The 112333-nt window shown below is 39.0% G+C and carries 103 protein-coding genes, 2 tRNA genes and 1 pseudogene (1 of these 106 running past the window's edge); 56 read left to right on the top strand and 50 right to left on the bottom strand.

Going from position 1 to position 112333, the window contains the following annotated elements; translation table 11 throughout:
• Nucleotides 1-205: 205 nt before the first annotated feature.
• From G6W41_RS04980 to G6W41_RS04940, 9 genes and pseudogenes are all read right to left on the bottom strand, one after another.
• Complete coding sequence (locus G6W41_RS04980) at nt 206-769, bottom strand: MotE family protein (protein WP_194170803.1); 564 nt, start codon at nt 767-769, stop codon at nt 206-208.
• Complete coding sequence (locus G6W41_RS04975) at nt 769-1191, bottom strand: flagellar export protein FliJ (protein WP_021086090.1); 423 nt, start codon at nt 1189-1191, stop codon at nt 769-771. Before G6W41_RS04975 ends, G6W41_RS04980 begins: the two co-directional genes overlap by 1 nt.
• Nucleotides 1188-2438, bottom strand: coding sequence for an adenylosuccinate synthase (locus tag G6W41_RS04970; protein ID WP_149701411.1), 1251 nt, complete (start codon nt 2436-2438; stop codon nt 1188-1190). Before G6W41_RS04970 ends, G6W41_RS04975 begins: the two co-directional genes overlap by 4 nt.
• Before the next feature lie 2 nt (nt 2439-2440).
• Complete coding sequence (locus G6W41_RS04965) at nt 2441-3301, bottom strand: ATP phosphoribosyltransferase regulatory subunit (protein WP_103617229.1); 861 nt, start codon at nt 3299-3301, stop codon at nt 2441-2443.
• A complete protein-coding gene (locus G6W41_RS04960) occupies nt 3294-7346 on the bottom strand; it encodes a diguanylate cyclase domain-containing protein (protein WP_242039910.1) in 4053 nt (1350 codons plus the stop codon). The genes G6W41_RS04965 and G6W41_RS04960 overlap by 8 nt, the downstream gene beginning before the upstream one ends.
• A 120-nt stretch (nt 7347-7466) precedes the next feature.
• A pseudogene (locus G6W41_RS04955) lies at nt 7467-8086 on the bottom strand (NAD(P)H-dependent oxidoreductase).
• Between the two features lie 107 nt (nt 8087-8193).
• Entirely contained in the window at nt 8194-9216 is a 1023-nt protein-coding gene (selD, locus tag G6W41_RS04950) for a selenide, water dikinase SelD (RefSeq protein ID WP_188117399.1), read from the bottom strand.
• Nucleotides 9213-9815, bottom strand: a complete 603-nt coding sequence (yedF, locus tag G6W41_RS04945) for a sulfurtransferase-like selenium metabolism protein YedF (RefSeq protein ID WP_012140414.1) — start codon at nt 9813-9815, stop codon at nt 9213-9215. Before yedF ends, selD begins: the two co-directional genes overlap by 4 nt.
• Nucleotides 9816-9961: 146 nt before the next feature.
• Nucleotides 9962-10909, bottom strand: a complete 948-nt coding sequence (locus G6W41_RS04940) for a formate dehydrogenase subunit gamma (protein ID WP_194170801.1) — start codon at nt 10907-10909, stop codon at nt 9962-9964.
• A gap of 234 nt (nt 10910-11143) precedes the next feature.
• Here G6W41_RS04940 and G6W41_RS04935 point away from each other — a divergent pair, with 234 nt between their 5' ends.
• Nucleotides 11144-11740, top strand: coding sequence for a DJ-1/PfpI family protein (locus tag G6W41_RS04935; protein WP_194170800.1), 597 nt, complete (start codon nt 11144-11146; stop codon nt 11738-11740).
• Between the two features lie 296 nt (nt 11741-12036).
• On the opposite strand, the gene nspC is transcribed toward G6W41_RS04935, so the two are convergent.
• On the bottom strand, nt 12037-13176 hold the full coding sequence (nspC, locus tag G6W41_RS04930; RefSeq protein WP_194170799.1) for a carboxynorspermidine decarboxylase: 1140 nt from the start codon (nt 13174-13176) through the stop codon (nt 12037-12039).
• Between the two features lie 84 nt (nt 13177-13260).
• Here nspC and G6W41_RS04925 point away from each other — a divergent pair, with 84 nt between their 5' ends.
• From G6W41_RS04925 to G6W41_RS04905, 5 genes are all read left to right on the top strand, one after another.
• On the top strand, nt 13261-13482 hold the full coding sequence (locus tag G6W41_RS04925) for a MoaD/ThiS family protein (RefSeq protein ID WP_002941462.1): 222 nt from the start codon (nt 13261-13263) through the stop codon (nt 13480-13482).
• A gap of 1 nt (nt 13483) precedes the next feature.
• On the top strand, nt 13484-13918 hold the full coding sequence (locus G6W41_RS04920) for a molybdopterin synthase catalytic subunit (protein ID WP_194170798.1): 435 nt from the start codon (nt 13484-13486) through the stop codon (nt 13916-13918).
• 11 nt (nt 13919-13929) lie between these two features.
• Nucleotides 13930-14397 carry a hypothetical protein gene (locus G6W41_RS04915; RefSeq protein WP_021092113.1) on the top strand — a complete coding sequence of 156 codons (468 nt, stop codon included), beginning with the start codon at nt 13930-13932 and terminating at the stop codon, nt 14395-14397.
• A 66-nt stretch (nt 14398-14463) separates the two neighbouring features.
• A complete protein-coding gene (locus G6W41_RS10130; protein WP_242039909.1) occupies nt 14464-16479 on the top strand; it encodes a hypothetical protein in 2016 nt (671 codons plus the stop codon).
• On the top strand, nt 16472-18175 hold the full coding sequence (locus tag G6W41_RS04905; RefSeq protein WP_194170797.1) for a LeoA/HP0731 family dynamin-like GTPase: 1704 nt from the start codon (nt 16472-16474) through the stop codon (nt 18173-18175). Before G6W41_RS10130 ends, G6W41_RS04905 begins: the two co-directional genes overlap by 8 nt.
• A 153-nt stretch (nt 18176-18328) precedes the next feature.
• Here the strand turns inward: G6W41_RS04905 and G6W41_RS04900 are convergent, their stop codons facing one another.
• Together G6W41_RS04900 and G6W41_RS04895 are read right to left on the bottom strand one after the other, a co-directional pair.
• Nucleotides 18329-18967, bottom strand: coding sequence for a Crp/Fnr family transcriptional regulator (locus tag G6W41_RS04900; protein WP_193799099.1), 639 nt, complete (start codon nt 18965-18967; stop codon nt 18329-18331).
• 149 nt (nt 18968-19116) lie between these two features.
• The gene (locus G6W41_RS04895) at nt 19117-19530 is read right to left on the bottom strand and encodes an acyl-CoA thioesterase (protein ID WP_103651636.1); all 414 of its coding nucleotides are present in this window, start codon (nt 19528-19530) and stop codon (nt 19117-19119) included.
• A 90-nt stretch (nt 19531-19620) separates the two neighbouring features.
• Between G6W41_RS04895 and ciaB the strand changes: the two genes are divergently transcribed.
• Nucleotides 19621-21465 carry an invasion protein CiaB gene (gene ciaB / locus G6W41_RS04890; RefSeq protein ID WP_194170796.1) on the top strand — a complete coding sequence of 615 codons (1845 nt, stop codon included), beginning with the start codon at nt 19621-19623 and terminating at the stop codon, nt 21463-21465.
• 787 nt (nt 21466-22252) lie between these two features.
• On the top strand, nt 22253-23791 hold the full coding sequence (locus G6W41_RS04885) for a putative bifunctional diguanylate cyclase/phosphodiesterase (RefSeq protein ID WP_242039908.1): 1539 nt from the start codon (nt 22253-22255) through the stop codon (nt 23789-23791).
• Nucleotides 23792-23930: 139 nt separating this feature from the next.
• Here the strand turns inward: G6W41_RS04885 and G6W41_RS04880 are convergent, their stop codons facing one another.
• Nucleotides 23931-24470 carry a hypothetical protein gene (locus tag G6W41_RS04880; protein WP_194170794.1) on the bottom strand — a complete coding sequence of 180 codons (540 nt, stop codon included), beginning with the start codon at nt 24468-24470 and terminating at the stop codon, nt 23931-23933.
• Between the two features lie 65 nt (nt 24471-24535).
• Between G6W41_RS04880 and G6W41_RS04875 the strand changes: the two genes are divergently transcribed.
• The gene (locus G6W41_RS04875; RefSeq protein ID WP_194170793.1) at nt 24536-26911 is read left to right on the top strand and encodes a putative bifunctional diguanylate cyclase/phosphodiesterase; all 2376 of its coding nucleotides are present in this window, start codon (nt 24536-24538) and stop codon (nt 26909-26911) included.
• Here G6W41_RS04875 and G6W41_RS04870 read toward each other — a convergent pair.
• The gene (locus G6W41_RS04870) at nt 26908-27096 is read right to left on the bottom strand and encodes a hypothetical protein (protein ID WP_002940779.1); all 189 of its coding nucleotides are present in this window, start codon (nt 27094-27096) and stop codon (nt 26908-26910) included. The two genes, G6W41_RS04875 and G6W41_RS04870, sit on opposite strands and share 4 nt — an antisense overlap.
• A 129-nt stretch (nt 27097-27225) precedes the next feature.
• Here G6W41_RS04870 and dut point away from each other — a divergent pair, with 129 nt between their 5' ends.
• Both dut and G6W41_RS04860 read left to right on the top strand, forming a co-directional pair.
• Entirely contained in the window at nt 27226-27921 is a 696-nt protein-coding gene (gene dut / locus G6W41_RS04865) for a dUTPase (protein WP_103569077.1), read from the top strand.
• Nucleotides 27918-28658, top strand: coding sequence for an EI24 domain-containing protein (locus tag G6W41_RS04860; protein ID WP_194170792.1), 741 nt, complete (start codon nt 27918-27920; stop codon nt 28656-28658). Before dut ends, G6W41_RS04860 begins: the two co-directional genes overlap by 4 nt.
• A gap of 17 nt (nt 28659-28675) precedes the next feature.
• On the opposite strand, the gene G6W41_RS04855 is transcribed toward G6W41_RS04860, so the two are convergent.
• Complete coding sequence (locus G6W41_RS04855; RefSeq protein ID WP_021084663.1) at nt 28676-29197, bottom strand: hypothetical protein; 522 nt, start codon at nt 29195-29197, stop codon at nt 28676-28678.
• Nucleotides 29198-29281: 84 nt separating this feature from the next.
• Between G6W41_RS04855 and G6W41_RS04850 the strand changes: the two genes are divergently transcribed.
• From G6W41_RS04850 to G6W41_RS04830, 5 genes are all read left to right on the top strand, one after another.
• Complete coding sequence (locus G6W41_RS04850; protein ID WP_223227535.1) at nt 29282-29650, top strand: L-arabinose ABC transporter; 369 nt, start codon at nt 29282-29284, stop codon at nt 29648-29650.
• The gene (locus tag G6W41_RS04845) at nt 29651-30058 is read left to right on the top strand and encodes a pyridoxamine 5'-phosphate oxidase family protein (protein ID WP_149713487.1); all 408 of its coding nucleotides are present in this window, start codon (nt 29651-29653) and stop codon (nt 30056-30058) included.
• A 132-nt stretch (nt 30059-30190) separates the two neighbouring features.
• Complete coding sequence (locus tag G6W41_RS04840; RefSeq protein ID WP_194170791.1) at nt 30191-30784, top strand: LemA family protein; 594 nt, start codon at nt 30191-30193, stop codon at nt 30782-30784.
• A complete protein-coding gene (locus G6W41_RS04835; protein WP_194170790.1) occupies nt 30784-31641 on the top strand; it encodes a TPM domain-containing protein in 858 nt (285 codons plus the stop codon). The genes G6W41_RS04840 and G6W41_RS04835 overlap by 1 nt, the downstream gene beginning before the upstream one ends.
• A 498-nt stretch (nt 31642-32139) precedes the next feature.
• On the top strand, nt 32140-32736 hold the full coding sequence (locus G6W41_RS04830; protein WP_194170789.1) for a sulfate ABC transporter ATP-binding protein: 597 nt from the start codon (nt 32140-32142) through the stop codon (nt 32734-32736).
• A 160-nt stretch (nt 32737-32896) separates the two neighbouring features.
• On the opposite strand, the gene G6W41_RS04825 is transcribed toward G6W41_RS04830, so the two are convergent.
• The 3 genes from G6W41_RS04825 to G6W41_RS04820 all read right to left on the bottom strand — a co-directional run bounded on the left by G6W41_RS04825 (nt 32897) and on the right by G6W41_RS04820 (nt 35334).
• Entirely contained in the window at nt 32897-33946 is a 1050-nt protein-coding gene (locus tag G6W41_RS04825) for a pectate lyase family protein (protein WP_242039907.1), read from the bottom strand.
• 18 nt (nt 33947-33964) lie between these two features.
• Nucleotides 33965-34147 (bottom strand): hypothetical protein, encoded by a 183-nt coding sequence (locus G6W41_RS10125; RefSeq protein WP_228027466.1) that lies wholly within the window; start codon nt 34145-34147, stop codon nt 33965-33967.
• Between the two features lie 89 nt (nt 34148-34236).
• Nucleotides 34237-35334 carry a CinA family protein gene (locus G6W41_RS04820; protein ID WP_194170788.1) on the bottom strand — a complete coding sequence of 366 codons (1098 nt, stop codon included), beginning with the start codon at nt 35332-35334 and terminating at the stop codon, nt 34237-34239.
• Between the two features lie 95 nt (nt 35335-35429).
• Here G6W41_RS04820 and ileS point away from each other — a divergent pair, with 95 nt between their 5' ends.
• From ileS to dapE, 15 genes are all read left to right on the top strand, one after another.
• Nucleotides 35430-38186 (top strand): isoleucine--tRNA ligase, encoded by a 2757-nt coding sequence (ileS, locus tag G6W41_RS04815; protein WP_194170787.1) that lies wholly within the window; start codon nt 35430-35432, stop codon nt 38184-38186.
• A gap of 99 nt (nt 38187-38285) precedes the next feature.
• On the top strand, nt 38286-39644 hold the full coding sequence (gene gatA / locus G6W41_RS04810; RefSeq protein WP_194170786.1) for an Asp-tRNA(Asn)/Glu-tRNA(Gln) amidotransferase subunit GatA: 1359 nt from the start codon (nt 38286-38288) through the stop codon (nt 39642-39644).
• A 4-nt stretch (nt 39645-39648) separates the two neighbouring features.
• On the top strand, nt 39649-41097 hold the full coding sequence (gene guaB / locus G6W41_RS04805) for an IMP dehydrogenase (protein WP_194170785.1): 1449 nt from the start codon (nt 39649-39651) through the stop codon (nt 41095-41097).
• Nucleotides 41097-42203, top strand: a complete 1107-nt coding sequence (gene metX, locus G6W41_RS04800; protein WP_194170784.1) for a homoserine O-acetyltransferase MetX — start codon at nt 41097-41099, stop codon at nt 42201-42203. Before guaB ends, metX begins: the two co-directional genes overlap by 1 nt.
• Before the next feature lie 3 nt (nt 42204-42206).
• On the top strand, nt 42207-42398 hold the full coding sequence (gene xseB, locus G6W41_RS04795; RefSeq protein WP_004317712.1) for an exodeoxyribonuclease VII small subunit: 192 nt from the start codon (nt 42207-42209) through the stop codon (nt 42396-42398).
• Nucleotides 42391-43185 carry a carbon-nitrogen hydrolase family protein gene (locus G6W41_RS04790; RefSeq protein WP_194170783.1) on the top strand — a complete coding sequence of 265 codons (795 nt, stop codon included), beginning with the start codon at nt 42391-42393 and terminating at the stop codon, nt 43183-43185. Before xseB ends, G6W41_RS04790 begins: the two co-directional genes overlap by 8 nt.
• Complete coding sequence (locus G6W41_RS04785; RefSeq protein ID WP_194170782.1) at nt 43182-43739, top strand: DNA-3-methyladenine glycosylase I; 558 nt, start codon at nt 43182-43184, stop codon at nt 43737-43739. The genes G6W41_RS04790 and G6W41_RS04785 overlap by 4 nt, the downstream gene beginning before the upstream one ends.
• Nucleotides 43740-43891: 152 nt before the next feature.
• Nucleotides 43892-45427: a flavocytochrome c gene (locus G6W41_RS04780; RefSeq protein WP_194170781.1), complete on the top strand. Its 1536-nt coding sequence runs from the start codon at nt 43892-43894 to the stop codon at nt 45425-45427.
• Nucleotides 45428-45742: 315 nt separating this feature from the next.
• Nucleotides 45743-46096, top strand: a complete 354-nt coding sequence (locus G6W41_RS04775; RefSeq protein ID WP_194170780.1) for an MmcQ/YjbR family DNA-binding protein — start codon at nt 45743-45745, stop codon at nt 46094-46096.
• 86 nt (nt 46097-46182) lie between these two features.
• Nucleotides 46183-47490, top strand: coding sequence for a UDP-N-acetylmuramate--L-alanine ligase (gene murC / locus G6W41_RS04770; RefSeq protein ID WP_194170810.1), 1308 nt, complete (start codon nt 46183-46185; stop codon nt 47488-47490).
• Nucleotides 47490-47807: a hypothetical protein gene (locus tag G6W41_RS04765; protein WP_149709920.1), complete on the top strand. Its 318-nt coding sequence runs from the start codon at nt 47490-47492 to the stop codon at nt 47805-47807. Before murC ends, G6W41_RS04765 begins: the two co-directional genes overlap by 1 nt.
• Nucleotides 47801-48145, top strand: a complete 345-nt coding sequence (locus G6W41_RS04760; RefSeq protein ID WP_194170779.1) for a hypothetical protein — start codon at nt 47801-47803, stop codon at nt 48143-48145. The genes G6W41_RS04765 and G6W41_RS04760 overlap by 7 nt, the downstream gene beginning before the upstream one ends.
• On the top strand, nt 48142-50352 hold the full coding sequence (locus G6W41_RS04755) for an endonuclease MutS2 (RefSeq protein ID WP_194170778.1): 2211 nt from the start codon (nt 48142-48144) through the stop codon (nt 50350-50352). The genes G6W41_RS04760 and G6W41_RS04755 overlap by 4 nt, the downstream gene beginning before the upstream one ends.
• A 96-nt stretch (nt 50353-50448) precedes the next feature.
• Nucleotides 50449-52359 carry an EAL domain-containing protein gene (locus G6W41_RS04750; RefSeq protein WP_194170777.1) on the top strand — a complete coding sequence of 637 codons (1911 nt, stop codon included), beginning with the start codon at nt 50449-50451 and terminating at the stop codon, nt 52357-52359.
• Complete coding sequence (gene dapE / locus G6W41_RS04745) at nt 52359-53450, top strand: succinyl-diaminopimelate desuccinylase (RefSeq protein WP_194170776.1); 1092 nt, start codon at nt 52359-52361, stop codon at nt 53448-53450. Before G6W41_RS04750 ends, dapE begins: the two co-directional genes overlap by 1 nt.
• A gap of 48 nt (nt 53451-53498) precedes the next feature.
• Here the strand turns inward: dapE and G6W41_RS04740 are convergent, their stop codons facing one another.
• On the bottom strand, nt 53499-53720 hold the full coding sequence (locus G6W41_RS04740) for a hypothetical protein (protein WP_188116271.1): 222 nt from the start codon (nt 53718-53720) through the stop codon (nt 53499-53501).
• A 594-nt stretch (nt 53721-54314) separates the two neighbouring features.
• A complete protein-coding gene (locus tag G6W41_RS04735) occupies nt 54315-55145 on the bottom strand; it encodes a peptidylprolyl isomerase (RefSeq protein WP_021084537.1) in 831 nt (276 codons plus the stop codon).
• Nucleotides 55146-55215: 70 nt separating this feature from the next.
• On the opposite strand from G6W41_RS04735, the gene gltX reads away from it, so the two are divergent.
• From gltX to G6W41_RS04700, 7 genes are all read left to right on the top strand, one after another.
• Nucleotides 55216-56595, top strand: a complete 1380-nt coding sequence (gene gltX, locus G6W41_RS04730; protein ID WP_012140345.1) for a glutamate--tRNA ligase — start codon at nt 55216-55218, stop codon at nt 56593-56595.
• Entirely contained in the window at nt 56592-57845 is a 1254-nt protein-coding gene (locus tag G6W41_RS04725) for a malic enzyme-like NAD(P)-binding protein (RefSeq protein WP_194170775.1), read from the top strand. The genes gltX and G6W41_RS04725 overlap by 4 nt, the downstream gene beginning before the upstream one ends.
• Nucleotides 57846-57935: 90 nt before the next feature.
• The gene (gene upp, locus G6W41_RS04720; protein WP_004317747.1) at nt 57936-58562 is read left to right on the top strand and encodes a uracil phosphoribosyltransferase; all 627 of its coding nucleotides are present in this window, start codon (nt 57936-57938) and stop codon (nt 58560-58562) included.
• A gap of 9 nt (nt 58563-58571) precedes the next feature.
• On the top strand, nt 58572-59078 hold the full coding sequence (locus G6W41_RS04715; RefSeq protein WP_194170774.1) for a ribonuclease domain-containing protein: 507 nt from the start codon (nt 58572-58574) through the stop codon (nt 59076-59078).
• The gene (locus G6W41_RS04710; protein ID WP_194170773.1) at nt 59075-59347 is read left to right on the top strand and encodes a barstar family protein; all 273 of its coding nucleotides are present in this window, start codon (nt 59075-59077) and stop codon (nt 59345-59347) included. Before G6W41_RS04715 ends, G6W41_RS04710 begins: the two co-directional genes overlap by 4 nt.
• Nucleotides 59344-60018 (top strand): MqnA/MqnD/SBP family protein, encoded by a 675-nt coding sequence (locus tag G6W41_RS04705; RefSeq protein WP_194170772.1) that lies wholly within the window; start codon nt 59344-59346, stop codon nt 60016-60018. The genes G6W41_RS04710 and G6W41_RS04705 overlap by 4 nt, the downstream gene beginning before the upstream one ends.
• A gap of 295 nt (nt 60019-60313) precedes the next feature.
• Nucleotides 60314-62149 carry an aryl-sulfate sulfotransferase gene (locus G6W41_RS04700; protein WP_103573127.1) on the top strand — a complete coding sequence of 612 codons (1836 nt, stop codon included), beginning with the start codon at nt 60314-60316 and terminating at the stop codon, nt 62147-62149.
• 59 nt (nt 62150-62208) lie between these two features.
• On the opposite strand, the gene G6W41_RS04695 is transcribed toward G6W41_RS04700, so the two are convergent.
• Genes G6W41_RS04695 through gatC form a run of 10 tightly spaced genes read right to left on the bottom strand, consistent with a single transcriptional unit; the run spans nt 62209 to nt 70326 of the window.
• Nucleotides 62209-62787: a hypothetical protein gene (locus G6W41_RS04695; RefSeq protein WP_194170771.1), complete on the bottom strand. Its 579-nt coding sequence runs from the start codon at nt 62785-62787 to the stop codon at nt 62209-62211.
• 49 nt (nt 62788-62836) lie between these two features.
• Entirely contained in the window at nt 62837-63625 is a 789-nt protein-coding gene (locus G6W41_RS04690; protein WP_021085045.1) for a shikimate dehydrogenase, read from the bottom strand.
• A complete protein-coding gene (locus G6W41_RS04685; protein ID WP_194170770.1) occupies nt 63622-64515 on the bottom strand; it encodes an SPOR domain-containing protein in 894 nt (297 codons plus the stop codon). Before G6W41_RS04685 ends, G6W41_RS04690 begins: the two co-directional genes overlap by 4 nt.
• Nucleotides 64516-64524: 9 nt before the next feature.
• Nucleotides 64525-65067 carry a DUF1882 domain-containing protein gene (locus G6W41_RS04680; RefSeq protein ID WP_002941307.1) on the bottom strand — a complete coding sequence of 181 codons (543 nt, stop codon included), beginning with the start codon at nt 65065-65067 and terminating at the stop codon, nt 64525-64527.
• Entirely contained in the window at nt 65067-66311 is a 1245-nt protein-coding gene (locus G6W41_RS04675; protein ID WP_194170769.1) for a serine hydroxymethyltransferase, read from the bottom strand. The genes G6W41_RS04680 and G6W41_RS04675 overlap by 1 nt, the downstream gene beginning before the upstream one ends.
• Nucleotides 66308-67816 (bottom strand): lysine--tRNA ligase, encoded by a 1509-nt coding sequence (gene lysS, locus G6W41_RS04670; protein ID WP_322621693.1) that lies wholly within the window; start codon nt 67814-67816, stop codon nt 66308-66310. The genes G6W41_RS04675 and lysS overlap by 4 nt, the downstream gene beginning before the upstream one ends.
• Before the next feature lie 4 nt (nt 67817-67820).
• Nucleotides 67821-68288: a Fur family transcriptional regulator gene (locus G6W41_RS04665; RefSeq protein ID WP_002941362.1), complete on the bottom strand. Its 468-nt coding sequence runs from the start codon at nt 68286-68288 to the stop codon at nt 67821-67823.
• Complete coding sequence (locus G6W41_RS04660) at nt 68285-68902, bottom strand: CvpA family protein (protein WP_194170809.1); 618 nt, start codon at nt 68900-68902, stop codon at nt 68285-68287. The genes G6W41_RS04665 and G6W41_RS04660 overlap by 4 nt, the downstream gene beginning before the upstream one ends.
• A complete protein-coding gene (locus G6W41_RS04655) occupies nt 68902-70035 on the bottom strand; it encodes a type IV pilus twitching motility protein PilT (RefSeq protein WP_196779811.1) in 1134 nt (377 codons plus the stop codon). The genes G6W41_RS04660 and G6W41_RS04655 overlap by 1 nt, the downstream gene beginning before the upstream one ends.
• Nucleotides 70036-70038: 3 nt before the next feature.
• Nucleotides 70039-70326, bottom strand: coding sequence for an Asp-tRNA(Asn)/Glu-tRNA(Gln) amidotransferase subunit GatC (gene gatC, locus G6W41_RS04650; RefSeq protein WP_002941258.1), 288 nt, complete (start codon nt 70324-70326; stop codon nt 70039-70041).
• 124 nt (nt 70327-70450) lie between these two features.
• On the opposite strand from gatC, the gene G6W41_RS04645 reads away from it, so the two are divergent.
• Genes G6W41_RS04645 through G6W41_RS04620 form a run of 6 tightly spaced genes read left to right on the top strand, consistent with a single transcriptional unit; the run spans nt 70451 to nt 73925 of the window.
• Entirely contained in the window at nt 70451-71014 is a 564-nt protein-coding gene (locus G6W41_RS04645) for a hypothetical protein (RefSeq protein WP_103569119.1), read from the top strand.
• The gene (locus G6W41_RS04640; RefSeq protein WP_103644796.1) at nt 71014-72021 is read left to right on the top strand and encodes an L-seryl-tRNA selenium transferase; all 1008 of its coding nucleotides are present in this window, start codon (nt 71014-71016) and stop codon (nt 72019-72021) included. Before G6W41_RS04645 ends, G6W41_RS04640 begins: the two co-directional genes overlap by 1 nt.
• Nucleotides 72018-72350 carry a hypothetical protein gene (locus G6W41_RS04635; RefSeq protein WP_194170768.1) on the top strand — a complete coding sequence of 111 codons (333 nt, stop codon included), beginning with the start codon at nt 72018-72020 and terminating at the stop codon, nt 72348-72350. Before G6W41_RS04640 ends, G6W41_RS04635 begins: the two co-directional genes overlap by 4 nt.
• On the top strand, nt 72337-72966 hold the full coding sequence (locus G6W41_RS04630) for a type III pantothenate kinase (RefSeq protein ID WP_194170767.1): 630 nt from the start codon (nt 72337-72339) through the stop codon (nt 72964-72966). The genes G6W41_RS04635 and G6W41_RS04630 overlap by 14 nt, the downstream gene beginning before the upstream one ends.
• Nucleotides 72963-73577, top strand: coding sequence for an ATP phosphoribosyltransferase (gene hisG / locus G6W41_RS04625; RefSeq protein ID WP_194170766.1), 615 nt, complete (start codon nt 72963-72965; stop codon nt 73575-73577). The genes G6W41_RS04630 and hisG overlap by 4 nt, the downstream gene beginning before the upstream one ends.
• 3 nt (nt 73578-73580) lie before the next feature.
• Nucleotides 73581-73925, top strand: a complete 345-nt coding sequence (locus tag G6W41_RS04620) for a DUF6980 family protein (protein WP_196779810.1) — start codon at nt 73581-73583, stop codon at nt 73923-73925.
• A gap of 411 nt (nt 73926-74336) precedes the next feature.
• Here the strand turns inward: G6W41_RS04620 and G6W41_RS04615 are convergent, their stop codons facing one another.
• The 10 genes from G6W41_RS04615 to tupB form a co-directional block, all read right to left on the bottom strand.
• Nucleotides 74337-75662, bottom strand: coding sequence for an aminotransferase class V-fold PLP-dependent enzyme (locus tag G6W41_RS04615; protein WP_194170765.1), 1326 nt, complete (start codon nt 75660-75662; stop codon nt 74337-74339).
• A gap of 85 nt (nt 75663-75747) precedes the next feature.
• Nucleotides 75748-75936: a hypothetical protein gene (locus G6W41_RS04610; protein ID WP_002941192.1), complete on the bottom strand. Its 189-nt coding sequence runs from the start codon at nt 75934-75936 to the stop codon at nt 75748-75750.
• Between the two features lie 25 nt (nt 75937-75961).
• Nucleotides 75962-76705 carry a winged helix-turn-helix domain-containing protein gene (locus G6W41_RS04605; RefSeq protein ID WP_194170764.1) on the bottom strand — a complete coding sequence of 248 codons (744 nt, stop codon included), beginning with the start codon at nt 76703-76705 and terminating at the stop codon, nt 75962-75964.
• Nucleotides 76698-77480, bottom strand: coding sequence for a formate dehydrogenase accessory sulfurtransferase FdhD (gene fdhD, locus G6W41_RS04600; RefSeq protein WP_103616444.1), 783 nt, complete (start codon nt 77478-77480; stop codon nt 76698-76700). The genes G6W41_RS04605 and fdhD overlap by 8 nt, the downstream gene beginning before the upstream one ends.
• 219 nt (nt 77481-77699) lie before the next feature.
• Complete coding sequence (fdh3B, locus tag G6W41_RS04595; RefSeq protein ID WP_009294800.1) at nt 77700-78341, bottom strand: formate dehydrogenase FDH3 subunit beta; 642 nt, start codon at nt 78339-78341, stop codon at nt 77700-77702.
• Nucleotide 78342: 1 nt separating this feature from the next.
• Nucleotides 78343-81168 carry a formate dehydrogenase subunit alpha gene (locus G6W41_RS04590; protein WP_242039905.1) on the bottom strand — a complete coding sequence of 942 codons (2826 nt, stop codon included), beginning with the start codon at nt 81166-81168 and terminating at the stop codon, nt 78343-78345.
• Nucleotides 81169-81198: 30 nt separating this feature from the next.
• Nucleotides 81199-81372: a twin-arginine translocation signal domain-containing protein gene (locus G6W41_RS04580; RefSeq protein WP_194170762.1), complete on the bottom strand. Its 174-nt coding sequence runs from the start codon at nt 81370-81372 to the stop codon at nt 81199-81201.
• Nucleotides 81362-82057, bottom strand: a complete 696-nt coding sequence (locus G6W41_RS04575) for a molecular chaperone TorD family protein (RefSeq protein WP_194170761.1) — start codon at nt 82055-82057, stop codon at nt 81362-81364. The genes G6W41_RS04580 and G6W41_RS04575 overlap by 11 nt, the downstream gene beginning before the upstream one ends.
• 245 nt (nt 82058-82302) lie before the next feature.
• A complete protein-coding gene (gene tupC / locus G6W41_RS04570; protein WP_194170760.1) occupies nt 82303-83256 on the bottom strand; it encodes a tungstate ABC transporter ATP-binding protein TupC in 954 nt (317 codons plus the stop codon).
• Between the two features lie 9 nt (nt 83257-83265).
• Nucleotides 83266-83958 carry a tungstate ABC transporter permease TupB gene (tupB, locus tag G6W41_RS04565; protein WP_194170759.1) on the bottom strand — a complete coding sequence of 231 codons (693 nt, stop codon included), beginning with the start codon at nt 83956-83958 and terminating at the stop codon, nt 83266-83268.
• Between the two features lie 75 nt (nt 83959-84033).
• Between tupB and tupA the strand changes: the two genes are divergently transcribed.
• Together tupA and G6W41_RS04550 are read left to right on the top strand one after the other, a co-directional pair.
• A complete protein-coding gene (gene tupA, locus G6W41_RS04560; RefSeq protein ID WP_002941321.1) occupies nt 84034-84852 on the top strand; it encodes a tungstate ABC transporter substrate-binding protein TupA in 819 nt (272 codons plus the stop codon).
• Between the two features lie 259 nt (nt 84853-85111).
• The gene (locus tag G6W41_RS04550) at nt 85112-87355 is read left to right on the top strand and encodes a molybdopterin oxidoreductase family protein (RefSeq protein ID WP_242039904.1); all 2244 of its coding nucleotides are present in this window, start codon (nt 85112-85114) and stop codon (nt 87353-87355) included.
• A 312-nt stretch (nt 87356-87667) separates the two neighbouring features.
• On the opposite strand, the gene G6W41_RS04545 is transcribed toward G6W41_RS04550, so the two are convergent.
• From G6W41_RS04545 to G6W41_RS04535, 3 genes are all read right to left on the bottom strand, one after another.
• Complete coding sequence (locus tag G6W41_RS04545) at nt 87668-88654, bottom strand: tyrosine-type recombinase/integrase (RefSeq protein WP_242039903.1); 987 nt, start codon at nt 88652-88654, stop codon at nt 87668-87670.
• Between the two features lie 181 nt (nt 88655-88835).
• Complete coding sequence (locus G6W41_RS04540; RefSeq protein ID WP_194170758.1) at nt 88836-89288, bottom strand: hypothetical protein; 453 nt, start codon at nt 89286-89288, stop codon at nt 88836-88838.
• A gap of 1 nt (nt 89289) precedes the next feature.
• Nucleotides 89290-89526 (bottom strand): TetR/AcrR family transcriptional regulator, encoded by a 237-nt coding sequence (locus tag G6W41_RS04535; RefSeq protein WP_194170757.1) that lies wholly within the window; start codon nt 89524-89526, stop codon nt 89290-89292.
• 264 nt (nt 89527-89790) lie between these two features.
• Between G6W41_RS04535 and G6W41_RS04530 the strand changes: the two genes are divergently transcribed.
• The 10 genes from G6W41_RS04530 to G6W41_RS04485 all read left to right on the top strand — a co-directional run bounded on the left by G6W41_RS04530 (nt 89791) and on the right by G6W41_RS04485 (nt 98241).
• On the top strand, nt 89791-90117 hold the full coding sequence (locus tag G6W41_RS04530; protein WP_149700290.1) for a hypothetical protein: 327 nt from the start codon (nt 89791-89793) through the stop codon (nt 90115-90117).
• Nucleotides 90118-90241: 124 nt separating this feature from the next.
• Nucleotides 90242-90463 carry a phosphonate transporter gene (locus tag G6W41_RS04525; protein WP_194170756.1) on the top strand — a complete coding sequence of 74 codons (222 nt, stop codon included), beginning with the start codon at nt 90242-90244 and terminating at the stop codon, nt 90461-90463.
• A gap of 41 nt (nt 90464-90504) precedes the next feature.
• Nucleotides 90505-90810 (top strand): hypothetical protein, encoded by a 306-nt coding sequence (locus tag G6W41_RS04520; RefSeq protein ID WP_021088407.1) that lies wholly within the window; start codon nt 90505-90507, stop codon nt 90808-90810.
• 210 nt (nt 90811-91020) lie between these two features.
• Nucleotides 91021-93036, top strand: coding sequence for a hypothetical protein (locus tag G6W41_RS04515; RefSeq protein WP_194170755.1), 2016 nt, complete (start codon nt 91021-91023; stop codon nt 93034-93036).
• The gene (locus G6W41_RS04510) at nt 93033-93479 is read left to right on the top strand and encodes a hypothetical protein (protein WP_194170754.1); all 447 of its coding nucleotides are present in this window, start codon (nt 93033-93035) and stop codon (nt 93477-93479) included. Before G6W41_RS04515 ends, G6W41_RS04510 begins: the two co-directional genes overlap by 4 nt.
• Nucleotide 93480: 1 nt before the next feature.
• Complete coding sequence (locus tag G6W41_RS04505) at nt 93481-94605, top strand: zonular occludens toxin domain-containing protein (RefSeq protein ID WP_103630529.1); 1125 nt, start codon at nt 93481-93483, stop codon at nt 94603-94605.
• Nucleotides 94553-95818 carry a type II secretion system protein GspD gene (locus G6W41_RS04500; RefSeq protein ID WP_194170753.1) on the top strand — a complete coding sequence of 422 codons (1266 nt, stop codon included), beginning with the start codon at nt 94553-94555 and terminating at the stop codon, nt 95816-95818. Before G6W41_RS04505 ends, G6W41_RS04500 begins: the two co-directional genes overlap by 53 nt.
• A 51-nt stretch (nt 95819-95869) precedes the next feature.
• Nucleotides 95870-97084: a hypothetical protein gene (locus G6W41_RS04495; protein ID WP_194170752.1), complete on the top strand. Its 1215-nt coding sequence runs from the start codon at nt 95870-95872 to the stop codon at nt 97082-97084.
• Between the two features lie 10 nt (nt 97085-97094).
• Complete coding sequence (locus tag G6W41_RS04490; RefSeq protein ID WP_194170751.1) at nt 97095-97328, top strand: hypothetical protein; 234 nt, start codon at nt 97095-97097, stop codon at nt 97326-97328.
• A gap of 22 nt (nt 97329-97350) precedes the next feature.
• On the top strand, nt 97351-98241 hold the full coding sequence (locus G6W41_RS04485) for a tyrosine-type recombinase/integrase (RefSeq protein ID WP_194170750.1): 891 nt from the start codon (nt 97351-97353) through the stop codon (nt 98239-98241).
• Nucleotides 98242-98308: 67 nt separating this feature from the next.
• Here the strand turns inward: G6W41_RS04485 and G6W41_RS04480 are convergent.
• The 7 genes from G6W41_RS04480 to mraY all read right to left on the bottom strand — a co-directional run.
• Nucleotides 98309-98399 (bottom strand) — tRNA-Ser (locus G6W41_RS04480).
• A gap of 30 nt (nt 98400-98429) precedes the next feature.
• A tRNA-Phe gene (locus G6W41_RS04475) sits at nt 98430-98505 on the bottom strand.
• Nucleotides 98506-98621: 116 nt separating this feature from the next.
• Nucleotides 98622-103304, bottom strand: coding sequence for a hypothetical protein (locus G6W41_RS04470; RefSeq protein ID WP_194170749.1), 4683 nt, complete (start codon nt 103302-103304; stop codon nt 98622-98624).
• Between the two features lie 574 nt (nt 103305-103878).
• Nucleotides 103879-109473 carry a hypothetical protein gene (locus G6W41_RS04465; protein WP_242039902.1) on the bottom strand — a complete coding sequence of 1865 codons (5595 nt, stop codon included), beginning with the start codon at nt 109471-109473 and terminating at the stop codon, nt 103879-103881.
• Between the two features lie 122 nt (nt 109474-109595).
• Nucleotides 109596-110813 carry a UDP-N-acetylmuramoyl-L-alanine--D-glutamate ligase gene (gene murD / locus G6W41_RS04460; protein ID WP_194170748.1) on the bottom strand — a complete coding sequence of 406 codons (1218 nt, stop codon included), beginning with the start codon at nt 110811-110813 and terminating at the stop codon, nt 109596-109598.
• A gap of 4 nt (nt 110814-110817) precedes the next feature.
• A complete protein-coding gene (locus G6W41_RS04455; RefSeq protein WP_194170747.1) occupies nt 110818-111333 on the bottom strand; it encodes a hypothetical protein in 516 nt (171 codons plus the stop codon).
• A 3-nt stretch (nt 111334-111336) separates the two neighbouring features.
• On the bottom strand, nt 111337-112333 hold the 3' portion of the coding sequence (mraY, locus tag G6W41_RS04450) for a phospho-N-acetylmuramoyl-pentapeptide-transferase (protein ID WP_002941305.1). It continues 68 nt past the right edge of the window; the window shows 997 of its 1065 coding nt (coding positions 69-1065); its start codon lies off the right edge, out of view; it ends in the stop codon at nt 111337-111339.

Genomic DNA, 112333 nt, shown 5'->3' with positions numbered 1-112333 from the left:
AGATCGCCGCTAAATTTATGGCTCTCATTTTTGGTATTTATCACTACATCCGCACTTAGACTAACGCCACTAAGCTCTTTAAACCAAAACTCATCTTTTTGCACGCTAAAGCCAACAAGAGCAGGGGTAAAAATAAGAGACGGCTGAGCAAATAGGTTAAATTTATCAGTTAAATTTAGTTTTTTACTCTAGCGCTAAATTTGATTTACTGCATATTTATGCTTCCAGCTGGAGCGGGCATATCGCCTTTTTCATCTACAAATGGAGGCCCTTTTTGAAGTAGCGCAGTCACTTCAGAGGCAACCTTTGGATCCATCTTAGCCATGATGGTTGATATCTTTTTTGCGTCAAGGGCGTAAAGTATGGTGGCCGCGTTTGATCTAGGCATTTGCGAGAGCACTTCGGCTGCTGCGCCATCTTTCATTTTGGCATAGGATTCATTGACTTTATCAGTCGTCATCGTGCGAAGTTCTTTTAAAATTTTCTCATTTTTAGCGACAACTTCGTCGATCTCTTTGCGTTTTTGCTCGATCACTTTCATCGTCGCATTCAGATCAGCCTCTTTTTTGGCAAGCTTTTTGTTGTTCTCTTCATAAGCTGCAGCCGAGCTTGCTCGAAATACCTCTAGGGCTTGGCGCTGCTCGTCGATGATCTCAAGCTCCTTTGAAATTTCCTCTTTTCTAGCTTCAAAGATCTGAGTGCAATCAACCGGCACTTCAAAGCAAAATGCAAAATTTATGACCATAAAAAAGAGTAAAGCAGCTCTCATTACGCCTCGCTTTTGGCTGCAAATTTCATAACCGCAAACTCATCAAGAGCAAGCGCTTCAGCCTTTTGTATGCGTTTTATCTCTTTTTTAAATTCTTCTTTTTCTAGATATTTCATCTTTTCATACTCTAAATTTGCATTTTTATATTTGTGCTCGTAGTGCAAGACCTCTTTTTTTGCTATCTCTAAGCTCTCTTTGCACGCGCTTAGCTCGGCTCTTGCTATATTTATGAGCTCTAAATTTTCTCTTAGCTCGCCTATGTTGCCACTTTTTGGCAGGCTAAACTCATTAAGCTTGGCCCTTAAGAGTGCTATTTTTTCTTCAGCATTTCTTACATTTAGCCTAGCAACGACGAGCTTAGCCTCTACCTTATCCATCTCCTGCTTTTTGACGCGGACGACGGAGGTAAATTTACTTTTCATCTAATGATCGTATCGCTTCTCTCAGGGCTTGTTGAGATATAGCCGACCTTCACGCCAGTTAGCTCCTCGATACGCTCGATATATGCTCTTGCGTTTGCCGGCAAGTCTTCATATCTGCTGATGCCTTTTACACTGTCCCAGCCCGCAAGCTCCTCATAGATAGGCGTTGCATTTTCAAGATCTGTTGGCACGTAGTCGATAGTTTCGCCGTTATATTGATATGCTTTGCAAATTTTTACCACTTCAAAGCCATCAAGCACGTCAAGCTTCATAAGCGCATAGGTATCGACGCCATCAAGTCTTGAAGCGTATTTTACGCTTACTGCGTCAAACCAGCCACAACGTCTGCGGCGGCCTGTTGTTGTACCAAATTCTTTACCGATCTCACACATCTTATCGCCGCTCGTGCCTTTGTCTTCAGTTGGGAAAGGTCCGTGTCCTACGCGAGTCGTATATGCTTTGATGACACCTATTACCTTGCCTATCTCTTTTGGATTTAGTCCAAGGCCTGTGCAAGCGCCAGCGCTTATGGTATTTGAGCTAGTTACATAAGGATATGTGCCGTGATCGATGTCTAAAAGTGTGCCCTGAGCGCCTTCAAGTAGGACTTTTTTATCTTCATCTAGCGCTTTCCAAACTAAATTTGTAGTGTTTGCGATAAATGGAGCAAGCACCTCTTTATATCTTTTTAGCTCTTCAAGTAGCTCATTTTCTTCAGGTATCTTTACACCAAGAGCGTCAAATACGCATTTGTTTGTTTCAAAATCATGCATCAAAGCATCGCACAAGCGCTCTGGCTCAAGTAGCTCGCCAACTCTGTGGCCGCTTCTGCTTATCTTGTCTGCGTATGTTGGTCCGATGCCTTTGCCAGTCGTTCCGATCGCTTTTTCGCCTTTTAAGCGCTCTTTTGCTTGATCGACTTGGCTGTGGTAGCTTAAATTTAAGTGTGCTTTGTCGCTTATATAAAGTCTGCCTTCTAAGTTGTCAAACTGCGCCATCTCAGTGATGAGCACCTCTGGAGAGACAACGACGCCGTTGCCGATGATATTTATGATATTTTTGTGCAAAATTCCGCTTGGGACAAGGTGAAGTGCGTATCTTACGCCATCGACCCAAATCGTATGACCAGCGTTGTGGCCACCTTGAGAGCGACAAATCATGTCATAGTTTAGTCCTAGCATATCAACTATCTTGCCTTTACCCTCATCACCCCATTGAACACCAACTACTAAATCAGCCTTTCTCATTCTTACTTCCTTAAATTAATTTTTTCTTCTATCAATGCATCAGTATAAACAGCGAACCCGCTGCTTGAAATATCGTCTATTTCATAGTTTCCGCCACTTGCTAAGATGGCGTTGTCTTTTAAAAATCTAAAAAATAAACTATCATAATATCTCATTTTTGAGTAATATAGCGGAACTATTCTTAAATTTTTATATTCTAGTGATTTGGCTACGCTTTGTAAATTTTTTAGCGCCTCTTTTAGCTTATCAGGGACTAAATTTACTATCTCATCAAGCTCGCTAGCGTCCTTTAAAAGGGCTAGTTTGCTAAGCCACGGCACGTTTTGGGCTAAAATTTTTTCTAGCCATGAATTTTCAAAAATTTCTATCTCTAAGTTTAAAATTTCGCAAATTATCCTTGGGATTTGCATGTTGCTAAGCTGCAAACAAGCGCCGATCTCAAGCTCACTAAAGAGCTTTGCAACGATGTTTATGCTCTTTAAAATGTCGTTTTCGCCGATAAGCTCAGCGCCTATTTGATAAATTTCTTGGCTTGGGTAGCGAAAGACTGGCTGGATGTAAAACCACCTCTTTGGCTCGTTTGCTTTAAGCCTTCTAAGCACGATCCTAACGGTATCAACCGTGCTATCAGCCCTTAAGCTTATCTCGTGGTTTAGACTGTCGCTAAAGCGCAGAAGGTTTGTCGCATCTACGCTTAGATGTTGATGATACGAAAAAAACGGCGTTACGATCTCGCTAAAACCTTCATCTTCTAAAATTTCACTCGCTTTTTGCTCGATTTTTCTCTTTAGCTTCGCACTTTTTGCAAAGTAAAGTTTGCTTCCGTTTGGGATCTCGTGCTCATAAACATTTACATCACTCAACTCTTATCTCCTTACTAAAACCTAAATTTATATCGCACTCTTTAATGATGGACACGGCTAGATTATAGAGTTCGCCGCTGTCACTACTGCTTGCTAGTTTGCTTAAATTTATAGAAATTTCTTGATTAAATTTACCTATATTTTTTATCTCGTCTTCTATTTTTTGTTTCAAGCTTTGTGCTAGTTTGTCGTCTTGATTTAAATTTGCTATCACTTCATTTGCAAGCTCTTTTAGCACGACTAAGCCTTTGAAAAGCTCGAAATTTTCACTATTTTTATAGTCTTTTATGTGTAGATATGGTCTTTCGAATTTAAACGAAGCAGCATCTTTTGCCAAAAGCGCTAATGAGAAAATGTTGCCTTGAAATTTATCAAAACCAAGACCAAGTAAAAACTCAAGCGTTCTTTTGTCATCGATATTTTTTATAGTCGCATTTAGTCCAAATTTATCAGCCACAAACCTTATCATATTTATGCTCTCAAGCGCCTCTTTTGAGTTAAAGATATGCTTGCAAAATTTATTATCTATATTAAAGCGGTTTGTCTTTAGCATACCAAGAGCTTCGATCGAGCTTGAGTATGATGCAAAGTCATCAAGCGAGAAGTGTATGCCAAGCTCTTTATATTTTCTCACATAAATTTCTAAAATTTCTAAATTTGTAGCTGTTGCAGCGTCGATAACATCGATGATAAGCCCAGTTGGATCAAGGCTTTTATCCTCATCAAATATCGCTTTAAATTTATGCCAAAACTCCTCCGTAAAGAGCTTTTTAACGCTTAAATTTACACGAACTTTTGCGCTTATGCCATTTTCTAGCCAAATTTTTCTTGCTAAAAGCGCCTCTTTTATCGTAAATAAAGCGATATTGCTCGATGCACTACTTGTTTTTATGAGTGGTAAAAAGTCGCTTGGATAGATGATCTCACCATCTTTTCTCCATCTAATAAGCGCTTCAAAACTTAAAGTCTCGCCCGTGCTAAAGCTGATCTCTGGTTGAAATTCTAAAAACATCTCGCCAGCGTCAAGCGCTTTTAAAATTTTTGAGCCATCTTCGTATTGGCTCTTAAAATAGACATCTTTTTTCGCATCAAATGTATAGCTTCTGTTTTTGCCACTTATCTTGGCTTGATACATCGCCCAGTCGGCTCTTTGTAGCACATCATCAGCCCCAAGCTCACTATCGGCCAAGGCTATGCCTATGCTTGCGCTTGCTTTTAGTTTTAGCTCGTCTATCTTTACTTCATCTGAAGCTAGCCTTAGCATATTTTGCGCTATCTCATAGACTTCGCCTAAATTTTCGTAGTTTATGACGCCTACAAACTCATCTCCGCCTATCCTTGCAAAGATATTTTTGCCATTAAACATAGCGCCTATCTTTTCAGAGATAGCTACTAGAAATTTATCGCCTATTTGGTGGCCGAAGTTGTCATTTATGCTCTTAAAATCATCCATATCAAGGTAGATGACGGCTATTTTTTGTTCATTTTTTTGTATGAGAGAATTTAGCTTGTTGTAGAGTAAAAATCTATTTGGCAGCTTTGTGAGCGGATCGTGATATGCGATAAATTCTAGATATTTTTCATTTTGTGCTTCGTTATTTGCAAGCATTGCTAGCATGATATAGCCAGTTTTTTTCTCGCTTGCATCGATAAGCGGTAAAATTTCTATGACTTCAAGCTTGCTTTTGTTTTTATTATTTTCGCTCCAAACCTTGCCACTCCACGAGCCACCTTGGTTTATGGTCTCTATGATCTGGTATTTTATATCGCTTAAGCCTTGCTTTATAAAGGTGATATCTTTTAGATATACGCTATCTTTTGCGCCTGCACTTTCAAAAAATGCGTCATTTGCGTCAATAACCCTCATCTCTTCATCAAGCAAGACGACCTCTTCTTTGCTAAATGAGAAAATTTTTGCAAGCAGGTCTTGGCAGACAAAGAAGCTATCTTCTAGGCTAAGATCTCTTAACGTGCCTTTTATCAAGCTTACTTCGCCAAATTCGTCGTATTCAAGCGCTTTTGCCCTTAGTCTAAAGTGTAGAATTTCTTTATCTATGCTGTAAAGCTTGATATCTTTGATGTATGTTTGAGCATCTCTTAAGCTCTCAAAAAAGCTATAAAAACTATCAAACTCATCGACAAAGACCGACTTTGCTTGCTCGAAATTTAGAGTGCTTTGCGTGCCAAGAATTTTACTTAGCTCGTCTGAGATGTTGAGCATGTCGCTTCTTTTATCCCAAGTAAAGACATTTGCCTCACTAGCCCAAAGCAGAGCCTTGCTCTCTTTGCTTTGTTTTTCAAATCTCTCTTGAAGCTTTAGCATATCGCTAAGATCGGTAAATGAGTAGATGACCTTTTGCTCATCTGCATCGATAAATTTAGCCTTTATCTTAAATGGAATTTTCTTGCCGTAAGCGTTTGTCATATTTGCTATGAAATTTAGCTCTTCATTTTTAAAGCTTGCTTGCAAAAAGGCCTTTTTACTTGCTAGCACGGCAGCTTTAAAGCTATCAAAGTCCTCGCTTGCGATGATATCTTCTAAATTTATGAGACCTTGGCTTTGGACGTTAAAAATTCTCTCGACATTGTTTGTACTTTGGATGATCAAAAATGGCTCTTGTGCCGAAGCGATGGCGATGACATTTGGTGATAAAAAGACGTAGCTTTTGATGATATCATCATTTCTTTGCGTCATCTTTTCTTGAGTGATATCTTTTATGAGTATGAAATTTAGCCTTGTGTTTTCTAGCTCAAAGCTACTTTGGGTCGCTAAAACGTCGATTATCTCGCCATTTTTACGCCTTAGCTTAGCTTCATAAGATAGATCATTATTGATAGCATTTTCTCTATCTTCTGCTAAATTTTTAGACTCATCTTCAAGTAGCTCTTTGATATTTAGATCCGCTACATCATCTTTTTTGTAGCCTAGATTTTCTAAAAGAGCGTTGCTAATGTCCGTGATGACGCCAGTATAAGCGTCAAGGACCACGATCTTTAAAAAGCTCTTTTCAAATACATAGCCAAATCTACTCTCGTAGCTTTGTGCTGTCTCGTAAGCTTTATCTCTATCTTCGTAGAGTTTTTTGATGCTGTTGTTTAGCGATGTAAATTCTTTTATGTCAAATTCTTCATCAGTTGGCTTACTTTTATCTGCCGCAAAAAGAGTGATCCTAGTAAATGGAGAGAGAATTTTATCTTTTATATATGAGTTATCACGTAGCCAAAGTATGCTAAATGCTACAAAGCAGAAAAACGAAAGCACGACTAGAACTAGCTGGATAAAGATCTGTGCCTGCCTACTAGAGCCTGTTATGACAAATAGCTTTTGCTCCTCTAGGTAGCTGATCTTGTAAAAATTCATATCCTTTAGTATAAAAATTATCTTGTCAGCTTTAAACTCGCCACCTTGTGAGATGTATTTGTTAAAGTCCTCTTTTATAAATTTTCTATAAAACTCATCTCTTGAGAGGTTGCCATCTTTATCGACCAAAAAGACGTATGCGGCAAGGTTTTTATTGTAGCCTGTATCGACCTTGTTTTTTAAAAGATTTTGATTTAGCTGAACGAGAATTTTATTGCCATTTTTTAGCCCGTAAGCTATGTAGATATCTTTAAAGCGTCTATTTTTATAAAATCTATCAGAGAGCCTAAACTCGCCTGCTTTTATATCTGAAAACCACGAGATATCGTAGTTGTGTAACTCAAAAGCGCCCTCAAATTTACGCTCATAAAGCAAGGAGTTATCTTTTGCTATCACGTAAAAAGCGGCGTAGAATTTACTTACAACAGTATCTTCATAAAATGGCTCTACGCCGTTTGCTATGAGTCTTGCCTTTGTGGTGATATTGTCTTTTACCTCTACAAATGTATTGACGATATTGTTTCTAGTGATTAAATTTAGCGTTGAAATTTCATATTTTATATCGTTTATGCCAGCAAATATGACAAAAAGTGCAAGAAAGATGAAGGCAAAAAGAAGTAGTGCTATCTTTACATAGAACCTCTTAAAAATCTGCAAAACAGGTTTAGCGCTATTTTTTTGCATTAAATTTAAGCCTCGCTTTTTAAAACTAGCCATGATTTTAACGCAAATTTACTTTTTTTAGCTTATAAAATGCCTTTTTGTTTAAATTTAAAGAGATCACAGGGCGTTTAGCCCCGTGAGTTAGTAGATCCAAGTAACTACTTCAGCTCTTTGTCTGCGTAGTTTTTCTGGTTGTGGGTTTAGGCGGTAGCCAAATGGCACTACGATAGCCACTCTTTTTTCGCTCTCATCAAGACCTAAAATTTCATTAAAGCGTGCCTATCAAAGCCTTCCATCGGGCAGCTGTCAATCCCAAGGCTCGCGGCTGCGTTCATCATATTTGTCGCAGCTATCATGCATTGCTCGTGTGACCACTGAAATGTTAGCTCATCGTCGTTTTTAAAATTTGATAGTAAAAAGAATTTCTGCCTTGCAGCGGTAGCTTCAATATTTTTGTCGGCTCTTCTAGCGATCATTTTATCGATATAGCTGCTGCCAACTTTTACCTCTTTGATCTTTGCTAAGATGACAACCAAATGCGAGCAAGAGGTGATCTGCACTTGATTCCAAGAAACGGCTTTTATCTTCTCTCTAAGCTCCTTGTTTTGCACAACCAAAAAGTCCCACTGCTCAAGCCCAGTCGAGCTTGGGCTTAGTCTGCCAGCCTCTAGGATAAAGTCAAATTCGCCAGCGCCTATCTTTTTGTTCTCGTCAAAAATTTTGCAAGCGTGACGAAATTTTAAAATTTCAAGATAGTTCATCATATCTCCTTTATTAAATTTCTTGACATTATAAAGCGACTAGGTAAATTAAAAGAAATTTAGCCAGACTTTAGCTGGCCTTAAAATAGGCTAAATTTAGCCTATAGTTAGTTTAAAAATATATCAAACTCGCCTTTTTGTATCGCCTCTGCGATGATGGCTGAGCGCTCATAGCCAACCTCTTTTAGGCGCTTTAGAGCTAAGCTCGCATCGTTCTCGCTAACAGCTAGCAAAAGTCCGCCAGAAGTTTGCGCGTCAAAAAGCACGATATCAGCCTCTTTGCTCACAAAATGCTTTGCGAATTCGCGGTTTTTATAGCTTCCCTCTGGGATGATGCCCATATCGGCAAATTCTTTCGCACTTGCGATCACTGGTACATCTTTTTCAAAGACGTTAAAGCTGATCTTGTCGTTTAACATCTCGCTTAAATGCCCTAAAAATCCAAATCCAGTCACATCGGTTGCCGCATAAACCTTGATGCCACTTAGTGCTTTTAGAGCGTAGAAATTTAGCTGAGCCATGATGCCAGCGACCTCACTTATTTGCTCCATGCTTAGTAGATCAGCTTTGATCGCTGTGCTTAAGATGCCGCTGCCAAGAGGCTTTGTGAGGATCAAAACGTTACCAACTTCTGCTGTGTTGTTTGCCCAGAAATTTTTAGGATCTACCTTGCCAGTCGCGCTTAGTCCATAATACATCTGCTGCGTCTCTATCGTGTGTCCGCCAACGATGACGCCGCCACACTCTCTTACTTTATCGGCTCCACCTTGCAAAATTTCGCCTAAAATTTCAGGTGCAAGGTTGCAGCTATCAAAGCCCACGATGTTTAGGGCGTTTATCACCTCGCCACCCATTGCAAAGACGTCACTTAGGCTGTTTGCAGCAGCGATCTGACCGTAGATAAATGGGTCATTGACTACTGGCGTGATAAAGTCAAGCGTCTGAACTAGTGCAAGATCGTCTGATAGCTTAAAAACGCTCGCATCTTCGTTTGAGCCGATGCTTGAGAGCAGGTTTGGATGAGATAAATTTAAACTACTAATCGTTTTGTGAAGACCCGACGGGTCAAGCTTAGCAGCTCAACCAGCGGCTTTAACGAACTGCGTAAGCTTTTTGTCGTGATAGATCATAGTTTGATTTGCTCGTGAGTTGAGAGTATGTCGATGATCTCATAAGCGTTTGAAATTTCGCCAACTGCAAGATCGCTTACTAGTTTATAAGCCTCCAAGCAGCTTCCGCAGCTTAAAATTTGAACGCCAGCAGCTTCAAGATCTTTAAGCGGCTTAAAGCTTGGATGTGAGCGGTTTGTTGTCATCTTAACGGCGTTATTTACGCAGATGATTATCTTTGGTTTTTTCTCTACTTGAAGAAGTGCGCCAAGGAATTTTGATAGCAAATTTATGCCAACTTCGCCGCTACCTGCACGCTCTTCGTTTAGATAGAGCACCTTTTCATTTTTTGGTGTTATGTCGCAGACAAATTCATCAAAATTTGTAAGCTCAAGTGCGCTTTTGCCCTTGATGGCTAAAATTTTAGTCTCATTGCCGTTGCTTTCTAGGCTAAATTCTATATTTTGATTTTTCAAAAATCTCGAGATATTCTCTTTTGGCGCCAAAGCATTTACGATGATCTCTAAGCTCTCTCCCTCATTTAAACCCTCAAGTGCGTTTTTAGTCATGATGACTGGTTTTGGACACTCTAAATTTCTACAATCAATTGTTCTTGTCATTGTTTTTCCTTTGTGATTAGTATTTCAAACCTTGAAACTGATTTTGGATTATAGCTAAAAAATATTAATTTTTTAAAAGGATTTGTGCTGTGAAATTTGCTATAAAAGAGAGTTTGACCATGCGTAAGCCGCAAGGTCAATGCTAGTTATTTTAAATTTGTGTAAGATTTTTCGTAGTCAGATACTGGGATCTTGTTTTCTTTAACAAGCTCTTGATACCAGTAGTGGTGAAGCACATAGACCTCTTCTTCTTCTTTGTATCCAGTGACCATTGACCAGATAGCGCCATGTATAGCGATCGCAGCCATATAGATATGAACTAGGAAAAATACCGCACAGACGATGCCAAGGCAGTTGTGGATAACTACGCTATATCTTAAAAGATCGATTTGAGAGATACCAAACCAACTAGCAACTGCCGGCTCTTTAAAATCCATGAAGTACATGATAGCACCAGTGATGATCATCACTATACCACCAGGGATAGCGATCCAATACCATGCTTTTTGTCCTGCATTAAATTTACCAGCTGGGACTGGTCTTTTCTTCTTTGATAGATAACCACCAACTATCATCATCCATCTGATGTCGTATACTGCTGGGAGCATTCTTTTTGTCCAGCTAAAGAGCATCGGTAGCACAGAAATAGCAAATATAATAGTCGCTATATCGTGCAAGTATCTACAGAAACGCACAAATGTGCCACCACCTAGCTCTGCACCCCACATGATGATGATACCAGTTGGCACCAAGATGATCCAAGAGATCGCAGCTAAGCCGTGAGCTATACGTATAAATACTGAAAAAGCAAGCACTTTTTTGCCATCATGACTAAAGTGTTTTGGTCCGATGATCAAGAAGTGTAGCACGAACGCACCGATAACAGCTAAAATGATAGAAAGTGCAGCTATCGCGAAGTAGTCGTTGCCTTGTATAAAAGTAAATATCGGGCCCCAGCCATGCTCATAAGGCTTGATATTTTCTATCCTCTGTGCTGCCCAAATGGTGCTGTCAAATTGATTGACGCCAGTTGGTCCCTCAATGGCCATCGCCGCAACGGACAATGTAAAAAGTAGAGTAAGAATTCTCGTCATTTTATTCCTTTATTTGCTAAAGCTTAAATGATTTAAGCTTTGGTTAAATATGCTAAAATCACACAGCTATGCCGTTTTGCGGCTATTATATCAGAGCTAATCACAAGCAAACCTTAGCAAAAAAGATTACTAAAAATTTTATAAAAAACATTTAAGTTTTGTTAATTTTTATCGTTTTTGATCTGAAAATTTAGCTAAAATAAAGCCAAATTTTAGCCGAAAAAGGACCGCACTATGCATCTTTTTTGCCTTATATTTGATGACTACGAGACGCTTGATCTCATGGGGCCAGTGGAGTTTTTGGCAAGGGTGCCTGAAATGAAGATAAGCTACGTCTCGTTTGATGGTGGGATGAAAAGAAGCAAGCAGGGCTTTCTTATAAAAACCAAAAAACTTAACAAGATGCCAAATGAGAGCGTTTTGCTACTCCCTGGAGGTCAAGGCACGAGGACGCTTGTAGATGATAGTGAGTTTATCTCAAGACTTAAAGAGTGCGTTTTGGCTTCACAATTTTGCCTAAGCGTATGCACTGGCTCGGCGCTCATCGCTCGCACAGGAGAGCTTGACGGACTAAAGGCTACCTCAAATAAAAGATCGCTTGAGTGGGTAAAAAGTTGCGGCGAAGCTGTAAAGTGGCAAGAGTGCGCTAGGTGGGTGAGGGCAGGTAAATTTTACACAGCCTCAGGCGTGGCTGCTGGCATGGATATGGCGCTTGGCTTTATCAGTGATCATTTTGGCAAGGAGCTAGCCCAAAAAATCGCAAACGAGACCGAATACAACTGGCAAAAAAGCTCCAAAATAGATAAATTTGCCAAAATTTATGGGTATTAAATTTAAAATAGCTTGTGACTTTTAGATAAAGTCAGAAATTTGCTAAATTTAATAAGGATAGCAAGTCAAAATAGCTCTAGCAAAGGTATTGAGCTAAATTTTATAGATAATAAATTAATCGGTTCGCAGTCTGGTTTTAAGTTTCTCAAATTTAGAGAATTTAAATTTTGAAAACGAAAATAGCTTCAAGATAAATTTTTAAATTTAAGCAGTTTAAAGCCATTTTGGCAAAATTTGCAAGCCAGATAAATTTGACCTAAATTTAAAAAAGTCAAATTTACCTTCAAAAACTAAGCCTAGTTTCTGCGCCTATACTCTTCGTATCCAAATTCACGGATCATCTTTATCTCGCCATTTTCTTTTAAAAGAAGAAGATCAGGCAGTTTTATACCGTTAAATGTCGTATTTTTCACGATGGTGTAGTGAATTTGATCTTCAAAGATGACGCGGTCGCCGATTTTTAGCTCGCTATCAAATTTATACTCCGCATCGCCCGCTTCAAGCCCCACTATATCGCCAGCTAGGCAGGTATTGCCGCCAAATCTATAAGCAAATTTGCCATTTTCACTCTCGCCTCTAACGGCTGGGCGGTAAGGCATGAGCACAGTATCTGGCATGTGCGCCTCAGCTGAGGTGTCAAGGATGGCGATATCTTTCTCGTTGTGCACGATGTCAAGCACGCTGCTTATCAAAAAGCCAGTTTGCCAGCCCACAGCCTCGCCTGGCTCCAGATAGACCTCTACGCCGTATTTTTCGCGAAAACGCCTAATTATCTTTATAAGCAGCTCCACGTCGTAATCAGCCCTCGTGATGTGGTGACCGCCGCCCATATTTATCCACTTCATCTTTGGTATAAACTCACCAAATTTCTCTTCAAATGCCTCCAGCACGACCTGCAAGCTGCTAGCACTCTCCTCGCAAAGCGCGTGGAAATGAAGCCCAGTGATGCCATCAAGAAGCTCTGGCTTAAAATTTGCCCTTGTGATGCCAAGCCTGCTAAATTTACCGCATGGATTGTAGCTATCAGTTGGGGCGAGCGAAACCTCTGGATTGACCCTTAGGCCGCAGATGATGCCGTTTTGAAGGGCAATGTCTTTAAATTTTTGCCACTGCGCAAAAGAGTTAAATGTGATGTGCTTTGAAATTTTTAAAATTTCATCAAAGTCCTCATCTTTAAAGGCTGGGCTATACGTGTGGATCTCGCCTTTTACGTATTCGCTTGCAAATTTAGCCTCGTGAAGCCCGCTACAAGTCGCTCCGTCAAGATATGAGCCCACCATATCCATCACTCCGCTAAATGCAAAACCCTTAAGAGCTACTAAAATTTTAGCTCCGCTTTGCTCTTTTACATACTTTAAAAGCTCCAAATTTTTACGTACTTTGGCCTCTTCGCAGACGTAGGCTGGGGTTTTTATGCTTTTTAAAATTTCGTTCATTTTCTATCTCTTTTGCAAATTTTCAAATAAGTATATCTAAATTTATTTTTAAGTAAAATCAGCAAAAATTTCAAAGGATAAAATGTGGTAGAGATCGAATTTCTTGGGCCTATCGGGCTTGAGAGTATAAAAGTAGAAGCAAAAAATTTAGGCGAGGTAAAAGCGGCTTTAAGCGAGAAAGAAGAGCTTAAAAAGTGGCTAAATATCTGCGCAGTGGCTGTAAATGACGAGATCGTAAGCGATATAAATTTCGCTCTTAAATCAGGCGATAAAATTTCTATATTGCCGCCAGTTTGTGGAGGCTAAGATGCAAATTTATAATGGAAGCTTGGACGTTCAAGGCATCACAAACGAGTGGTATGATAAATTTAAAGATAAAAACTGCGGTGCGCTCATCACTTTTGTAGGCATAGTAAGAGAAGAGGGCGGGATTTCGGCACTTAGCTTTGATATCTATGAGCCGATCCTTAAAAAATGGCTAGATGCTTGGCAGGAGCGAGCCAAAAAAGAAAATGCCTACGTGCTCTTTGCTCACTCAAAAGGCGATGTGCCGGTGCATACGAGCTCTTATGTAGCAGGTGTAGTGAGCCCTCAAAGAAAGGTCGCGCTAAGGCTTATAAACGAGTTTGTCGAGGACTTTAAGGCAAATGCGCCGATCTGGAAATATGACGTGATAAATGGCGAGAGAATTTACGCCAAAGAGCGCAGCCAAGCGATAAATGGCGCCGGACTTTTGGCATAAAAAGGGCAAAAATGATAACCAAAGAGAGTAAAAAAGATGTTTTTTGGGCACTAGCCTTTGGGCTTGGGCTCTTTGTCTTTAGCGTCGCTAGCTACTTTTATCTTGATCTTGGCACACCATCTCTTTTTGGTGTCATCGTTGGCGCCATTTCAACCTTTTTTTGCGTTAGAAAGATCTTGCAAAACAACTTTTTTGAGATAGATGATGATGGATTTGTCATAAAAAAAGGCTCAAAACATATCAAATTTTTCTTCAAAGATATCGATGAGATCGCCATTAAAAGCTTTGGCGATAAGAAAAAAGTCGATGCGCTAAGTGTTAAATTTAGAAAAAATCGCCTCGATAGAGATGCGTGTTTTGGCTTAGTGCAAGCGCTTGGCGATGATATGATCGTTATTTTTGATAGATATGAGCTCTCGCAATTTACACTTTCAAAAGAGCTTCGAGATAGGCTGGCTAAATTTAAGGATAGGGCGTAAAAATTTATTATTATAGTTTTATGCTAAATCGTTTTTGATAAAATTAAAGTATTTTAAGGAAAAAATATGAATAAATATATTCCTCAAGAACCAAATCAAATTTATGATTTTATAGATAGTACTATTAGCGAAATTATATTGGAGATTGATAAAAAAGACGGAAATGAATCTGTGCAAAACTCAAAAGAGCAGGTAAAAAATATAATTTTAAGTTTTAAACAACAAGTTTTTGATAGTGCAGTAGCAGAGCTAAAGAAAAATAGTGAGTGGAATAAACTGGTTATTGCATTTTATGGAGAAACAAATGCTGGTAAATCGACTTTAATAGAAGCGTTACGTATATATCTTGGGGAGTCTACTAAGTCTAAAGATATATTTAAATTTAATAGTTTAAGACAAAAATTTAATAATATTCCAATAGAAAAAATAATACAAATTAAAGAATATAAGGATAAGCTTGATAACCAAGAATTAGCTATTTTGCTGCAAAACGAGCAAAATGGAAAAACACTAATTAATACACTGGCTAACCACCTGAAATTATTTACAATAAATTTTAAAAGGAAATTCTTAAACACAGAAATATGTGAGATGATAAATTTGGCTGACGGCTCGATAATTGGTGACGGAAGACCTGATTTTACAAGAAAAGCAACTAGTTATGAATTTGACGATTTTATATTAGTTGATTTGCCTGGTATTGAGGGTAGTGAAGAAAAAGTAATAGACGAAATATTAACGTCAGTTAAAAGGGCACATACTATATTTTATGTTACTAGTTCGGTTACTCCTCCACAAAAAGGGGATAACAATAAAAAAGGAACGCTTGAGAAAATAAAAGAACACTTAAATGATCAAAGTGAGGTTTATGTTTTGTTTAATAAGCGTATTAACTCGCATCAACAGCTAAAAGAAAATTTATTAAGTGAAAGCGAGCAAAAATCACTTTTAGTAGTAGACGAAAAAATGCAAGAAATCATTCAAGATAGTTATGTTTCGCACAAAATTGTATCTGCAAAAATAGCGTTTCTTGGTGTAGCTGAGTGCTTGCTTGATGGTTTTAAAGCTGCTCAAGACAGAGCTAAATTTTTAGAAAAATTTGATAAAAATGAGCTTATTAAGCGCTCTAACCTTGATGAATTTGGGTTGTTTTTAAAAAATGAGCTGGCGGATAATGCTCAAAAAAAGATAAAAAGATCAAATTTTTATAAAGCAAATGGTGTACTAAAAAAGCTAATTGATATCTTAAAGGATATTTTATGTAACAATATCTTACCTCTAAAGGAAGAGCTAACTAGAGAATATCAAGATGCTAAAAATAATATAAATACGGCTTTTTTATCACTTAAAAATGATGCCAATATTGCCGTAGACAAAGAAATAGAAAAATTTAGAAGAGAGACTAGAAGTTCTATTTATGATTATATAGATGATGACGTTAGTAATGACGATTTTAAGCAAAAATTAGAAGATATCCTAAATCAAAACGTTCAAAAATTACAAAACAAACTACCTGATGTTGTTAAAAATATTTTTAATGAATTTGAGTCAATGGTGCAGCAAGATTTAAGTAATTTTGCTAGAAAAGCAAATGAAACCATGAATGAGTTACAAAGCGTAAATATTGGCTCATTTAATATAAACATCGATATTAAAAGCGGTGTGGATAAAATGGGATTGCTAGGGAGCGCGGTAGGAGCAGGTGGTCTTATAATGACTTTTACTCTTACAAATGCCTGGAATCCTTTGGGTTGGGCAGCTTTTGGAGTTGGTGTAGTTACTGTAATAGTAAGCTTTTTAAAGTCAGTTTGGGGATGGTTTGATAGTGATTACAAAAAATCACAGCAAAGGCAAAAAGCTGATGGCAATATATGCAATGTGGCAAATCGTATAAAAAATAATATCGCTCCAAGTCTTGATAAAAATTTAGAAGAGATCAGGGTGGGACTTGATGAGATAACGACAAATTTATATCTTTTCGTACAAAGTGCTCAAAGTACTGAAGAGCTTTTTATTGAAAATATAGAAAGATTAAAAAATATATTTAAAAATATCAAAAATTTAGGAGGAAAAGATGAATAGTACCTTGGCAGAATTTAAAAGTCAACAAGACAAAGCGATGCAAATTTTAACAAGGTTGCAAGAGTTTGTAATGGAAGGCGAGGAATACGGCATAAGCATAGACAAAAGCATAAAAACAAAACTCGCAAATGCGCTGGAAAACGTGCAGGACGGGAAGCTAAAAATAGCACTTGTAGGCGGCTTTAGCGAAGGTAAAACGTCAATAGCTGCCGCTTGGCTTGAAAAATTAGATAAGGCATCTATGAAAATAAGCCACGAGGAGTCATCTGATGAAGTCAAAATATATAACGTAGATGATGAAATCGAGCTTGTAGATACTCCGGGATTGTTTGGGTTTAAAGAAAAATTTAGTGACGAAGCACATACGATACAAAAATATAAAGATATAACCAAAAAATACGTAAGCGAAGCACATCTAGTATTATACGTGCTAAATCCGGTAAATCCTATAAAACAAAGCCACGAAAGCGACATAAACTGGCTTTTTAGAGAATTAAATTTGCTACCTAGGACGATATTTGTACTTAGTAAATTTGATGAAGTGGCCGACATAGAGGATGACACAGCCTATAAAAGTGAATTTAATATCAAAAAACAAAATGTAACCGAGCGCTTATGTGAACTAATAAAACTAACGCAAAGCGAAATAAATGGGCTATCTATCGTAGCTGTATCGGCAAATCCATTTGATAATGGCATAGAATACTGGATAAAAAATTTAGCTGAGTTTAAAAAGTTGTCGCATATATCAAATTTGCAAGAAGCTACAAGCACAAAGATAAAAACCAACGGCGGCATAGTAAATATAGTAAATGAAAGCAAAAAAAGTGTGATAGCGGATGTTATAAACAAACAACTTCCAGTAGCAAGAGGAATACAGCATGAAATAGCTAAAAATATAAACTCTCTAAACGATACAAGGGAAAGAATAAGTAAAGAGTTAATGCCACTCTCAAATAAAATTTCAAAAATAAGAGTTGAATTAAGGGAATTTGTAACTGGATATTTTAGTGACATTATTTTGCAGGTTCAGGGAACTAGCATTGATAGTTTTAATGATTTTTTTCAGCGCGAGATAGGTAGTGAAGGTATAAATATGAATACTCGCATACAAAATGAATTTGACAAGCTTACAAACTCGGTTAATCACGCCATAAGTAGGCTTGAAGTAAATTTTCAGGCTGAAGTGGATAATTTTAACTCTGCCTTGCTTAGTTACGGTAGTCAGGGGGTAAAGTATTTAAAAAGCTCAGGCATTATAAACGCAACCAACGTAAAGATAGCGCGAGATGGCATAGTTAGCGCTGCAAAATTTATAGGTGTTGATTTGTCTAAAATTTTGAAATTTAAACCATGGGGTGCAACTAAATTTGCGGCTGGAGCAAATGTATTACTTTCTTTTATTGGTCTTGGAATGGAAATTTGGGATAGCATTCAAAAACAAGAACGAGAAAGTAAATTTAGGACTGCTATTAGTGATATGGTGGATAGCTTCGAAAAACAGAGAAAAGAGATATTGGATCTAATTAACGGCGATAATTTTATTGATATTTTTTTTCCCGACTATATAAAGCTTGTTTCAAATTTAAAAGAGATAGAAAAAGATATAGAGACCATGAAAGAGACACAGGCTAATTTTAAAAAATGGCTTGACGTGGGCGAGACTATTGATGCTGAGTTTGAAGTGATAAAATAAATATCTTTAATTTATATTTGAAAATTTCGTGTCGCTTTAATTTATTCGGCACGAAATTTTTATATTACTTAGCAGAATGTCTTTGGATAGTTGTAAAATCTATTTGCTTTTATAATGAGGATTGTTTTATTAATAAAAATAAAATTTTTAAATTTAGTTAGTATAACTTTCAAGTTTTTCGTGGTCGATAATGAGAAATTCGTGCGGAGTGATCTTTCTGATGATGTCGTCTTTGATAAGCTCATTAAAGGCTGTTGAGGCGCTTTGGCGCTTGAGACCAACAAAGCTTGAGAGCACTTTTAGAGAAAACGGCAAAAACACGTATCGGTAGCCGTTTTGTTTTAGATCTTGCTCGTTTGCAAGCTCGATCAAGAAATTTGCGATCCTGCCCTTTGCGTCCTCAAAGAGTATCGACTTTGTGATCTGGCGCTGCACGATGATGGTGTTTAGCGTGGTTGTTAGGATCTCGCTTGCAGCTTTTGGATTATGTAAAATTTCACCTATTTTATCCAGTCTAATGACATAAATTTGGGCATCTTCAAGCACTTCAAAGGCGCAGTTGTCATCGAGTATGGCGATGTTGTTTTTTTCTAAATGATAAAGGATAAATTCCTCGCCATCTTCAAAAAATGAGAGCTTTGCTGAGCCAGTTTTTAAGATGATGATCTCGATATCTTCGGTGTAGATCGTGCTTGTTTTTGGCAGCTCTTTAAACTCAAATTTCTCCAGCTCATCTTGTGTTAAGATATCTAAAATATGCGTTTGTAAAAGCCCTAAGCGTGATTTTTTCATCTTTCTCCCAAAAAAGTGTAAGGGCTGATTTTACTTTATAAAGCATTTAAATAAGTTGAAATTTCTCTTTTTTGGTGTTACTTTTTTTCAAATTCTTTTAAAAATAGTGATAAATTTAGGGGTTTGGCTGCATAAATTGCAACCAAATTTTAAAAGCCGTGGAGATTTTTTAGCTTCTCATCTATCGGTTTTTTGTGCCCATCTTTTGTCACACTAACATAGGTCGCAATGGCACTTGTGACGTGTATGCTCTCTCTAAAACCACCGTCATTTAGCCTAAGTGCAGTCACTTCTATCTGCGTTGTTATCGATGTTTTGCCAACTGCGATGATCTTTGCGTAGCAGCTTAGCACGTCGCCAACAAAGACTGGTTGCTTAAATATGATCTCTTTCATAGAAATTGTCACAACTCGCTCAGGCGAAATTTCTCTAGCAGCCTGCGCACCTGCAAGGTCTATCTGACTCATTATCCAGCCGCCAAAGATATTGCCAGCTGAGTTTGTATCTTTTGGTAGCATCACTTGCTTGATGCGTGGCTCGCCAAAGTCCTTTAAAATGTCCATTTTTTGCCTTTTAGATTTTAAATTTTTGGTAAATTGTAGCAAATTTTAATGGCTTTATGCTAAAATCCTGCAACTTTAAGGGATGAAAAGATGAATGATTTTAAAAGACTAAATGAACTTACAAAAGAGCAAAAATCCAAGCTAAATGCGATTTATAAAAATTTAGACAACGAACTTATAAATGAGGCTGTGAAAATTTGCGGCCTTGATGGCACGCCGAGCCAAAGACTAGCCCTTGCAAGAAGGATAGTTGATCTTAAAGTTGATCCACTTCAAAATGAGCTAAAAAAGCTAAATTTAGGCGAGGACGAGCAAAAACGCGTGCTAAATTTGATCTATGGCTACGTTAGAAATTTATATGAAAATCTGCACGCCCAGCTTATAAAAAAGGCACGTGATGAGAAAATTTTAGACCCGTTTTATCAAGCCTTTGTAGAGGCTATGCACGAGCTTGGGCTTAGTCTAAATGAGTGGCAAATTTCATGGCAAGAAAAGATAATAGATACCACAAATAAAGAGTTTGAAGCTAAATTTAAAGATTTAGGCGAGGCAAATGAGTTTATCACTAAAAACGGCTTATTTCAGTGTGACGCTAACGGCGTAAGGGCTGATAGAACGTATGGCGCAGTTTGCAAAGAGGGCGAGAAATTTAGCTTTTTGCCTTATGTGCTTGCCTTTAAAGATGAGGTTAGAGAGCTTAAAAAAGTATTTGTAAAAAATCTTGAAATTTTAAGAAATTTAGCCCAAAATGACGAGCAAAAATCTTATGTAAAATACCTTGAAAAGCTGCAAAACGCCTTTTGCGAAGAGGATAATGCTAAAGTGATAAACGCTTGGCAAGAGGCTGAGATAGCGTGGATGGATGTAAAAGGCGCGCTTCAGCCAGGCCATCCGCTGGAGTACTACGAGGATGCCTACACGCACGCGGTTGCGCTGGAGTGGGACATCAGGCTGGTCGATAGCGAGGGCATTGATGAGCTTAAATTTAAAGAAAAAGTGACAAAAACTTACAAAAGCGTTTGCGAAAAGATCAAATTTGATAACGCCGAGACAAACAAGGCAGTTAGCGAAAATATCGCTAGAACGCAGCTTTATATAAGTGTGCCGATGATCTATTATGGGGCGGAGCTAAATGGGCTTTTTAGTGCTCAGGTCGTGCCAAATGACGAGAGTGTGAGCGCAAAATGCGGCAAGAAAATTTTTGCCTTTGTAAATCACGTCTACGAGGGCGCAAAGGCAAAGCCTTTTATGAAGCTTGGGGCTGAAATTTTTAGCAAAGAATTTTTGGATTTTGGTAGGGAAATTTTATTTTTAAAGCCAAAAATTTGGAAAAAAGTATATGAAATCTCAACGATCGGCCATGAGTTTGGGCACATCCTTTTCATCGGACTTGATACTGAGATGAGTATGAATAAAAGCGGCGTTTTTAAATTTATAGAAGAGTACAAGGCGACGACTGGCGGGCTGGTAAATTTCTTCTTGCACGAAGAGGCGGAGTACAAAATGGCCGTCTTTCACGAGCTAATAGCCCGTGCGGTTGGGCTTATCGCGTGGCGAAAGGTCGATGAGGTGAGGGCTTATTACTGCGAGGGGCTCATACATCTTAGCCTGCTTTTTAGGGCTGGGGTGCTTAAATTTGACGGCAAGCTAAGTGTGGATATGAGCGAGCAAGCCTACGCTAAATTTAAAGAAATTTGCTTGCAAAACTACTTCGATCTAGCGCAAACATACGCTAAAAAAGATGATGCGAGCACGTTTTTGGAGAAATTTTGCCAAAAATATGAGCAGAGCTATCTGCCAAAAGATGAAGAGTGCAAGAAATTTGTTGAGCATTTTTACGCTAGGTATGAGGCTATCGGCAACGACGTCGATGATAGCGGCGAGTGGCAAAGGTGGCAAAAACTAGCCCAGGAAGCGGAGAAGAGCCGTGCTTGATAGGATAACAAATTTTCATAGTGGCTCTTTTTTATTTATATTTGCCCTGATTATTGCTTATTTTTCTGCTATTTATCTGGGAGATCAGCTGCTTTTAAGTGGCGCTTCTATTGCTGTGGATGCGGCAATAACTATTTTTTTATTTATCGCATTGAAAAGAGCGGGGGTTTTAAATTCGTATTGGATATACGTCCTTCTTGCTCTTGGTTTTTGGGTAGTGGCTGATGTTTTACTGATGTTTTATGATAGATTAAATTTTGTTAGTAAAAATGTCTCTAATAGAACATTTATGCAAATTTTATTTTTAGTTCCGTTCTTGATGTTTTTTACATCTTTTGTTGGACTTTTTACCAGTGGTCTTAAAAAAGTTTCATGGCAACAGTTAATTGCTGATACTTTAGTTATTATTTTTATCGTTTCAAGCTTTCTTTGGTTTTCTATTTTTCATATGAGCTTTAATGTAGCTTTTGATAAAAAATATTTACTAAATCTTGCATATATATCTATAGATACACTTTTGCTTTGTGCAGTTTTTACCACTTTCTTTTTATTGAGATCAAGAAAAAGGCATAGAGGCTTATTTTTGTATCTACTAGCCACTTTGTTTATATGCGGTTGCGATGCATATTATTCAATTAAACCTTATTTTGGTCTTGGTGGTGCAGATATTCATTATGAGAGTTTATTTAAAATCGCATTTTTTATTATATTTTTAGCAAGCCTACATTTGATAGAAAATGAAGCGAATATTAAAATAAGATTATTTAGGCGAGATTTCCAAAGAGTTTTGTTAGAAAAAGTCGCATTTTTGCTTATACTTTGCTGCATCACATTGGGTACTACAAACACCGATCAGATATATTCATCGTGGATTGTATTTTTGCTTATGACCTTACTAATATACTCTGCGATAACTTACAATATATCTTATTCGCAAATGATAAAAAGGCTATCTCTTGAAGAAAAAACTATAATAAAAAAACTAGATAGAGAGATCCAAGATAGTTTAAGAGAGCTTGAAGAGAAAAACGAGCGCTTAAGGCAGCTTAGCGAATTTGACTCACTCACTGGGCTTTTAAATAGGCAGTCATTTTTAAGCAAACTATCAGAGATGATAAAGACCAAAGCGCTTGGTGAGAAGATAGATATTTACAGTATCGACATCAACCACTTTAAGGCTATAAACGACTCATACGGTCACTACGTGGGCGATGAGGTGCTTTTAAAGCTTTCTAAAAATATCAAAGCTATCTTGCCAGAGGGTGCTATCATCTCAAGGTTTGGTGGTGATGACTTTATGATAGTTTTAAAGCAAAAAAATGAGGGGCATTATAGAGAATTTTTATACTATCTGCTAAACATCATAGCCGAGCAAATCTCTGTTGGCGACTATAAGATAGCTCTTGGAGCAAAGGTTGGCGTTAGCTCAACACAAACAAGCGAAATTTTAGCTGATGATCTCATCATGCAAGCTGGAGCCGCACTTGATGCAGCCAAAAGAGATGTCAATACAAAATATGTCTTTTATGATGATATAAAAGAGATCATTCAGGAGAAAAACTACATAGAAATTTTGCTAAATTCTATGAATTTTGATGAGGAATTTAGCCTAAATTTCCAGCCGCAGTATCTACTAAATGGCAAAAAGATAATAGGCGCTGAGGCGTTAATTAGATGGAATTCTCCGGTAAAAGGCTTTGTAAGTCCGGCTAAATTTATCCCAGTTGCCGAGCAAAGCTCTATCATAAATACAATAGGAATATGGGTGGCAAAAGAGGCCATAAGGCAGATGAGCTACTGGAACAAAAAGTATGGCATCAGCCTAAAAGTAGGCATCAACATCTCGCCAAAACAGGTTGATAATGTAAATTTTGCATCGGATATCTTTGGCTATGTCGAAGAATTTGGCATGGATCCAAAGTGCGTTGATATCGAGCTTACAGAGGCAAGCCTCGTCAATGCCGAAGAGATCATGCAAATAGTCTTAAAGAAATTTTCAGATAAAGGCATGAGCATCTCGATCGATGACTTTGGCACCGGCTTTTCATCGATGAACTACATCAAAAAGTATCCGCTAGATAGGCTAAAGATCGCAAAAGAGTTAGTTGATAACATCGCTATAAATGAGATCGATAGAGACGTTGTAAAAAGCGTTATAACGCTAGCTAAAAATATCGAGCTAAAGACGATCGCTGAGGGTGTTGAAGATGAAACTCAGCTTGAAATTTTAAGAGAGCTAGGCTGCGATGAGATACAAGGTTATTTCTGGGGCAAGCCGATGAATGCTAAAGACTTTGAAGAGCTTATAAGAAGCACATTGGACTAATGTAAATTTAAATTTTATAGTTAGATTTGATTAATATTTAAGTGCCTAAAACTTTTGTCTAAAAAACAGAAGTTTTTCACAGGTTTTTCACGAGGTTAATAACTTTTTAAGAAAATTTTTTATGAATTTGTATGGGTTTTTAGCTCATAACGCTTTTGTAGTCTAAATTTTCAAATTTTAGTATTGGTTTTTTGACATTTTTGGCTAGTAGCTGGATCATTTGCAAGCTCTCGTTACCCTTTGGGATGATGAGGTGGATCTTTTCGCTCACAAAGATGACAAAGATATTTTTAAGCTCGTAAATTTCACTTACATCTTTTATGTCAAAAATTTCATTTTCTTTTGGCTCATTTTCGTAAAATGCCAAATTTTTCTCATCTACTTCAAAGATCATCTTTTTTTTAAAGTCTGAAATTTCTAAGCTTTTTAGCACCGATTTTCGTCTATTTTTTAAAAAAATTGGATAAAAAATGATCCAAAAAATGGCAAAAATGATGCCAATAACGGTAAAAATTTTGGTTTTTAAAAGCATATCAGCGACAAATCCAGCTATAATAACCTCCGTAAAAATCATAAAAACATTTATAAAATACTGTTTTCTAGCCTTTTTTGAGAAAAATAGATTAAATGCTTGGTAGTCTATTAAATTTTCTCCAGATAAGACGATGTTACGCTTCATAAATAAACCTTAATGAAAAAATTGTAAAATTATAACTAAAAATAGGGTTTGAAACAGAATAAACAATGGAGAGAAACATTTTTTTTACGTCAAATTCGTCACTTATCGTAAGACAAAAACAAATTTTCTATGCCGTTATAGCTCTTTTTATATTTTCTCAGTTTGCCGGCATCTTAAACTATAAAATTTTTGAAAATTTGTTGATATTTTTTGGCTTTGGTCTTGTAGTTCTTGGTATCTACATCTCTATGAACAGATCAAAGCTTAAAGCTATGCACTGGCTTGCTGCATGCTTTGGGGTCTTTCTTTGGACGATTATTGATGCCATTAGAAGCGTAAATGAAGACTTTCTTTTAAGAAGCAAAGAGCAAATTTCTTATCTTGATTTTTTTGATCTACTCCCTATGTTTTTACTATTGGCCGCTGTTGGTATATTTTTTATTACTAAGATCAATACACTTCCCAAAAAAAAATGGAAACAGATATTAGCCGATAGTTTTAATGTTTTTTTATTAGTTTGCATTCTTACTTATTGTATGGTTGGGGATCTTGGCTATCTTAAAGAATTTATGCTTTCAAAAAATATAAACAACATCGTTTTTAGTCTTGCTTTTTTTATAAATTTACTAATTTTATTTATAACGCTTAGTGAAATTTTTACAAGCACTACTTTTGGACTTAGATATAGTGGCTTTTATTTCATTGCTGGAAGTGTTATTTTTACATTACTAAATTTATATGTTTTTTATAATGGTTTTTTATTTAATGACTTTAAAATTAGATTTCATTCGCTATATCTTGTTCCTTTTGCTATTTTAATGGTTGGAAGTTTTTATCTAAAAGGTAAAAACAAAGATATAAATATGTCAAATGTTGGCGTTGGTTTTGTGTCAAAACTAATACCAATTACTTCGGCTTTTTTGCTTTTGATAAAAGGCGATATAGATACTACATCTGATCTACTAGCATTAGTTATTATTGTTATTGGCGCTGTTTTGGGCTATTATTGTAGAGCTTCTAACGAAAGTGATGAAGCATACGATGCTGAAAAGCTTTTACATGATATGAAAAACAAAGAAAAGCGTAGCAAAATGGTTGAGCTAGAGATCATAAATTTAAGCTTAGAAAATGTATCTGAAAAGGACTATCTCACATCTCTTGATAATAGAGACTCCTTGCTAAATAAGCTAGATGAGATGTGTAAAAACATAGAAGAAGAACAAGAAATTGTAGTTTATTATATAAATATAAGTCGTTTTAAAAACATAAATACATCTTATGGTCATGGAATCGGCGATAAAATTCTAAAAATGGTGGCAAAGCGCATACGTGAAGCGTGTAATAGACAAGAATTTATAGCAAGGATAAGCGCTGATGAGTTTATCGTGCTTTCAAATATGGAAGAAAATAGCCACACTAAGCGTATGAAATTTGGTTTGGAGCTACGAGAGACGATAGAAAAGCCTTTGCAAGTAGATAAGTATCACTTTTCTCTTAAAAGTATAGTGGGAATTTATATTGTAAATAAAGGAAATATCACCGAACCTAGGGATATCATCAAAAAAGCTGACATGGCGATGTATTATGCTAAGAATAATCCAGCTTTAAATCCTATGGTTTATAACCAAGATATAGATAAGGAAACGTATAGGAATTCAGCTATCGAAATAGCTCTTAAAGGGGCAAATTTACAAGAGGACTTTGAAATCTACTTTCAGCCTATTGTTGATATGGAAAATCAAAAGATATCTTGTGCCGAAGCACTTTTGAGATGGCATTCGAAAGAATTTGGCTTAAAAGAGGCTAGCGAGTTTATGGAAATAGCTAGTTTAAATAGTGAAATTTTAAACGAAATTTGCACTCTTGCTGTCCTAAAATCAATAGAACAAGTCGTATCGTGGAGACAAAAGGGTATAAAGATACCAAAGATAAGTATAAATGTAGATCAGATACAAAGCACATCTGAAAAATTTGTAAGCGCCTTTATACTTGCTTTAAATTCTCATCATTTAAACCCAAAGCAGTTTGAGCTCGAATTTAGTGAAAGTATATGGCAAAACGATAATGAAACGCTTGATAAAATTTTCTCACTTTTAGAGAAAAATAGCATAGATGTTTGCATAGATGACTTTGGATCTGGATATACGTCGTTTGTCTATATCAGAAAGTATAAGATCGACCGCATAAAGATAGCAAATGACTTTGTCGCTCAGTCAGTGATAAATAAAAAAGATATGCAAGTAGTCGCTGCTATCATAAATATAGCAAAATCAATGAAGCTAAAAGTGACAGCAAAAGGCGTGGAAAGCCACGAGATAAAAGAGCTTTTAAAAGAGCTTAATTGTAATGAAATGCAAGGATATTTCTTATCTCGTCCGATGAGTGCGGAGGAGTTTGAGAATTCTTTAAGGCAGAATTCTCACATGGTGGCTGATATTTAAATTTCAGCCTTTATCTCTTCGTTTGATTTTACGACCATGCCTGAGCCATGTATCACGCTTGGGATACAGCTTGTGCAGATATCAACCTCTTCGCCGTTTTTGTGAGCGTGGATGAAAACTGCATTTTTATCATCGCTGCTTTTTAGTCCGCAAACGTTGCAAACTACTAGATCTTTCTCTCTCATCTTTTCTCCTTTGAAATTTTGGGTGATTTTACATCTTGTAAGCTTGCATTAAGATGATTTGGGTCAAGCTTGTCGCTTAAGCATTAATTGTTTTTTGTTATAATCATTTAAAATTTAAAAGGTTTAAAAATGGATGAAAGAACTATTGTTTTAGAGATGTTAAAGATGCAACAAAGCCTAAATGACGAGACAAACGGGCTTGGTTGGGAAAATGGCTATACAAATAAAAACAAACTCATAAGCTGGAGGCGCTGCATATATATGGAGTGCGCTGAGCTCATTGATAGCTTTGCTTGGAAGCACTGGAAGAGCATAGATGCTAAGACTGATGAGCAAAATTTACGCATTGAGGTTGTCGATATCTGGCACTTTATAATGAGCCTAGCGCTACAAATTTACAAGGCAAAACAGCTTGGCGATGTTGAGACATTAGCTGATGATATCTGTCAGTCAAGTGGCTTTAGTGACTATTGCAAAGAGCCATTAAAGGTCGAAGATGAGAGCATTTATGAGATCATGAACGACGTTGAGATGCTTATACATGAGTGCAGCGGCTTTGACTATGACATCTTTGATATCTTTAAAATTTATTTCTCAATGTCTTTAAAATGTGGCGTAAATTTATACTCGCTTTATGAGTGCTACATCGCTAAAAACGTGCTAAATCGCTTCCGCCAAAATAATGGCTACAAAGAGGGAAGCTATAAGAAAATTTGGAACGGACGCGAAGATAACGAAGTGATGAGTGAAATTTTATCAAATGGCGTTAGCACGATAGATGAAATTTACGCCGCACTTGAGCGCGAGTACAAAAAGGTAAAATGATAAATCTTCTCCGTCTTGGCTTTAAGGACTTTTTTACAGCCAAATTTATAACGCTATCTATCTTGCCACTTTGTCTTAGCATACTTTGTCTAGCTTGGCTAAGCATCTGGGGAGGTGGCGAGATATTTGACTTTTTAAGTGATGGCGCTAAAAACGAAAATTTCGCCTTTTTAGAGTCAAACTCGACGCTATCTTTTATAGCTATTAAAATTTTAAGCTTTAGCGCTACAAAGTGGATAGTTAGCATACTCTTTTACGTCTTAAGCACCTTTTTAACGATCATTATTAGCATCGTGATCGCTCTAATCGTGGCTGGCTTTTTAACGCCAGTCGTGGCCAAAGAGATAAACAAAAGGCACTACAACTACGTGCTTAAAAGCGAGGCTAGCACGGCTAGAGTACTAAAAGCGATGATGGTTGAGATCATGAAATTTCTTGGGATCTTGCTCGTTTGCTTGCCACTTTTGTTTGTACCGGTCTTAAATTTCTTCATCATCAACGTGCCGTTTTTTTACATCTACTATAAGCTTTTACTCATAGACGTTGGCTCAAACACGCTTGATAGCGATAAATTTGAGCTAGCACTGCTTGAAGGCGGTGGGGTTAAATTTATTGCTTTTACACTTTTATTTTATCTGATCTCGCTTGTGCCACTTGTGGGATTATTTTTTCAGCTTTATTTTGTGATAGTCTTGTCGCACCTCTTTTATCAAAGAGAGGCGCTAGTTAAAATTTAGAGCCAAAAGCTCTAAATTTATGCGTAGTAAGATACTTTTTTGCTCTCATCAAGCAATGTGTCAAATAGCCTTTTTGTCGCACTTAGTAGGTTTTTATTAGCATCATTTTTAGCTAAAAGTTCGTCAAACATCTTTAGCATATTGTCATTTATGAAATTTTTGTGATCCAGGTCTTTTGCGTCAGGCAACATCTGCTTGATCTTGTTTGAAAGATCGCTTATGCTTTGGCTGCTACCTGCGATCTTGTCGCCCTCTTTGACATTTTTCATAAACTCATCAACCTGTGGGCGAATTTGCTTCATCGCCTCTTCGATCTCTTTCATATCCTGCTCGTCTATGCCGTTTCCTTTATAGGCAAACTCGTAGCCGTATTCGTGCGTTAGAGTTAGGCTTCTTTGGCTTGAAGTGCCATTTTTCTGGCTTGAAAACTCTAAGTTTTTGTTGTCATACATCGAAAAGCTTATCTCGTCGCCTGAGCTAGTCTTCATCGAAAAGCTCATGTTGTTGTAGCTTCCTTGAGAGTAAAAATTTGTTTGCATTTTTAAATCCTTTTGAGGCTAAATCGGCAAAATTTTAATTTCATAAAGCAAAATTTTGTAAAATGCGTCAAAAAAGGATGAGCGATGTGTTGTTTTGGGACTAGGATCTTTTTGCTGATGCTTATAACTGTTTTAAGCTTCGTTTTTGCTAAGCTTTGCCCAGTTTTACCAGTCGTTGGCTACTACTTGATACTTGCAAATTTACTTGCCATTTTAATGTTTTCACTATTTTTTAAAGGGCTTTTGCCAAGCTTCGTAAAAGTAAATGCGATCCACTATTTTTCGCTAATTGGTGGCTTTATTGGGGCATTTTTAACAATGCTTGCTTTTAAAAAGGTTGCAAAAGATAAATTTACTCTAATAGAGCTCATTATTTTTACGCTTTGGGTGCTTATAATCGCCATAGTCATCTTTAAATTTCAAACCATTCTTGGCATTTTTAGGGGAATTTAGATGGATGAGAGGATAGTTAAATTTTTAAAAAAAATGCACCTTGCAAGTGTCTGCGCCATTGATGAAGATGGGCAGCCTTACGCTTTTAGCGCATTTTACGCCTTTGATGAGCTAAATTTTTGCCTTTTGCTGGCTAGCTCTGATGAGAGCTCACATATCAAATTTTTAAAAAACTCAAAGCTCGTTGCTGGCACCATCGCTCTTGATACGAAGATCGTTGGCAAGATAGAGGGTGTGCAGTTTCAAGGGGTGATGAGAGAGGCTAGCGCAAGTGAGCGAGAAATTTACTTTAAAAGATTTTTTTATGCAAAAGCGATGGATCCAAAAATTTGGTCTATAAGCCTTGAAAAGGTTAAATTTACGAGTAACACTCTAGGCTTTGGCAAGAAAATTTTTTGGCAAAAATAATAAGATCCAAACAGACCTATAACCCCAAAAAAGTGAGTGCACTCTAAGCACTCACTTCACTAACCTAACTTCAAATTTACATCATTTTTTAAGCCTTATTTTACTAATATCACCCCTTTTAAAGGAGAAGACATGAAAAATTTAATAGCCATAGTTGTGGTCATCGCCGCACTTGTTTTTGGCGCTTTCAAATACGCAAATTCATTTGTCGTGCTTGATGAAAACACCAACGAGAAGTGGTCTCAGGTGCTAAATCAATACAAAAGAAGAGCCGATCTCGTGCCAAATTTAGTTGAGACCGTAAAAGGCTACGCAGCTCACGAGCAAAAGGTCTTTGAAGACGTGGCAAACGCAAGAAGCAAGAGCATGCAAGTAAGCATCGACGCAAGCAGCCTTAGTGACGAGGCAAAGGTTAAAGAATTTATGGCAGCTCAAGGTCAGCTAGGCTCCGCACTTGGCAGGCTAATGGCAGTTAGCGAGAGCTATCCAGAGCTAAAAGCAAATCAAAATTTCCTCTCACTCCAAAGCCAGCTTGAAGGCACAGAAAACCGAATAAGCGTAGCAAGACGCGACTACATCGAGGCTGTAAAAGAGTATAACGTAGCTCTTAGAAGCTTTCCAGGTAAATTTATAGCCAGCATCTTTCATCCAGAGATGAAGCCAAAGCAAGGCATCGAGGTTAGCAGCGAAGATATGAAAAATCCAAAAGTTTCGTTTGAGCAGTGATGAAAAAAGCTCTTGCTCTTTTGCTCTTTGCATTTAGCTTTTGTTTTGCTCTAAATTTCAATGAGCAAATCAACGATGAGGCTCATATTTTTTCACAAAACGAAAGAGATGAGCTTTTAAATTTAGTGCAAAATTTCGAGCAAAATAGCACCACGCAAATCGCCATAGTGACTTTAAATTCACTAGAAAGCAGGAGTATTGAAGAGCTATCGCTAGAGATTGCTAGAGGCTACAAACTAGGTCAAAAAAAAGATAACAACGGCGTGCTTTTGGTGGTCGCTCCAAATGAGAAAAAGGTCCGCATCGAGGTTGGATATGGTCTTGAAGGGGTGCTAACTGACGCTATTTCAAGTCAGATCATAAATGGCGTGATGATACCTGAGTTTAAAAATGGCAAGATGAGCGAAGGCGTGAAAGAGGGCGTTTTGGCGATCATAAAAGTGGCTAGCGGCGAGGAATTTAGTAGTAAATCCGGCCTTAGCGACTTGCCTTTTGGCGTGTTTGCCTTTTTTGCTGGCATGCTCTCTTGTTTTGCCTCCGTTATTTTTGGCAAATTTTTTATGCGAACTGGCTTTAGCACGTGCTTTGCTGGACTTGTATCAACCGCGCTTGAGCAGGGATTTGGCGTGCAAAACTACCTTATCATCTTTGGCGCCTTTGCCTTTATATTTGCGGTATTTTTCTTTATTTTAAAAGACGTTTTTAAGAGAAATAGCCAAGGTGGCTCTTTGCCAATGGGCTTTAGACGTGATATTTCAGACTCAAATGGAGGTGGCGGTCGCTCAAGTAACAGAGGAGGTGGCTTTAGTGGCGGCGGCGGTGGTTTTGGCGGAGGTGGAGCTAGTGGCAGCTGGTAAAATTTGCCTGCTTTAGAAGTAAATTTCACTACCCTTTGCAAATTTTAAAATTTGCTAGAGTTTTAGACTGCATGCGGCGCAAAGCGCTACCGCATGCCACTTCTAACGTGCGAGGGGATTGAGGGATATAAAGGGAGATAAGGGGACGGCTTCGTAATTCAAGTCCCCTTGTCTCCCTTTTGAATAATTTGAATAAAAAGAAATTTACAAATTTAATAAAGCTATTTTGCAAATTTTAAACTTTCACTCACTCGCAAGAGTTGGCTACTAAAATTTGGCTTCGCTTACAGCTTAGCTCAAATTTTAGAGCCGAAATTACTCGTTCATGAAATTTTAAAATTTACTTGAGTTTTAGATCGCATGCGGTGCTTCGCATAAGTTTTAAATCAAAAATTCGCTATTTTTGTAAATCAAAATTATTTTTTATAAATTTTTAGACCCAGCATTTGCATATAAAAGCTAAATTTCTTAAAATATGCCAAAAAATTAGGAGCAAAAATGCTATCAGGCGAACTACTTAAAAGCCATTTTGCTAAATTTGATCTAGTGGCAATGCTTAGCGAGTTTTTAAAGCAAAGTTCTTTTGACAAAGAGAAATTTAAAGTACTTGGGCGAGATGGCTTTAAAAGCTTAGATAAGAGTCAAAGAGATGAACTTTTTAAAATAGCAGGCTTTAAAGCGCATATTGAAGCGAAATTTCAGGGCTTTTTACGTGAGCTGATGCAAAGCAAGATCCTTGTTGTAAGCGGCGTGGAGTATAAATTTAGCGAGCTTGAAATTTACACCTGCTTTGATGCAAATACCTACAAAAGATCGTGCGAAGCGGGCGAAATTTACTTTCACAACTTTGGTTTTGACATCTCTTTTAAGAGCGAGCCAGCGCTTTATGGCGGCATTTTGGTAAGGAGTTTAAAGCCTTTAAAAGAGCGAAATTTCATCTTTGGACCAAGAAAATGTGCCTTGCATATCTTAAATAGCAAAATAAGTAATTTAAATTTTGATCTAAAAGAGGCTGATTTTAGAGATGATGAGGCCATTTTACGCCAAGGATTAGATCGTTTAAAGATGAGAGTGAGCTTCAAAATGACGCTTTAAGGGCGGTTAGCGGCGAGTTTATAGGAGCACTTGAAAGTGCAAAAGAGTATAAAAAAATAGTTGAAAATGCCTATAAAAAAGGGTGAAATTTATCTTTTTATCGGCTTTGAGGCTGAGAAATTTAGCCCCCAAGCGTTTTGGCTAGCTCGGGGCTTTGGTTTTACTTTATAACGGCTAGTTTGCCTGTGCCTGCGTTTTGATTTACCTCTTTTTGGACGTTTGAAGCTTCGAGGAGCTCAAATTTATATGGAGGCTCAAATGGCGGCTTGGTTAGCTTTTCGCAAACGCTGCCCTTTTTAGAAAGGTCTATGTTGCCGCTTTCAAAGATGGTGCCTTTGTTGCATTTGTAGCTTATCTTGACGCCATTTGTAAAGTAGTTGTTTTGAGCGTATACTAGCGATCCAAAGCGCACACCAATGGCGTATTTTTGGTCATAAAAGCCATCTTTTGAGTCATAAAAGTTGTTATAGACGTGCACCTTTGCATTGCGTGCCATAGGTAGGCGTTGCGCGCAGTTGTCAAAAATGTTATGAGCGACCGTTATCGTCCTTGTTTCGCTGCTGCCGTCTGAGTCTCTTGAGCCTATTAGCATCGTTTTGTCGTGGTTTTCAAAGATGTTGTGCGAGATCGTGATAGCCGCACTATCCCCCTTGATGTCGCATAGTCCGTCATAAGTTTGCCATTTAGTAAGCTCTCCGCCTGCTAAATGCACATGGCTAAGATCCACAGTATCCTTAAAATGGCAGTGATCTACCCAGATGTTTTTACTTGAATCTATACTAACGCCGTCATATTGCGCGTTAAAGCCATCATTTTTTTGTACATCTGGAAATGGATCAAAAGCATCTTCGATCAACATGTTGCGGATCGCGATATTTTGGACATTTTTTAGCAAAAATGAGCCACCTTTTATGCCTGAGTTTTCGCCTAGGCCGATTATCGTGGTATTGCTAGCTACCGGCACTACGATGAGCTTTTTCCATTCGTTGGCTAAATTTTTGCGAAGCGCTGCTAACTTTGGATCTTGCGAACCATCTAAATTTGCATGGCACGAAGCGCCGTAAGCCTGCATAAATTTGGTATAAGTGTCAAACTCGCCACCGCTAATCTCACTTATAAATTTATCAAGCCCCTCGTTCTTGTCATTTTGTGGGATCCTGCTCTCGCTAAGGTCTATAAGCCCATCCACATAGATGACGTAGCCACCCATTTTGGCGTATTTTACGAGCTATTGTCTCTCTTTTACGGTGACCTCTTTACTCCCTTTACCGGCATATCCGCCAAAATTTTGCTCCGCACCAATGCTAGCGTAGCCAAAAGGCGTGTCGCTTGCTTTTATCTCGCCCACCTGTGCCTCAGTGCCAAATGCAAATAACGCACTAATAGCAAGTAACAATATCTTTTTAAGCATCTTTAGCCTCCTAAATTTGGCTTTTTATTCTTGATATTTTGTTATGAATTTCGCCGTTAAATTTAGTGCTATTTTTAGAAAGATAAAATTTATGCGAAAAATATCTCACTTTTTAGGCGAAGTAAGCATAGATAGGCGCTTAGCACGCTTTGCTCTCTTACGTAGTTACGCTCCCCTTTTAAAAGTAGCCTCTCAACCTCGATGTTGCCATTTCTATCGCCAGCTGCGACATATACTGTGCCAACTGGCTTGCTAGCTGTGCCCCCACCAGGTCCTGCGATACCGCTAATGGCAAGCGCAAAGTCCGCATTTGTCGTGCTTAGAGTGCCTTTTACCATCGCTTTTACGCAAGGCTCGCTCACAGCTCCGTAAGTATCTAAAATTTCATCCTCAACGCCCAGCCACTCGTGTTTTATGTGATTTGCGTAGGTCACTAGCGAGCCATCAAAGCTAGCCGAGACGCCTCCATATCTTGCAAATTTAGCCGCCGCAAGCCCAGCCGTGCAAGACTCAGCAAATGAAATTTTAAGCCCCTTTTGCATGAGCTTTTTTGCTACAAATTTGATCACATCTTTTTGTGGGATAAATTTTTGTGAAAATAGCGTTTTTACCCCTTGTAAAAAGCTCTCGATCTGGCCAAATTTATTGCTTTTTGCCCTTACTAGTATCAAATTTGGCAGGATCTGCGCAAGGGTTATATCGACCTCGTAAGTTTTAGCAAGTGGTAGCATAAGGATCTTCGCGCTATCTGCGTCGATGTCTATTAGATGAAAGTAGCTAAAATCAGGCTCATAGCCAGTAAGAAACTCGCCTAGTTCTTCATTTGGATTAGCTTTTATGAGATTTATCTGGGCGTTATTTAGGCTAGCTAAAAAGCTATTTTTAGAGTAATCTAAGCTATCTTTAAGTGCAAGGGTCGTGCTATCTTTTAGCTCTAGCGAGCCCCCAGTTAGCGTCGCTACGATCTTTGCAGCGATGGCAAAATTTTCATCCGAGCCAAAAATGCTTACAAAGTCGTAATCTTTTGATAAATTTTCGATGATAAAAGGTAGCTCTTTGCTGTTTTTTGGAGCAAAACTGACCACTCCAAGCTCGCCAAAATGATCCTCGTAACTTTGAAAAATGTAGTTTAGAAATTCTCTATTTATCTCAAGATCTTCGCCTATTATCAAGATACTTTGTCTCATTTTTAAGCTCCTTTTTTTGCCTCATTATACTATTTTTCAGTGTGATTTAACCAGCACAGGTGTAAAATTAGCAAATTTTAAAATCAAGGTAAAAAATGGACTACAAAGAGACACTTTTACTCCCAGAGACAAATTTCCCGATGCGCGGAAATCTCCCACAAAATGAACCACAAAGACTAAAATCATGGTACGAAGAGCGCAAGGTTTATGAAAAAATGAAGAAAAATCGCCAAAAAGCGGTTAAAAACTTCAACATCCACGACGGCCCTCCGTATGCAAACGGCCACCTTCACATCGGCCACGCGTTAAATAAAATTTTAAAAGATATCATCACAAAAACGCACTATTTTTACGGCGAAAATGTCCGCTACGTGCCAGGCTGGGACTGCCACGGCTTGCCGATCGAGCAACAAGTCGAAGTAAAGCTTGGCGATAAGAAAAAAGAGCTTAGCAAGGTCGAGATCAGAGAGCTTTGCAGGCAGCACGCGAGAGAATTTATAGATATCCAGCGCGATGAATTTAAAAGCCTTGGCATCATCGGCGACTTTGAAAATCCATACATGACGATGAAATTTGAGTTTGAGGCTGACATCTACAAAGCACTTTGCGAGATCGCTAAAAAAGGCCTTTTGATAGAAAGAAGCAAGCCAGTTTATTGGAGCTGGGCGGCTAGATCGGCGTTAGCTGAAGCTGAAGTCGAGTATGAGGAGAAAGAGGACTACTCTATTTACGTAGCATTTGAGCTTGATGGCGACGCGCTAGAAAAGCTTGGCGTAAAAGAGGCAAGCGCTGTCATCTGGACAACTACACCTTGGACACTTCCGGCAAATCAAGCCATAAGCCTAAAACCAGATGAAATTTATGTGCTAACGGCTGAAAATTTGATCTTTGCAAAGCCACTACTTGAAAGCGTTGTGCAGAGTGGCCTAAGCAAGGGCGAAATCAAAAAAGAGTTTAAATCAAGCCTACTTGAAAACACCCACGCGATAAATCCACTAAACGGCAGAAAGTCGCGATTTTTACTAGGTGATCACGTAATGATGGACGGGGGTACTGGACTTGTTCACACAGCGCCAGGACACGGCGAGGACGACTACTACGTATGTTTGAAATATGGCTTTAGCGAAATTTTGATGCCAGTTGATGATGGCGGCTGCTACGATGAGAGCATAAAACATCACGGACTATTTAGAAGTGACGTGGTAGATGAGTTTGTCGGCATGCACATCTTTAAAGCAAATGAGAAAATTTTAGAGCTACTTGGCAAAAGCTTGCTTAGCGTCTCTAAATTTAGACACTCTTATCCATTTTGCTGGAGAACGCACAAGCCTGTCATTTATAGAGCCACAAAGCAGTGGTTTATAGCTATGGACGAGGCTAAACTAGGCGGAAAAACACTTAGACAAACAGCGCTAAAAGAGCTTGAAAAGGTTAAATTTTATCCAAGCGTAGGCATAAAAAGAATAGGCTCTATGATAGAAAATCGCCCAGACTGGTGCATCTCTCGTCAGCGTGACTGGGGCGTGCCGATCGCGTTTTTCAGAGACAAAGCGACAAAAGAAGTTATATTTGATAGTGAAATTTTAGACCACATCGTGGCTATCTTTAAAGAAAAAGGCGCTGATGCGTGGTGGGCGCTAAGTATAGACGAGCTTTTACCAAAAGGCACAAAATACAAGGCTGAAAATTTAGAAAAAGTGATGGACATCCTTGATGTTTGGTTTGATAGCGGCTCGACGTGGCATGCGGTCTTACAAAGCGACAACTACGACGCTGGCAAATACCCAGCAAGCATGTATCTTGAGGGCTCAGATCAGCACCGCGGCTGGTTTCAAAGCTCGCTTCTAGTAAGCACAGCTATAAATTCTCACGCACCTTATGAGAGCATCCTAACTCACGGCTTTACTGTCGATGCCAAGGGCGAGAAGATGAGCAAGAGTAAGGGCAACGTCATCGCCCCACAAGACGTAGCCAAAACTCACGGCGTGGAAATTTTACGCCTTTGGGTTGGCATGAGTGATTATTCAAGCGACCTAAAAATAAGCGAAGATATATTAAAACAAATAAGCGAGCAATACCGCAAAATCCGCAACACGATCCGCTTTTTACTAGCAAATGTAAATGACCTTGAGAGCCTAAATACAGAGTTTAACATTCTTGATAAATGGATATTAGCACGCGCTAAAAAGGTCTTTGACGAGGCGAGCGCTTGCTTTAAAAATTATGACTTTTCAAAGGGCTTTAACATCCTTTTAAATTTCCTATCAGCCGATCTTAGTGGCGTCTATCTTGACGTTTGCAAAGATAGACTTTACTGCGACGCAAAAGACGCACCAAGAAGAAGATCAGCTCAAAGCGCGATGGCGATCATCACAAAGGCACTTTTGCCACTCATCGCTCCAACGCTTACTTACACCGTTGATGAGGTGATGGACTACGCTCCAAAGATCATAAAAGGCGAGGCAAAAGACGCGTTTGATCTAGTCTATGAGCCAATCAAATTTGATCTTAGTTTTGAAGATGAGCTGCTTTTTGCCAGCAGGGAGAAATTTAACGAGATCGTGGACGTTCTTAAAAAGGATAAAAAGATAAAATCAACCCTAGAGTTAAGTCTAGAGACAACTAGCCACAACATCACAAGCTACGACGAGCGCGAAGTGGCAGATCTTTACATGGTGAGCTCGGTTAGAACTTATGATGATAGCGAGCCACTAGCCGAGTTTGAGCTTGAGGGCGATAAATTTAAGATCATAGCAAGCAACCTTCACAAATGCCCAAGATGCTGGAAATTTAACGCTAGCAAAGAAGACGCGCTATGCCCAAGATGTGAAGAGGTCATAAGTGCTAAGTGAGCCAGTAAGCGCAACTATCATAATAGCAACGATCGCTGCGGTGGTCGTTGTTAGCTTGTTTGGCATATTTTTGGTTAATAAATTTAAAGGATAAAAATAGTGGTAACTTTAAAAGAAGCTTTGAAATTTTCAGCTGAAGAGATAAAAAATTTAAGAGCCGAGCTTGAGGCAAAGATCATAAAAGAAAAAGAGCTTGGCGCTTATGTCGAGCAGCTAGCAAATTTAGAGATCGCAAAACTAGGCGAGGGCGTGCCTATCGCTATAAAAGACAACATCCAAGTAAAAGGCTGGAGTGTCACGTGCGCTTCTAAAATTTTACAAGGCTACGTAGCACCTTATAACGCAACCGTTATAGAGAAGCTACTTAGCAAAAATTTAGCTCCATTTGGCCGCACAAATATGGACGAATTTGCGATGGGAAGCACGACTGAGAGCTCATTTTATGGCAAAACACTAAACCCACTAAATCACGCTCACGTCCCAGGTGGCAGTAGCGGTGGCTCAGCAGCAGCAGTCGCAGCTGGCCTTGCAGTAGCCGCACTTGGTAGCGACACTGGTGGCTCGATCCGCCAGCCAGCGGCATTTTGCGGATGCGTAGGACTTAAGCCAACTTATGGCAGAGTGAGCAGATATGGCCTTGGCGCATACTCAAGCAGCCTTGATCAAATAGGTCCAATCGCTCAAAACGTAGAAGACGCAGCCATTTTATATGACGCGATCGCTGGACATGACCCAAAAGATAGCACGAGCGCAGATGTGCCATTTGTTAGCGTTAGCGACAATATAGACGGCAACAAAAAGCTAAAAATTTGTGTCATCAAAAACTACGTAGAAAACGCAAGCGAGCAGACAAAAGTCGCTTTAAATTTAGCGATCGAGAAGCTAAAATCACACGGACACAGCGTAACTTACACAAATTTTGAAGATTCAAAATATGATGTCGCAGCCTACTACATCATAGCAACCGCAGAGGCAAGCGCAAATTTAAGTCGCTATGACGGTGTAAGATACGGCAGACGCGCAGATGCTAGAAATTTAAAAGAGCTATATGTAAATTCACGCTCAGAGGGCTTTGGCGAAGAGGTAAAAAGAAGAATTTTGCTTGGTACATTTGTACTAAGTAGCGGATACTACGATGCTTACTACATCAAAGCGCAAAAAGCAAGAGCGCATATAAAAGCTCAGTACGAGAAAATTTTAGAAGAAAATGATCTCATCTTCATGCCAGTTGCTCCAAGCACAGCTTATAAATTTGGAGCACACAGCGATCCGCTTCAAGCCTATCTAAGCGACATTTACACGATCAGCGTAAATTTAGCAGGCCTACCAGCTATCTCTGTGCCAGTTGGCAAAGACGATCAAAATTTAAACGTGAGCGCCCAGCTCATCGCAAAAGCGTGGGACGAACAGACCTTGATAAATGGTGCTAAGAGCCTAGAAAATTTAATAAAAGGATAAAAATATGAAGATAGTAAAGAGAGCTTTAACATTTGAGGATGTGCTTCTTGTGCCACAATACTCTGAAATTTTGCCAAAGCAAGTTGATGTGAAAACCAGAATCAGCAAAAATGTCACGCTAAATATCCCAGTGGTCTCTGCTGCGATGGATACGGTGACTGAGCATAGAACTGCTATCATGATGGCGAGGCTCGGCGGTATCGGCGTTATCCACAAAAATATGGACGTCGAAAGCCAAGCAAAAGAGGTCAAACGCGTCAAAAAAAGCGAAAGTGGCGTCATCATCGATCCTATCTTTATAAATCCAGAAGCGACCGTGGCTGAAGCTCTAAGCCTTATGTCAGATCTTCATATTTCAGGCGTTCCAGTCATCGACAAAGACCGTAAGCTAATAGGAATTTTAACAAACCGCGATTTGAGATTTGAGACAAATATGAGCACTTTGGTAAAAGACCGCATGACAAAAGCACCGCTTATCACTGCGCCAAAGGGCTGCACGCTTGATGATGCGGAGAAAATTTTCTCTCAAAATAGAGTTGAGAAGCTACCTATCGTCGATAAAGATGGCAGACTTGACGGCCTTATCACCATAAAAGATCTAAAAAAACGAAAAGAGTATCCAAATGCAAACAAAGATAGCTACGGCAGACTTCGCGTGGCTGCGGCTATTGGCGTGGGTCAGATAGACCGCGCCAAAGCGCTAGTTGATGCTGGCGTAGATGTCATCGTCATCGACTCAGCTCACGGCCACTCAAAGGGCATCATCGACACTTTAAAAGAGGTAAAAGCAAATTTTAAAGTTGATGTCGTAGCTGGCAATATCGCAAACCCAGCAGCCGTAAAAGACCTAGCAGAAGCAGGAGCTGACGGCATAAAAGTGGGTATCGGACCAGGATCTATTTGCACCACAAGGATCGTTGCTGGCGTTGGCGTGCCTCAAATTTCAGCGATTGACGACTGCGCAAGCGAAGCAGCGAAATATGGCATCCCAGTTATCGCTGACGGCGGACTAAAATACTCAGGCGACGTGGCAAAAGCCCTTGCAGCAGGGGCAGCTTGCGTTATGGCTGGTAGCTTGCTTGCAGGTTGCGAAGAGAGCCCGGGCGAGCTTATAACATTCCAAGGTCGCCAGTACAAAGTATATCGCGGCATGGGCTCAATCGGCGCTATGACAAAGGGAAGTTCAGACCGCTACTTCCAAGAGGGCACCGCTCAAGACAAGCTTGTGCCTGAAGGCATCGAAGGCCGTGTGCCATTTGCTGGCAGCATAAAAGATGTGATCCATCAGCTAATAGGCGGCCTAAGAAGCGCTATGGGCTATGTCGGTGCAAAAGATATCCCAACTCTTCAAGAAAGAGCTGAATTTGTCGAGATAACAAGCGCAGGACTAAAAGAGAGCCACGTCCACGACGTGGTTATCACTCACGAGGCACCAAACTACAAAGTTAATTAGTGTTAGACCTGCAAACTAGAACTATTAAATTTAACGAGCCACTCTACCTTGAGAGTGGCCGTATGCTATCAAATTTCAAGCTTATTTATGAGACTTACGGCACGCTAAATACTGATAAAAGCAACGTTATCGTGATCTGTCACGCCCTAACTGGCTCGCACCACGCTGCTGGCACCTACGCAGGCGATGAGAAAGCTGGCTGGTGGGACGGGCTAATAGGCAGCAAAAAGGCGGTCGATACCGATAAATTTTACGTTATTTGCGTAAATATCTTAGGCTCGTGCTTTGGCTCGACCTCGCCGCTAAGCGTTGATCGAAGTAGCGGCAAAGAGTATAGGCTAAATTTTCCAGTCCTTGCCATAAGTGACGTGGTAAAGGCGCAGATGAGGTTATTTAGCGAGCTTGGCATCACAAGGGCAAGAGCCGTGATAGGTGGCAGTCTTGGCGGTATGCAGGCACTTTGCTACGCTATCGAGTTTCCAGAATTTGCGCAAGATATCATAATGCTTGCAAGCACCTATCAGACTAAGCCTTGGGCGATAGCGTTTAACAAGATCGCCATCGAAGCCATTTTAAACGATGAAAATTTCAAAAACGGCGAATACGACGCGGAATTTATAAGAAAAAATGGGCTAAAAGGCATGGCTTACGGCAGGATGGCAGGGCACATCAGCTTCTTAAGCCCTGATAGCATGGATAAAAAATTTGGACGCAACTACGTCGAAACCGACGGCCTTTACGATCTTTTTGGACATTTTCAGGTCGATCGCTACATGGAGTATAACGGCTACAACTTCCCAAAGAGGTTTGACCCACTAAGCTACCTATATATCGTAAAGATGATGAATATCTTTGACTGCACAAGGCACTACGATAGCCTAAAAGACGCCCTTGCGCCGATCAAAGCAAATCTGCATCTAATCGCTTTCAAAGGTGATCTACTCTTTCCGCCAAGCTGCATGAGAGAAATTTATGACGCACTTTGCGAGATGGGCAGAGGCGCAAAGACAAATTTTGTAGAGATAGATAGCAACTACGGCCACGACGCCTTTTTGGTTGAGATAGAAAAATTTGATGGATATATAAAAAATATATTAAAAGGATAGAAAATGGAGCAAAAAGAGCAAAGTTTTGAAGAAAAATTAGCCCTAGCTGATAAAATTTTAAACGATCTAAATAAAGATGATGTGAGCTTAGAAAACAGCATAAAGCTGCACGAGCAGGGTAAAAAGCTCTTAAACGAGGCAAGAGAAATTTTAGAAAACGCAAAACTTAGCATAAAGCAGGTGGATGATGAGTAAAATTTGCGCCCTTCAGCTACCAACGCAGCCTTTGAGCGAGGCGAGGCTTGATTATTACCTTAAAATTTGCGCTGATGAAAACGCAAGGCTGGTTGTCCTTGGCGAATATGTGCTAAATAGCTTCTTTAAAGAGCTTGCCAGCATGCCAAAAAGCCTCATAAAAGAGCAGAGCGAGCGCAAAAAAGAGGCACTCTTTGCGATGGCAAAAAAGTACGATCTAAACATCATCGCACCTATCATAAATTTAAAAGGCAAAGAAATTTATAAGAGCCTAGCTAAATTTAGCCAAACTCAAGTAAAGCTATATGATCAGCAGATCCTCATGCCTTACGCGCACTGGAACGAGGCAAAGTTTTTTAGCAACGCAAGCGAGGAGCTAAATTTACCTATCTTTACATACGATAAATTTAAGGTTGGAGTTATGTTTGGCTTTGAGGCGCATTTTGACGTGTGCTGGGCGTATATGAGCGCTAAAAAGGTCGATATCGTGCTTGTGCCAACGGCTTGCACGTTTTTCTCGCAGGCGCGTTGGGAGGAGCTTTTAAAGGTTAGAGCCTTTACAAACAACGTTTATGTACTTCGTGTAAATCGCGTGGGGAGCCACAAGAGCGAGGACGAGCAGTGGAGTTTTTACGGCGACTCGATGCTTATTAGCCCATTTGGCGAGGTTAAAAACAGGCTTGGCAAAAATGAAGAGATGATGATCGATGAGCTTAGTAAAAAGGAGCTTAGCGAGGCTAGAAGCACCTGGGGCTTTATGCAGATAGAGGCTAAATTTAAAAGATGAAGCGCTGCGCCTGGGCCAAAAAGAGCGAGTTTAGCAAGAGCTATCACGACTGTGAGTGGGGCAGGGCGGTCAAAGATGATAAGAAATTTTTTGAAATGCTCATTTTAGAGGGCTTTCAAGCAGGTCTTAGCTGGGACTATGTGCTACGAAAAAGAGCCGGGCTTGTTCAAATTTTAGATGGCTTTGACGCAAAAAAGATCGCTAGCTATGACGAGGCAAAGCTTCAAAGCCTTTTAAGCGACGATAGAGCGATCAAAAACCGCCTTAAAATTTACTCTCTGCCAAAAAATGCCAAGGCTTTTTTAGGACTTTGTGCTGAGTTTGGCTCGTTTTATAACTACATCTATAAATTTACAAATGGCAAGCGCGTGATAAATGACGTAAAAAGCGCCAAGGACATGCCAGCAAGCAGTGAGCTCTCAGAGCACATCTCAAAAGATATGAAAAAGCGTGGTTTTAAATTTGTAGGCGCTGTGATCATCTACTCATTTTTACAAGGCGTTGGCGTCATCGATGATCACGAAAACGAGTGCTTTTGCAAGGGCAAAATTTAAGCTCGCCACTACTGTAATCTTAATGTAAAATAAATAATTTTAAGTAATCTTTACCATAAATAATCCTATAATTTTAGTAATCACAAAGGGTTTGAACAAAGGTGTAAATTTAAAATTTACAGGCTTTGGCGTAATACTAAAAAGGAGACGCTATGAGTAAAGTTTCAAGACGTGAGTTTATAAAATTTGGTGCTGTTTCAGCCTTGGCCGCAAGCGGAGTTTATGCGAGCGATATGCCAGTTTTCAGGGATAAAGATGTCAAATTTGACGAGGAGTGGGATGTCGTTATCATCGGTAGCGGCTTTGCAGGCCTTGCAGCTGGTATCAAGGCAAATGAGCGCGGCAACAAGGTGCTTATTCTAGAAAAAATGGGACGCGTTGGTGGCAACTCTGTAATAAATGGCGGAATTTTTGCCGTGCCAAACAGCGAACTTCAAAAGAAAAATGGAGTCAAAGACTCAAAAGAGCTCTTCATCTCAGACTGCGTAAAAGCTGGCCTTGGGCTAAACCACGTGGAGCTTCTTGGCATCCTTGCTGATAGAGCGGTCGATACTTTTAACTTCACCGTAAAACACGGCGCAAAATACCTAGACAAGCTACTTCTTGAGGGCGGTCACAGCGTGCCAAGGACTTATTACACCGAAAACACAAGCGGCTCTGGCATCGTTCAGCCTCTAGCTGAGACGTTTAAAAATTTACAAGACTGCGAGCTAAGAACAAGGTGCAAATTTGATGAGTTTGTAACCGATGAAAATGGCGCAATAGTAGGCGTTGCGGTGCGAAATGACTATAAATTTGACAAAAATTTATTTAGCGATGACAAAGAGAATAAAAGCGGCGAGCGTAAATTTATAAAGGCTAAAAAGGGCGTCGTGCTAGCAAGCGGCGGCTTTTGCAGTGATAAATTTTTTAGAAAGCTTCAAGACCCACGCGCTGTGCCTGAATTTGACACCACAAACCACCCAGGCGCAACTGCAGGTGCTTTGATCTCAGCCCTAAAAATAGGCGCTTTGCCTGTGCAAATCGGCTGGATACAATACATCCCATATAAATGCCCTGACGAAAAAGGCAACGGCATCACAAGTAAATTTGCCTCGCAAGCTGCCTTTAGATACGGCATCTCAGTCGATCCAAAGACCGGCAAACGCTATATGAACGAGCTTGCTGACCGCAAGATAAGGGCTGATGCTATGTTTAGGATAATCGACGCTAAAAATGATAGCTATCCTATAAATTTATGTGACTCAGTAGCTGCTGCAAAGCTAGTCGAGAGCGACCTTGCAAATCCTATGAAAAACGGCGTCATAATGAAATTTGACACGCTAGCAGACCTTGCTAAATACTACAAAATGCCAGTTGGCGAGCTAGAAAAAACGGTTGAGAGATACAACGAATTTGTTAAAAAAGGCAAGGATGAGGATTTTGATAAGCCAATCAAGCTAACTGATGGCATCACCATCTCACAAGCTCCATTTTACGCTATGCGTGGCGCTCCAAAGCTTCACCACACAATGGGCGGCGTAAAGATCAACACCAAAGCTCAGGTGCTAAACATCGACGATGAGCCGATCAAAGGACTTTACGCTGCTGGAGAGGTCACTGGCGGCACGCACGGAGCTAGCAGACTTGGTAGTTGCGCGATACTTGACTGCTTGACATTTGGCATGATAGCTGGGGAGAACATCTAAATTTACTCGTGCTAAATTTGGAGGCAGTTTGTTTTGTCATTGGCTTAGGCAGGCAATGCTAGCCTCCATATCATCGGTACAGAGTTTAAAATTTTGTTTTTTATTAGTAAATTTAAAAACTTTCATTCGCTCACAAGAATTGACTACTAAATTTTGACTTCGCTTACAGCTTAGCTCAAAATTTAGAGCCGAAATTGCTCGCTCATGAAATTTTAAAATTTACAAATCACTAAACCTGTGTGAAGCACAGCAATCTCTAACGTGCGAGGGGTTTAGGGGATTTAAAAAAATGATAATTTTATTTCGGAGAGAAATTTGAAACGAAGTGAGATTGAAAAATATGTAAAAGAGAAATTTGATATTTTAGGTGAGCAAATTTTCCCAAAATATCCAAAATTTAGCGTCTTTCGTCACAAGAAAAACAAGAAGTGGTTTGCGCTACTTATGCATTTAAACGCTAGCAAGCTTGGTCTTGAAAGTGATGAGATGATAGAGGTTTTAAATCTAAAATGTAGCCCAGATCTAGCCATGGTGCTAGTTGATGAGCGGCAAATTTTTAAAGCATATCACATGAATAAAAAGCACTGGATAAGCGTAAATTTAAACTCCAAAATCTCGCAAAAAACCGTTTTTGACCTGATAGATGAAAGCTTTAGCTTAAGCAAATAAAAGCCATTTTTCAGCCTTAAATTTAGTAGTTTTTGTTAAAATCACGAAAAACTTAAGGATAAAATTTGCAAGAGCTAAACAACGAGATCAAAAAAGTCCATTTCATAGGCATCGGTGGCATCGGCATCTCAGCCATCGCTAGATTTTTACACGAAAAAGGCCACAAGATAAGCGGCAGCGACATCAAAGAGAGCAAGACGACGCTTGAACTAAAAGATGAAGGTATCGAGGTCATCACGCCACACTGCAAAGAGGCGATAAAAGACCAAGACTTTGTGGTCTATTCAGCTGCGATAAAAGAGGACAATATCGAGCTAGTGGAGGCTAGAAGAAAGGGCATAAAGTGCTTTTCAAGAAAAGAAATTTTGCCCTATGTGCTTGAAGATAAGTGCGTCTTTGCAGTAGCTGGCGCGCACGGCAAAAGTACTACTTCAGCGATGCTAGCAAGCCTAATAGAAGGCTCAGTCATCATTGGCGCCATCTCAAAGCAGTTTGGCTCAAATATGCGCTACGCCAAAAGCGATAACGTCGTATTTGAGGCTGATGAGAGCGACTCTAGCTTTCTAAACTCAAACCCATATCTAGCTATCGTAACAAACGCAGAGCCAGAGCACATGGAGCACTACGATTATGATCTAGCTAAATTTTACGCAGCCTACAAGGGCTTTTTGGAGCGCGCAAAGGTTAGAGTGATAAACGCTGAGGACGAGTTTTTGAGCACGCTTAAGCTTGATGCGATCAGGCTTTATCCAAGCAGTGATATCACCGAGCTTACGATGGTTGTAAGAGACTATCAGCCATACACCAGCTTTAACCTTAAAAATTTAGGCAAATTTGAAGCCTTTGGCATGGGCGAGCACATCGCCATAGACGCATCTTTGGCTATTCTAGCTGCGATGCACGAGACGCCACTAAAAGACATAAGAGAAAATTTATCAAATTTTAAAGGTATCAAAAAACGTTTTGACATACTTAGTGCAAACAAAAATTTTGTCCTTATTGACGACTATGCGCACCATCCAACCGAGATAAAAGCGACGCTAAAATCAGTCTTTGAATACGCAAAAATTTTAGGTATAAAGAGCGTCACAGCGATATTTCAACCACACCGCTACACAAGGCTTAGCACAAATTTACCTGGCTTTAAAGAGTGCTTTAAGGGCGTTGATGAGCTTGTCATCTTGCCAGTTTATGCAGCCGGAGAAAATCCGATCGAAGTTGATATGAAGAGCGAATTTAGCGAGTATAACCCGATCTTTACAGACAAGGTCGAGAGGGTTGAAGAGGGGATAGAATTTACAGATGAATTTGGCGTGAAAAACCGCCTAAGCGACGGCATCGTAGTTGGCTTTGGAGCGGGCGATATCAGCGTGCAACTAAGAGGCGGCTACTAATGGATCTAAGCACTTTTAAGCCTCAAGATGAAAATGAAATTTTAAAAGAGATAAAAGAAAAAGAGCTAAGCGAGGATGAAATTTCTAGCCTTATAAATTTAGGCAAAAAAGATATTTTAATAGCCCTTGCAAGGTCACAAAAGCTAAGTAGTGTTCAGATAAAAGATATGCTGCCAAATGCCCCGTATCTAGCCGTTTGCTTGCTGGTTGAAAAGCAAGATATCAGCGAAGTTAGAGTGGAAATTTTAGAAAAGATCAAGCCTCATCCTGAGCTTTACAAGGAGCTCATCGCAAAATATAAAGGGGTAAAATGGTAAGAAATTTGATAATAATCGCCGGCGTGATGCTACTTTTTGGAGCGATCTGGGCGATAAAAGATGAAAAGATCAGCAAAAGCATCAAAGCAGCCGTGAGTGCGGTGCTTGTAGCGGTCCTTGTTTGTGTATATTTTTATGAAGAGAATTTATCAAAAAGCGAGGACACCATCTCAAAGCTAGTGACCGACTTTAAGCAGGGTAAAACACTAAAATGTGGCGAATACAACGTGAGCGCTGAGAAATTTAACTACGAATTTGGCACGGCGTCTTTTTTGCCAAAGCGAGAATTTAGCGAGCTTTCAGGCGTCATCGTACCTATAAAAAGTTGCGAGCAATGACTGAAGAGATATTTTTAAAGCTAGATCTAGGCGAGTATCTGGATAAATTTAACTCCTTTTTAGCAAGGCAAAAACCGCTATTTTTACAAGGTGACAGCAAAATCCACTTTGAAAACATTAGCGAGCTTTCAAAGTATGATTTTAAGGCACCTGATGAGATAAAAGAGCTTGATGACGCGCTTATGAGACTTAGCAAGCAAGCAGTGCTTCACATCAGCGAAATTTACGAGTTTGCAAAGATCATTAAGTATTTTTCATATCTAAAAAAGCAAAAATTTGAAGGCAGGCTTGGCGAGTGGATCGCAAAGGTTGAAATCCCTGAAGCGATGAGCCAGATGGCAAACAGTTTTGATGAAAACGGCGAGTTTAGTGACAGCGTGGATGAGAGATTTGCTGCGATAAAGCAGGCCTTTAGCGAGAAAAAGCGCCAGATCGACGCTGAGCTTAAAAAACTCATCTATTCAAAGCACATCACGCTCTATCTTGTAGATACCCAGACGCACTACATCAACTCGCAAGAGGCACTTTTGGTGCGTGGCGGCTTTAATCACGCCCTAAAAGGCACCGTGATCGCTAGAAGCTCAGGCGGCTACTTCTACGTCGCACCTGCAAGCACCGAGCGCCTAAAAAAGGAGCAAAGCGAGCTACTTGATAGAAAAGAGGAGATCATTTTTGAGCACTGCAAGAAATTTAGCCTGCAGATGAGCAAGAGCCTTCTTTTTTTGAAATTTATAAATAACGCTTTTGATCAGTTTGACGCGTATCAAGCGCGTGTAAATTTGGCTAGATCACGTGACTATGAGTTTGTTTTGCCAAACAGCTCGCACGTTATCAAGCTTGAGAAATTTGCTCACCCAGCGCTAAAAAATCCAAAGAGCGTGAGTGTGGATTTTAGTAAAAAGGTGCTTCTCATTACTGGCGTAAATGCTGGTGGTAAATCAATGCTTTTAAAATCAATCATCTCAGCCACGCTGCTTGCAAAGTATCTGCTGCCTATGCGTATCGACGCAAACCGCTCAACGATCGGCTCTTTTAAAGAATTTGACGCGATCATAGAAGATCCGCAAAGCGTGAAAAACGACATCTCGACCTTTGCTGGCAGGATGGTGCATTTTGCAAAGCTTTTTACTAAAAAATCGATCATCATAGGCATCGACGAGATCGAGCTTGGCACCGACTTTGAGGAGGCTGCGAGCTTGTATGGCGTCATGATAGAGCGTCTCATCACTCAAGATATCAAAATGATCATCACGACCCACCACAAGCGCCTTGCGATGTTGCTAGCTAAGAACCCAGAGGTTGAGCTAGTGGCGGCACTTTACGACGAGGCGGCTCAAAGGCCTAAATTTGAGTTTTTAAAGGGCACGATCGGCAAGTCTTACGCCTTTGAAACGGCGGCAAGATATGGCATATCTCAAAATTTAGTGGCGCAGGCAAAGAAAATTTATGGCGAAGATAAAGAGAATTTAAACGAGATCATCACAAAGACGCTAAATTTACAAACCAAGCTTGATGAGGGGATAAAAGAGGTCACGTCAAAAGAGGAGCGGCTGGAGCGCTTGCTTGAGGAGCAAAAAGAGCTAAAAGAGAAAAATGAGATCAGGCTAAATGCGACTATTTCGCGCCTTGAAAAAGAGTATTATGAAGCGATAAATGCGGCAAAAGCTGTTATAAATTTCAAGGACATTAAAGACAAGCAAAGAGCGCTAAATGTGGCAAATGAGAAAAAAGCTGCCATCGTTAAGCCCAAAAAAACTGAGCGAGAGAGCCTAAAAGTAGGCGATAGAGTGAAGTATGAAAATATAAAAGGCACGGTTTTAAGCATCTCTAAAAATGACGCGATGATCGAGTCAAATGGCATAAATTTGCGCGTGCCACTCGAGCTTTTAAGAAAAAATGGCAACGAAGTGGCAGTGGCGCCGCCTAAAAAAAGCAGCGTTAGCCTAAATGTTGATAAGCCAAAAACGGCCTCACTCTCGCTTGATCTACACGGCATGAGAGCTGACGAGGCGATAGCTAAGCTTGATAAATTTATCTCAGATAGTCTTGTTATGGGATTTGACGAGGTTAGCGTATTTCACGGTATCGGCACTGGCAAGCTCGCCTTTGCTGTTAAAAATTTCTTAAAAGAGCATCCAAGCGTGAAAGAATTTCACGATGCACCGGCAAATCAAGGCGGATACGGTGCAAAGATCGTTAAGCTTTGAGCTAAATTTTTAATTAAAAAATGAAAGAAATTTTTTATTTAGCTTGGATATAATCCAGTAGAAAAATTTAAATTTAAGAAAGGAAGTTTAAACTTTATGCCAGGTGACGAATCGCAAAAAAAGCACTTTAGTACGGTAAAAATAGTCGCTTTGGTCGTGGTTTTGCTTTTTGCTTTCTTTGTAACTGAAAATTTAATCGTCTATTCGTATAAATACAATAACGCACTCTCTACAAACAACTTTGGCCTCAAAAAAAAGACTGAGTATCTAACAGATCAATATGTGAATTACTTTAAAAATATAAGTAAATTTAGTGTCTTAGATTTTCAAAATTACATAAGCAATGCCGCCTTTGGTGATGTCTTTTTGCTAAAAGAAAATGGTAAAAATGGCTTTAAGATAGAGGCATCGTCAGACAAAAACCTCGTAAATAAAGACTACGAAGACAAGAGCTGTGGCGACATCTACTCACATGATTTTCAAAAGGATTATTTTTGGGCTGAAATTTTGCCAGAAAACAGCGCCAAAGTATGTATGTTTGTCGCAGTAAATGAATATATTTTAGGCTTTAAAGCGCATATCGATCAAAGGATAACTGGCACTAGCGATGAATTTTATTTTCAGTGGCTGATGAAAAACATGGCTGTCACTTTGATCTTAAGCTCGATTGGTCTATTTTTAGGGCTTGCGGTCTGTCTTTGGTTTGTATTTAAGTATCTAAACATCAAATTTGACTATCTAAAAGTAAAAGAAGAGAGCACTACTAAGATCGCCCAGCTACAAGAGAAGCTATATATCGATCCGATGACTGGACTTTTTAACAAGGCAGCACTCATAAAAGATGTGAGCGAGTATAAATATCCAAAAGTGATACTTATGGATATAGATGATTTTGGCAAGATGAACGACTACTACGGCAAATACGTGTGCGACCAGATACTAAAACAGATGGCAAATCTCATCAAAGAATTTGCAAAAAATGAGAATATGAAGGCTTATTGTATCGAGGCGGACAGATTTGCTTTGGTCGAAGATAATAACGACTTTATCGACAGATACGAAGAGCTTGCTGAAAATTTACTAGATATCTTTAAAGGCAGGATGCTTAGCATAAAAGATGAAAATGGCGTAGAGGTCGATGATATAGAAATTCACAACACCATAGGCTTTGCGCTTGATAGCGACCAGACTTTAAGAAAGGCAACCATCGCGTTAAAATCAGCTAAGACGCTTGATAAAGACTATGTTTGCTACTTTAAAGGGCTAAGTCAAAAAGATGAATACGCAAATCAGATCGAGCGCTCAAAGCTTATCCAAAACGCTACGATAAATGACAACATTGTGCCGTATTTTCAGCCGATATTTGACGAGAAAAAGATCCCTATAAAATATGAATGCTTAATAAGAATTTTAGACCGCGACGACGTCATCTCGCCAAGTGTGTTTTTGGATATCTCAAAGCGTATCAAGCGTTACGCAGACCTTGAAAAACAGCTCATTAAGAAGTGTTTTGACCACTTGATAGAGGACCCAAATTTGGTTCTTTCTATAAATTTAAGCAGCCGAGATATGATAGATGGCGACGTTAGCGCACTTGTTTTAAATTTACTAAACAAGCACAATGTCGCTGGCAGGATAGTTTTTGAGATAGTCGAAGACGAGGAGCTAAAGAGCGCTGAGCGCGTCTCAGTCTTTGTTGAGCGTGCAAAGAGCATGGGCGCTATGATAGCGATCGACGACTTTGGCTCTGGCTACTCAAATTTCTCTTACATCATAAAGATCAAGCCAGACTACGTGAAGATCGATGGCTCTATCATCAAAGATATCGATATCAATAAAGACTCATACGCCATCGCAAGCGCGATCGTGGCATTTGCAAAGGATCTTGGCATAAAAACGATCGCGGAGTATGTTCATTCTAAAGAAATCTTTAACGTCTGTAAGGAGATAGGCATCGACGAATTCCAGGGATTTTACTTGGGACTTCCTTCTAAAAAGGCGTTTTAGTGGTAGTTGGTTTTTTAAAAGAGCTTTTAAGCTTTTGCTCTATCACGCCAGATGATGCTGGGAGTTTGGAGTTTATCGCTAAATTTTTGCCTGATTTTGAGGCTAAATTTATAGAAAAAAACGGCACAAAAAATCTCATACTTTCTAAAATTTATGGAGACGGCGAACATCTAGCCTTTGCAGGACACGTTGATGTCGTGCCGCCAGGTGATGGCTGGGAGAGCGAGCCATTTACACCACTAGAAAAAGATGGCTACATCTACGCAAGGGGCGCGCAGGATATGAAAAGCGGCGTGGCTGCCTTTGTTTGTGCGTGCAAAGAGGCTAAATTTGATGGCAGGTTAAGCCTCATCTTAACAAGTGACGAAGAGGGCGATGGCACTTACGGCACACCTTTGGCACTTGAGTATCTGCGTGAGATAGGGGATCTACCCAAATTTTGCGTCGTGGCTGAGCCAACTTGTGATAAGAAATTTGGTGATAGTATAAAGGTCGGCAGACGTGGCTCGATAAATGGCAAGATCGTGATAAAGGGCGTTCAAGGTCACGTGGCATACCCAGAAAAATGTGTAAATCCAGTAAATTTAATAGCTCCACTATTAAGCAAGATAGCTGACCACGATATGGACGGAGGGAGCGAGTTTTTTAGCCCAAGTAAGATCGTGGTGACGGACATTCGTGGTGGCATGCAGGTTTGCAACGTCACGCCAAGCGAGCTTAGCATAATGTTTAACGTTAGAAACTCAAATTTAACCGATGTAAATGACGTTGAGAGCTATCTTAGAAGCGTTTTAGATGGGCTTAGTTACGAGCTTAGCATAAAGCAAAGCTCGAAGAGATTTTTAACCAACAAAGATAGCAAAATCGTAAGAAATTTAATGGCATCTGTCACAAAGATCACAGGTGCTGCACCACTTTTAAATACAAAGGGCGGCACAAGCGATGCAAGGCACTTTGCTGAATTTGGTGTAGATGCGATAGAATTTGGCGTCATAAACGACCGCATACACGCCAAAAACGAACGAGTTAGCGTTGATGAAATAAATAAACTTTATGAAGTTTTTAAAGACCTGATAGAAAATTTTTACTAATCTCATTTGTCATCAAATAGTTAAATTTAATCGTCTTTTCTGGCTTTTCTAAGATAAATTTAAAAAACAGCTACATTTTACCTGAGAGCGAAACTGCTTCATTATATAGACCGCGCTTATTACCGCAACCACCGCTAAAATGGTGATCGTTATTATTAGAAGCGCCTGTTTGTCAGGATTTGAGTCTAGAAAGTAGCCAACTCCAAGCAAAACAGCACACCAAACCCTAGCATTAAGCGTGGTAAATAGGCAAGAACTAAAAATATTCATCTTAGCAAGCCCAACTGGCAGGCTGATATACTACGAATTTTAGAGATAAGGCGCGAGTTATACCTACAAATTTGCCGTATTTTAGATGATCCCACGCCCAAAAAAGTAGCAAATACACTGCAAAGGCGATAGGACTTTTGCTACCAATTATTGCTATTTTACTTTTGATAGCACTTATTAAAACTTGGCGAAAATGGCGCATTTTGCAAAGAAGTAAATTTTGCTCAGTGGGAGCTATCAGTAAAATTTTCGAGCGTGACTTTTGATGTTTTATGGCATCTCTCTATTATCATCTGCGCAAGCATCACAAATTTAGTGCTAAATCAATACAAATTTGACTTTGAAGTTTAGCTCTTTTTGTTTTAGGCATGGGCGCAGGTGCTGCTATAAGTCATAACTTTATCTTAGCAAGCTCAGGAGCTGGCATCACACTTTTTGCTCCTTAAGCTGTAGTAGCCCTTACATCTACGCTATTTACATTGGATTTTTCACTAAAAATCGTAATTAAATTTGACTGCTTTTGCAGGTTTTTGCTTATAAATTTTAAATTTAAATTTTAGAGAAATTTAGCCACCAAAGTGGCTAAATTTGAAGTTATCTTAGGATTTGAATTTTTGCTTTTGCGCGGAGTTTTTCGAAGTAATCACTCATTAATTTTTCTTGCTCGCCTTGGTAAAGCTCGTTTATAACGTTATCTTTTACATCAGCAAAGCTTGGTGTATATGAGCCGATCTTCTCTTTTACTAAAAACATATCAAAGCTATCAGGTCCTTGCAAAGGCTGTGTGTAGTCGCCATTATTTGTGCTTGAGATGATCGCAGCAAGTCTTGGATCTATGCTTTGATAGTCCAAACTCACCTCTTGTGTTTGCACGCCGTCTAGTAGCTTTGGACTTGTCTTTTGAGCTTCAAGCAGATCAGGGTCTTTTGCTCTATAAACTACGACTCTAGCGGTGCTAAAGACCTTAAATTTATCAGGATTAGCGTCAAAATACGCCTTTGCTTTTTGCTCATTTATATTTTTGCCAGCCTCAGCAGCTATGCTTTTATAAAGCTTTTCTTGAAGCATCTTGTGCTCTAAGTTGTTTTTAAAGTCCAAAAAGTCCATGCCTTGAGCTTGGATAGAGCTTCTAAATTGCGAATTTGTCATACCATTTTGCTTTGCGATCGCTTCGATCCTGTCGTTTAACTCAAAAGGTGTCACGCTTAAATTTAAGTTTTTTATCTGTGCATCTTCAAGCCTATCTCTGATAAGCAAATTTAAAGCGTCCTGCTCTGTTGTTTTTAGCTGTTCCTTCAAACTATAAACCTCGTAAAGCGTGATAGGCTCGTTCTCCACGATAGCTGCGATGCCGTTTATCATCTGAGCTGAATATAAATTTAAGGCACTTAACACGCCAGCAGCCAAAAAGAGCAATTTTTTCATAATGAAACCTTTATTTAAGTATTTAGTAAATATAATTTTGGGCAATTATAACATAAAAATAAGGCACAAAATGATAGTTACTAGATTTGCTCCGTCGCCTACTGGATACCTACATATAGGCGGACTTAGGACAGCTCTTTATAATTATTTATACGCAAGAGCTAACAATGGAAAATTTCTGCTCCGCATCGAAGATACTGACTTAAAACGAAACTCAGAAGAGGCCACGCAAGCCATAAAAGAGGCATTTGCTTGGTGCAAGCTAGATCACGACGGCGAAGTGACCTATCAGTCAAAGAGATTTGATCTTTATAAAGAGTACGTTAAAAAGCTGCTTGATGAGGGCAAAGCCTACAAATGCTACATGAGCAAAGAGGAGCTTGAGGAGCTTAGAGCTAGCCAAGAGGCTAGAAAAGAGCGCCCAAAATATGATAATAGATATAGAGATTTTACTGGCACGCCTCCAGCTGGTATCGAGCCAGTCATCCGTATAAAAGCCCCGCTTAGCGGCGAGATCGTCATACATGACGGCATCAAGGGCGAGGTTAAATTTAAGGTTGAAGATATCTTAGATGACTTCATCATCGCAAGAAGCGACGGCACACCGACATATAACTTCACAGTTGTGATAGACGATGCACTAATGGGCGTAACAGACGTTATCCGCGGCGATGATCACCTCTCAAATACCCCAAAACAGATCGTTCTTTACGAGGCGCTTGGCTTTAAGGTGCCAAAATTTTATCACGTTGCTATGATAAACGGAGAGGACGGCAAAAAGCTTAGCAAAAGGCATGGTGCGACTGACGTTATGGAGTATAAAAAGATGGGCTACTTGCCTGAAGCACTCTTAAATTTTCTCGTTCGTCTTGGCTGGAGTCACGGCGATGATGAGATTTTTACTATCGAGGATATGCTTAAATACTTCAATCCAAACGATATCAACAAAAGCTCAAGCACCTATAACGCTCAAAAGCTTGACTGGCTAAATTCTCACTATATAAAAACTTTGCCTTACGAGAGGCTAGCGCATGATATGCTTGAATTTGGCGTGGATTTTAAGGCTTTGGTAAAGGGTGAGCTACTGCTAAATTCTCTCCGTGAGAGGTCAAAGACACTAATTGAGATGGCAAACAGCGCAAATGCGATCATTAACGCTCCAAAAAGCTACGACGAGAAAGCTTGGGCTAAATTTATAAATGAAAATAGCAAAGAAATTTTGGCGAAATTTGCTCAAATTTTAGACCGTGACCTTGACGCAAAGGGCTATGAGGAGCTAACTAATAAATTTTTAGAGCAAAATGGCTTAAAACTAAAAGACCTAGCTCAGGCCCTAAGGATAGCGCTAACTGGCTCAAGCGTGAGCCCAAGTATATTTGAGGTGCTTGAAGTAGTAGGCAGCAACGAGATCAAAAACAGAATACAAAATTTATTAAAGGAAGAGAAATGACACATGTAACTAAAGAAGAGGCGCTAAACTACCACATAGGCGGTAAGATCGAGATCAGAGTAAAGACACCTTGCGAGACTTCAAGAGACCTTTCAATGGCCTATACACCAGGCGTTGCTGAGCCATGCCGTGAGATAAATACAGACACTGAACTAGCTTATAAATATACAAATAAAGCAAATTTAGTAGCTGTCATCACCGATGGCACGGCTGTTCTTGGACTTGGCGACATCGGTGCTATCGCTGGTAAGCCAGTTATGGAGGGCAAGGCGGTGCTATTTAAGAAATTTGCAAACGTTGATGCCTTTGACATCGAGCTAGACGAGCATGATCCTGATAAGATCGTTGAGATTTGCAAAGCTCTAGCTCCTACATTTGGTGGTATAAATTTAGAAGATATCCGCGCTCCAAAGTGCTTTGAGATCGAAAGAAAGCTTCAAGAAGCAGTCGATATCCCAGTCATGCACGACGATCAGCACGGCACAGCGATGATAACAAGCGCTGGCATTATAAATGCGATGGAAATTTCTGGCAAAGATATATCTAAGATAAAGATCGTAGTTAGCGGCGCTGGTGCAGCTGGCATCGCTTGCGCAAAGATGTATAAAGCACTTGGCGCAAAACACATCGTGATGATAGATAGCAAAGGCGTTATCCACTCAAAAAGAACAGACCTAACTCCAGAGAAGGTTGAATTTGCGCTTGAGACCGAGGATAGGACTTTGGCTGATGCGATGAAAGGCGCTGATATGTTTTTAGGTCTTTCTAAGCCTGGTGTTGTGACAAAAGAGATGGTTGCGTCGATGAACAAAGAGCCTATCATCTTCGCTTTGGCAAACCCAGTGCCTGAAATTTTCCCAGAGGACGTCGTAGCTGTAAGAGATGACGTTATGATGGGCACAGGCAGAAGCGACTATCCTAACCAAGTAAATAACGTTTTGGGCTTTCCATTTATCTTTAGAGGCGCGCTTGATGTTAGGGCTAAAAAGATCACTGAAAATATGAAAATGGCTGCAGCTAAAGCACTTGCACAGCTTGCAAAAGAGCCAGTGCCAGCTGAAGTTTTAAAAGCAAGTGGTGTTAGCGAGCTAAAATTTGGCAAAGAGTACATCATCCCAAAACCATTTGACAAGCGCGTGCTAACAGCGGTCGCTCCAGCAGTTGCAAAAGCCGCAGTTGAAGATGGCGTAGCGAGAGTAAAAGAGTTTGATGTTGAGGCTTACAAAGCTAAACTTGCAAAAGGTTTTTAATCAAATTTAGCCCAAATTTTGGGCTAAATTCTCCTCTTGGCATTTTGTAAAAGACAAACCTTGTAAAAACAGTAAATTTAAGGACAAAAAATGCAAAACGTGAAGCTCATCTCACACCCATTGATCGAGCATAAATTAACAATCTTACGTGATAAAAACACCCAGCCTTTTCAGTTTCGCATGCTAGTTGATGAGATCAGCTACCTTATGATCTTTGAGGCGACTAGAAATTTAAAGGTAAAAGATGTCAAAGTCCAAACACCAGTTGCGGTGGCAGACGCAAAAAGGCTAACTACAAAGGTGATGATATGCCCTATCTTAAGGGCTGCTCTTGGTATGCTTGATAGCGTCTTTACCATCATACCAGATGCGAGTGTGGGATTTTTGGGCTTTCAACGAAACGAAGAGACAGCGCAGGCTGAGTTTTTCTACGCAAAGCTTCCAAAAGACGCAAAAGAGCGCATGGCGATCATCATAGACCCTATGTTTGCGACCGGCGGCACGGCGATAGACGCGGTTAAGTTCTTGCGTGAAAAGGGTGTTAAAGAGATCAAATTTATCTCTATCATCGCCGCACCTGAGGGGCTAAAGAGATTTAGCGAAATTTACCCAGACGTCGAGGTCTATACGGCTTCAATCGATGAGAAACTAAACGAGAAAAACTATATCGTTCCAGGTCTTGGTGATGCTGGCGATAGAGTTTTTAACACACTTTAAGGGCTAAATTTGAACAAAAGACTTTTGCCAGCTCTAGTCGCCTTTGTCATTGCTATCATCATCGGTACTTTCTTTTTTTCAAAAGAGGGCGGCGAGGCAAATAAAAACGCTCAAATTTTACTTGAGCAGCTAAACAAAGAGGGACAAAAGAGCCAGAGCCTCGCAGAAAACGGCTCATACATCTCAAAAGATGAGGTCGCACTTTATATCTATAAATTTAACAAGTTACCAAAGAATTTCATAACTAAAAAAGAGGCACTTGAACTTGGCTGGGACGCAAAAAGCGGAAATTTATGGCAGATAAGCGGCGGCAAAAGCATCGGTGGAGATAGATTTTCTAATAGAGAAAAGAGGCTGCCTGAGGCTGATGGTAGAAAGTGGTTTGAGTGCGATGTAAATTACAATGGTGGCAGGCGCGGCGCTGAGAGAATTTTATATTCAAACGACGGGCTTATCTACTACACGCCCGATCACTACGAGCATTTTTACCTGCTTTATGAGAAGAGGATGCAATGAAAAGCGTGATCTTAGATGCCAAAAAGATGGTCGAAAAAGAGAAGATGCATGAGTATTTGGCGAAGAAATTTGACCTACCAGAACACTACGGCAAAAATTTAGACGCACTCTTTGACTGCCTTTGCGAGATAAATGAGCCAACGCTTATAAAGCTAAAAAATGAAAGTGCTTTGGATAATGGCACAAAAGAGAGCTTAACCCAGCTATTTCGTGATGTTTGCAGTGAAAACGCGCTAGTTAAATTTGAGCTTGTAAAAGATGAAAAATGATATTTGGAAAGATTGATTATCTAAATTTACTCCCATTTCACGTTTTTTTAAAATCAGCCCCACTAAGCTCTCAGATAAAAAAGGCGATCGAGTTTAAAAAGGGCGTGCCAAGCAAGCTAAACAGAGCCCTAAACGCCAGAAAGATCGACGCTGCGGTGATCTCAAGCATAGCCAGCAAAAAGGCAAATTTAAAGAAGCTAAATTTTGGGATAGTCGCCAAAAAAGATGTCAAAAGCGTGCTTGTGCGCAAAAACTCAGCTCCAAAGCCAGATCCTGCCTCAGCTAGCTCAAACGCCCTAGCCAAGGTGCTTGGTCTAAATGGCGAGGTGATCATAGGCGACAGGGCGCTAAAGGCATACTTAAGCGAGGGCAAAGAGTGCTTTTACGACCTTGGTCAAATTTGGCACGAACAGACAAATTTGCCATTTGTTTTTGGTAGATTTTCTTACGTAAAAAATGGTTCGTTTTACAAAAGGCTAGTCGCAAAATTTTTGCAAAAAAACGTAAAGATCCCAAACTATATCTTAGCCCAGTATGCTAAAAGCCGTGACATAAGCGAGCAAGATATCAAGTGGTATCTTAAATTTATAAGCTACAAGATCGGTCCAAAAGAGCAAAAATCACTCCGAAAATTTTTTAAAGAACATAGGTTTTTAAGAGAGGTAAAGTAGTAATAAGACTAGGTAAATTTGCTAGCATCATTTTTTATTATATTTGACATTATAAATGGCGAAGATAACGAGGCTCGATACGCTATTTAATAAATTTTAAATATATTTTTAAATTTTAAGCTAGTATTAACTTTAGCGTGAAATTTATGTTATAAAGATTTACTACAATTACACACAAAGCAAATCATTTTTGTTATTCCTTTTACTGATTGAGGCCTTGGTTTTTGCCAAGGCTTTTTCTAAATTTTATAAGCTTTATGAGTAGAGTTTATAAAATTTATCTAAAGGAGATGTTATGAAAAAGACTTTGAGTTGTGTTGCACTAGCCTCTGTGCTTTGCTCGAGCGCTTTTGCGATAGGCGGTCCAAGCGGAGCTAAACTTGACTACGCTATCACTGGGCAGATCGGCGAAGTAGTGGTAAATCCATACGACACAGCGCCACTTACAGCAGTTATCAAAAATGGCGGCTACACACTAAGCAACGCTAAGGTCACTATCGTGCCGAAGCAAGGCGGTCAGGTGATAAGCTACAAAGTGGCTGACAAGCATCTTCGCACACATGGCGGCATCCCAGTTTTTGGCATGTATCCTGACTATCAAAACACCGTTGAGGTCGAGTATGACAAGAGCTACAAGGGCAAGACTGAGCATATAAAAGAGAGCTATAAAATTTACGCCCCAGCTATCTACCTAGAGAGTGCTGGCACGCCAAATCAAAAGGGCGCACTATTTGACAAGATCGAGGTTACTAAGCCAGCAAGCGCTAAATTTGCAAACCGCCTCTACTATGTAAATAACTTTGTAAATAAAACAGGCAAGGGCACAAAAGTCGTTTGGAACAACCCAGCTGGCGGTGCGATCGAGTGGAACTACAGCCCAAATAACTTCATCCTTGATACAAAAGGCGAGGTTAGATGGTACCTTGAGCCAAGCAAAATTTACGACCTAAAACAGCCATTTCACGCTGGCGTTATGATGGGTTTTAAGCAAAATGACGACGGCGCGATGACTTGGGGATACGGCCAAAGATACGCAAAATACGACATCATGGGTAGAGAAATTTTCAACCGCGAGCTACCAGCTAGCTACAACGACTTCTCTCACTCAATGGACGTAGCACAAAACGGACACTACTTCTTGCGTGTGGCAAATGCCGACTACAAAAGGGCTGATGGCAAAAACGTAAGAACAGTGCGCGACGTCATCGTTGAGCTTGACCGCGACGGCAACGTAGTTGATGACTTTAGACTATATGAAATCCTCGACCCTTACCGCGATATCGTGCTAAAAACACTTGATCAAGGCGCAGTTTGCTTAAACATCGACGCTAAAAAAGCAGGCCACACAGCAAGCTCTGATGAGCTTCAGTCTATGGATACGCACGATAAATGGGGCGACATAGTTGGCGCTGGTCCAGGACGCAACTGGGCACACGTAAATAGCGTGGATTACGACCCAAGCGATGATAGCATCATCATCTCAAGCCGCCACCAAGATGCAGTTATCAAGATCGGCCGTGATAAACAAGTAAAATGGATCATGGGAGCTCACAAGGGCTGGAGCGATAAATTTAAAGATAAGCTTCTTCAGCCAGTCGATAGCAAAGGCAACAAGATAGTCTGCGAAGATGAGTACTCAAAATGCCCAGGATACGAGAGCGACAAAGGTGGCTTTGACTGGCAATGGACGCAGCACACGGCATTTAGGATAGATAGCAAGTCTAAAAAAGGCGAAATTTATCTAAGTGTCTTTGACAACGGCGACACAAGGGGCATGGAGCAACCAGCCATCGCTGGCATGAAGTACTCTCGTGCGGTCGTTTATAAGATCGATGAGAACAAAAAGACCGTTGAGCAGATCTGGGAGTACGGCAAAGAGCGTGGCAAAGAGTGGTATAGCTCAGTTACTAGCCTTACGCAGTATCAAGATGACCTTGATAGCGTGATGGTCTATTCAGCTGTTGCTGGCATGCAGTTTGACATCGCAAAAGGTCGCCCAGTAGGACTTCCTAGCCCACACATCGATGAGTTTGAGTGGGGCGCAAAAGAGCCTAGCATCGAGATAAAGATGACAAATGCTATGGGCTATCAAGCGTTTCCGTTTAGCTTGCAAAAAGCGTTTGAGAAATAAATTTTTTCCTCCTTTGCTTCGGCAAGGGAGGGCTTTTTAGTTTTGTGTGATCTTAAAATTTAGTTGGTATTTTGCTCTTTTAAAATAACCTTTGCATTTTTCTCTCTTTTACAAAACTCTAGAAAATTTAATCCATTTTTTGTATCGTCATTTAGTCCGATACATCCAAAACCTCTCTCATCATGCGGATAAAGCGCTAAATTTAGGCTTGGAAAGATGAAAAAGCACCACTCGTTTAAGGAGTATGTATAGAGCATGAGTAGTTTAGCTAGATCTTTGATCTCATCAAATCTCAAAGCATCTATCCTAAGGCAGATGGCAGGCAGTAAAATCTCACTATTTAAACCAAGATCAAAGTGCTCATTTGGCTCTTGCAAGATGCCTAACTTTTTAAATTTATCGTGCAAAGTTTTTACTTCAAGCGTTCCATCGCTCAAGTTAGTATCGTCGTAGTTTAAGGCGCTTATGACAAATGCTTCATTTTTAAATTTATTAAAATATTTATCAAATAGCTTTAGTGCGGTATCTATGCCAGAAGCCCAGTTTTCATCCTCTATCTCAAAAAAGCCTATCCAGTTTTTAGAGTGGCTAAAGGAGTTAAAATTTATATCGCTAAGCTTTAGGGCCTTATTTATCAAGCTTGATGATTTATCCATTTTGATTTTAAACGATACGGTCTTGCAAGCCTTATAAACTCAAAGCCTCTCGCATAGAAATTTCTATCTTTTTCTCATCGAGGCTGCCATTATAAAATAAATTTAACGCCAAGACCGCTTGGTACAAGAGCATATCAGCTCCGTCTTTGCATGCTAAATTTTGCCTTTTTGCCTCTTTTAAAAATGGCGTTTGCTTGCCGTAAATAACATCAAATGCAAATTTAGCGCTTTTTAAAATGCCATCTAAAATCTCTTTTGGTGCTGGCAAAAGGTCATCTTTTAGCCCTGCTGAGGTCGAATTTACCACTAGATCAAATTTATGCTCTTTATAATCATCCCAGCTAAAGCACTCATAGTGATCTTTAAATTTATCAAGTCTTGCCTTGCTTCTATTTAGTATGCAAACATCTATGTTTTGCGATCTAAGTGCGTAGGCTAGGGCATTTGCGGTGCCTCCAGCTCCAAGGATGATGGCGCTTTTTGCCTCTTTGAAATTTGATATCGCTTTTAAAAAACCAGGTGCGTCAGTGTTGTAGGCATAAATTTTCTCATTTTTTAGCACTAAAGTGTTTGCAGAGCCTATTTTTTGGGCTGCCTCTGAGGCGTCGTCGGCTAAATTTAGAGCAAATTCTTTATGTGGGAGTGTGACATTTGCACCGTTTAGTTTTAGGGATTTAAATTTATTGATTAGCTCATTGCCATCTTTTAGCAAGACCCTTGTGTAAAGGGCATCAAGAGCTAGATCGGCAATGGCTTTGTTGTGTAGTCTTGGAGATACCGAGTGAGCTATCGGATCTCCAAAAACTGCGAAGGTTTTCATTTTGCTCTAAAGACAAAAGCGTCTTTATTGACATCTTTTCTTATGTCATTTACAGCTTTTTGTAGCCCTTTTTCATCAAATGGACCAACTAAAATTTTAGTTAGCTCGCCAGCTTTTATAGTCTTGTAGCTATAGCCTTTGGCTGCTATTTTTTTCATATAGTCGGCATTTGGGTTAAATTTACTAGTCGCAAATACTTGAACATAAGAGCCTTTTGCGACGCTCTCAGCCTTTGCTGGAGCTTCAGCTTTTTTCTCTACTTTTTCTGCTTTTGCAGGAGTTTCAGCCTTTTTCTCTACCTTTGTTTCAGCTTTTTTCTCGGGCTTAGTTTCAGCTTTTTTCTCTGTTTTTACCTCAGTTTTGGCTGGCTTTGCTTCAGGCTTTTTATCTGCTTTAGCTTCGCTTTTTGTTTCAGCTTTTTTAGCTGGAGCCTCTACCTTTGTCTCAGCTTTTTTAGGTGCTTCAGCTGGATGCTCGACAGCTTTTACTACCTCTTTTGGCTCTTCAGTTTTAAGAGCTGATTTTGCACCTTCTTTATCTTTTAGCTTTTTGATCATATCTTCAAAATCATCTTGTTGCTTGTTTTCAGGCACGATAGGCACTTGCTCGAAAAGTTGTGTATCGCCTTTTTTAACATCTGAATTTGTGTCTTGTGCAGGTACCTGCGTATCGACTGGCTGCTCTGCTGGCACTGGAGGCAGAACTAGTCTTGAGTCAGCTTCATTTTGTGCTTGTGTTGAGTCGCTTGAGTTTATAAGCTTCATGGCTACGATGATGATTAAAAAAAGTATAACAAGAGCTGCTATAAACATAAGAAGTTTCTTTAGTTTTGCACCCTTTGCCTCATCATCTTTTTCTAAAAGTATATCTTTTAACTCTTCGTTTTCCATTATTTCTCCTTACATATATTTTGACCAACTTGCCCCACGCTCTTTTTGATAGAGGTTATATGGCAAAGTTAGAATGTTAAATTCTTTTGGCATATCTTGATTAGGGAACATTCTCCACTCTTTGGCTAACTTTTGTGAGAGCTTTGCGCTTAGCATATTTGCAAGCGTGCAAGCCTCATTTAGTGTAGTGTGACCTTTATGCACATAAAGGTGCAAATGTCCCGGCGTCTTGGTCTCGTAGGCTGTGAAATTTATAAAGCCTTCTTCTCTTAAAAGAAGCTGAGCTCTATGCCAAAACCTATCTGGAGTTCTGCCGTTGTAGTCAAAGACTATATTTTCGACCTTATCACTTGCATTAATCAGCGAGTGGGCGATTATAGCTTTGCCCTCCTCATGCTCTTTCATGACACTATAAGTCAGTGGTTCGTTGATCTTTTCAAATTTATCAAAGAAAATTTTACCCTTATACTCTATCTTATTGACGATCGTGTCACGTTTGATGTAGTAGTGGGTCGTTATTATCTTTATAAGAGATGTATCAATACTTTGCATCAAAATGTCGCTTTATCGTAGATTATAAATTTATGAGCAAGATCGAGTAGTTCGGCTTTTGTCTTCTCTTGTAAAGATGCGTTGTTTATGTCGCTTAGCACGTCAGCGATCTTGTTTGCTATTAGCTCAAACTCAGCCTCTTTCATACCACGAGCTGTAAGGGCTGGGCTGCCTACACGTATGCCGCTTGTGATAAACGGGCTTCTTGTCTCACCTGGGACTGTGTTTTTATTTACAGTTATGCCAGCATTTCCAAGAGCGATGTCTGCGTCTTTTCCGCTAAATTCGCGGTTTAAAAAGCTCATTAGGATTAGGTGGTTATCAGTGCCGCCACTTACTAGATCAAAGCCTCTGCTTATTAGCACTTCGCCAAGTTTCTTAGCGTTTGCTTTTACTTGTTTGGCGTAAATTTTCCACTCAGGACTAAGGTTGTGCTTAAAGCCAACTGCCTTTGCGGCGATGACATGAACTAGTGGGCCGCCTTGGATGCCTGGGAATATAGAAGAGTTTATCTTTTTAGCATACTCTTCGTTGTTTGTCATGATGATGCCACCTCTTGGGCCTCTTAGAGTTTTATGCGTAGTTGAGCTTACGACGTCGCAGTGCGGGAAAGGATTTTGATGCTCACCGGCTACTACAAGACCAGCGATGTGAGCAACGTCTGCAAAGAGTATCGCGCCAACAGCATCAGCTATCTCTCTAAATTTCTTAAACTCGATCTCTCTTGTGTATGCGCTTGCGCCACAAACGATCATTTTTGGTTTTACTATCTTTGCGATATCCATAACTCTATCGTAGTTTATGCGACCATCAAGCTCGACGCCATAAAAGAAGCTCTCATACATCTTGCCAGAGCTGCTTACCTTTGCGCCGTGAGTTAGGTGTCCGCCGTGGCTTAGATCCATACCTAAAATTTTATCGCCTGGATTAAGCAAAGCACCATAAACGCCTTGGTTTGCCTGAGAGCCTGAGTTTGGTTGAACGTTTGCAAATTCGCATCCAAAGAGCTCTTTACATCTATCGATCGCGATTTGCTCGATCTCATCGACAAATTCACAACCACCATAGTATCTTTTGCCAGGGTAGCCTTCAGCGTATTTGTTTGTTAGGATTGAGCCCATCACCTCCATAACATCTGGATAAGTGAAATTTTCACTAGCGATCATCTCTAGGTGGTCGCACTGGCGTTTTAGCTCTAAATTTACTAGGTCAAAAATTTCTTTATCGTAGCTTTGCAAACTCATTTTTCATTCTCCTTTGTCTCAGTTTTTAGTGGTCTCATCGCTGGGAAGAGAACAACGTCGCGGATTGATTTTTTATCTGTTAGAAGCATCACAAGTCTATCTATGCCTATGCCCTCGCCTGCAACTGGTGGCATGCCGTATCCTAGGGCTTTTACATAGTCTTCATCCATCTCGTGCGCCTCGTCATCGCCTGCGTTTTTAGCATCGATTTGCGCTTTAAAGCGGTTGTATTGATCGATTGGATCATTTAGCTCGTTAAAGCCATTTGCTAGCTCACGACCAGCGATAAATAGCTCAAATCTCTCTGCCACATCAGGATTTGTATCGCTTCTTCTTGAAAGTGGGCTTATAGAGATCGGATAGTCGATGACAAAAGTTGGGTGGATGAGCTTGCTCTCTACGTAGTTGTCAAAGAGTTCAGCCTGTAAGTGGCCAAGGTCGAGCTTTTCGTTTGCTTCAAAGCCATCAGCCCTTAGTTTTGCTAAAATTTTAGCCTTATCGCTTACGATATCTTCAGCAAGTCCGCCTATCTCAACTAAGGCTTTTTTATAGCTTATGCGTTTAAATGGCTTGCTAAAATCAATCTCCATACCATCAAAATTTATCACTTTCTCCATGCCAAGTTTTTCTAAAATGACATTAAACAGATCCTCTGTGATGCCCATTAGATCGTGGTAGTTGTGATATGCCCAGTAAAACTCTATGCTTGTAAATTCAGGGTTATGGGTTAGATCCATACCCTCGTTTCTAAAGTTTCTATTCATCTCATAAACAGCTTCAAAACCGCCAACTACAAGACGTTTTAGATATAGCTCGGGAGCGATTCTTAGGTATCTCTCAACTCCAAGGGCGTTGTGAAATGTCACAAATGGTTTTGCATTTGCGCCGCCAGCTATTGGGTGCAGCATCGGAGTTTCAACCTCTAAAAAGCCCTTTTCTTCAAAAAATCTTCTAATCGTGCTAATGATCACCGAGCGCTTTTTAAAATCAGCCCTAACTTCAGGGTTCATTATCATATCAAGGTATCTTTGGCGGTATCTTGTCTCAACATCAACTAGCCCGTGGTACTTCTCTGGAAGCGGACTGATCGATTTTGTAGCTAAGCTAAGCTCATTTACATGCATTGAAAATTCGCCAGTTCTTGTTATAAAAGCGTAGCCTCTAACATAGACGATGTCGCCTATTTCTACATATTTTTTAACGATTTTAAACCACTCTGGATCAAGCGTCTTGTTGCTAAAATAAATTTGTAAATTTCCATTTTCGTCTTCGATGTTTGCAAAGACCGCTTTACCAGCGTCACGGATCAGCTTTATCCTGCCTGCAAGACCAACTAGCTGCCCCTCTGCTTTTTTCTCTTCAGTATCTTTTATATAGTTAAATTTAAGTCTAAATTTAGAGATATTCATATCTCTTCTAAGAAAATGTGGATATGGATTTATGCCTAAATTTCTAAGCTCATCTATGCTTTCTAATCTTTGAATTTCATGTTGGTTGTCAAATATCACCTTACTTTCCCTTTATATTATTTTTTGAACATTTTTCGCAAATTCCATAAAGCTGCATCATGTGACCAGTTAGTTTAAAGCCATGCTCTTTTGCGATACTTATTTGCCTTTTTTCTATCATAGGATCTTCAAATTCTATGATAAGACCGCACTTTCTGCATATCATGTGGTCGTGGTGTGGCTTTGTGGCAAGCTCAAATTTCTTGCCTTGTGAGCCAAAGCTGATAGATGTTACCATCTCTGATTCTTCTAGTAAATTTAGCGTCCTATAAACAGTTGCGATGCCGATATTTAGCTCAGGATAGGTCTCTTTTATGAAAAGATATAGCCTCTCTGGCGTAAAGTGCTCGTCGTTGTTATAAAGCGTTTTTAGTAAAATTTCACGCTGTTTTGTATATTTTAAACCGTTGTCGCGAAGAACTCTTTTAAATTTCTCAAGCAAGGCATCATATTCTAAATTTTCTATCATTTTTCTTCCCCTTTAGTGACGTTTGTGTTGGTGTTTGTGCTCGCATTTGCATCCATTGAGATGAATGCATCACTCTTGTTTGTATCCTTTGGTCTTACTACCATCTCATCTAGCTCATTTTTGATGTTTTTCACATCGATATTTGTTATCCATCTACCAGTTTCAAGCAGGAGCGGATAGACCTTGCTATTTGTGAAGTATGGCTCGATCATTTTATTTAGCGAAGTGCCTGACATTACGGCAACGACTGCTGAAAATGTGAGGAAAATTTTGCCACTTCCCATGACAAATCCGCCAAGCCTGTCTAAAAAGCCAAGTCCGCTTACTGAAACTATCTTTGATAAAAATTTGCCAACTAGCAGACAAACTAGCCAAAAGACTAGCCAAAGTCCGATAAATGCGACAAATTGTAAAAATGAAGGATTTTCAAATTTATAGATATTTTTACTTATGAAGCTCTCAGCTACATCTGAAAATCTACTAGCGACAACTAGGCCACCTATTAGCCCGATAAGCCCAAATGCCTCTTTTATAAGCCCATTTATTATGCCTTTTACACCAAGTATCAGGACAAGGGCGATGACGATAATGTCAAACCAAGTTACTAAATCCATCATACAGTTCCTATTAAATTTTGAAGTTCTTGCTGGCTAGTTGAGTAGGCTAGCGCGTTTTCTTTTGTGATCAAGCCCTCTTTTAGCGCTTTCATCAGGGCTTGAGTCTGTGTGCTCATACCGGTTTGTTGCTGATTTAGCTGCATTTGAGAGTAAATTTGATGCACTTTGTTTTCACGTATCAAGTTTGATATCGCCATATTATTTATCAAAATTTCATGCACAGCGCACCTTCCGCCGCCTATTTTTGGTATCAAACTTTGTGAGATGACAGCAGTTAGCGAAACGCTAAGCATATTTCTTACTTGAAGCTGCTCGCTTCCATCAAAGCTATCAACGATCCTATTTATAGTTTGTATGGCTGAGTTTGTGTGAAGAGTGCCAAAGACTAGGTGTCCAGTCTCAGCTGCCCCTATAGCCGTAGAGACCGTCTCTTTGTCTCTCATCTCGCCAACAAGTATGATATCTGGGTCTTCACGAAGTGCAAATTTTAGTGCTTTTGAGTAAGAGTGCGTGTCGGTGCCAACATTTCTATGTGAAAATAGGGCTTTTTTGTTGTTGTGCACAAACTCGACTGGGTCTTCAACGGTGATGATATGCTTTCTATAATTTAAATTTATCTCATTAAGCATCGCAGCAAGCGTCGTTGATTTACCACTACCTGTTGGTCCAGTAACCAGGATAAGGCCCTTTTCTCGTTTGATGATATATTTAAAAATTTGTGGCGCATTTAGATCATCAAGCGAAGGGATGTCGATAGGTATGATACGAAAAGCTGCGGCTAGATCGCCATTCATCGTGTAGTAGTAGTTGCCACGAAAGCGACCGATATTTGGAAGCTCTATGGCAAAGTCAAGCTCTTTATTATTTTCAAGCTCGCTTTTTTGGGCGTCAGTGATCAGAGCGTAGCATAAATTTTCTATATCTTTGCCGCTTAGCACGCCAAATTCAAGCGGCCTTAAAGTGCCATCTATCCTTATTTGAGGCTCAGACCTCGAGACTAGGTGGAGGTCACTAGCTTTATTGAAAACAACGGTTTTTAGAAGCGTTTGGATGTCACCAGAGAGATTGCTCTCTGATGCTTTGGTTTGGGCATCCGAGCTTTGCGCTCTTAGTTGTTCGATTAGATCCATATTTTACTCTATGATCTTTGGCACGGCAAAGAAGTGTCCCTCGCGTGAAGGGGCGTGCTTTAAAATTTCATCGACAACGTTACTTAAATGTGGCTCATCTTCTCTTAATGGAGTGCCACCTTTTATAGAACTAACTACGGCCTCATCGCTGCTTAGATCAAGCTCGTTTAAAACATCGACAAAAGATACGATTTCACTTAATTGCTTCTTGATCTCTTCTCTTTTTTCATCATTAATTTGTAATGCGGAGAGTTTTTCTAGTTTATTTAAGAGAGTGTCGTCTATTTGCATTATTAAGCAACCTTTTAATTGATTTTGAGGCATTATATCACATTCAAGCTTTAATTTTGGGCTACTTTTAATTTAATTATGCTAAAATCTGCGAATTAAAATTTTTCAAAAGCAAGGAAAAACGTTGGCTATAAAAGAAGACTTAACCGAGATAAAAAAAGAGATCGACGCCCAAGAGCAGTTTCTTGAGAGTATGATAAAGGGAGAGCGTTTTTTTAGGAAATACAAAACTTTGCTGATCGTGCTCTGCGTGGCAGCTATCGTCGCACTCATCGGATTTTACGCTAGTAAGGTTTTAAACGACAACAGAGTTGAGGAGGCAAATTTAGCCTATTCAAAGCTTATCTTAAATCCAAATGACGCAAGCGCTTTAAATGTTTTAAAGGAGAAAGAGCCAAATATGTATGCACTTTTTTCACTTGGACAAATGCTCGATAAAAACGATACAAAGGGCATTAGTGAGCTTGCAAATTTAAAAGTAAATCCGATCGTAAAAGATATCATTCTTTCGCAAACTGGCGATGCAAATACTCAAATTTTAAGCGAATATAACGCACTTTTAAAAGGTTTTGAGCTTTTAAAACAAAATAAAATCAAAGAGGCAAATGTGGAATTTGACAAGATCGCGCTTGACTCGCAACTACAAACTTTAGTTAAAAATTTAAAACACTATCAGGGAATAAAATAATGAAAAAACTTACACTATTCTTGGCTTTTGCCTTGGCTTTAGTTCTAAGCGGATGCGGCACAAAAAGACAATATTTTGAGCCTGCGCAAACTTCTGGCGAGATATCTTTATCAAAAGATCTTCCTTCTTACATCAAATCAGCAAATGCAAATGGCGCAACGCTGGATAATGGCAACATCATCACGAAAAATGGGTTAAACAAAAGCGTTACCTTGCCTGAAAATTTCAACTTCTTAAACGAAAACAACGGCTTTGTCATCTCAGCTAGCATAAATGGCGACCTAAACGTGACTGATCCTAGCGGCCACAGCGTTTATAGTGGTAAATTCCCAACTGCGATCGTAGCAGCCTCACTTGATCAAAACCAGCTTGCAGCTATCAGCGCATCAAACCACATCTATCTAATCGATATAAGCACTGCTACGACACTAATGGAGTATAGCTCTTCTGACATCGCAGCGGTTGACTCAAGAGTTGTGGCGCCTTACTTCATGAGCTCACTCATCGTCTATCCAGCGCTTGATGGTAAAATTTACATCGTGCAAAAAGAGACTGGTAGAATTTTACGCGACGTTGTCGTAAGCTCTGAAAATTTCTTTAACAACATCATATTTTTAGGCGTTGAAGGCGATAATCTAATCGCAGCAACAGCCAAAAAACTAATCGTCATCAACCCAAGCCAGACAGTTTATTATGACGGTGAGATCAAAGACGTGCTAGTTCATAACGATGAAATTTACATCTTTAAAAAAGATGGCACGATAGTAAGAACAGACCTCATGCTAAAAGAGCAAAATAAGGTAAATTTCAAATTTGCTATCTTTTCAGCGGCTACTATCATCAATAATAAGCTCTATGTCATCGAAAAAACAGGCTATGTTATAAAGACAAATTTAGATCTTAGCGGAGCTGAAATTTATGAGTTTAGCGACGAGATAAAAGATAAAAGCTTCATGGGAAATGGCGCATTTTACTACGATAACGAGTATGTTAATCTAGGGCAATGAACCAAAAAATTTGGGAGCTTTTTGAAGCTAAAAAGATATTGCTAAGGGATATAAAAAGGCTTGATCTTAGCGAATTTACCAAGAAACGCTCGCTTGAGGCGTTTTTTGGTGTTGATACAAAAAATTTCTACGAGATCGTTTTTTTAAGAAGTGCAAAGAGCAGACTTTTGCTCAAAGAAGCCAGCGAGATAAATGAAATTTGTACTAAATTTGAAGAGAAATTTCAAACCAAGATCAAAAAACGTGTTATCTTTTACAACTCTCAAATTTGCTCAAAATCCCTAAACTACTTCAAAGAAGAAGGCTGGAGCTGTTATGATTTTGTGTGATATCGGCAACACCAACGCCTCTTTTTTACAAAATGGCAAGATCACACACATAAAAGTTAGTGAATTTAAGAACTATAAACCAAACGAAAAGGTCTATTTTATCTGCGTAAATGAAGAAATTTTGCGCATGATAGATAATGACGAAATGTTTGTAAATTTAGAGCCTTACTTTGAGATAGACACGATCTATCAAGGTCTTGGAGTAGATAGAAAAGCAGGGTGCTATATGATAAATGATGGCGTTATAGTAGATGCCGGAAGTGCCATAACCGTCGATATAATGGCAAGCTCACTTCATCTTGGCGGCTACATCTTGCCAGGCATCGCAACTATGTTAAATGCCTATAAAAGCATCTCGCCACGCCTTGATGTGACGCTAAATTCGCAAATAGATATCGATGCGTTGCCTCAAAAGACGAGCGACGCTGTGAGTTATGGCATCATAAAGCCCATTATCACGCTTATTTCAAAATTAGCAGGCAGCAAAAAAGTCTATTTTACTGGCGGAGATGGTGACTTTTTGTCTAAATTTTTTAAAAATGCCATTTGCGACAAGATGCTGATCTTTCGTGCCATGCAAAAAATAATCGATGAGAAAAAGGATATTTTAAAATGATAACAGTAGCCTTGCCAAAGGGCAGGATCGCAGAAGATACACTTGAAATTTTTAGAAAAATTTTTGGTTCGAGCTTTATGTTTGAGGATAGAAAACTCATCCTTGAAGAGGGAAATTTTAGATTTTTAATGGTTCGCAACCAAGACATACCAACTTACGTCACCGAAGGCGCGGCGGATATCGGTGTGGTCGGTCTTGACGTGCTTGAAGAGCATAAGCCAAATGTAGTAAGGCTACTTGATCTGCAAATAGGCAAGTGCAAGGTCTGCATCGGCATAAAAAACGAAGATGAGCTTGATTTTTTAAGGTCTGAGCTAAAGATCGCTACAAAAATGCCAAATATCACTAGAAATTACTTTGCAAAGCTTGCCGTTGGCGTGAAGATCATCAAACTATATGGCTCGATCGAGCTAGCGCCACTTGTTGGGCTAAGCGACGCGATCGTCGATGTGGTCGAGACTGGCTCAACCATGAAGCAAAATGGGCTAAAAGTGGCTGGCGACATCATGCAAAGCTCAGCCTATCTGATCGCAAATAAAAATAGTTTTATCATTAAAAAAGATGAAATTTTGGAGCTTTATCAAAAGATAAAAGATGAAATTTCAAAGTAAAATTTGAAAAACGTAAATATCATAAATAAAGAAAAAATGGTTAAGGTAAAACACTGTTGCTCTCAAATGAAAGAGGCAACGAAATTAAATTGTAAGATTCATAACAATATTTATGATTGTCCAGACGTGCTTATTTCGTATTATCCTAAATTTGATGAATATGGAATTATCGTTCACGATGGTGGCACAAGCAGTATTTCAATCAAATTTTGCCCTTTTTGTGGTACAAAATTACCAAAATCAAAACGAGATAAATGGTTTGACAAAATGGAAAAATTAGGAATAGATATTGATAATGATGAAATTCCTAAAGTATATTTAAATTATGGTTGGTGGTTGAAGAAGTGATTGAAAATTATTTTTTTAACTCTTTTTTAATCAACATAAAAACTAGTTGTTGCTAATTTTAAACGACTACCGCATAAAAGATCTTGAGAAATTTCTATTTAACTAGATGTAAAAGCAAGATAAAATGCTTAATATTTTTTGTCCACTCACAATGGTGGCGTGTTTTGTTAGAGTTTCTTAAGACCGAGCAGGTATAGCTCTGTACAAAAACAGCAAATTTGCTTTAAATTCTGCTGGCAAAATTTGATCCAAGATGGTAAATTTTATTTGATACAGTTAAAATTTAAATGGGAAGAACGAGTAAATTCAGATCAAAAAATATAATTGTTTTTACATTTTAAAATGGCAATCTAAATTTAAATTTTTAACTTTTCTTGATAGTTAAATTCAACCCAAAACAACAAATTCAGCCTAAATTTTTCCGCCAAACATCTCATACATCGCCTTCTCCTCGCCCCAAAGCTCGCGGTGTTTTTTGATAGATGATTTGATAGCGTTTATGAGATAGAGCACGTCCTCTTTTGTGTGCGTGTAGTGCATGCTCACCCTTACAAAACCTGGCTTTTTCTCTAAGATCTTATTCTCTTTAAGCCCCAGCAGGTCAAAAGCATAAGGCCCAGCGCACATCACGCCAGCGCGGCTTTGTATGCCATAGTTGTTGCTAAGCGTTGCAGCAAAGTCATAAGGCGAAATATCACGCACATTAAATGAAAAAATAGGCAGCTTTTCTGCATTTTTAGGACCGTAAATGGTGATATCTTCGATACTGCTAAGCTCTTTTTCAAAGAAATTTGCCAGCTCTTCTTCGCGTGCTTTGATATTTTCTACTCCGACACTTGCTTGCAAGTTGTAGGCTAGACTTGCTCGCACCAGCCCCAAGATAGATGGCGTGCCAGCCTCTTCAAGCTGCTCGGCGTTTTTTATAAAAAGGTGTTTTGATGGCGTCGCAAGCGCGATGGTGCCGCCACCTGCAAAGCTTGGTATGTCGCTTGTATAAAGCTCTTTTTTGATCGCCAAAAGCCCGCAACTCCCAACTCCACCAAGTAGCTTGTGAGGCGAGAAAAAGGCTGCGTCAAAGTATGCTGCGTCTAAAATTTCATGCGAGCTGGTCGCCGCACAGTCAAATGCCACCACTCCGCCAAATTTCTTAACGAGCGAGTAAATTCTCTTGTAGTCGGTTTTCACGCCTGTGACGTTTGAGGCGGCGCTAAAGCAGGCGATGATCTTTCTTTTTGCGTTTAGTTTTAGCGTCCTCTCAAGCATCACGTAGTCTATCTCGCCATTTTCATCAAGCCTGATGCGCTCGCAGTCGCAAAGTCCCTCGCGAAAGCTGATCTCGTTTGAGTGGTGCTCATAGGGCCCAACAAGCACGAGTGGTAAATTTACGCTTCTTAAATTTGCTTCGCCGATCAAGGCTCTTGTCGTTGGCGGCAGATAAATTCCCATTATCTCTTGAAATTTCTTTATCGCAGCCGTTGCACCTTGACCTGTTGCTATTAGATAAAAGCTCTCATCAAGCCCCAAAAGCTCCTTTAGCTCTGCCCTTGCGTTTTCATAGCGTTTTTGCGTTAGCACGGCGCTTGAGCTGCTATCTGAGTGAGTATTTGCGTAGGTTTTTAAAAATTTTGAAATTTCATCTTCGATAGGCGCATAGGCAAGCCCTGAGGCCGTGTAGTCAAAATAGTAAATTCCATCTTTTAAAATGATATTTTTTCTTACTTCATCTATAGTTGGCACGATTTTCCCTTTGGTTAAAAGTGCGATTATAATGAAATTTTGTATAAAGTGAGGTTACAAGCGGGCAGGGCGCCCACTCGTGTGTTTATTTGTTTAAGAAGTTTTTTTCTAACCACTCGTTAGCTTTTGCTTCACTCTCAAATCTTTGGCTCTTAGCAACTTGGTTTGCACCCTCATAAAAACGGATACGAATGCCGTCTTGAACGCTATCGATCTTGATTCTAGTGATCTTATCTTTGTTTAGATAAGTCCTGTCATTTAGTTTTACATACATGTTTTTCTCCTTTTAAAAATTTGGTTTATTTTTTATCGTTTTTCTTCTCGTCTTGTTTTAAAAATAGCTCTTTAAAGCGCTTATTTGCATAGTCTTCGATGTCATTTTGAAGCTGTTTATAGGCGTTTATGAGCTCATAGGCTCTATCATTTAGCGTAGTGCCAGCACTATCTCCGCCACCTTGCTTGGTTGTAAAGAGATCTTCTTTTAAATTTTTTTGCAAAATTTGCAGATGTGACCAGCATTTTTTATAGTTCATGCCTAAAATTTCAGCTGCCTTTGATATCGAGCCAACCTCGGCTATAACGTCTAAAACTTCGGTTTTACCCTTGCCAAATATAAGCTCGCCCTCGTCGTTTTCTATCCAAGTCTTCGTCTTTACTCTCATCTTTTTGCCTTTCTTTTCCTTAAAACAGCCTAGCTGACAGTACTTCACGTCAAAGCCGTAGTCTCTAAGCGTCGAGCGCATGGTCTTTAGCCCGCCGTTAGCCACCGCCATATCCCTTGCATCTTTGCAAAAAACTCTGCCCTTTTCGTCGCTCACTTCTTTTAGTTTTAGTGACAATGTAAATTTACCGCGGTCTTTATCCAAACCACCAAACTGCCCAAGCTCGCAGTTGTCTATCTTGATGCCAAGTCTAGTTGCCTCGTCGCTTACCTCGCCGACTTCTATACCAAGCTTGCTAGCGATCTTAAAAGCCGTGCCGCAGTCAAGTTTGCCGCTTTTATTTAGTGTTTGTTTTATTAGCTCTTCTAAATTTTTACTCATAAATTCTCTCTTCGCCACTATAAACGTTGATATTTTCGCCCCTTGCGAAACCACAAAGTGTAAGCTCAAATTTACGAGCGATCACAACGCCAAGGCTAGTCGGTGCTGTCCTTGAGATAAGTGCTGGCACCCCGTGCATAACGGCTTTCGCGACCATCTCTGAGCTAAGTCTGCCACTCACCATCAAAAATGAATTTGCTAAGTTAGCCCCGTCTAAAACAGCCTTGCCAACGGCCTTATCGATCGTGTTGTGCTGAGCGATATCCTCGCCTATATAAAATTTATCTTCGCTCACAAAAAGCTTTGCCGTATGCACGCAGCCAGTCATCTCATAAAGCTCGCACTGCGTATAAAACTCCCTCATTTGAGCAAGGATCATATCTTTGTTAAATTTAGCTCCGCTTTTTACGGCTCTTGCTGCCATCGCCTGTGGGTCAATGTTTGCCGTTGAGCTTCTGCCGCAGCCACTTATTATGACCTTTTCCTCGTCAAACTGCTCTAGGCGTTTTTCGTTCACTTTGGCGCTTACATAGACGCTTAGCTCGTCGCTTGAGAGCCTAACTTCTGTTATGTCCTCCGGCTTTGTGATGACGTTTTCGCTGATCAAATAGCCCACTGCAAGCGCCTTTTGATCGGTAGGCGTTGCCATAACGGCACCAAATTTTTTGTCATTTATGTAAATTTCAAGCTTGATCTCACGCACCAAAATATCATCAACCTGTGCTTTTTGCTCGCCTTTATATTTGATGATCTGTGTTTTATAAATCGGTTCCATCTTGCTCCTTGAAGTTTTCACAAATGATAGCCCAAAAAGCTAAATTTAATTTTGGATTGTAGTAAAAACTTGCTTAAACAAAGCAAAAAGCTTAAACGTATTTTGATACGAAATAAACGTTATTATAATTAAAATTTGATATGCAAAATAGGCATATTTCTTAAAGTATAAAATTAGAGAAAATAACAAATTTTATAGGTGCAAAAAGCACCTATAAATTTACGCTTTTAGTTTTAGTCTGTCGCCAGCGTAGTAAGCGATCTTCCAAACAGTAGTTTGTTTTAGGTTCTTTTCGCCATAACCTCTTGCAGCAACTCTGTCATTGTAGATTTTTTCGATGACATCTGACTCGCCAACTAACAAAGCCTTTGTAGAGCACATCGCAGCACAAACTGGCACCTTGCCCTCAGAAATTCTATCTTGTCCATATACTTCGCGCTCTTCTTCGCTATTAGTTGGTAGCGGACCGCCTGCACACATGGTGCATTTATCCATTACGCCCCTTGCACCAAAGGCACCATCTTTAGGGAATTGTGGCGCACCAAATGGGCAAGCATATAAGCAGTATCCGCAGCCTATACAAATATCTTTATCGTGAAGCACTATGCCATCAGCTCTGATGTAGAAACAATCAACCGGACAAACGAGCGAACAAGGCGCGTCTTCGCAGTGCATACATGCGATTGACGTTGAAATTTCTTTACCTGGCACACCTTCATTTAGCGTTATAACGCGGCGTCTTCTAACGCCGATAGGTAGTTCATGAGCTTCATCACACGCTACCGCGCAACCGTTGCAATCAATGCACCTATCTGTGTCGCAGTAAAATTTAAGTCTATTGTTATCGTTAAATGCGCTCATATTATGCCCTTTCTATGCGGCAAAGACCGCCTTTTGTTTCTGGAATTTGAGTGTTGATATCATATCCATAGTTTGTTACGGTATTTGCACTCTCGCCAACCGCAAATGGCAAAGTTCCTTCTGGGAAATTTCCAGTCATATCAACACCTTGCATATATCCAGCCCAGTGGAATGGCAAGAAGATCATATCAGGCTTGACCGATGGCACGATCCTTGCACGAACCTTGATCTTGGTACCCTCAGGTGAATGAACCCAAACAAAATCCCAATTTTTAATGCCATGTTTAGCCGCTAGCTCTGGGTGGATGTCGGCAAACATCTCAGGCGTAATGCGTGATAGATACTTACTAGCACGCGTCTCCATACCAGCACCACTGAAATTTACGAGACGAGCTGTAATAAGGTTGATAGGGAATTCTTTTGAGAAGTCCTTACTTTGTTGCAAGCTTTCAAATTTGGTATCAACGCGGTATTGTTTTGCTTTATCTTTAAAGCTTGGATACTTCTTGGCTAGATCTGGTCTTGGTGAGTGGATCGGCTCTCTATGCTTAGGGATCTGATCAGCAAATGTCCAAACGATAGTTCTAGCACGTGCATTGCCATACGGAGCGATGTTTTTCTCCAAGCATTTTGTTGCTATGATATTACTATCATCAGTTGACCAGCTGGCTCCAATCCTTGCTTTTTCATCATCAGTTAGTGTGATGCCTAAAATTTTCTCGATATTGTCTTTTTTAATCTCAGGATATCCGCCATTTATAGATGAACCAACTGGCGCTGAGCCTTCAGCTGCTAGCTGACTAACACCGTTGTGCTCTAAACCAAAGCGGTTTCTAAAGCCCATTCCGCCTTCGCGAACTGATTTATGTGTATCATAAAGTATTGGGCTACCTGGGTGATTTTCTGTCCAGCATGGCCATGGAAGTCCGTAGTATTCGCCCTCAACAGGAGTGCCAGGCTTGCCAAGAGATGTTACTTCATCAAATTTATCCCAGTTCTCTTGGTGGCGTTTTAAGCGCTCAGGTGTCCAGCCAGTCATACCGATAGTTTTTATAATATTTGCTATCTCGTGAGTAGCAGCTTCTGGCCACTCTATCTTGCCATCAGCGTCCCTTATAGTGCGAGTTAGCTCGTCATAAAAGCCTATGCGTTTAGCTAGTTCAAATAACAATTCATGATCAGGTATGCTCTCATAAAGTGGTTTGCATACTTGGCTTCTCCATTGGCCACTTCTGTTTGTAGCTACGACTGTGCCGCTAGTTTCATACTGAGTTGAAGCAGGGATGATGTATACATTATCTTTTTTATTTGTTATAACGGCAGCGTCATTTACAAACGGATCTACACAAACAAGTAGCTCAAGCGCATCAAGACCCTCTTGAACCTTTGCTTGCTGTGCAGTAGATGTGATACCATTTCCTATAACTACAAGAGCTTTTAGGCTATCTCCTGCATTATCGATCGCATCATTGCCATCTTTACCATTTAGCGTACCAGCCCACCAGCGTGCAAGTGAAAATCCTGGCTTAAACATCCACTCAGGCTTGATAAAATTCTTTTGCAGCCACTCGAAATCAACCTTCCACATTTTTGCAAAATATTTCCAGCTTCCTTCATTTTTAGGGTAATAACCAGGTAGGTTATCTGGTAAATTTGCCATATCAGTTGCACCTTGAACGTTATCGTGGCCTCTTAGGATGTTACATCCGCCGCCACTTACGCCCATGTTGCCAAGTACTAGTTGCAAGATCGGAGCTATACGAGTGTTTGAGCTACCTATTGTGTGCTGGGTTAGACCCATCGCCCAAACGACCGAGCCAGGGCGGTTTTTAGCATAGACTTCTGTGATCTCTTTAAGAGTTGCAGCTGGCACTCCAGTCACGTCTTCAACGACTTCTGGTGTCCATTTTGCAGCCTCTTCACGAATCAGATCCATACCATAAACACGGTCATCAATAAATTTCTTATCCTCCCAGCCATTTTCAAAGATGAGATTCATCATGCCATATACAAAAGGTATATCCGTTCCTGGACGAATTTGTGCGAAATAATCAGCCTTTGCCGCTGTTCTTGTATATCTTGGATCGACAACGATTAGTTTTGCGCCATTATTCTCTTTTGCTTTTAAAAAGTGTCTAAAACCAACTGGGTGATTTACCGCTGGGTTTGATCCGATTATAAAAATAGACTTCGCGTTTTGGATATCTCCAAGGTGATTTGTCATAGCTCCATAACCCCAAGTATTCGCCACACCGGCGACTGTAGAGCTGTGTCAAAGACGTGCTTGGTGATCTAGGTTGTTTGTCCCAAACATCGCAACGAATTTGCTTATATAGTAGCTTTGCTCGTTGCTATCTTTTGCTGATCCTAAGAACATTACTTGCTCTGGATTTTTCTCGCGGTAAGCTTTTAGTTTTGCACCGATCTCGTCAAGTGCTTGCGTCATAGAGATGCGTTGCCACTTGCCACCAACTTTTTTCATCGGATATTTTACACGGCAGTGTGAGCGCACCATATCGATAACGTCTGCCCCTTTACAGCAGTGACCACCAGCACTTACTGGGTGATCTTGTGCTACTTCTTGACGCACCCATACACCATTTTCTACCTCTGCTAGCACTCCGCATCCTACAGAGCAAACTGTGCAGACAGTTTTTACTATTTTTGAGTCTGGAAATGGGTTTGCCATCTCTTGAGCTGTTGCTTCTCTTGTGACATTGCTTGCTGCAAAGCCGGCCGCTCCACTAGCACCTGCTAATGCAGCCATTTTTAAAAACGATCTACGGCCGATGTTGTTTGGCGTAGCGTTTAATCTAGCTTCAGACATTTTCATCCTTTCTTAAATTTCTATCAAATTTTATTTTGCTTGTTTGTAGTAAAGTTCCCAGTTTTTGGTTCTTTTATAAAGCACCTCGGTCTTTTTACTCTTTCCTGATTTTAAATTTTCATTAGCATTTGCTGCTACCGCACCACTTGCTGCCACAGCGCCAACTAGACCGACTTTTTTTAGAAATTCGCGTCTATTTTGCATATGTACCCTCCGTTCTTAGTTTTCTTATCCTATTTTTTTCTCTTCTTATGCTTTCTGATCTTGAAAGACCATCGCTCTTTTTGTGGTCTATCTTGACTGGTTTTGGTGAGTTTAGTGCTACGCGCTCAAACGCGATAAATTCGTTTAGCAAAACGGCTACATCCTTGTAAATTTCACTATTTTTATGCTCATATAAATTTTCTATAAACTCATCAATGTTTGGATTTATAATATTTTTAAAAAGCTCCTCTTCACACTCGTCAAATTTACCGATAAACTCGTTCATAAGCGTAAAGACAAAGCCCACGTTATCTTCATTCTCTTTAAATTTACTCTCATCTCTTCTGATGTTTGTCTTAGCTAAAATTTTACGCACATCAGCGCAAGCATGACCCACTTCATAACCCTCATCGTAAAAAGAGAGTGAGTTTCTAAGCGGACTTGGCGGAGTGTGAAAAATGTCATCAAATTCGGTGATCAAATTCTCTGGATTTTTTTCATTAAATTTACTTTTTATATTTGCAACAGCTCGCGATACTTCATCGTTTAAGCTATATTCTTCGATGAGATCAAGCATTTTACTAAGATCATCAAATCTCTTTTCATCTTCACTAAATACGAAGAATTTAGAGAAAGTAGCGTAGTAAAGTTTTCTGCCAGCTGCAAATTCCTCTTTTGTGCTCACCTTTTTCCTTAAATAGTTTTTTAACGACACTGAAACTATACAATTAATTGCCTTATTAATGTGGCTTAAAATAAAATAAATTAGAAAAGTTAAAAAAAGCTTAAATATGCCTTAATTGCATATTTAAAAACGCCATTTTTAGGGAGTTATGTAAGATATGATTTTTTAGCAGAATTATTAAAATTTAGCTATTTTTTGATATCCATTTTTAAATTTGAGCTAAATTTAAAGAGTGGGAGTAAATTTTACTCCAAAGCTAGCATCGAGCCATCTTCAAATTCTAAAAATACTCTCTCTCCAATCTTTGTAATTTCATCATCGTGGCTAAAAATTTTGATCAAAAAGTCGCCAACTTTGACCTTCAAAAGCTTTTCATCGCCCATATAAAGCGAGGCCGAGTGTAAAACCCCTGAAATTTGACCCTCACCACCTGTTTTAGAAATTTTTATCTTGTTTGGGTTGATCGTTATCTTGCTTTTACCTTTAAAATTTGAAGCTAAATTTAGCCGTGCTTCGTCGCCAAAGCTTAGCACGCCACCTTCTATCTCAAAGATATTTTTGTATTCAAACTCGCAGACTCTGCCTTTGTGTAAAAACACGCACTTGTTTGCTAGCATGCTAAGCCATTTTTCGTCGTGACTTGCGATGACAAAGCCGCAGCCATATCTCTCGTGCATCAAATTTATAGCCTTGCTAAAGAGCTTTGAAGTGCCGATATCAACGCTGTTTGTCGGCTCATCAAGCAGATAAAATGGCGCTCTTAAAGAAAGTGCAAGTGCAAATGCGATGCGCTGCGTCTGACCTGAGCTTAGCTCAAAGTGGCGCTTGTTTAAAAACTTCTCATCAAGTCCCACAAGGGCGAGTGCTTCGCTAGTTCGCTCATCAAATTCACTTAGTAAATTTCTACTTTTTAAGATGACTTTGAAATTTTCTCTAACGCTTCTTTTTAAAAGGGCAGGCTCAGGCAGCAAAACGCAAATTTTACGAAGCATTTCAAGGCTTGGTCTATTTTCTCCCCAAAGTGAAATTTCGCCGCTATCTGGGCTTTGCAGGCGCGAGAGAATTCTTATTAGCGTGCTTTTGCCACTGCCATTACTGCCCATTAGAGCGGTTATCTTTTTGGTATTTATATCAAGGCTTGGGATATTTAGGATCTCGTTTTTGCCGTAGCTTAGGTGTAAATTTCTTATCTTTATCAAAATTTGCTCCTATTTGTCTAGTTTTTTGAGCGCAAAGATCGCTAAATTTACTAAAAATGCGATAAATATCAAAACCATGGCAAGCGCTATACCCATGGCAAATTCGCCCTTGTTCGTCTCAAGCGAAACGGCTGTGGTGATCGTTCTAGTAAAGTACTTGATGTTGCCACCTATCATCATCGCAACGCCCACTTCAGCCACGATCCTGCCGTATGCGGTGGCGATGACGACCATGAGAGCGTAGCGTAGCTCGTAAAGCACACAACAAACTAGCTTTGCCGGCACAAGGCGTAAATTTAGGATAGTTAGATAGTGTTTTCTATCCATATTTTCAACCACGCTTGCAGTAAGCGAGATGATGATAGGAAGAGCGAGCACAAACTGGCCTAGCATGACCGCTTTTAGCGTAAAGAGTAAATTTAAGCTGCCAAACGGGCCGTTTCTAGTGATAAATGCGTATAAAATAAGACCGATCGCAACTGTTGGCATGGCAAGAGCCGTGTCACTTAAAAGGCGTAAAATTTTTCGGCCCCTAAAGTCATAAAAGCCAAGCATGAAACCAAGTGGAAAGCCAACAACAACGGCAAGAAGTATCGACACGCTTGATGTGTAAAGGGTAGCCTTGATAGCCGAATATGTTTCAAGGTTGCCGTTTAAAAGTAGATTAAAGGCTTCTGTAAAGCCATTAAGTAAAAAATCCAATTATTCTTTCCTAGCATATTTCTTAAGATTATTTTAAATGTGCTATAATATCACAATTTTTTTTAAAGGAGAAAAATGAAAAAGATTATTTTAGGCTCACTAGCAGCCGCAGTTTTGGCGTTTGGCGCTGATAATGAACTAATCATGGCGACTACAACAAGTACAGATAACACTGGCTTGCTTGATGCGATCTACCCAGCTTATAAAGCAAAAACAGGTGTTGATATAAAATGGACAGCTGTTGGTACAGGTGCAGCTCTAAAGCTTGGCGAAGACTGTAACGCTGACATACTTTTCGTTCACTCACCAAAAGTTGAGAAAGAATTTGTAGAAAAAGGCTTTGGCTTAAAAAGAAATGCCGTAATGTACAATGACTTCGTCGTTATCGCTGATAAATCAATCGCTGATAAATTTAAAGGTAAAGATATCAAACAAAGCTTCGAGCTTATCAAAAAAGATGGTATCAAATTCTTTTCACGTGGCGACAAATCAGGCACAGACAATAAAGAAAAAGGCATCTGGAAAAAGATCGCTGGCGAAGTCCCTGAAAAAGATAGCTGGTATATGCAAACAGGTCAAGGCATGCTAGCTACGATAAATGCTGCTGCTGAGCAAAAAGGCGTCACATTTACTGATCGCGGTACTTACATTAAATATGAAGCAAACCAAAAAGGTCATCCTGAGATGGTCATCATCAACGAGGGCGACAACGACCTTAAAAACTTCTACTCTCTAATCGCAGTAAATCCAAAACACTGCCCTAAAACTGACATCGAAAATGCAGAGAAATTTATAAAATGGGCGACAAGCGAAGAGGGTCAGAAATTTATAGGCGACTTCAAGCTTCTTGATAAGCCACTTTTCACTCCAGACGCAAACACACGCAAAAACTAATTCAAAGGGCGAGCAATCGCCCATCTTTTTATAAATTTTCATATTTTTTAAATTTATTTTTAATCACTTAAGCTAAAAATCAAATTTAAAATATGGTAAAAAACTATAAAAAGCTCCGTAAATTCAGCGTCAAAGTAATATGCAAAATTTGCATATTACTTAAAATTTTTTTAAATAAAATAATTAATTTTAAAACTACTTTTATTTTATAAGGTATATAATAACCGAACTATTAGAAATATTACTTGAAAGGAAATCTATGCAAAAGATTGTTCAAACAACCTGTCCGTATTGCGGAACTGGTTGCGGCATAGACCTTATCGTAGAAAACGGTAGGATAGTCGATGCAAAGCCGACTGAGAACCACCATGTAAATGATGGCGAGTTGTGCTTAAAAGGTATGTTTGGTTGGGAATTTGTAAATTCTCCAAAACGTTTAACTAAACCAATGATGAGAAAACTAAACGGAGAGTTTAACAAAGAGGGCAAACTCGAAGAGGTTAGCTTTGAAGAGGTTTATGAATTTTTAGGAAAGACTTTTAAAAATAGCGTTGAAAAATATGGTCCAAGCTCTATCATGGGCTTTAGTTCGGCTCGTTCAAACAACGAAGACAACTATGTATTTCAAAAATTCTTTCGTGCTTTAGGAAGTAACAACGTAGATCACTGCGCTCGTCTTTGACACGCTCCAACAGTGGCAGGTCTTGCCAGCACCCTTGGAAACGGAACAATGACAAACGATCTTGTTGAATTTGCGACTGATACAGATGTATTTTTACTAATAGGCACAAACACAAGCGAATGCCACCCGATCATCGCTATGCAGATGCAAAGAGGCTTAGAGCGTGGTGCAAAAATGATCGTCGTGGATCCAAAACGCACCGATATGGCTAAAAAAGCCGATATATTCTTGCAAATTCCAGTTGGCTCAAACATCAAAACACTAAACACAATGATGAACGTCATCATCTCTGAAAATTTACAAGATACAGAATTTATCGAAAAATATGCAGAGGGTTTTGAGTATCTAAAAGAAGCCGTAAAAGACTTCACTCCTGAGAGATTTGAGCGTGAGACTGGCGTCAAAAAAGAGCTTATCACTGAGGCTGCTAGGATGTATGCAAAAGCTGGCAGTGCTGCTATTTGCTACACTATGGGTATCACTCAGTTTAGCGACGGCACATCAAATGTATTCTCGCTTTCAAATTTAGCGATCCTAACAGGAAATTTAGGTAAAAAAGGCGCTGGAGTAAATCCGCTTCGTGGTCAAAACAACGTTCAAGGCTCATGCGATATGGGCGCACTACCTAACGTCATCCCAGCAGGTCCAGTAAATAGCGCTTATGCACAAGAGCAAGCTCGCAAAGTTTGGCACTTCGAGCTTAATCCAGTGCCTGGCTTTAAACTAACATACGCACCTGATAAGATGGATAGCGGCGAGCTAAAAGTGCTTTACGTTTATGGCGAAAACCCTGTTATGAGTGACCCTTGGACAGAGCACTTTGTGCATGCTACGCATCACCTAGACTGCTTTATCGTGCAAGATCTATTCTTCACTGAAAGTGCTCAAAAGGCCGATGTCGTCTTACCTGCAGCTGGTTGGGGCGAAAAAGATGGTACATTTATCAACACATCTCGCCGCGTTCAAAGAACTAGAAAAGCAAGCGAACCAGTAGCTGGCGTAGAGCCTGACTGGAAAGTAGTTTGCAACATCGCAAAAGCGATGGGACTTGAGGGATTTGACTTCTTAAGCGCAGAAGAGGTTTGGGACGAGCTTAGAAAACTAATGCCTAAATTCTTTGGCGGTATCAGCTACTATAGACTTGAAAAACTAGGTGGCATCAGCTGGCCATGCCCTGATGAAGATCACCCAGGCACACCTGATCTTTATACCGATCACAAATCAATGCTACCTGATGGTAAATTCCGCCTAGCTCCAGTACTTTACGCTGACGATAAAGATAAGCGTGCGAGCATGGAGGCTGAATTTAAAGCCAAAATGCATATACCTGATGGCTATCCAGTAGGTTCAGGCGCGATGAGCGAAGTACCTGACGAGGTTTATCCTTGCTTATTTACAACAGGTAGAAAAGTTTATCACTACCACACAGGTACGATGACTAGAGAGTGCCCACCGCTAGAGTATGGTGCTGGCATCGAAGGTCCGCTAATCGAAGTAAGCCCTGATATCGCAAGAGAAAGGGAGCTAGAAGATGGCTGCTACGCAATGGTAGAGAACAAACGCGGCAGGATAGCAGCTAAACTTCGTGTAAATCCTGACCTTAGAGAAAGCACGATATTTACGACTTTCCACTATAGTGAGGCTGACGGTAACGAGCTTGCAAACGCACAAGACCACGACCCACTCTCAGGTATCACACCTCTTAAGATCACTATAGCTAACATAAAAAGGTTAAGCGAAGAAGAGTATATAGCATTTAGACAACAAAACGAGATGTCTATGCACTCTGAAAAACCTTATCTTTCACCTGTTAGATCATAATTTCAAGGGCGCAATGCCCTTGAATTTTTAATTCAAATTTTCATAGCAAATCAACTTTTATTAACTAAAATTTTCTATTGTTTCTAGATGAAATTTTATAGTAAGAATGGGTTATTTTTATAAAATTGCTATGAAGTGCTATCTTTATTTTTTAAATCTATAAAGACTCTTAGACTTTTAAAGTTTGTATGCGTCAGCTAAAAGCTTTTGTTGGCTTTAACTTTTAAATTCTGTGATCACTAGCTGGCTTGAGAGTTTATGTATTGTATTTCTTTTAGCTGACTAATGCAAAAGTTTTGGCTGTTTTTTGAGCTAGTCAGCAAAATGCTCAATATTATGATGTAGTGGAATTTGCCTATATTTGCTAACGCCTCCTTTTTGTTTAGCGGTCTTAACATTTATAAATTTTATGCCATCTTCTTCGCCTACACTTTTGCTATCAAGTTGCCAAATTTCATTAAGCCTTAGCCCAGTATGAAGAGCAAACATCATATAGTTTTGTAGATCAAGCCTTTTTGTAGCAAAAACTATTTTTAATTCATCTAGGCTAAAGTTGTCTTTCGGCGACTTCTCGTCAGCTGAAATTTTAAAAGATGTAAGCATTTTAAAAGGATTGGTCGTAAGTTTGCCCATCTTTATGGCATAGTCAAAGAGCCTTTTTGAGTAAGATGTGTAGTTGTTGATGGTCTTTTTATTGAGCTTTTTGCTTGCTAGAGTTGTTTGAAAATTTTCAGCATCGCCGTAGCTAAACTCTTTACCTTGATGATCTTTAAAAAACTCATCCAAGAGCTTGCCAGTCTTAACATAATAGCCCTTGGTTTTATCACTAGATTTTAGCTTTAAACACTCTGTTTGCACATATCTTTTAGCTACCGCTTCAAAAGATATCGGTGTGGCTTCTTTTGGATTTAAAGATGCATCCAATAATGTTTTGAGCTCTTTTTCAAGCTTTTCTTCTGGAGCTATGAGATTATAAAATTTAGCTATCACCTCTTGTGAGAGCTCTTTATATTCGCTAACATCTAAAAATAGGCCATTTTGTTTAATGCACCGCTCATTTTGTCTTTTAATGTTTATCAAGGCTCTTAGACTTTTAGAGTTTGCATGCGTCGTGGTTATCTTTTTAGAAAGAGCTTCGTTGGCTGCGGCTTTTATAGAATTTGCTAGTCTTACCGTCTCATCTATATCTTTTGTGAAAAGGCAAAATTTAACAGTTAGCTTTTTGCCATCTTTAAGAGCTGTATCAAAAAAGTAAAAATTTGGTCTGTTGGGAACCTTTGTGATCAATCTAGAGCTCATAGAATGATCCAAATAGTTTCTGTAACAAAAGTGCAAATTTTCTGTAACAAAGCTGATTTGTCTGAAATTTAAGACAAAAATATCTGCTAATAAATGCAGTTAAAACACCGAAATTTAGGGAAGTTGGAAAGAAAAATATTGTGTTGGTGGCGGACAGAGAGGGATTTGAATACTATATACTTTATTTCATTTCTATTTTTATCAAGTCTTTTACGTTATTTAGTATTTTTCCTTTTGTTTTACACATTTTTATTTGGTGGTTTTTGTTTAGTTCTGCTTTAAAGCATTTATTTCCTATGTATTCTTTTAAAATTATTTCATCTCCGCCGTATATGGTTATTTCTTTTTTGTTGTAGATGCTTATTTTCCCTTTTTCGCTGTCGTATTTCCAAAACATTTCTCTTGGCCGCTTATCGAGTAAAATTTCATTATTTTTTTCAAAACTTATATCCCAGTTACTGCCTGCTGTGAGTATAAAATCTATAAAGTATCTCTCCGTTTGTATGTTCCAGTCGCCTACTAAATTTAAATCTTTTATGTATTTGTTTTGGTTTTTGTTTTTCTCTACGTGTATTTCTATGGGATCAGCAGTTAAAAAAATGCAAAGTAATAATAAAGCTTTTAGTATTCTCACTCTATCCCCCTATCTCTTTTTTAAGTATCCTTGCTTTTATGTCTGATAGGTAAAATTCTTGTTCTATTTCACTTAGCTTATCAAATAGTTCTATTAGCTCTTTATGCTTTGGATTAATTTCACTTTTTTTTTGAAAATAAAATTCTAGTATTTTGTATAGGTTTGGGTTATTTTTCTCCCAGTTGTAGATAGTTTTTATATCTTTTCCGATGAATTCGGCTACTTCTCTTTTGTTCATTTCTTGAAATTATTCCAATATTTAAGATTTGTTTTATAATTATTATGCAATAATTCCTTTTAAGAAATTGCAATAATTCTAATTAAGCAAGAGGATTTTAGCAATATCTTATGAATTTATAACTTAACTTACCGCCCGCAACAGAGTAGAGATGTTTAGGGGCTTGTTTGTTACAACCTTAATACGTTGTAAAACTGTTGGGGGTGGTGTAGCTCTGCCCCTAAAATACTAAGCTACAAACAAATATTTTTTAAGGAGCTACACATGTACACTTATCTTTTAGGCCTTTGTGACGAAGTTCGTCCTATCTCTCGCATCGACAAGAAAACTGGTGAAGTTGCATCATCTATCGACGTAACTATCACTTTTGAAAGTCGTGATCAACATGGCTATCTTGTCAAATCAACCGAAACTATCAATTATGACTTTTCATTAAAGCCAAAATTTGATTCTGTAAAAGGCAAATATATCGCTGTTCCATATCGCTTTTTAAATACTCGCAATGGTGCATATATGTTCCCTGATGAAACTTTAAGTTTCCAAGTTTTCAATGAAAATCCTTTTTTGAAAGAAACTAAATCATCTAAATAGTTAGAAGCGGGGGCTATGCCTTAATGTGAGTAGCAAACCACTCTCCCGCCTTTCTCAATTTCTACAAAGTTTATTCTTTAAATTTTGTAGAGATTGATCTCTATATTTTAAAAAGGAGTTAGATATGGGAAAAGCTAAAAATTTTCTAGAATCTACTAAGGTTAAAGTTGCTGCTGTTGGCTCTACATTGCTTTCAGCTCCTGTTCTTTTCGCTGGTGATGCTCCAGTAGTTCCAACTACGCCGTTAAAAGCTGACTATGCTTTATTTGACTACGTATTTGCTGGTGTTATCGCTGTCGCTTTCATCTTTATGATTGCTCGTAGAGTTAAGGGCTTCATTAAGTAGGTATTAGGGGGGGCTTTAACTCCCCTTGTAAGGTTAAAATAATGAAAGAAAATGCTATATATATCCCTAATTTAAATATCTGCGTTAAAGATTTCTACATAAAAGATAAAAAAGTATTTTTAGTAAATTTTGATGATAGCGTTTCTACTTCTGATTATTCATTTTCTAATTTTCAAACAAACTATGTATTTAACACTGAAACTAATATTTGCTACATTCAAAAAAATGATTTACTTCCAAATTTAGGTATATATGAATATCAATTTAATTTTTTAATGGGTCTTTCTGCGATACTTATAGCATTTTCTTTTCTTATTGGGTTAATTATAGTCGGAGCTACACGATGATTGAAGTTTTCAATAATGATGTTTTTAATTATTTCTTAAATATTTTTGCTCTCTTTTTTGTTCCTATATTCGTATACGTCATAGCTCTCTCTTTCGTTAAGTAGTTTTTTATAGCACGCGAAGCGTTTTACACTTCATTTTTTTCGCAGAATAAAAATGAAGCGACAACCGCAGGGCGTCAGGTATTAAATTTTTTAAAGGTTTAAATTTATGAAAATAATAAAATCATTTTTCCTTTTATTTTCTATGCTTTTTTCTTTTTCATCTGCTTATGCCGATGTTTGTATTCAGCCATTTTATTTTTCTCCAAAAATTTCTTTTCTTTATGAAAAAGGTGGCTATAAAGTTTTTAAACGTGGTAATTCTCTTTTTTACGTTATTGATTCAGAGATTGTTCAAAGTCCTGAACCTACTTGTTACACCGTTTCTGATGGTGAGCATTTTATTTATGATGGAAAATTATATAATATAACTGGTAATACTACTTATCGACATCCTGATGATTCAGAACATGATTTTCTTGGTAATTCTCTTTCTTTTTCTCCATTTTATCGTTATAACTGTTCTGATGATGAAGTTTTAAATTTAGAAACTAAAAAGTGTGAACCAGAGCAAAAACGCCCTGATTGGTGTCCTAAACCTATGATTTACAATGAAAGAAAGGTTGAGCTTCTTTTAAGAGATAAAATTGTTGAAGAGTGTCTCCCTGATCCTAAGATTGATGAAGCTGATTGTAAAAAAAGAAATATGTATTTTCATGGTTGTGATGATAGTCTTAGTGGTTATGAATTATCAACTTGTATGAGTATTCCTAGCGGTTGTTATGCCTCTAAAACTATCGATCATTTTAAAGCTGAAATAAAGCTTGAAAATGATCTTTTCATTATGGGCGGATTTATGATCCCTTTGCCTATTAATGCTATTAAAAATGGTCTTACTTCTTTGGGCTCTTTTTTTAAAGGTCTTTTCTCTGGTGGTGCTAAGCCTACTAATTTAAATTTATTAGAGTATCGCCCCCAAATAGTTGATATTAAAGCTACTAAGGCTGGTCCTGAGCCAGTTTTTGATTTTAAGCCAGTTGATGACTCCGCTATTGCTTTAAATAATACCTTTAGAGAAACTGGCAAGATTGATCCTACTGCTTCAACTTCATCAAATATTATAAAATCTCCACAAAAATTAGCCGATGTTTCGCCGAATTTAAGAAAATTTGATTTGCCAAAGGATGCTTCAGTTTCCAAAATTGAGAACAATACTATTGTTACCGCAAAGCTTAAAGATATATCTAAGCCTATTCCTACAAAAGAGATCACTGTTCCAAATGAAGTTAAAAAAATAAATCTTGATTATGATCTAAATACTATGTTTAAGGCTTCTGATAAACCTACTCCAAATTTGCCTATGACGATTAAGCAAACAAGCAATGCTGGCAACAAGACAACCTATAAAGGCAATATTGTTACGCCTGATAATAGCGTTATTGATGTTGATGTTGTTGAGACTTCTAATCCAAGTGGCTCTAAAGTTCAAGATGTAACTTATTCTTATATTTATAAGACCCCAAGCGGTAGTAGCAAATTTTCAACTGGCTATGTTGTCACTATTGATTCAAGCAATAAATTGACTAATTCTATTCCAAAAGATAGCACATCAACAAGTTCATCTGGTGGTAGTTCGTCTAATTCAAGTAGTGGCGGTTCATCATCTACTACTACACCTTCCCAGCCTACCCAGTCTATCGATTTAAGCTCTTTGGAGCAAGCTATAAATAGAAATAGTGCCAAGCTTGATACAATAAACGATACTTTGACTTCTATAAAAAATCAACAGCAAGAGCAATGGAGTTATGAGCCTAATATTAATACTGCCACTTCTTTTGCTTCTTTACAAAGCGAGCTTACTAAATTTGATGTGTCTGTTAATGATGCCTTTAATTTTCTTAACAATTTTAAGGGCGACATTGATAATTTAATGAATAACTTTAACGAGTCGCTTGATATTATTAATAAAGGCATTGATTCCCCTGATATTCCTAAAGGCACTTGTCCTTTTACTATTAGTGGTCCAACTCCTGGTAGCAACACTAAGAATTTATTTGAGATTGATCCTTGTCGTTTCGTTGCTCCTTATAAGTCTATTCTTACTTTATTTTTCACGATTTGGTTTAGCTTCGAGATCATTATGTTTTCTTTGAAATATCTTTTTAAGGTAGGTGGTGAATCATGAAATGGTTAATCGGTGCCGTTGGTGGGTTTATAGTTAATTTTATTGAATTCCTGGTAAAGAAAATTGGCATAAGAAATACAATTTTAGCTTTTATAGTCCCTATTTATGCTTCATTTGTAGCTTTTCTTATCGCTTTTGCTGGATATGCCATTTTATTTATTATGAAAATTTGGAATTTACTTAGGGAATATATCCCTAAAATGTTTGATTATGGCTCTAGCGTTAGCGGTTCTTTTGGCGGCTTGCCTAATCAAACTGTTTTAAATTCTGCTATGGAATTTTTGCACCAAAGTGGTTTAGCTTCTGCTTTTTCGACTGCGATGACTTTGTTTATATCTATTCTTAGCTTGTTCTTTGCCTTACAACTCTACAAGGTTATCTTGTATGTTAGGGCTAATATGACAAAGATCATAACCGATCTATTAACCTTAATGATTAGATAGCATGCTTAGCTTAATTATTGGTCCGCCACGTTCTGGAAAAACATATAAAGCCGTTCATCTTATTAATGATGAATATGAATTGCACTTAAAAGGCGAATCAAAGTATAGATTTATTTACACTAATATCAATGGTTTAAAATTTGATCATTTTGATGGCTTTGTAAAACAATATGATAAAAATGATTTTCTTACCGCAGTTAGTCAAGAATATACGCTTAGCTCTCAATACGAAAATGGCTTTTTAGACAATGTAGATAATTATGATGAATATGCTTTAAAAAGTGGCATATATGAAAATTATCATCATTGTTTAATAGTCCTTGACGAAGCTTATAACACCTTTTCGAAAACGTTTAATGAGAGCTTGGGTAGGTTTTTAAGCTATCACGGACATTTTGGGATCGATATTATCTTTCTTTTCCAGTCTAAACGTCAGACAAATAGAGAGTATTTAGTTCATACAGAACTAATGTATATGGCTCAGCCTAGCGGTAAAAGGCTTTTTAGCAAGCTTTTTAAGTATAAAGTTTATAGCACTTCATCGCAGGTAAATGATAACCTTATTAATTCCGAGAATTTGAAATTTAATCAAAAAATATCAGATTTATATAGTAGTGGCTCAAAAGAAATTTATAAAAGCTATGCAACTAAAAAGATTTTATTTTTATTAGCTTTCATAGTTTTTTCTTATTTGATTTATAAATTCCTCGAGCCTAAGCACGAGCCAGCTCAATCAACTAAACAAGAAACTAGGTTTGTTGATTTAAATACTTCTGATTCTAAAGAGCCTAAAACAATTTCAAATAGTGTAGATAATTCAGATATTAACACCACTATTTTTAACGATAATAAAATCTATCTAAGGATAACTTGTTTTCCAAGCGGTTGTAAATTTAGAAATTACGCTATTGATTTATCTTTAGATAGCTTTTTGGAGCTTCTTTCTTCTTCTAACTGCCATATATTCTTACATGATAAGAAGTCAGGCAACTACATTGATTACTTTGTTTCTTGTAATGCAGAATTTGAAAGAGTTTTAAAAGGTCTAGAAAATTCATCACAAAGGGTTTGCAATGAAAAATCTCCACAAACTGATTCTAGTTCTATGTTTCCTACTCACAAGTAGTTTATCTGCCTTAGAATATCGAAATATTACTTTTAACGATTTCTTGGGCGAGATTAGTTCTATAACTGGTAAAAATATTGTTATTAGTGGCAATGTTGATACTAACTTTGATGTGTTTTTACCTACGCTTGATTTAAGCAATACCGATACTTTTTCTAAGTTGCTTAAAGATATTTTAAATGTTAATGGGCTTGACTATCTAATTCAAGATAGCGTTTTATTAATATACAATCCAAAAGTTGAAGATAAGCCAGTTTTGAAAGACTACATAATAAAATTTAAGCACATATCCAAAGAAGATGTTGTATCTGCCTTGTCTTTGTTTAGTGAAAATATAAAATACACTGTTTATAGTGATAGGATATTGCTTATTACTACTGAAAGCCAGTATAAGATTATTGATAATCTTATTAATGGGCTTGATACTAGCTATCAATTACGACAGCTTAGCTTTACTATTATTAGCACAGATAACACAAAGCTTAAAGAGATTGGACCACGTATAGAATCTATCTTAAGTCCTTTAGATCATTTCTACTTTAAAATTATTACCAACGTTCTTACGGTCGATAGCACCAAAGTTAATAAAGATTCTGTCACCAGTCTTATAAATTTACTTAAAGAAAAGGGCGTTTCTGATCTGATCTATAATCCTAGAGTTACTGTTATTGATAATAAAGATAGCGTAATTGAGAGCGTTATAAAAACCCCTATTCAAAAATCATCAATCGATATTCAAAATAGTCAAAGCATTACTACTAACCAAGTTGAATATCAAGATGTTGGCTTAAAGCTTTATATTTCGAGTGTCTTGATTACTAATGATAGTGTTAGTTTTACTTTGGATCTATATATTGAAAATTTGCTTGATGATACATTGACCCCTAGAATTTCAAGTAGGCATCTAAAGACAAATGTTTATCTTACTGATACAAATTCATTTCTTATTGGCGGTATTAATAGCAAAGAAACGATTAAATCAACAAAGACTATTCCATTTATTGAAAATATTCCTATTCTTGGCGATATAACGACTTATAAAAGCGAAAAAACTAGCGATTATAGCTTTAGCATATTTATTACTATGTTACCATCTGAGAAAGATATTTTTTCAGAGTTTTATTACGATCCAGCAGATAAACACATTGCTTTAGAACGCTATTTGACGAGCGCAGCGCGCAACGCAAAAGGGGCCCCACGTAGTGGGGAATGAGCGTGCGCTCTTGGCTAAATATAATATAATTGTGTAACCTAGGTTAATAAGATGTATGGTATTAGTGAAACCGATAAAATCTTTTTAAAAACTAAGCTAGAAAATCAAAAGAAATTTCTTGATAGCAATTTCTTTATGATAAATGGCGAGTATGTTCCTTACTCTAATTTTTATTTTTCTAGTTGGCATAACTCAAACAGATATATTGCTGAACTTAATAACCGAGTAGCTAGCCTTAATGATTATGCTCTAAGTCAAGGTCTTTGCCCTATTTTTGCAGTTTTTACCTTGCCCAGTGAGTATCATAGACAAAAGCTTATAACTCTTAAGAGTGGTAAGAAAAAGCTTGTTTATAATAAAAAGTTTATCGATGATGAAGATCATAGCGTTAGCGCAGGTGCTAGTAAGCTTCAAGCTTTGGTTAGAAGCATTATGAATTCATTGCATTTTAGAAGCTTATCAAAAAATCAAAGATGTTTTATAACTACTAAAGAACCGCACTTAGACGGAACTTGTCATTTAAATTTGCTTGTTTTTGTCCCTAAAGAAAATTTGGATAAGTGCGTTTCTGCTATTAAAAGTCGTTTTTTAGATACTCATAGCAGGGTTGAAACTGATATTAAAAACGCTACTTCGTATGTTATGAAATATATTTTTAAAACTCTTGATGATTTACGCCAAAATCCTGATTTGGATAACTTGACCGATATTAGCTACTGGTATTTAAAGCATAAAATTAGGCGTTTTACAATGTCAAGAACGTTTGTAAGTCTTGAAATTTATAGAAAACTAAACGGCAGTATTGACCTAATATCTCTTACTAAAAACTATAATAAAGGCTTGGTTACTGTTGTCGTTGATCCTGATACTAGGAAACCTTTAAAAATATTTGATGAATTTGGCGATCTTTGGCAAAAAATTAGGATTATTAAAGATAGCAATACTATTAAACGATATGAGGATGCAAGCGATGAAATAAAGAGCTTTGGCAATACTCTAAAACAAAAGCAGGTATTGAAAATTTGCGATGAATTGTTTAAGACCGAGAAAAGAGTTAAGCCAGTAAGTAAAATGCGAGATTACGAGCTAGTTAATTACTATCAAGGCTTGGGCGGTGATGTAAATGTTCAACACTTGGCTTATGTTGAAAATTTAATGCTTGATAGAAATTTGGACAACTTCACGCACTATCACAAAAAACATGATCTAAATGCCCCTGACATTGATAGCTTTGTAGATAGATGTTTAATTTGTAATGAGTTTTAAGGAGTATATTATGAAAAATTTATTAGTTGATTGTTCTTGTTATCCTTATTGTTTTTTCCCACAATTAGGTTTATGTATTGTTGTAGAAGAATTTGAGTTATATGATTATGAAGATTTTGATGATACCTCTTTTAAAACTTATTATTCTTTTTCTGAATATGGGTTATGTGATTTTTCTTGTTTTGATGATCTTCTTGATGCTTTTGCTAAAAAATTTGATTATGATTGTTTTAAGCTAATTTAATGGTTTGTAATGAGTTTTAACTATGCAAAACGTTAAATTTAAATACTATGCCGATTTATATCTTAAGCTCGGTAAGTCTGAATGGAAATTATCGACGTATTGCAAGAATAAGGGCATTGTAAAAAATAGGCTAAATGTTTTCTTTGATTTAGATATTTACGAAATAAAGCCTAGCGTTATTCGTTTGTGGTTAAATTCAATTCAAGACGTTTCTAATAAAAGCAAGAAGCATTATTTGAATTCTCTATCTATGATCTTAAAGCTTGCTCTGGAAGATGAAATTATTGATAAAAATCCTATCATACATATTAAAAGCATAGTTCATAAAACACCAAGAATAGAGCCTTTTACTAGCCAGCAGGTAAATGATATTCTAAGATTATCTACTAGATATAATGATAAATTTCAAATTTTTTTATATGTTGGTTTTTTTACTGGCATGCGAACTGGCGAGATATTATCTTTAAAAATGAAAGATGTTGATTTAGAAAATAGGGTTATAAATATTAATTCTACTCGCTCCAGATTTGGCGAGAATACACCAAAAACCATTTATTCAATTAGAACTATACCTATTCTTGATAATTTGTATAATAAGCTTAAAAAATATGTTGAGAATTACCAGGATAATATTTATCTTTTACAAACTCAATATAACGAACCTTACCGAGATACTGGCGTTTTTACTTCTGATTTTTGGAAACCTATTTTAGATGAGTTAAATTTACCATATAGGCGACTTTATAACATGCGACATACTTATGCTACTTCTATGCTTTATGGTAATTATGTTACTCCAGTAGAGTTATCAAAGCTTTTGGGGCATTCTACTCCTAAGATGGTTTATGATGTCTATGTAAATTATCTTAATTCAAACTTAAAAGATTTTAAACGAGATATTTCGATTTATTAATTTGGGTCGGCATAGGGATTTTTTTATTTTATAAATTTGTTATTAAATGCCGTATTTTTGGGGTTTGTGGCGGACAGAGAGGGATTTGAACCCTCGAGCCCCGATTAAGAGCTGCACCCTTAGCAGGGGTGTGGTTTCAGCCGCTCACCCATCTGTCCACGTTCATGAAAAATTTTATTAAAAAGAAATGGTGGTTAGAGGCAGAATCGAACTGCCGACACGCAGATTTTCAGTCTGCTGCTCTACCGACTGAGCTATCCAACCACCTTGATAAAAGAAATTGGATTATACATTTTAAATATTTAAACTAAGTTTAAAAATCCAAAAGATGCTTTATTTTTAAAATTAGGCTATAAATTTATAGCCTAATGAGATTAAATTTAATGCAAATCAACTACACTTACATCTTTATCTATCTCGATAAAAAATGTTTGTGCGCTTGCTCCGCTACCATATACGCCTTTATAGACTTGATTTACAGCGTGACCACTTGCATCAACTGCTACTTTGTTGTATTCATCTCCGATAACGCTATGTTTTGAATTTAACATCGTTACTTCATCATTTGTTGCTTGTGTAAAGATAGTTCCTTTGCCTTTTAGGGCTACTATGTCGTCGCTGTCGCCAAAGATTTTTAGCACTGTGTTGATATTTTCTGTGCCAGCCTTGCCCGTTATCTTTGTGACCCTTGAGTCGATGATATCCAGCACGCTTTTGGCGTCTAGTCCTATAGAAACCGCTTGGTCGCTTGTGCCTAACTGTATGCGCTCAAAGCTTTCTAAATTTTTGTCAAGGTTGGCTACTTTACTAAGATCAACATCATCTACAAAGATAAGTGTATCTATGCCGCCTTTGCCGTCCATTGGCTTGCCATTATAGACAAAGGCATCGTTTAGGTTGCTTCCTACGGTCTCTGTTGCGTCATGTTTTAACTGCACAATGTTGTTAAAGTCGTTTGTATCATCTCCGTAGTATTTGCCATCTCTTTGGATGATCTTGTGAAATTTATTTGTTTCATGATCTATAAAGCCATTTTGCTCTAGTGCTTTTACGTAGTTATCGCTAAAAAGATGCGTGCCACTGCCAGCAGAACCTATGATCTTATAGTTAGCGTCGCTCTCCCCAGCCTTTTTTATAGCAACATCTAAATTTACATCTCTATCATCATCAACATATTGGATGTTTATTTTATGAAAGCCTTTTTCTAGGGTGAAATTTTGACTTTTATTGCGATCGCCAGCCCATGTATTATTTTTAAAACCTTGACCCGCTATGTCTATACTAAAAGCTGACTCATATTGACTAGCTTTTATGGTATATGTGCCAGTCTCTTTTATATATATCCAACCCTGCATTCTCATTATGAGATCGGTTCCTACTGGCTCTGCTTCTAGTAGCATGTAGTTTCCAGTGTGATTTACATTGTATTTTGTGTCAGTGTGGTCGGTATCGCTTGCGTTTGGTGAGTGGCCGACCCTTGCCATATCTTTCATATTTAGCTCACCTTTTTTTGGTTTTGTTTCTGGGAGGTCCCAGTCTTTGCCTGATCTAAATGTCACTTCATTAAAAGTTGTGGTAGCACTTACGTTTGTCCAGTCAGCCCATTCACTATAGTGATTTTTTACATGAAGCCCCCAGCCACCACTGTAAGTTGGATTGTCTCCGCCTCTTATCCAGCCTTTGCTTCTACAATAGTTGTTAAAATCTTTATTTGCACAGTCATAAAACCACATATCCACATCAAGGCCGCTGTTTGAGATCATTGAGACGGTTTGGACTGACATATTGCCAGCGTCATCTAGCCTTTTTACGATGAAATTTTTGCTACCGCTGGTTAGTGTCGTTAGAAATTCGCCTTCATATTTTAGGTCAGTTAGTGGCAAAATTTGTTTAGATGAGTTATTTACATCGACGACATCTACCTTTATAGACGTCTTGTCTTCTACTCTGTTTGGCGCGTCTGCCTCACCACCAAAGGTCACTTTGTAGCTTTGACCTGAGCCAGACTTTGAGCCACCAAAGCTTGGCTCTTTTAGTCCATCTGGCGTCGCATCAAGATCAACTGCGATGGTTAAATTTTCACTTCGTCTTTCTACGCCATTTTTATCTACATAGGTAGCGTCTATGATGTGGTGCGCCCTATCTAGCTTTACACCAGCTGCTTCAAAGTCAGCTACTACGACATTATCTTTGATATTTGCGTAAAAGCTATTTTTTACAACGCCAGCTTCGTCTTTTATCTCAATGAGCACTTTGCCGTCGTCGCCACCAGTAGTTATGTCTGTGTCTTTTTGCGCGATACCAAATTTGATCATCGGACTTTCGTCGTTTGTGAGGGCGATCTTGTAGTTTATGCGTTCGTTAAATGTATCGTCAAATTTACTTGTTGAGATGATGTGCTCGAAGTCTTTTTCGAGTAGGTATTTGGCTGGGTTGCTCGCTCCGCCATCTACTGAGGTAACTAGCTTAACGTCATCCACATAGTCAAGAATGCCAAATTTAAACAATCTACCACTAGAAGAGCCAGTGAAAATTTTGGTGCCATCTCTTACAAGGTCTATATCAACAAGAGTTGGCTTGCTGGTATTTACTGGCACATCCTTGAGTAAGAAACGACTGCCATTTACTAGCTGAATATCTGTTGGATCGTCTTTATTTACTACTTTGATGTATTCGTCTGTAAGTGTTTTGGTTTTGGCTTCATACTCGATGTCTGGGTCTGGCTTTTTCTCGTATGTGGTGAGAGTTTCGCCTGGTTTTGCCTCTTTTATGATGTAGGTTTTTATCTCTTGTTTATTTGTATTTGGATTTAGCACGGAGACTTTTAGCTCGTCGCCTACTTTAGCTGTGCTTGGGATCGAGGCTAGGACGTCTGAGCCTGTGATGGTGACGCCGTTTGTGCCGTCTATCAGTCCGTCGCCATCTATATCTTTTATAAATTTAGCCTTTGGCTTGTCGTCAAATACTATAAACTGGCTGTCAGTTGCACCTTCGTTGCCAAACTGGTCGATGACTGTTGTGTCTATGCTAGTTTTTACTCCATTTTTGATAGGCGCGTTGATCTTAAATTTCCCACTACTTGCGTCTATCTCGTTGCCATCAGGTGCTATGACTTTGCCATTTTCGCCGATAGTAAATTCTTTTGTTTCTGTGTTTCCATCTGGGTTTGTTATGGCTACTCTTATCTTTTCGTTTGGTTTGCTTTGAGTTGGGATACTTATGGTTACTTCAGTTTTGTCGCTATCATTGCCGTAGCCATTTTCAAATGTATCAAGCTTGTTGTCGCTCTTGCCATCTACATTTGGGAGGTTTTTGCTAAATTCTATCTTGGCCGATCTTGTAGGTGGTGTGATGTCGGTAGCTGCGGTATTTTCGTTGGATTCTATTGAGCCATCGTTTTTGGTGATTTCAGTTTTTATAGTGGCATTTGTGCCCTCGCTGATAGGTATCTTTACGCCTGGGACTATAAATTTACCATTTTCGATAGGTATAGGTGTATGGCTTGGATCATTTGGGTCATAGACGCTTTTTTTATCAGGGCTTAGGATAAATTCTTTTGGCGTTGGTGTGCCACTGCCTGTATCTATGGTAACTTTTACGCTCTCACCTGGCTTCATGGTGTTTGGTAGATGGATATCTACGCTTGATTCGCTATTTTTTAGCTCGGATTTGCTGATAACGCCGTCGTTATTGGTATCAGCGCTTAGTGTCGCTTCGGCTTTGTTGCTTATGGTGTTTGGCTTTTGCTTGATCACGCCTTCGTTGCCAAAGCGGTCTATAAACTGAGTTTTGATCACAGTGCCTGGCGTGATAGTGGCACCATTTGGCACATCAAATTCCATAGCACCTTTGCCATTTGGTTTTAATGGATAGACATTGCCAGCTTCGTCGGTGGCAGTGTTGTTTGCTTTGTTTATGGTGTAAATTTTAGTAACCGTGTCGCCGTTTGCATCCGTGACTATAGACTTAATCTTGTCGCCACTTTTCATATCGTCAGGCACTAGAAATTTCACGTCAGTTTTTACAGAGTCCTCTCCTACGCCCATTTCGGTAGCGTCTATCACGCCATCGCCATTTTTGTCTATGCTAAGTGTCGCGCTTACTTTTGATGCTGGCGGAACGTCGTTTGTCTCAATCTTTAAATTTGAACCACTTTCGTGTCCGTTTTTATCAACTAAATTTACAGCGATATCTATAGGCTTGCCATTTGGGATCTCGACATCTGGGATCTTTGCTTTGCCATTAGCAAGTGGCACTGAGATAAAAGTAGGTGCTGTTGGGGTTGAGGTAGGCGCTGGCACTGGCGATCCGTTATCATCTACTTGAACGAGTTTGCTACTTGTAAGATCGATCTTGTATTTTAGAGTTTGTGAGCCGCTTTTTATCTTGATGATATCGCCATCTTTTGCAGCTGGTGGCAAAGTGACAACCACAGGAGTGTAAAATTTATTGTTATTTTTTGTAGTTTCAGGTGAAGCTAAAATTTCGTTTTTATCTAAAAGGCCATCTTTGTTTGTGTCAGCTTCGAGGAAAAATTTAGGGACATTATCGATAAATGGCACACTTGGTTTTGTAGCTTGTGCTGGCGCACCTTTTACAGATGAGACTGGAGCGTTAAAAAACTTTTCAGAGTTTATAATTTCACGTAGTGCGTGCTTTACGTTATCAAAGATATTTGTATAGTGACCGCTTTTGCTAAAGCCTGCGTTATTTAGCGATGCTTGACTAGATAAATTTGATCCGCCGTGGTGGATGTTGCTCTCGTTCTCGTTGTTTTCATACTCTGCACCTTTTTCATCTTTTTGTAGACCAGGGATGACGAGCTCGCCGTTTTGCTCAACAAAGACATTTGTTGTCCTAAAAGTAGAGTTAAAGCCGATGTTCGCAACCTCGCCATCATCAAAAACGATCCTTACTTTGGCATCTACAGCTGTTTTTATGATATCGCCTAAAAATATCTCATCGCCTTTGCGAAGCACTCTTGTGCTCCCATCTGGTGAGATGGCTATGACTTCGCCTACTATTTGTTTAACGATGGCTATTTTTAAGGCTACGATATGCATTTTTATCCCTTTGTGATATTTTTAAATTTATTTTAAATCGACAATTTTCATTAAAAGTTTATAGTTTTAAGATTAATTATTTTATTTAAGTTTTATATAAAGACCTAGATATTCTTATCATAAATTAAATTTATTCATATTTTCCTTATTTTAGTGATTTATGGATATTTTTTAGAGTAAATTTTATTTTAGTATATAATAAAAATTATTATTTGTGAAGCATTATTTCTAGGGATGTTTATGAAAATTTAAGCTAACTAGCTCAAAAAAGCGGATTTTAAACTATAAAATTTAAATTTTATGATTTTAGCTTAAATGTTTATTAAGCTAAGAAGTGACAGAAATTTATTTAAATTCAAAAGATTTAATGCACCAAATTTACTACACTTACATCTTTATCTATCTCGATAAAAAATGTTTGTGCGCCAGCTCCGCTACCATATACGCCTTTATAGACTTGATTTACAGTGTGACCACTTGCATCAACTGCTACTTGGTTGTGTGTATCGCCTAAAGCGCTATGTTTTAAATTTAGTGCCGCTACTTCGCTGTCTGTTGCTTGCGTGAAGATAGTTCATTTGCCCTCTAGCGCTACTTTGTCGTTATTGTCGCCTTTGATCTTTAGCACGGTATTTACACTTTTTAGCCCACCATCTGTTACTTGTGCGTCTATGATATCAAGCACGCTTTTGGCATCCAGTCCTATGGAGACCGCCTGAGTGCTCTTGCTACCAAGCTGTAAAATTTCAAAGCTCTTTAGTTTATCATTTAGGTCAGCCACTCTGCTAAGATCGATATTTTCAGTAAAGATGAGCGTATCAACGCCACCTTTTGCGTCTATTTGGTCACCGTCATAGATAAATTTATTATCTTTGTCATCCCCCTCGCGTGTAAATTTAACGCCTTTATCTATCTCAACGAAAAATGTCCTTGTGTTAGCTCCATCGGTATATGTGCCTTTATAGACTTGATTTACCGCGTGATCCATGCCGTGTATCGTTGCATTTGCACTTGCATTGTAAGTTACATTGCTGTGATTAGGGTAGGTTTTGCTACCGCTATTATCTGTGACTTCGACTTTATTAAATTCATCGCCCGCGACTTGACTGTGTTTCCAGTTTAGCATCGTCACTTCCTCATCAGTTGCTTTTGAGAAGCTTCCTATGAGTTTTACCGCGTCACTTTCATCGCCTGTTATTTTTAAGACTGTATTTATGCTTTTTGTGCCTTGTATCTCTTTTTTCGTGCCGCTTGTTTCGATGGTCGTGGCGGTCTCTTTTGAATCAACGATGTCAAGTATGTTTTTTGAATTTAGAGTGAGGGCAACCGCTTCATTATCCTTACCTAGTTGCAACCTCTCAAAGCTTTTTAGTTTATCTTTTACATCTATGTTGCTAAGGTCGGTATTTGCTGTAAAGATGAGCGTATCTACTCCATCTTTTGCGTCTATAGGTTTGGTGGCATTATATGTAAAGGTGTCGTCGTAGTTGCGCTCTTGCGCTACGGTCTTGACATTTTTGTCTATCTCAATAAAAAATGTCTTTAACTCGCCATCTTTTACGTATGTGCCTTTATAGACTTGATTGACCGCATGTCCATTCGTATCTACTTCTACTTTGTTATAGCTATCCCCTATGGCTTTGCTATGCTTCCAGTTTAGTAAAGTCACCTCTTCTTTCGTTGCTAATTCAAATTTATTAACTCCAGAATTTATAAGTTTTACTATGTCGCCATCCTTACCTGCTATCTTTAAAACTGTATTTACACTCTCTGTTCCAGGTATAGTTCTTAAGGTTGAGTATTCGCCCTCTGTTATCTTTGTCGTTTTTGAGTCTATGATGTCAAGAACGCTTTTTGCGTTTAATGCGATTGAAACGTTTTGGCTCTCTGTGCCTAGTTGCAGGCGTTCAAAGCTTTTTAGTTTATCCTTTAGATTATTTACTTCGCTAAGGTCTATATCTTCAACAAATATCAGCTTATCTACGCCACCTTTTGCGTCTATATTCTTGCCGTTATAGATAAATATATCGTTTAGGTTGCTACCTTCAAGAGCATCTGTGTTGTGTTTTAGGTGTATTACTTTGTTAAAATCATCTGGATCATTGCCATAGCCATTTAGTGCTTTTCTGTAGCCATTTGCATCAGCTCTGCTGACATATCCTTTATCTTCCAAAGCTTTCACATAGCTATCACTAAAAAGATGTGTGCCGCTTCCTTGTGAGCCTATTATTTTATACGTGCTATCTTTTTTAATAGCGATATCAAAATTTAGATCTGTTCTTTGATCAATGTAGTCAATATTTATTTTATGAAAGCCTTTTTCAAGGTGAAAACTAGCTTCTGTCTTATGTTTGCCATAACCACCAGACCACCAAGCGCCTTGCAATTCATGATTTGATATTTTAAGGCTTGCTAGGTCTTGATAGTATTGCAATTTTAATAAGTAGTTGGCTGTTTCACTTACATATATCCAGCCGCTCATATGCATGATAAGGTCTGTTCCTACTGTCTCAGCTTCCAGTAATGTATAGTTTCCTTTAAAATTTTCTAAATAATCTTCTCTGTATTTTCCAGAGGCATCTTTTTTCGAATAATCTACTGGATAATTTTCTGTATCTACCGTATAGGGATCTAATCCATATGTATCTGTTTTGCTTGCATCTGGAGAATGCCCAACCCTTGCCATATCATTTGTATTTAGCTCACCTGAGTGTGGTCTAGTCCAAGATCTATTATAATCTTGACCTGATCTAAAAGTAACTTGACTAAATGTAGTAGTTGCACTAACACCAGCCCACTCCATCCATTCTTTATAGTGATGCTTTACATAAAATAAATTTGCACTATCTGTTTGTAAAAATGGTCCAGGATACATAAATTTATTTATAAATTCTTTATTCGTACAATCATAAAACCACATATCAACATCAAGGCCTTTGTTTGCCACCATAGTTACGGTTTGAACGGCTAAATTTCCCGCATCATCTAGTCTTTCTACGATGTAGTTTTTGCTGCCTGTGTTTTGCGCTACGTTAAAGCTTCCAGAGTAGCTTAAATTTCTATCAAGTGTCAGTGTCGTCTTCTCAGATGTCTCAGCGTCTATGACCTCTACATCTTTTGATTTTTCATCGTGTGGATTATTTGCAGCTTCGCCCTTGCCGCTAAAATTTATAGCGTAGCTACCAGAGCCGTTTTTTATATTATCAAAGTCAGATTCTATTAGCTTGTCAGGCTTTGAGTCAAGATCGACTGTGATAGTTAGGTTATCATCTCTTTGAGGCACGCCGTCAGTCCCCACGTAGGTAGCGTCTATGATGTGGTGAGTTCTATCTAGCTTTTTGCCAGCTTTTTCAAAGTCTGCTATGACGGTGTTGTTTTCGATCTTGGCTATAAAGCTATCGCTTATATTCCCGTTTTCGTCTTTTATCTCGATTAGCACGTAGCCTTTGCCGTCACTTGTGGTATCAGGCTTATTTATACCAAATTTAATGTATGGCTGTTCGTCATTTGTAAGAGCGATGTTGTAGTTTATCTTTTGGGTTGAATTTGACTCATACTGGCTTGTCGAGATGATGTGCTCGTAGTCCTCTTCGTTTAGGTATTTTGCAGAGTGGATATCAGCATTATCTATCTTTGTAACAAGCTTTACATCGTCTATATAGTCAAGCACTCCAAAGGCAAATAGCCTACCACTTGAAGTGCCAGAGATTGCACTCCCGTCATCTTTTATAAGGGTCGCATCGACTAAGGTCGGGCGCTTGCTACTTACCGTCACGTCTGGTATGGTGATAGCACCGTCACTTATCACTTTTATATCGCTTGGATCTTTTTTGTTTATCATATGCACGCCATCATCGTCTAGGATGTAGCTCACGGTTGATTGTTTGTTTGTAAGTGGGTTTAGGATGCTTATCTTTAGCTCATCTTTTGGCACTGCGCTACTTGGGAGATAGACCTTTACATCAGAGGTCGTTATAGCTCCAGTGGTGTCATCTATGAGCCCATCTCCGTCAGCGTCTTTGACAAATTTAGCCACTGGGCTGTCGCTAAATTTTATCTCATTTGTATCGCTCTCGCCTTTGTTGCCAGCCTTGTCCATCATGGTCGTCGTTATGCTTGTGGTTTTGCCATGCTCTATTGGCACTGTGATCTTAAATTTGCCGTCATTTAGTGGCACTTCATTGTGATCAGGGGCGATTATCTTGCCATTAGTGTATGTATAGACCTTGTGCATTTTACTGCCGTCTGGGTTGGTGACATCGATGGCTATCTTATCGCCTTCTTTTATCACGCTTGGGATTTTTATAGAGGCCTCAGTTTTTGTTGGATCGCCGTCATTGTATCTGTTTTCTGAAGTGTCTATCTTGCCATCTGGTGTTCTATTACTAGAGCCCAAGTCACTATCAAAGCTTATCTTGGCTGATTTTACAGGTGGAGCTACTACGACGCTTGGGGTGGTTTGGCTGCTTGTGCCATTTGGTTTTGGCGTGCCATGCTCGTCATTAACCGTTGTGCTTATAGATACACTTGAGCCAGGTGTCACTGGCACGCTTACGCCTGGCACTTCAAATTTACCATTAACTATTGGCACAACTATGCTTGGGTTATTTTTATCATAGACGCTTGTGCCATTGTCGCTTACGACAAATTCTTTTGGTGAGCCACCTATGTTTATAGTGACGCTCTCCTTTGGCTTTATGGTGCGAGGTAAATTTATCTCAACCTTTGAAGTGCCGTCTCCTATCTCGTCGCTACTTATCAGCCCATCGCCGTTTTTATCGGCTGTTAGCGTCACTTTGACGGTGTCACTTACGCTGCTGCTTGGCGTAGTGCTTGTGGCTGAGACGTTGCCAAATTTATCAACTACGCCAGTTTCTATGCTGCTTCCTGCTGTGATGTTTGCGATATTTGGCACGCTAAAGCTAACCGCGCCATTTTCATCGGTTGTAAATGTATAGGTGTTGCCGTCTTCGTCGGTTGCCGTGCCATTTTCTTTATCTAGCGTAAATTTCTTCTCGACTGGCGGTTTGCCCGGTTCATTTAGCTTAAACGTGATCTTATCTCCAGTGCTAAGCTCATCAGGCACTATAAATTTCATACCGCTAGTTTGCGTGCCGCTACCATACCCTAGCTCGGTCGCATCTATCACGCCGTCGCCATTTTTATCAAGATCAAGCGTGGCTGTCACTTTTGAGATGGCTGGCGTGTCGTTTAGCTCATAAGTAGTTGGCGGCGCGGTAAATGTCCTGCCTCCAGTGGTGTATGAGCTTGTCACGGTCGTTTTGCCATGGTTTAAAATTTCAACCCCAGTGATCTCTGCTTTACCATTTACGATAGGTATAGGAGGTGCTCCAGTAGGCGTGCCGGTACTATCAACTGGGATTAGCTCGTTTGTTATCGTATTTACTTTGTAGTTGCTAGTTTTGCCACCACCTTTCATATTTGTCTTTATCGTGATGATGTCGCCATTTTTAGCAACGTCTGGGATATCAACCCCTATGCTTGTGATGATTTTCTTGCCATCAGGAGTTTTTGGTAGTGAGTTTAGCTGCGCTCCTCCTAAAAAGCCTTTTTTCTCGCCAGTGTCGCTTGTAAGGTTGAAATTTAGCACGATGTTTGGCTCTGGCGGTGTAAAATTTAGGTTTTGACCGCCAAATCCAGCGTAAGAGACCCCGCCGATCTTAGCCTCGCCAACTGGCCATTTGACCTCGTCATGCCTAGCTTCAAGAGCGCGCAAACCAGTGTAGAAGTCGTAGATATTTGAGTAGTGGCCACCTAGTTCAAATTTGATGCCACCACTACCCACTGAGGCGAAATTGTGCGATGATGAGCCGTGAGAAGATAGCTCTTGATGGGAGATTTGATCATCGTCATTTGCGTGTTCTTTGTGATTTTCAAGGATGTTTGCGTTTTTTGGGATGACTAGCTCGCCCTTATGCTCAGCAAAGACATTTATAGTGTGAAATACCGAGCTAAAGCCGACATAAGCCTTTTCGCCGTCATCAAAAACAATGGTAAGGTTCGAGTTTTCGCTCGTTTTTATATCATCACCAAGGTAAATTTCATCGTCTTTGTGTAGCACCCTCATAGTGCCGTCCCTGCTTATGGCGATGGCTTCACCCTTGATCTTTTTGATAACGCCGATCCTTATGGCGTCAAAATTTGGCATTTTTTCATCCCTGTAAAATGTGTGTATTGTAATATCGGAAAAATTTACTAAATTTTTATATAAGAAAAAATAAATTTTTATCTAAACTAAAAAAATAACAAGAGTGATTTTTGTAAAAGCTGTTAAAGAGCCCTTATAAACTCTTTAAATTTATCTCCTCGCTCGGCGTAGCTCTTAAACTGATCAAGGCTCGCAGCTGCTGGGCTTAGAAGCGCTATCTCGCCACTTTTAAGCTCTTTGCTTATCTCATTTACAGCGTTTTGTAAAAAGTCGCATTTTATGGCAGGCACGTTAAATTTAGCAGCTAAATTCATAAGCTTGTCGCTATTTGAGCCGATGGCGTAAATTTTGACTTTAAGATCCTTTAAAATCTCAAATAGCTCATCCATGCTAACGCCCTTGTCGTCGCCGCCTAAGATTAGGTGCATGAAGTGATCCTTGTAGCGTTTTACAGCTTGAATGCTCGCATCTATGTTGGTCGCTTTTGTGTCATTTACCCAGGTTCTGCCCTTGTTATCAGTAAATTCTTCGAGCTTGTTTGCTTCAATAACAAATGTGTTTAAAAGCCCCACATCGCAGCGGTCAAATAAAATTTTCTCCACCGCAAGTGCCAGTAGTGCGTCAAGCAAAAACGGCGTTTTAAAGGCTATATCGCCTAAATTTACACCACAAAATTTAGCCAAGTCGCTCTCATCCTTATAGGCGATCACTTTGGCCTTTGTAGGCGTTTTAGCATAAATTTCAGGCACGATAGCTACGCTTGTTTCGCTCATGCTAGCAAGCGGCTTAAGTTTTGCCTTTTCATACTCGCTCATGTTGCCATGCCAGCTTAGATGGTCTGGAGTGATCGGCAAAAGCACGTAGATGCCAGGTGTTGCGCGGTTTGTGTAGTGCAGGGTAAATGAGCTAGTCTCAAGTATCCAAATTTTAGCGTGCGGGTTTAAATTTGCTAGCGCGATGCCGACATTTCCGCCCATGACTGAGCCTTTGCTCTCTAGCAGGTGCTGCATCATCTTTGTGGTCGTCGTCTTGCCGTTTGTGCCGCTGATCCAGACGTTAAATGGCAGATGCGCCTTGTAAATTTCATAAAAATAGTCATATTCGCTGATCAAATTTTTAGCTTTTTTGATAAGCTCGTGGTGAGGCGGTATGCCAGGGCTTGGTATCTCTAGGCCGCTTTTTGCTGGGTCAAATTCGCTAACTGGCAAAAGAGCGTTGCCAAACTCGTCCTTAGAAATTTCGCTAAATTTATCATCATATATATCCCAAAAGCCGTCATTTACGAAGTTTTTAGCGATCGCCTTTGTCGTGCCACCATAGCCAAATAGTGATTTTCTCATACTTTTATCCTCTTTTGCCCCATAAAATTTCTACTATCTCGTTAGCACTTAGCTCACGCATCACGCCATCTATCTCGCGGCGATCAAAGAGCTCAAAGCTAAATGTTTTGGCAAAATTTAGCTTTAAAAACTCTGCAAAATAAGCACCCTTGCAAGCAAATGTCACTCTTACATAAAATGCCTCTAAAAAATCATCATCAAATTCAGGCACAGGCGCCAACATGCGCTCCACGATCTGCCTAAGCTCGTCTTTTGTTATATCAGGCACCACTTTTGGCTCTGGCAAAGCGATATCAAAGGCGAGATTTTCAGCGCCTTCAGCCTCCCACCACTCGTGCAGGCTAAATTTACTCATATCTTTGCCGCTTATCTTGGCTAAACGCTGCTCTACCTTGCGGTACTCTTCGCCGTCCTCATCGCCAAATTCGTCGCAATAGTCGGTGTAGGCTAAAATTTGCTCCAAAATTTCATCATATTTTTTTCTAGCAGCTTCAAAGTCAGGTTCTATCTGCGCTCGCATGATCTACCTGATCTTTAGCGCCGTTAGTGCGATCAAATTTGCTAAAAGCGCGATGATCCAAAAGCGCACGATGATCTTATTTTCCGCCCAGCCTTTGATCTCAAAATGGTGATGTATAGGCGCCATTAAGAAAATTCTGCGTTTAAAAATTTTAAAGCTACCCACCTGCAAGATGACGCTAAGCGTCTCAACGACAAAGATGAGGCCGATGATGATGAGCAAAATTTCGTTTTTGGTCGCAACGCCCATAAAGCCGATATATGCGCCAACGCTTAGGCTGCCGCTATCGCCCATAAAGACCTCGGCCGGATGGCAGTTAAACCACAAAAAGCCCATGAGTGAGCCAATTAGCGCAGAAGCCACGACGACGCTCTCGCCAACGCCTGCGATCTTTGGTAAAAGTAGGTACGAGCTAAAGACAGCGTGGCCGCAGATGTAGGCAAAAACGCCAAGTGTTAAAAGTGAAAATATCGATGGCACGGCGGCAAGTCCGTCAAGTCCGTCTGTTAAATTTACCGCATTTGAGGCTGCGACGATGACTAGCGTCCAAAAGAAAATGGCAAAAATTTTCATGTCAAAGATTGGCTGCTTGTAAAACGGCAGGTAAAACTCGGTGTTTAGCTCCTTGCTAAAGTAGAGAAATGCTGCGAGTAAAAAGGCGATTAGAAACTGAAAAAAGAGCTTTGCCTTTGGACTTAGGCCAGCGTGGTTTTTCGCACCTAAAATTTTGCTGTAGTCATCCTTATAGCCAAGCAGAGTAAAGCAAACTAGGCAAAAGAGCGATGCTAGAACAAAGGCGTTATCAAGCCTAGCGCAGATGATCGTGGCGATCACGGCTGTAAAGACAAAGACAAGTCCGCCCATGGTTGGCGTTTTGGCCTTTTTTTGGTGAGTTTGCGGGGCAAGCTCGTAGATAGGCTGGGCGGCGTTTTTTGCCTTTGCCCAAGCGATAAATTTAGGCATCAGATAAGCTGTCAAGATAAATGCTATGAAAAACGCG

Origin of the sequence: Campylobacter concisus, assembly GCF_015230035.1 — a bacterium.
GTDB classification, from domain to species: domain Bacteria; phylum Campylobacterota; class Campylobacteria; order Campylobacterales; family Campylobacteraceae; genus Campylobacter_A; species Campylobacter_A concisus_BK.
Note: the sequence above shows the minus strand (reverse complement) of the source record. Positions and strands in the feature narration are given on the sequence as shown.

Excerpts from the sequence above, each read along its gene's own strand:
- G6W41_RS04980 (WP_194170803.1), bottom strand. The coding sequence starts at position 769 with ATGAGAGCTGCTTTACTCTTTTTTATGGTCATAAATTTTGCATTTTGC.
- G6W41_RS04975 (WP_021086090.1), bottom strand. The coding sequence starts at position 1,191 with ATGAAAAGTAAATTTACCTCCGTCGTCCGCGTCAAAAAGCAGGAGATG.
- G6W41_RS04970 (WP_149701411.1), bottom strand. The coding sequence starts at position 2,438 with ATGAGAAAGGCTGATTTAGTAGTTGGTGTTCAATGGGGTGATGAGGGT.
- G6W41_RS04960 (WP_242039910.1), bottom strand. The coding sequence starts at position 7,346 with ATGCAAAAAAATAGCGCTAAACCTGTTTTGCAGATTTTTAAGAGGTTC.
- yedF (WP_012140414.1), bottom strand. The coding sequence starts at position 9,815 with ATGACAAGAACAATTGATTGTAGAAATTTAGAGTGTCCAAAACCAGTC.
- G6W41_RS04940 (WP_194170801.1), bottom strand. The coding sequence starts at position 10,909 with ATGACGAGAATTCTTACTCTACTTTTTACATTGTCCGTTGCGGCGATG.
- G6W41_RS04935 (WP_194170800.1), top strand. The coding sequence starts at position 11,144 with ATGCATCTTTTTTGCCTTATATTTGATGACTACGAGACGCTTGATCTC.
- nspC (WP_194170799.1), bottom strand. The coding sequence starts at position 13,176 with ATGAACGAAATTTTAAAAAGCATAAAAACCCCAGCCTACGTCTGCGAA.
- G6W41_RS04920 (WP_194170798.1), top strand. The coding sequence starts at position 13,484 with ATGCAAATTTATAATGGAAGCTTGGACGTTCAAGGCATCACAAACGAG.
- G6W41_RS04915 (WP_021092113.1), top strand. The coding sequence starts at position 13,930 with ATGATAACCAAAGAGAGTAAAAAAGATGTTTTTTGGGCACTAGCCTTT.
- G6W41_RS10130 (WP_242039909.1), top strand. The coding sequence starts at position 14,464 with ATGAATAAATATATTCCTCAAGAACCAAATCAAATTTATGATTTTATA.
- G6W41_RS04905 (WP_194170797.1), top strand. The coding sequence starts at position 16,472 with ATGAATAGTACCTTGGCAGAATTTAAAAGTCAACAAGACAAAGCGATG.
- G6W41_RS04900 (WP_193799099.1), bottom strand. The coding sequence starts at position 18,967 with ATGAAAAAATCACGCTTAGGGCTTTTACAAACGCATATTTTAGATATC.
- G6W41_RS04895 (WP_103651636.1), bottom strand. The coding sequence starts at position 19,530 with ATGGACATTTTAAAGGACTTTGGCGAGCCACGCATCAAGCAAGTGATG.
- ciaB (WP_194170796.1), top strand. The coding sequence starts at position 19,621 with ATGAATGATTTTAAAAGACTAAATGAACTTACAAAAGAGCAAAAATCC.
- G6W41_RS04880 (WP_194170794.1), bottom strand. The coding sequence starts at position 24,470 with ATGAAGCGTAACATCGTCTTATCTGGAGAAAATTTAATAGACTACCAA.
- G6W41_RS04875 (WP_194170793.1), top strand. The coding sequence starts at position 24,536 with ATGGAGAGAAACATTTTTTTTACGTCAAATTCGTCACTTATCGTAAGA.
- G6W41_RS04870 (WP_002940779.1), bottom strand. The coding sequence starts at position 27,096 with ATGAGAGAGAAAGATCTAGTAGTTTGCAACGTTTGCGGACTAAAAAGC.
- dut (WP_103569077.1), top strand. The coding sequence starts at position 27,226 with ATGGATGAAAGAACTATTGTTTTAGAGATGTTAAAGATGCAACAAAGC.
- G6W41_RS04860 (WP_194170792.1), top strand. The coding sequence starts at position 27,918 with ATGATAAATCTTCTCCGTCTTGGCTTTAAGGACTTTTTTACAGCCAAA.
- G6W41_RS04855 (WP_021084663.1), bottom strand. The coding sequence starts at position 29,197 with ATGCAAACAAATTTTTACTCTCAAGGAAGCTACAACAACATGAGCTTT.
- G6W41_RS04850 (WP_223227535.1), top strand. The coding sequence starts at position 29,282 with ATGTGTTGTTTTGGGACTAGGATCTTTTTGCTGATGCTTATAACTGTT.
- G6W41_RS04845 (WP_149713487.1), top strand. The coding sequence starts at position 29,651 with ATGGATGAGAGGATAGTTAAATTTTTAAAAAAAATGCACCTTGCAAGT.
- G6W41_RS04840 (WP_194170791.1), top strand. The coding sequence starts at position 30,191 with ATGAAAAATTTAATAGCCATAGTTGTGGTCATCGCCGCACTTGTTTTT.
- G6W41_RS04835 (WP_194170790.1), top strand. The coding sequence starts at position 30,784 with ATGAAAAAAGCTCTTGCTCTTTTGCTCTTTGCATTTAGCTTTTGTTTT.
- G6W41_RS04830 (WP_194170789.1), top strand. The coding sequence starts at position 32,140 with ATGCTATCAGGCGAACTACTTAAAAGCCATTTTGCTAAATTTGATCTA.
- G6W41_RS04825 (WP_242039907.1), bottom strand. The coding sequence starts at position 33,946 with ATGGGTGGCTACGTCATCTATGTGGATGGGCTTATAGACCTTAGCGAG.
- G6W41_RS10125 (WP_228027466.1), bottom strand. The coding sequence starts at position 34,147 with ATGCTTAAAAAGATATTGTTACTTGCTATTAGTGCGTTATTTGCATTT.
- G6W41_RS04820 (WP_194170788.1), bottom strand. The coding sequence starts at position 35,334 with ATGAGACAAAGTATCTTGATAATAGGCGAAGATCTTGAGATAAATAGA.
- ileS (WP_194170787.1), top strand. The coding sequence starts at position 35,430 with ATGGACTACAAAGAGACACTTTTACTCCCAGAGACAAATTTCCCGATG.
- guaB (WP_194170785.1), top strand. The coding sequence starts at position 39,649 with ATGAAGATAGTAAAGAGAGCTTTAACATTTGAGGATGTGCTTCTTGTG.
- xseB (WP_004317712.1), top strand. The coding sequence starts at position 42,207 with ATGGAGCAAAAAGAGCAAAGTTTTGAAGAAAAATTAGCCCTAGCTGAT.
- G6W41_RS04790 (WP_194170783.1), top strand. The coding sequence starts at position 42,391 with ATGAGTAAAATTTGCGCCCTTCAGCTACCAACGCAGCCTTTGAGCGAG.
- G6W41_RS04785 (WP_194170782.1), top strand. The coding sequence starts at position 43,182 with ATGAAGCGCTGCGCCTGGGCCAAAAAGAGCGAGTTTAGCAAGAGCTAT.
- G6W41_RS04780 (WP_194170781.1), top strand. The coding sequence starts at position 43,892 with ATGAGTAAAGTTTCAAGACGTGAGTTTATAAAATTTGGTGCTGTTTCA.
- G6W41_RS04765 (WP_149709920.1), top strand. The coding sequence starts at position 47,490 with ATGGATCTAAGCACTTTTAAGCCTCAAGATGAAAATGAAATTTTAAAA.
- G6W41_RS04760 (WP_194170779.1), top strand. The coding sequence starts at position 47,801 with ATGGTAAGAAATTTGATAATAATCGCCGGCGTGATGCTACTTTTTGGA.
- G6W41_RS04755 (WP_194170778.1), top strand. The coding sequence starts at position 48,142 with ATGACTGAAGAGATATTTTTAAAGCTAGATCTAGGCGAGTATCTGGAT.
- G6W41_RS04750 (WP_194170777.1), top strand. The coding sequence starts at position 50,449 with ATGCCAGGTGACGAATCGCAAAAAAAGCACTTTAGTACGGTAAAAATA.
- G6W41_RS04740 (WP_188116271.1), bottom strand. The coding sequence starts at position 53,720 with ATGAATATTTTTAGTTCTTGCCTATTTACCACGCTTAATGCTAGGGTT.
- G6W41_RS04735 (WP_021084537.1), bottom strand. The coding sequence starts at position 55,145 with ATGAAAAAATTGCTCTTTTTGGCTGCTGGCGTGTTAAGTGCCTTAAAT.
- gltX (WP_012140345.1), top strand. The coding sequence starts at position 55,216 with ATGATAGTTACTAGATTTGCTCCGTCGCCTACTGGATACCTACATATA.
- G6W41_RS04725 (WP_194170775.1), top strand. The coding sequence starts at position 56,592 with ATGACACATGTAACTAAAGAAGAGGCGCTAAACTACCACATAGGCGGT.
- upp (WP_004317747.1), top strand. The coding sequence starts at position 57,936 with ATGCAAAACGTGAAGCTCATCTCACACCCATTGATCGAGCATAAATTA.
- G6W41_RS04710 (WP_194170773.1), top strand. The coding sequence starts at position 59,075 with ATGAAAAGCGTGATCTTAGATGCCAAAAAGATGGTCGAAAAAGAGAAG.
- G6W41_RS04705 (WP_194170772.1), top strand. The coding sequence starts at position 59,344 with ATGATATTTGGAAAGATTGATTATCTAAATTTACTCCCATTTCACGTT.
- G6W41_RS04700 (WP_103573127.1), top strand. The coding sequence starts at position 60,314 with ATGAAAAAGACTTTGAGTTGTGTTGCACTAGCCTCTGTGCTTTGCTCG.
- G6W41_RS04690 (WP_021085045.1), bottom strand. The coding sequence starts at position 63,625 with ATGAAAACCTTCGCAGTTTTTGGAGATCCGATAGCTCACTCGGTATCT.
- G6W41_RS04685 (WP_194170770.1), bottom strand. The coding sequence starts at position 64,515 with ATGGAAAACGAAGAGTTAAAAGATATACTTTTAGAAAAAGATGATGAG.
- G6W41_RS04680 (WP_002941307.1), bottom strand. The coding sequence starts at position 65,067 with ATGCAAAGTATTGATACATCTCTTATAAAGATAATAACGACCCACTAC.
- G6W41_RS04675 (WP_194170769.1), bottom strand. The coding sequence starts at position 66,311 with ATGAGTTTGCAAAGCTACGATAAAGAAATTTTTGACCTAGTAAATTTA.
- G6W41_RS04665 (WP_002941362.1), bottom strand. The coding sequence starts at position 68,288 with ATGATAGAAAATTTAGAATATGATGCCTTGCTTGAGAAATTTAAAAGA.
- G6W41_RS04660 (WP_194170809.1), bottom strand. The coding sequence starts at position 68,902 with ATGGATTTAGTAACTTGGTTTGACATTATCGTCATCGCCCTTGTCCTG.
- G6W41_RS04655 (WP_196779811.1), bottom strand. The coding sequence starts at position 70,035 with ATGGATCTAATCGAACAACTAAGAGCGCAAAGCTCGGATGCCCAAACC.
- gatC (WP_002941258.1), bottom strand. The coding sequence starts at position 70,326 with ATGCAAATAGACGACACTCTCTTAAATAAACTAGAAAAACTCTCCGCA.
- G6W41_RS04640 (WP_103644796.1), top strand. The coding sequence starts at position 71,014 with ATGAAAAAACTTACACTATTCTTGGCTTTTGCCTTGGCTTTAGTTCTA.
- G6W41_RS04635 (WP_194170768.1), top strand. The coding sequence starts at position 72,018 with ATGAACCAAAAAATTTGGGAGCTTTTTGAAGCTAAAAAGATATTGCTA.
- G6W41_RS04630 (WP_194170767.1), top strand. The coding sequence starts at position 72,337 with ATGATTTTGTGTGATATCGGCAACACCAACGCCTCTTTTTTACAAAAT.
- hisG (WP_194170766.1), top strand. The coding sequence starts at position 72,963 with ATGATAACAGTAGCCTTGCCAAAGGGCAGGATCGCAGAAGATACACTT.
- G6W41_RS04610 (WP_002941192.1), bottom strand. The coding sequence starts at position 75,936 with ATGTATGTAAAACTAAATGACAGGACTTATCTAAACAAAGATAAGATC.
- G6W41_RS04605 (WP_194170764.1), bottom strand. The coding sequence starts at position 76,705 with ATGAGTAAAAATTTAGAAGAGCTAATAAAACAAACACTAAATAAAAGC.
- fdhD (WP_103616444.1), bottom strand. The coding sequence starts at position 77,480 with ATGGAACCGATTTATAAAACACAGATCATCAAATATAAAGGCGAGCAA.
- fdh3B (WP_009294800.1), bottom strand. The coding sequence starts at position 78,341 with ATGAGCGCATTTAACGATAACAATAGACTTAAATTTTACTGCGACACA.
- G6W41_RS04580 (WP_194170762.1), bottom strand. The coding sequence starts at position 81,372 with ATGCAAAATAGACGCGAATTTCTAAAAAAAGTCGGTCTAGTTGGCGCT.
- tupA (WP_002941321.1), top strand. The coding sequence starts at position 84,034 with ATGAAAAAGATTATTTTAGGCTCACTAGCAGCCGCAGTTTTGGCGTTT.
- G6W41_RS04545 (WP_242039903.1), bottom strand. The coding sequence starts at position 88,654 with ATGAGCTCTAGATTGATCACAAAGGTTCCCAACAGACCAAATTTTTAC.
- G6W41_RS04535 (WP_194170757.1), bottom strand. The coding sequence starts at position 89,526 with ATGAACAAAAGAGAAGTAGCCGAATTCATCGGAAAAGATATAAAAACT.
- G6W41_RS04530 (WP_149700290.1), top strand. The coding sequence starts at position 89,791 with ATGTACACTTATCTTTTAGGCCTTTGTGACGAAGTTCGTCCTATCTCT.
- G6W41_RS04525 (WP_194170756.1), top strand. The coding sequence starts at position 90,242 with ATGGGAAAAGCTAAAAATTTTCTAGAATCTACTAAGGTTAAAGTTGCT.
- G6W41_RS04520 (WP_021088407.1), top strand. The coding sequence starts at position 90,505 with ATGAAAGAAAATGCTATATATATCCCTAATTTAAATATCTGCGTTAAA.
- G6W41_RS04515 (WP_194170755.1), top strand. The coding sequence starts at position 91,021 with ATGAAAATAATAAAATCATTTTTCCTTTTATTTTCTATGCTTTTTTCT.
- G6W41_RS04510 (WP_194170754.1), top strand. The coding sequence starts at position 93,033 with ATGAAATGGTTAATCGGTGCCGTTGGTGGGTTTATAGTTAATTTTATT.
- G6W41_RS04505 (WP_103630529.1), top strand. The coding sequence starts at position 93,481 with ATGCTTAGCTTAATTATTGGTCCGCCACGTTCTGGAAAAACATATAAA.
- G6W41_RS04500 (WP_194170753.1), top strand. The coding sequence starts at position 94,553 with ATGAAAAATCTCCACAAACTGATTCTAGTTCTATGTTTCCTACTCACA.
- G6W41_RS04495 (WP_194170752.1), top strand. The coding sequence starts at position 95,870 with ATGTATGGTATTAGTGAAACCGATAAAATCTTTTTAAAAACTAAGCTA.
- G6W41_RS04490 (WP_194170751.1), top strand. The coding sequence starts at position 97,095 with ATGAAAAATTTATTAGTTGATTGTTCTTGTTATCCTTATTGTTTTTTC.
- G6W41_RS04485 (WP_194170750.1), top strand. The coding sequence starts at position 97,351 with ATGCAAAACGTTAAATTTAAATACTATGCCGATTTATATCTTAAGCTC.
- G6W41_RS04470 (WP_194170749.1), bottom strand. The coding sequence starts at position 103,304 with ATGCATATCGTAGCCTTAAAAATAGCCATCGTTAAACAAATAGTAGGC.
- G6W41_RS04465 (WP_242039902.1), bottom strand. The coding sequence starts at position 109,473 with ATGCCAAATTTTGACGCCATAAGGATCGGCGTTATCAAAAAGATCAAG.
- murD (WP_194170748.1), bottom strand. The coding sequence starts at position 110,813 with ATGAGAAAATCACTATTTGGCTATGGTGGCACGACAAAGGCGATCGCT.
- G6W41_RS04455 (WP_194170747.1), bottom strand. The coding sequence starts at position 111,333 with ATGCGAGCGCAGATAGAACCTGACTTTGAAGCTGCTAGAAAAAAATAT.